Here is a 115,343-nt window from a genome sequence, read left to right as displayed (position 1 = left end):
GCCGGGGCGGTCGGTCGGGGCGTTCCCGGAGGCCGTGCCCGGCGGCACGAGGAGAAGCGCGGGCTCCAGTCCGAGACCGGGGGCGGCCAGCTCCTCCCAGATCACTCCCGACAGGTCGGTCCGGCTTCCGGACTCGCTGCGCACCACCAGGTCGTCGCTGGACTCGCTCGGCCCCAGGTCGCGGGCCGAGACGTCCAGCGCGCTCGCCAGCCGGCTCACCACGGCAAAGGTGAGGGCGGAGTCACCGCGCTCGATCGCCGCGAGGTGCGAGCGCGAGAGGCCGACCCGGTCCGCGAGCTCCTGCTGGGTGAGGGACCGGTGCCGGCGCAGTTCCCGGATCCTCGTACCGAGCCCGCCGGTCGAGGGCGGCGACAGGTCCGCGAGCGCGGTGGGAGCGACCCCATGGCGGTCTCGGAGCTGCGCCACCTGCCGCGCACGGTCGATGTCGCTCTGGGTGTAGTACCGCTGACCACCGGGACTCCGCGTCGGGGTGACCAGGCCGTTCTGCTCCCACACGCGCAGCGTCTGGGGGCTGACGCCCACCGCGGACGCGACGTCACTGATGCGGAACCGGCGGGGCGGTCGGCCTTCGGGAGGCATGCGGCACTCCTGCGGGTGGTCGGGCGACGGGGGCGTAGGGGCGCGGACATCCTCGCAGGTGATTCAGCCCAGCCGGTGGGCGGCACCCGTCACGCGGATGCCCGCGTCCCCTGCCGGGACGGCGACGCGGATCAGGCTCGGCGCCCCCATTTCGACTCCCTGGACGATGGTGACGTCCGCGGGCGGCCGCACCAGCCCGTAGTGCCGGAGGTAGGCCCCCAACGCGGCGGCGGCCGCTCCCGTGGCGGGGTCCTCCACCACGCCCCCGACGGGGAAGGGATTCCTCGACCGGAACTCTGTCGGAGCCGTGCGGTGCACCAACTGCAGGGTTGTCAGGCCGTGTTCGAGCATCAGCGACCGGACCCCGGCGAAGTCGTAGGCGAGGCTCTCCAGAGTGGACAGGCTCACCGTCCCCAGGACCAGGTGCCAGGCCCCCGCGTAGCTCAGGGCCGGCGCCAGGACCGGGTCGAGGTCCTCGGGCGACCAGCCCAGGAGGGGAAGCAGGGCATCCAGGAGCGAGACCGGTGCCGGGGTGACCTTCGGCGTGACCGAGGTCAGCGTGGCGGTGGCACTCCCGCCTTCCACGGCGGCCTCGACGTGCACGGAACCGGCCTTGGTCCGGAACTCGAAGGAGGCGGGGCCCCGGGCCTCGGCGAGCGCGACAGCGGTGGCGATCGTGGCGTGCCCGCAGAAGTCGACCTCGGCGTCCGGGCTGTAGTACCTGACCTCCGCGACGGTCGCCCCCGGGGCGATGGCCACGAAGGCGGTCTCGGAGTAGCCCACCTCGGCCGCCACCCGCTGCATGGTCGCGGGGTCCGGCAGGGACTCCCCGATGACGACACCCGCGGGGTTGCCTCCCGTGCCGTCGTGGCTGAAGGCGCTGATGCGCTGAACGTCCATGACGGGAGTCTGCCGGACCCAACAAGCTACCGTCAAGGTGGAGACATACTTACCGTCGCTCTATAGAATATGGCTTCACCACTGCCGTGGACACGGCTCGGTGTGCCCGGCACACCGCCTGTTTGCCGCCACCGATCCCTGGAGGTTCGTGAGCATGTCCGGCGACCGTCTGATAGCGACCGAAGAAGACGTGGATCTGGCCTACCGTCGGGCCTGGTTCCCGGTGACCCGTAGTCAGGACCTCGCGGGCGGCCCGCAGCAGGTGAAGCTGCTCGGCCAGGAACTCGTCGCGTACCGGGCGGAGGACCGCTCCGTCCGCGTGACCCGCAACCGCTGCGCCCACCGCGGGGCCTACCTGCACACGGGCAAGGTGGTCGGCGGGGACATCCAGTGCCCGTACCACGGCTGGCGTTTCAACGGCCTGGACGGCAAGTGCACCCTGGTGCCGTCGTCGGGCCCCGACAAGCCGGTTCCGCCCGGGGCGGTGATCGACGCCTTCCCCGCCATCGAGCGGTTCGGGCTCGTGTGGACCTGTCTCGACCCCGGCTATCAGGAGTTCCCCGACTTCGACTTCCTCGCCGACTGGGAGAACTGGGCCAACGGCAACGGCGACCCGATCCCCGTGGGATGCGGCATCCGGCACACGGTGGAGAACTTCCGCGACGTGGCGCACTTCGCCTTCGTCCACGTGCGGACGATGGGCGAGATGGACCCCCTCGTCGAGCCGCTCACCGTGAGCCGTGAGGGCTACACGATGGTCATGGAGCGGGGCTACAACGTGGCCGGCGGCTTCGAGGAGATCTGGCACGACAGCATGGTCTTCACCTACTACGTCCGCCCGCCCGCGTTGATCTGTCTCAAGATGGAGGGCGACGAGGGCATCCGCTACACCGTGCACGCGGCCCAGCCGGTGGACGACACCCGGTCGATCATCTACTTCGCCACCGCGGCCACCCCGTCGTGGACCGGCGTCCCGATCGCCGAGGCGGTCCGGCACGAGCACATCATCTACTCCGAGGACACCCCGATCATCTCCCAGCTGGAACCGCGCGAGGCACCGCTGTTCGGCACCGCCGGTCTCGTGCACAGCCCCGCGGACAAGTTCACGCTCGGATACCGGCGCGCCTTCGCGGAGTGGGCGCGGGACCTGGCGGCGGCCGGGAAACCCGAACCGTCCGAACTCACCTCCGCGACGACCGGCTGACCGCGATGCGCTTCCTCTACCTCGTCGTCGACGACCTGGGCGCCGACGAGACCGAGATGACCCGGCTCGCCGAGCGTGGGCGGGCCCTCGTCGGCCCGGACGACGTCTTCGACGTCACCAAAATCCGGATCGGGCCGGGCTACTTCTACGAGTCCGTCGTAGGCGGCGCTCTGGTCGTGCCCGGTGTCCTGCACGCGGTGAGCCGACACGGCGCGGACTACGACGCGATCATCCTGGGCTGCGCCACCGACCCGGGTCTCGACGCCGCCCGGAGCGTCACCGACTGCGCCGTCATCGGCGGCGGCGAGGCCTCGGTCGTCCTGTCCGCCCTCGTCGGGCGCACGTTCGGCGTGGTCACCATCGCCGAGTCGGCCATCCCTGAGCTCCGGGCGCAGATCCGCCGGGTGGGGGCCGAATCCCGGTGCGTGGGCGTCGAGAGCATCGAGACGCCCTTCGCGGACGTCGACCGCAAGTACGAGCAGGCACTGGAAGCCGTTACACAGCAGGCGGTCGCGCTTCGCTACCGAGGTGCCGAATCGATCGTCCTGTCCTGCATGAGCTTCGGCTTCACGGCGATGGCCAAGGACGTGTCCGCCCTGATCGGGATCCCTGTGATCGATCCGGTCCGCGCGGCCGTGGCCGCCGGTCGCGCGCAGGCGACCATCGGGGCACGGGTCAGTCGGCAGGCCGTCCCACGACTGGAGAACCCCGGCTTCCTCCACGACTACCTCGACCGCCTCGCACAGCTGTCTCTCGACAGCGGGCTCACCGGATACGCGCCGGACCTCCCCGAGACCGAGACCGAGACCATGCCCGCGCAGAGCAGGAAGGACCGTCATGCCTGACACCCTCCGCATCGACCGGATGCCGATGACCCGCTACGCCGAACTCATCGCGTCCACCCCCGTCATCCTCCCCATCGGGGCGACCGAGCAGCACGGCCCCCACCTCCCCCTGGGCACCGACGCCCTCTGTGTCACCGCGATCGCCGACCTCGTCGGGGCGGCGAGCGGCGCGCTCGTGGCGCCGACGCTCAACTACGGCTCGCGCAGCGTGCCCCGCTCGGGCGGCGGCGAGGAGTTCCCCGGCACCACCGGACTGTCGCTCAACGCGACGGTCACCACTCTCATGGAGCTGCTGGACCAGTTCGCCGACGACGGCGCCCGCCACGTCTGCGTCCTGTCCGGGCACTACGAGAACACGGCCGCGATCCACGAGGCCTCCTTCCAGGTGACCGCGCGGCGCGCGGACCTCAAGGTCGTGACGGTCCTGTGGCCCGACCTGCTCACCCCGGAGACACTGCGCAAGGTCTACCCGGAGGACCTCGAATACCCCGGCCTGGACCTGGAGCACGCGGCGTTCCTGGAGACGTCGGTGATGATGCACCTGTACCCGGACCTCGTCGATCTCGACCTGGCCCCGTCGGCGGAGCTGGCCGCGTTCCCGCCCTACGACGTCTACCCGACCCCCTCCGGCCTCGTCCCCTCCTCGGGCTGCCTCGCACCCAGCACCGGAGCCAGCGCGGACGCGGGCAAAGCGATCATCACCGAGTGCGTCACCGGCATCGCGTCGGTCGTCACGACCGAACTCGGCCAGTAACCGAACCCCCATCGACCCCTGGAAACGAGTACGCCATGAACCTCGTCGAGGACGCCACCGCCCCGGACAAGACCTTCCTCAACGCCCCGTACATCGCAGACCCGGCCGAACTGAGCACGCCGTACGCCTTCTTCGGCATCCCGTTCGGTGTGCCGTACCACGCCGTCGACCTCACCGCGTGCGCCGGTGGCGCCGACGTCGTGCGGGCGCAGTCCTTCGTGCGGCCCTACGCGCTGAACTGGGACCACTACGACTTCGACTTCGACGACGTCCTCTTCCCCGACAACAAACCGACCGTCACCGACCTCGGGGCGGTACCGACCGACATCCGAAACCCCGACTCGGTCTGGGACACCGGGATCGGCTTCGTGAAGTCGGTCGTAGCGCGCGGGGCCGTGCCGCTCGTCGTCGGCGGGTTCGACTCGATACCGCCGATCGTCGGCGGCGGCTTCGAGCACGAGACGATCAACGTGCTGCACGTCGACTCGCATCTGGACTTCCGCGAGGAGCGCTACGGCGTCACGCGGGGCTACTCCAGCCCGATCCGCCGGCTGCGGGAGTTCCCGTGGGTACAGGACGTCGTCCAGGTGGGCATGCGCGGCATCGGCAGCGCCCGTCGCGGCGAGGTCGAGGACGCGCGCGCCGCGGGCAACCGCATCGTGACGGCCTGGGAACTCCACGAGCGGGGCGCCCAGTGGCTGCTCGACTCGCTGACGAGTCCCGGACGGTGGCTCATCACCGTCGACTGCGACGGCATGGACACCTCCATCGCGCCCGGCGTCGGCGCGCGCGAGCCGGGCGGGCTCACGTTCCAGGAGATGCGGACCCTGGTGGCCGGGCTGGCCCGGCGCGGCAAGGTCGCCGGTGTCGTGTTCACGGAGTACCAGCCCGGCCTCGACATCCAGGACATCACCGCCCAGACGATCCTGCGGCTGATGATGAACGTCATCGGCAACCAGCGCAGCCCCAAGGCGGAGCTCCCCTACGTCGGCGAGTGATCGAACAGACGGCGCCGGGGCCGCGACAGCACGTGTCGGGCGGCCCCGGCGCCGTTCACGTGCCGATCGGTACGGCGCGATAGGCTGACCGGCGACCGAACACAAGCCACCCCGGGTGCCAGGAGGGACCGTCGTCGCCATGTGCGCTGCGATGCCGATGCAAGCCGCCGGCGACGCCGGTCTTCCCGCCGAACTCGACGACATCGACCGCGGGTTGATCAACGCGCTCCTCGAGGACGGGCGGATGACCTTCCGCTCGATGGGCGCACGGGTCGGTCTCGCCGGAGACGCGGTGCGCGAGCGGTACAACCGGCTCGTGGAGGCCGGGATCGTCCGTGTCGTCGGGGTCCCCGACCCGCGGGTCCTCGGCTACCACGCCGCCGCCGCGATCGGTGTGTCCGTGTCGGGCCAGGTCAGGGCCGCCGCACAGGAACTCGCGAAGATCCCGGAGGTCTCGCTCGTGGCCTCCACCATGGGCACCTTCGACGTGATCTTCGAGATCCTCGCCCGCGACGAGCAGCACCTCGCCGACCTGCTCGACGAACACGTGCGCACGCTCGAAGCGGTCCACGCGGGCCTCACCACGATGCTGTACCTCGACGTCCTCAAGTGGTCCTTCGCCCACTCGCCCCAGGCGACCCTGTCCCTGGCGACGACCCCGAGTCCGACGGTCGACGAGGTGGACCGCCGTCTGATGACGGCGCTTCAGACCGACGGCCGGCTGCCGTACACCGATCTCGCCGATCAGCTCGGCATGAGCTACGCGAACGCGCGTCGCCGGACGATGCATCTGATCTCCTCGGGCGCCGTCAAGATCACCACCTCGGTCAACCGGCTCTCGATGGGGGTCGCCACCATGGCCGCGGTCTGCATCCGGGTGGAGGGCAGGAAGTGCGTCGACGTCGCCGAGGACATCGCCGCCCTCCCCGAGGTGGAGGTCATCATCCAGACGCTGGGGCGCTTCGACCTGCTGGTCGAGATCGCCTGTCGTGACCGCTCGCACCTGCGCGGTGTCATCAGTGACGGCATCCGCGGCATCGACGGTGTCACCAGCACCGAGACGTTCGTCTACACGAGCCTCCAGCGGCTGCCCGTCCAGTGGGGCGTCGACACCCTCAGTCAGGTACTCCGGCCGGCCTGACCGGTGCGGCGACGGCTACCCCGTCGGGCGTGTCATCACCGAGATCTGCAGCGCGGCCCACAGGTTCAGCCGGGCTGTCGGGTCGTCGAGATCCACTCCGAGCGCCTGCTCGATCTCCCGGACCCGGGAACGAACGGTGTTGCGGTGCATGTCCATCTCACGGGCGACGGAATGGATTCGCCCGTGGTTCCTGAGGAACGACGTAGCCAGCCGGGTCAGGTCCGCCCGCCCGGTCGCCGTGCCGTCCAGGCGGCCGAGCAGCTCCTGGGAGAAGGTCTCCCGCGCCTCGACGCTCACCAGTGACGTCAGCCCCGAGGCGCTCAGGTCCTCCCAGACGACGACGGGTCTCGCGGCAGACGCCTGTTCGACCGCGAACCCCGCCGTCGAGAAGGCCCTCCGCGCGTCGTCGGGACGCACCGCGCAGCCGACTCCCACGTGCAGGCCCGGTCGGGCGAGCCCCGAGGCCAGTTCACCCGCCTCCGGGCTCGCGGTGATCACGCGCAGTTCCCCGCCCTCGGCGGACATCGCCGCGAGATGCCAGAGCTCGTCGCTCCCGGACTCGATGGCCGCGTGCGCCCGGCGCAGTTCCTCCCCCTCACCGCGCACCCGGAGGACGGTGATGCGGCGCGGCAGCCGGAGGTCGTCCCCGGTCGGGGTGGCCGCCGACAGCACGAGCTCCGACGCCCGGACCTCCCCCTCCAGCAGGAGATCGAACACATGGCGGCTGACCTTGCGAGCGGCCTCCCGCCGCTCGAAGCGCCGCTCAAGCTCCAGGCTCAGAAGAGCCGTCGCCGTCTGTACGGCCGCGCGCTGGTACTCCGACATCGCCGCGCTCGTGGCCACCGCGAAGTACGCCTCCGGGGGTTCGTGCAGGCCCACGGCCTGGAGCGTCACGTGCGTCGGAGGTGACACCCAGCCGGCCGTGGCCGCGAGACCCCGGGAGCGAAGGGCGCTCACCTGGTCACGGACCTCCGGCAGTACGGCATTGTGCGCGTTCGCGGTGCCCGCCCTCGCGAGGATGCTCCCGTCGGGGCCGAGCACCCAGACCCTTCCGCGCACATGGGAGGCGAGTTCGTCCGCGATCGAGCGCGCGGCGTCACGCCGACGCGCCGCCCGGGCGAGTCGTCGCTGGAGTGCGACGGCCTCACGCGCCTCGTGCCGCTCACGGTCCTGGATCAGACCGGCGACCGCCTGACTGACGGAGACGAAGCTCGTCACCATGGGGACCTCCAGCAGGTTCAGCCCCACCTCCTGGCAGGCGGTCACGAGCCCACGGGGGACGGAACCGTGCGTCAGCGCCGGCCCGGTCGCGAAACCCAGCGCCGAGATCCGTGACCCGACGAGGTCCCGGACATACGCCCGCCAACGATCGGTGTCCCAGCCCGCGGTCGGCAGGCCGGTGCACAGGAGCAGCTCTCCCCCCTCCAGGAAGGGCGCCGGCTCCGACAGCTCGTTCGTCGCCACCCAGCGCACCTGCGCCTCGGGGTGGGGACACGAGACGACCAGCAGTTCCACCGGCGTTCTCAGCACATCGGCCACACTCACCATGGTGGCGATTATGCACCCTGGGCCCTGCATTCCCTGTGCGGTTTGACCACCCCTCGAAGGCGATCCGGGTCCTACTGTCAGCGCAACGGAACCGGCACGGCCGGACGACCCGAGAAGCCAACGTGCGAGGGGCTCCGAACCGATGATCAAGCTCGCCCGGCGTGTACCTCACCCGGCACCCTCTCCTGTCGACAGACGGCTCGATGCCGCCTCCCGCCCGGGGACCCGCCCGTGAGGCGCCCGGCCCCGGTGCGCTCCCTGCTCGCTGTCCCGGCCTCCAGCCCGAAGCTCCTGGACTCCGCCCTGCGGCGACCGGCCTCCGCGCTGATGGTCGACCTGGAGGACGGTGTGGCCCCGGAGGACAAGGACGCCGCCCGCGCCAACGCCTCGGCGTTTCTCGCGCAGGCCCCCTCCGTCACGGTCACCGTGCGCGTCAACGACCCCGAGTCGGTCACCGGCCGGTCGGACCTGCGCATGCTCGACGCGCACGCCGGAGCGGTCGCGGCCGTGGTCCTGCCGAAGGCCACCGCGGATCGCGCCACGTCCCTGCTGGACCGGGGCTCCTTCTCCGTGATCGCTCTCATCGAGACCCCGGAGGGCGTCGAGGACGCCTTGCGGATCGCGCGCCAGGCGGGCGTGGTCGGCCTCATGTTCGGCAGCGTCGACTACACCGCCGAGCTCACCGCGGTGGGCGGCTGGCACGCGAGCGACCTCGGCTGGGCCAAGGGCCGCATCGTCAACGCCGCCGCGGCGGGCGGTGTGTGGGCGCTGGCGGGGCCGAGCACCGTCCTGGAGGACGGTCCCGAGCTGAGCGCGGACATCGAGACGGACCGTTCTCTCGGTTTCGCGGGCAAGCTGTGCATCCACCCGGCCCAGCTCGCCCGCGTCAACGACGGCTTCGCGCCGTCGGACGAGCAGATCGGCTGGGCCCGGCGCGTCCTGGAGGCCGCCGAGGGCTCCGTCGGCGGCGCGATCCGGGTCGACGGCCGGATGGTCGACAAACCCGTCGTCGACCGCGCACGCCTCATCGTCGACAGCGTCAGCAAGGAAGTCCAGCCATGAACGACCCCGTTGCCGCGCCCTACGCGGACGACTTCGTCCTCGGCACTCCCCTGCCGTTGGCCCCGTCGATCACCCTCGACGCCGGCCTCGCCGCCGTCTACCAGGGCATCACCGGGGACCCGCTCCGGCTCGCCCTGAGCGACGTCGACTCGGCGAACACGGCGGGCGCCGGGGGACGCGTCGTGAACCCCGGCCTCGTGCTCCAGGTGGCCATCGGCCAGTCCACGGTCGCGACGAAGAGGGTCATCGCCAACCTCTTCTACCGTTCGGTGGCCCTGCACCGTCAGGTGCGCATCGGTGACACCCTCACCACCGAGGTGACACCGGTCGCCCTCGAACTCACCAAGCCGAACCCGCGGGGACGCCGGGCCAAGGTCCTGCTGCGCATGCGGACGACCGACCAACTGGGCCGTGTGGTCGCCGAGTTCGAGCGGCTCGCGCTGCTGCCGTGCCGGGACCCGGACTCCGTCACGGTCGCCGGCACGATCGGCACGGCGACCGACGACACGCCCCTTGACGACTACCTGCGGTTCGTCCCGGACTGGCGGCTCGACAGCTTCCCGACCGCCTTCGACCGGCTCACCGTCGACAGCGACCCGCTGTCGGACACCGTCTCGAACGCGCTTGAACTCGTCCGGCTCACCCAGAACCAGGCGGCGGCACACCGGGACCCGGCCAGGGGCATCGACGGCAAGCGGCTCGTCTACGGCGGTCACGCCATCGGACTCGCTCAGGCCTCGCTGGGGCGGGTCGTCCCGGGCCTGGTCACCCTGCTGGGCTGGCGCAGCTGCGACCACCTGGCACCGGTCTTCGAGGGCGACGTCCTCGACTTCCGCCACGAGGAACTGGATCGCCTCGCCGTCGCCCCCGGAGCCGAGGTGATCGGTTTCAGAGTGCTCGTCACCGTCCGGTCGGGCGAACCCGGCGGTGGCGGGCGTGACTCCGAGGTTCTCGACTGGCGGCCGGTCGTGCTCGCCAGGACCCACACCAACGCATCGTCGGGAGGGACGCCGTGAGCGGGCTCAAGCTCCTTGAGGGCATCCGCGTGGTTTCGCTGGAGCAGTTCATCGCCGGGCCGCACTGCACGGAGATCCTGTGCGACGCGGGCGCGGAGGTGATCAAGGTCGAGCGGCCTGGGTCGGGGGACCCCCGCCGTACCTACGAGCCGCGCCTCGGCCCGGCCGACGACTATGTGAGCGGCGGCTTCGCCTCGTACAACCGGGGGAAGCGCTCGGTCGAGATCGACCTGACGACCGAGCAGGGACGCGACGCCGTGTTCGACCTGCTCGCGCAGGCGGACGTCTTCGTGTGCAACAACCGGCCCGGCTCGCTCGACCGGCTGGGACTCGGCGCCGATGTCCTGCGCCAGAGGTTCCCGCGGCTGGTCGTGTGCGAGATCTCGGGCTTCGGTGTCTCCGGCGGCCCGTACGCGGAGTGGCCGGCCTTCGACTCGGTCATCCAGGCGATGAGCGGCCTGAGCAGCCTGATCGGCCCCACCGCCGACGGTCCGCCGGACCTCGCCCCGATGGGGACCATGGACCTGCTGTCCGGCATCTACGCGGCGCTCGGCGTCCTGGCCGCACTGGTACGGCGGGAACGCACCGGCGAGGGCTCGCACATCGACGCCGCCATGTACGACATCGGCGCCGCGTTCCTGGAGCGCCCGCTCACCCTGCACGAGTACACCGGTGAGGTACCTACCCGGGGGATCGACCGGTTCAGTCCGGTCGGCGCGTTCCGGGCGGGCGACGGCGGCTGGATCTCGATCGTCATCCCCACCGACGAGATGTGGGCGCGTTGCTGCGCGGCGATGGACCGCCCCGACCTGGAGAAGCACCCGGATCTCGACACCACGCTCAAGCGGGCCGACCGGATGACCACGCTCGTCGTGCCGGCCCTTGAGGCCTGGGCGGCGGACATGAACCGCGAGGACGCCGTCGCCAAGCTGCGTGCCGCCGGGCAGCCGGCCGGCATCGTGCAGTCCGTCGACGAGGTCCGCCGCTGTCCCCAGCTCGAACACCGCGCCCTGTTCCGGCCCATGGTCGACGAGCGCCTCAAGCGCGAGGACGGCACCTACCCGGCCCTCCCCCGCCTGCCGCTGCTGTTCGACGGACAGGCCGCCGAACCCGGCATCGTGCCCCGGCTCGGAGCCGACAACCATCTTCTCGACGCCGTGGAAGGCGAGTGACCCGATGACCCTTGCAACCGACCTGTTCATCGACGGCCGTTGGGTGCCCAGCTCATCCGGCAGGCGCTTCGACGTCGAGGACCCGGCGACCCGGAAGGTTGTAGCCACCGTCGCGGACGCGGAGGTCGAGGACGGCCGTGCCGCCGCCGAGGCCGCCCACCGGGCGGCGGACGGATGGCGCGGTACGGCCCCTCGCGACCGGGCCGAACTGCTGCGGGCCATGTACGACGAGATGGTGGCCGCGGCCGACGAGATCGCCGGTCTCATCGTCACCGAGAACGGCAAGCCGCTCGCCGACGCACGGGCCGAGGTCGCCTACGCCGCCGAGTTCTACCGCTGGTACAGCGAGGAGGCAGTACGGCTGCCCGGCTACCTGACGACGTCCCCGAGCGGCGCGCGCCGCATCATGGAGATCTCCCAGCCGGTCGGCGTCTCGCTGCTCCTGACACCGTGGAACCTTCCCGCGGCGATGATCACGCGGAAGATCGCACCCGCACTCGCGGCAGGCTGCACGGTCGTCGTCAAGCCTTCCTTCCAGACCCCGTTGACCGCCCTGTACCTCGCGCGGATCGCCGAGAAGGTCGGGGTGCCCCCGGGTGTCATCAACATCGTTCCCACCACGCGCAACGTCGACGTGGTCGGTGATCTCATCGCCGAGGGACCGGTGCGGGCCCTGTCGTTCACCGGTTCGACGCAGGTGGGCAGCAAGCTCCTGGCGCAGGCCTCCGGGCGTGTCCTGAAGTGCTCGATGGAGCTCGGCGGCAACGCCCCGTTCATCGTGTTCGACGACGCTGATCTCGACGCCGCCGTCGCGGGCGCCGTCGTCGCCAAGATGCGCCACAACGCGGAAGCCTGCACCGCCGCGAACAGGTTCCTCGTGCAGGCGTCGGTCCACGACGAGTTCGTCACACGGCTGTCCGCCGAGCTGGGCGCCATGCGGCTCGGGCCCGGCGACCAGGACGGTGTCCAGGTCGGCCCACTGGCGAGCCGGTCGGCGGTCGACTCGGTCCGGGAGGCCGTCGCCGCCGCGGTCAAGGCCGGGGCCCGCGCGGTCACCTGCGGAACCGAGCCGGACGACGAGGGCTACTACCTCGCTCCGACACTCCTGCTCGACGTGCCGCGCGACGCCGAGGTCCTCCAGTACGAAATGTTCGCTCCGGTCGCCCCCGTCGTCGCCTTCGACACCGAGGAAGAGGCGATCAAGCTGGCGAACGCCACGGACATGGGGCTGGCGTCCTACGTCTACAGCGGGGACCTCGCCCGTGCCCTGCGCGTCGCCGAACGGGTCGACGCCGGCATGGTCGGCGTCAACACCGGCATCCTCTCCGACCCGGCCGCTCCCTTCGGCGGCACCAAGCACAGCGGCATCGGCCGCGAGGGCGGCCGCCACGGCATCACCGAGTTCCTGGAGACCAAGTACATCGCCGTCGACTGGTGACGTCGGAGTGGACATGGGCGGCGTACATCTGCCTCTGCCGCTCGTGATCGGAGACGTGGCCTCCAGAGCCCAAAGAGGCGCGCAATATGACCACGGGCATAGGATCAGAGGGCATCAAAAAGCCACGCGACTCTTGAATGCATGTATTATCGCCACTACCGTAGGACTGGCCTCACTCTCTAGCCCGCCGGAGAATCGACATGACGGCACTCGACCAACCGGTTGCTCTCACCTCACTGACCGGCGCCCAGGCCCGTGTCGTCCGTCGGCGCCGGCTGAGCGACACGGTCATCGAACTGGACTTCGAGCTGGTTGACGGCATCACGCCCGCGTGGGCCCCCGGCGCGCACATCGATCTGTGTCTGGCGGACGGGACGATCCGTCAGTACTCCTTGTGCGGTGACCCGGAGGAGCAGACCCTGCGTGTCGCCGTACTGCGCGAGCAGAACGGCCGCGGGGGCTCGGAACAGATCCACTCGACGCTGCATGAGGGCAGCGCGATCACCATCAACGGCCCCCGCAACCACTTCGCGTTGGCCGACGCCGACTCATACGTCTTCGTCGCCGGGGGCATCGGGATCACCCCGATCCTGGCCATGATCCGCGAGGCGACCCGAAGGAACCGGCCCTGGAGGCTCTTCTACGGCGGCCGGACGCGATCGTCGATGGCCTACCTCCCCGAGATGGAACAGCTCGTCGTGGACGCCGGGGAGGCCGGCCGGGTGGACGTCGTCCCGGAGGACGAGTCGGGCCTGCTCGACCTCGCCGCCGTGGCCGACGCCGCCGCCGGCGGGATACCCGTGTACGCCTGCGGCCCCGAGCCCATGCTGGCGGCGCTGGAAGCGCGCGTCGGGAGGGACCTGGGCCAGGGGCAGCTGCGGCTGGAGCGGTTCGGTGCGGCGTCCGGTGTCAAGGCGGTCGCCGACGACGGTGGTCTTGAGGAGTTCGAGGTGGTCATCGCCTCCACGGACCAGGTCCTGCCGGTCGGGCCGGACGACCGGCTCATCGACATCGTGCGGTCGGTGGCGCCCCAGGTCCCCTTCTCCTGCGAGGAGGGATACTGCGGCTCCTGCGAGACCGGAGTGCTGGAGGGCCTGCCCTGCCACCGCGACCAGGTCCTGACGGACGACGAACGCGCCGCGAACGACACGATGATGATCTGCGTGGGCCGCTCTCGGACCACTCGTCTCGTGCTCGATCTCTGACACGCACCGGCGACGTCGACGTGTCCTCTCCACGACCTCGACGTACACGGTGGACCGAGGCCCGTGAACGGGGACATCGTCGGCGCACGGGCCTCGCTCCCGGCTGTTCTCGTACCCGCCGCAATGCCTGAACCCTTCACCGATACGGAGAAGCCGATGAACGCCCCTGTCACAGCGTCCGACCCCGGTGCCGTGTCCATGCTCGCGCCCGAGACGCGGGAGTGGCTGGCCAAGCCGCCACTCGGGCAGGTACGCGAGGGCTCCGAGGCCGCCGGGCGGGGGCCCGTCGTCGGGGACGAGGACCCGGGCTCGGGCCGGTTAGTCGCGGAGTTCGCGGCGGCGGACGCCCAGGACGTCGACCTCGCGGTCCGCTCCGCACGCTCCGCGCACGAGGACGGGCGCTGGGCCGGCGCGGACGCCGACCATCGCGAGCGGACGATGCACGCCATGGCCGATCTCGTGGAGCGCGACCGCCGGCTGTTCGCCGAGCTGGAGACGCTCGACACGGGAAAGCCCCTCGCAGAGGCGGAGATGAGTGTCTCCGAGACGGTCGACGTACTGCGCTACTTCGCGGGCTGGGCGAACAAGACGGAAGGCACGGTGATCCCGGCACCGGGACCGTTCTTCGCCTTCACCACCCGCGAGCCGTTGGGCGTCTGCGGCGCGATCACGCCCTGGAACTACCCTCTTCCGATCCTGGCGTACAAGCTGGCGCCGGCACTGGCCATGGGCAACTCGGTCGTCGCCAAACCCTCGGAGCTCTCTCCGCTCACCGCCCTGGCACTGGCCCGGACGGCCCTGGAAGCCGGACTGCCCGACGGGGTCTTCAACGTCGTCACCGGCGGCGGCAACACCGGGGCGGCGCTCGCGGCCCATCCCGATCTCGACAAGATCGCCTTCACCGGGTCCACGGTGACCGGCCGCAAGGTCGCACAGGCCGCGGCACAGGCACTCACCCGGGTCTCGCTCGAACTGGGCGGGAAGAGCGCCCACATCGTGTTCGCCGACGCGGACCTGGACGCCGCCGTCGACGCCGTGATGATGGGAGCGTGGACCAACGCGGGCCAGGTGTGCATCGCCGGCAGCCGGTTGCTGGTCGAGCGCTCCGTGCACGACCGGTTCGTCGAGCGCCTGGTGGAACGGACCCGGACACTGGTCGTCGGCCACGGTCTCGAACCGGGAACGCAGATGGGGCCCATCATCTCCGCTCGGCAGAAGGACCGGGTCATGTCCCTGATCGAGACCGGGCGGTCCGAAGGCGCCGTGGTCGCCCTGGGCAGCAACGAGGTCAAGCGCCCCGGGCACTTCGTCGAACCCACCGTGTTCGTCGATGTCCGGCCGGGGACCGCCATCGAGCAGGAGGAGATCTTCGGCCCCGTGCTGGCCGTGACGCCCTTCGAGGGCGAGGAGGAAGCGGTGGCTCTGGCGAACGGCACGAAGTTCGGTCTCGCGGCAGGCCTGTGGACCTCCAACGTCGGTCGTGCGCACCGCGTCGGCCAGCGGCTGCGCGCGGGCTCCGTGTGGATCAACACCTACGCGGTCTTCCATCACACGCTGCCCTTCGGCGGTGTGAAGGGCAGCGGATTCGGTCGTGAGCTCGGAGCGGAGGCGGTCATGCACTACTCCGAGACGAAGACCACGACGCTTGACCGCAGCGTATGAGGCAGGGAGGAACCGACCACCGGATGGGGCCCCTGAACCGCGATCCGATGCCGAGCGGTCCGTGCGATCCGGCCGGACACCGATGCGATAGTTTGAGGCCCTGACACTTGGAGGGGTCCTGCCTGTGTTCGCCGAGGCGCACGGTGAATCGCACACTGACTCGGGCATCGTCGGTCTCGACCGGCAACTGGTCGAGGTCCTCAAGAAGGACGGTCGCATCAGCTATTCCGACCTGAGTCGGATCGTGGGGTTGTCGGGCGACGCCGTCAGAGTGCGACTGAACCACCTCATCTCACAGGGAAAGATCAAGGTCGTCGGCAGTGTCTCGGCGGCCGTCCTGGGATGCGGTTCGTTCGCGCTCGCCGCGCTCAAGGTGCACGGCCCATCACGCGCGGTGGCACGCAGGATCGCCGAGATCCCCACCGTCGACTTCGTGGCCTGCGTGGCGGGGCAGTACGACGTCCTCGTACAGCTTGCCTGCCGGGATGACGAGGAACTCCTCACCAACATCGACGACCGCATCCGGACCATCGAGGGTGTGGTCGTGCAGGACGTCTTCACCTACCTCACCATCGAGAAGGACCTGACGGGGACCGACCCCGAACAACCCAGCGAGTCGGCTCCACTGCCGAGCCTGGACAAGGCCGACCGTGCGCTGATCAAGGCCCTGCAATCCGACGGACGTGCCAGCTTCCGCGAACTGCAGGAGGTGTCGGGCCTCACCTACAGCAGTACCCGCCGACATGTCCGGGCCCTGATGGACTCCGGGCTCCTGCGTATCGTGACGATCGAGAACCCGCTGAGTATGCGCTCGCGCGTGCAGGCGACCATCGGTGTCACCGTGCACGGCCCGATCGGACCAGCGCTCACCACCCTCAAGCAGATCCCCGAGATCGAGGTGCTGATCACGGCCGCCGGTTCGTTCGACCTCCTGATGGAGGTCTCCTGCACGGACAAGGAAGCGCTGGCGAGGCTGACCGGAGACCGGCTGCGCACCATCGCCGGCGTCGTCGGCTCGCACACGCTCCAGTACCTCGAAGTGGTCAAGTTGCCCTACGCCTGGGCCGGCCTCGTACATGACTCCCTCGGCCTGCCGATCGGGCCGACCGACTGAGGCACTGCCCGCCGCAAGAACAGGACCATCACTTCCCTCCCTCGGCTTCGCGCGTCGGAGTGTCTCCGGCAGCTTCAGCCGGTCCAGGTCCCGGCCCCCTGATGACGCTCACCGGTGCCGGGCCCGTATTCGATACAGAAAGCTCGCCCATCCCGGCACCGATTGGCGATGTCTCCAGCCTATGTGAATGACTTTGGCGACAACCCTTGTACGGAACGCCGTGCGTGAATATTCTCAGTGCTATGCCGACAGCAGCGTCGTTCTCTCTCTCAGATCAAGAGTTTTGGCGCAGCGGCGATATCCACGCCGCCTTCGCGGAACTGCGCCGATCCGATCCCGTGTCATGGCAGCCGGAGAAGCATCCGGACATGCGGCCCACAAGTCGCGGCTCCTGGGCGGTCGTCAGACACGAGGACATCAGTTACGTCAGCAGGAACGCCGACCTCTTCGGAAATCGCCACGGCGTCCTGGTGGACTACACGTCCGGCCCCCTCGGCGGCATCCTGGTCATGGACGATCCGGCCCACAGGTCGTACCGGGGCCTCGTCAATCCCCAGTTCTCGCGGCGTTCCGTCGCACGGCACAGCGAGCTGGTCAGGCGCACAGCCGAGGGGATCATGGACAGGTGCGCGCAGAAAGGCACCTTCGATTTCGTCACCGACGTGTCGCATGTTTTCCCGACCACGGTGATCCTCGACCTGATGGGCATCCCTGACGACCAGATGCAGCAGATGGTGACCCTCACTCAGGCCGTCTTCAGCTCCGATCCCGAGGAGAGCTCCGCCAGTGAGGACCAGATCGCCGAGATCGGCCGCGAGCTCATCGCGTCCCTTCCCGAGGGTGCCGAGTCACTGACCGCGCACCTCGCCAACGGGCGGGTCAACGGCGAGCCGCTTTCCGCGGTCGACGCCGGCTACTACTTCTCGCTCCTGGTCACAGCGGGAATCGAGACGACCGGGACCGTGCTGTCGCACGCGATCAAGGCGCTCCATGACTTTCCGGATCAGCAGGCGTCCTGGCGCCGGAACTTCGAGGAACTCAAGCCGACGGCACTCGATGAAATCATCCGTTGGGCAACCCCCATCAGGCATTTCGCCAGAACAGCTCTTGTCGACACCGAGATCGCCGGCCGGCCGGTCAAGGCGGGGGACAAGGTCGCTCTGTGGTTCGTCTCGGCGAACCGCGACGAGACCGTGTTCGACGAACCCTTCGCGTTGCGACTCGACCGCCCGATGAACCAGCACTTCGCCTTTGGCGGACCGGGGCCGCACCACTGCCTGGGTCTCAACCTCGCCAAGCTCGAACTCGGCATATTCTTCGAGGTGTTCTTCGAGCGAGTACAGGCGTACGAGATCGGCGACGCCAAGTATCTCGCGAGCGAGATCGTGAACGGTGTCGAATCGATGCCGGTGACGCTGTCGGCGTAAGCCGGACGTGGCACTTGGTCTTCGCACTTGGTCTTCGCACTTGGTCTTCGCGCCGGATCTTCACGCCCGACGACGCCGGCGAACTCGCCTACGCGCGCACTGTCCGCTGGGGCATCTGGACGCTCCAGCGCCACCCCGCGGGCGGCGCCCGACGGTGCGCCGCCCGCTGCCCGACGTGCTCCTGACTCACCGCAGTCCTGCCCGCTGCCCCGGGCCAGGGCGAGCGGGCAGCGGGCGGCGCAGGTGTGAGGGATGAAGGCGTGGCCGGCTTGAGCAGGAGATCTTCGCACTGCTGACGGCCCACCAGGCGCTGATCGGCATGGCCGCCTATACGAACCGGTCAGGATCGGAGCCGGCCTCGCCCACCCGGGGGACGTCATGGGCCCGACTGCTCGGGGCGTGCTGCACCGATTCGATCCGCACCAGGCAAGTTTGGGCCGACGACGCCTGCCCGAGGCGGGATGTCGGAAGGTCGGCGGTCAGGACGTTCGGGTTCCCCTGCAGATCCAGTGAGCCCGGCTTTCCCGGCTCTTCGGGGTCGTACCAGCCGCCGGTCGCCATGACCACCACGCGAGGCAGAATGCCGCTCGTGGTCAGGACGGACGCCAGGCAGGCTCCGCGGCTGTTGAAGACGCGGACCACATCACCGTCCGCGACACCGAGCCGTACGGCGTCCTCCGTGTGCATGGTCACGGTCTCACGGCCGTCGACCTTGGTCGCGAGACTGGCCGCCGCGAAGTCGAGCTGACTGTGGAGTCGCTGCCGAGGCTGGTGCGACAGGAGATGAAAGTATCCGTCGGTCTCTGCGTCCGGACGACCGAGCCATTCATCCGGCTCGCACCAGAACGCATGACCGGGACTCTCCTCGTAGCCGAAGCCGGACACCGTTTCCGAGAAGATCTCGATGCGGCCACTCGGAGTGTCGAGCGAATGCCGCTCAGGGTCCGAGCGGAGCGCTTCGAAGACCCCTGGACCATCGGGTTCCATCGGAATGTCGACGCCATCCGAATGAAGGAATTTCTCGAAGTCCGGCAGCACTGCGCCGCGTACGGCCAGGCGGTTCACCGTTTCGCTGTAGAGACGTCGGACCCATCCCGCGCCGTCCAGACCCTCGTCGAAGGCCGCACCGAAGCCGCGACGGGCGGCAATGGAGCGGAACGCCTCGAAATCGGTCGGTACTCCAAGGGGCGGGTCGACGATACGTCGCATGGGTAGCAGATGAGTGTCCCGGCTGCCTGCGGCGAAGTCGTCCCGCTCCAATGCCGTGGCCACCGGGATGACGATATCCGCACGTCGCGCGACCGGCGTCCACCAGGAATCATGGATGACGACCGTTTCCGGTGTGTTCCAGGCCCGCACCAGCTTGTTCAGATCCTGCTGATGATGAAAAGGGTTCCCCCCGGCCCAATACACCAGCCGAATGTCGGGATAAGTGATCGACTGGCCATTGAACGGCAGAGTGGCGCCCGGGTTGAGCAGAAGATCGGATATCCGCGCGACAGGGATGAAGGAATCCACGGGATTGGACGGCTGCGGGAGACTGGCGACGCCCATCGATCCTCGGCCCATGCCGATCCCGTGATTGGCACTCAGACCGGCCGCGAACCCACCGCCCGGACGTCCCATCGAACCCGACATGGCGGCCAGGGTCACTCCCGCCCAGTACGGCTGCTCGCCGTGCTGGGCCCGTTGGATCGACCAGCTGAGAGAGATCACCGTCCGGCAGCGCGCGGTCGCTTCGGCCAGCTCACGCGTGATCGTCGCCGGAACACCGGTGATCCGCTCGGACCACTCCGGGGTCTTGGGCTGACCGTCCGTCTCCCCCATGACATAGGAACGGAATCGGTCAAAGCCCACACAGCACCTGTCGAGGAAATCCGCGTCCTCGAGTCCGAGGCGGAGAATGTGGTGGGCCATCGCCAGCATCAGTGCCGTATCCGTCCCAGGGCGTATCGGTACCCATTCCGCCAGCAGGCCGGGCGCCAGATCGTCACGGATCGGGCTCACCAGAACGAACTTCGTGCCCGCGTCGCGGCAGGCCTGCTGCGCCTCCGCGGCGCGGTGCCGGCGGAGGCCTCCTTGGTTCACCCGTGCGTTTCGTAGCGGAGCGCCTCCGAACGCGATGACCAGTTCACCGTGCTTCGCGATCTCGGACCACTGCGGATTCCAGTCGAACATCGCCATTCCCCCACCACCCAGAACGTGCGGAAGAACGACTTGTTGGGCGCCGACGCTGTAGGTATGGCGGGATGTCGTGTAGCCGCCGTCGAGTGCGAGGAACCGATGGATCTGGCTCTGCGCATGGTGGAAGCGTCCGGCGCTCGACCACCCGTACGAGCCGCCGAACACCGACTCGTTCCCGAACTCCTCCCGGACCCGGGTCAGTTCAGCCGCGACCAGATCGTAGGCCTCGTCCCAGCCGACGGGGATCATCGGCTCGCCGCCGCGTCTGTTGCCGGCTCGTTGTGGACCTCGCTCCAGCCAACCGGCCCGCACGTGCGGTTGGGTGATGCGCAGCGGGTGACGGATCGTCGCGTCCAACCCGGCCGACATCGACGCCGCTTCCGGGTCGTCCGGCGGTGCCGTGGTCGACCGCACGGCTCCGTCCTCGACATCGAAGTCGAACGTCCCCCAGTGCATGGTGGTACGGCGGGTTTCTCGAGCCATGTCGGTTTCCTCTGCGCGCGGCGTGGTCAGTTACCCGTGATGGAGAACGATCTTTCCGAACTGTGCTCCGGACTCCAGACGCGCGTGTGCTTCTGCGACCTGAGCCAGTGGGAATTCGACGTCGCTGACGGGTCGCCATCGTGGGTGGTCCTCGATGAAGTTCAGGAGGCCGACGAAGTCCTCGGTGCTGCCCAGTGTGGTTCCGATGACCGACCGCTGGCTGAAGAAGAACTCACGAAGGTTGAAACGGGCTTCGACTCCGGGGCCACCGCCGAAGCAGACGACGCGTCCCCCCGGCTGAGCACATCGCAGCGACGCACCCATGTCACGGCCGACGAAATCGATGACCAGATCCGCGCCGCCTCCTGTCATGTCGAGGGCCTGCGCAACCCAGTCGGAATCCGTGTAGAGAATTCCGTCGCTCGCGCCGATCTCCTTCGCCCAGAGGATTTTGTTCACCGACGAAGAGGTGACGAAGACCTCGGCACCGGCCGCTGCCGCGAGAGACACCAGGAACGTGGCCACTCCGCCACCCGCTCCGAGAACGAGCACTTTCTCGCCCGCGGCCAGGTGACCGCGGGTGAACAACGCGCGAAACGCCGTGAGGCCGCCCACGGGAAGGGCGGCGGTCTCGGCGCTGGAAAACCCTCGTGGCGCGAGAAAGACGTTGTCAGCGGGAACGGCTACCAGTTCCGCGTAGGTTCCGTCGCGGACATCGCCCAGTATCTCCCAGTCTTTCCCCGGATGCTTCGGGGACGCACCCCACAAGAGAGACGGCGAGATGACAACCCTTTCCCCCGTGTCGAGTCGCGTTCCGCATCCGTCCATTCCGATGATCCGCGGCAGGACGGTCCGGATGTCTCCGCGCCGAACGAGCACGTCATGGAAGTTGAGAGAGGAATGCGTAAGCCGCACCAGTACGTCACCCGCGCCAGCGCGGGGGTCGGCGACCGACTCGATCTGAAGCTTTTCGGGACCGCCATTCGCCCGAAGGATCACTGCCTGCAAGGGATTCCCTGCTTTCCGGGCTGTCGCCAGAGCCCTGTCTCGTGATGGTGCTTCACTCTGCCCCGCCCCAGGGAAGCGATGGGAGAATACTCCGGCCGATCCGGGTCATACCGCCGTCAATCACCAGGGTTTCCCCCGTGATCCACTCCGCCGCGTCCGACGCGAAGAAGACCGCAGCCGCCGCGATGTCCTTCGGGGCACCGATCCTGCCGAGCGGGATGGATGCCGCGATCGTCTCGCGCGATGTCGTCTCGAACACCGGAGCGGTGGCTCCCGTGTCGATGAAGCCGGGTAGCAGCGCGTTCGCGCGAATTCCGTGGGGCGCACCCTCGGCCGCGACCTGACGGGTCAGACCCAGAATCGCCGCCTTGGCGGCACTGTGCGACACCGATGATCCTGGCTCGACGCCTTCGACGGGAAGCCCGCGAAGCGCCGCTACCGAGGACACGTTGATGATGCTTCCCCCGCGCACGCACAACGCGGGCCACGCTTCCCGAATGGCGGCGAAGACCAGGTCGACCTCTCCTCGCAGGCCCGCTGACCACCGGTCCCACGCGTCGGCGTCGTCGATCGCGAACATCGACTCGGCCGCCGCGTTGTTGTAGAGGACGTCCAGCCGACCGTAGGCATCGAGGCCCGTGGAGATCCAGTCACGACAACCGTCGGGCGAACTCAGATCGACCGGGCCGACCGTGATCATCTCGCCGCCGGCGGCACGCACGGCATCGACCGTCTCCTGGGCGGCCTCCTGGTCCAGATCGCAGCCCACCACTCGCGCCCCGGCAGCGGCGAACTGCCGAGCCGCTTCCCGGCCCTGGCCACCGCCCGTACCGGATATGAACGCTACTTTGCCTTCCAGCGATGCAACGGACATTATTTACTAAACTCCATATTCGCTGACGAACCACTTGCGAACCGCGTGGGTCAGATTCTCGGCAAAGGCTTTCGAGGCGCGGTGGCTCTCAAGGTCGACCGCTGCACACGCGGCGGCCAGTTCCTCCACCATCGCGGACTCGTCGATCGTCGTGAGTTCCGAGTCCGCCATCAGCCACTCGCCCGCGACCATCACATCGGTGATGTGCTGCGGCCTTGCGCGCTGCACGACGAGTTCGACCTCGGGAATTCCCTCCAGCTGGAACGGGCTCCTGAGCTCGTTCTCGTCCAGGAGAAGGAGATCGGCCGGGGCTCCCGGGGTGATCGTCCCGTGTCCGTCCCCGTATCCGCTGCTGCGCGCGCCGCCCGACGTGGCCATACGGAAGACCTGTTCGGCGGAGACCTGACGGTTGGTGAGGCCCGGCTCCCGGTTGACCGCGAAGATCAGCCGCATTTCCTGAAGCATGTCGTGGTCGTCGTTGATGCCCGCCTCATCGATTCCGATGGCCACATTGACGTCGGCGGCCAGGAGATCGATCAGCGGGAGCCGGCCACTCGCGAGCCGGAAATTGGAGCTGCAGTTGTTGCACACACTCGCGTCGGCCTCGGCCAGGGCCTCGATGTCGGCCGGCTGCATCCACGTACCGTGACCAAGTGTCAGGCGCTTCGTCAGCAGTCCTGACTTGGTCAGGTGTCTGACCCGGTCGGCGCCCGCCCGCCGATCCATGTACTTGGACTGGTAGACGCTCTCCAGAAGATGCATGTGTACGGCGGCACCCGTCGCGTCCGACACGACCCCGAAATCCTCAAGTGCCTCGTCGCTCACCCAATGCAGGTTCGCGGGCGCGAGTTGAAGCGACAGTCGAGGGTGGTCAGCGTAGGCGGCCCGGAGGTCGGTGAAGGCCTGCAACTGGTCGCTGACCGGGACGCGGAGAGTCGCCAACAGGTCACGAAATCGGCTGTGGTCGGAACTCGGGATATCGCGGATGAGGTCGCTGTCCTGCCCGTGCACGAGATAGTTCTGATCGCGCACCAGCTTCCCGAAGGAAGCACGCATGCCGATCCGACCGTAGGTGTCCAGAACGGTGCGGGCCGACTCCGACGGATCCGCAGCGTCTGTCGGCTGCGGCTCCTGCAGGTGCTGGACGCTCGTCACTCCGCTGCGGATCATCTGACTCGCCGAGTACGTCGTGTCGAGCGCGAGGTCCACCGGAACGGGAACCGAGCGGAGACTGACCCAGGTTTCCAGAGGGGAGTCCCGAGTCCCGAGCTGGACAGGAGTGACCCCGATGTGGTGATGCCCGTTCACAAAGCCGGGCATGAGCAACGAGTTGCCACGTCGCTTGACCGTCGCGGACGGGTGCCTTCGTTCGAGGGACGGCGCGTCGTCGACGTCGACGATCACACCGCCGTCGACGAGGACGGCAGCGCCTCGGCGGCAGGTCACCTCGACACCACGGGCGTCGGCGGTGAGGATCGCGCCGGGTTCGATGATCTCTTCCACTGCGGTGTCCTTACCAGTGGTGTCGGGCGTCGTCGGCCGCCTGAGCGGGCGGGTACCTACGGAGTGTCATCGGCGTCGCCGATCCAGCGAATCGCCCGGTAGGGACACACCCGGATCGACCGCTCGACATCGGAGACCTCCTCCGGTGCGACGTCTTTCCCGACGGACTGGGCCAGTCCCCAGTCGTCCATCGCATAGTGATCCGGGGCGACCTCATGGCAGACCGCGTATCCGCGGCAGGCAGCGGGATCCACTCGCACTCGCATCAGATCAACTCCGCACCGGGTAGGTCCGTACCGGGTATCTCCGTACCAGGAACGGGAACCATGGGGACACTGTCCGAGCGCCGCTTGCCGAGGACCGCCGGCCTGGCGGGATCCAGCACCTGGGATCGGCGGGACAGCGAAACCGTGGTCACATGCCGCTCAAGCTCGTCCGGGAAGTGCCGGATCAGCGAGCGCAGCATCAGCGCGACGCCGTCCGGCAAGGCACAGGCGCCACGGCCCACGAGTTGGCGGCTCCAGCGGGACAGCTCCTCGACCGGGTTCCCGCCGAGGACACGCAAGTGCCCCGTCGGCGGCGCCGTGTCCGTGAGGTGGTGGGCGATGTCGCGTATGGAGTCGATACACGACCTGCACTGGCGGGCGTTGTTCGCCGCGTAGTACGAGGCGATGTGCCCGGCCGCATCCATCACCGAGTCTCGGTCCGGCACCACGTACAGGGAGGCGCAACCCAGACCTCCGCCCGCTTCCCGGAAGGAGGACCACTCGAAGCGCAGGGTGTCCTCAAGGGGAAGGATCCCGCCGAAGAAGCCGCCGGCGACCACCGCCGCGTCCCCTCCGTCCCCCGCAAGGAAACCCAGCGTCCGGAGCAGCTCGACAACCGGCAGGCCCTCGGGCACCTCGACAAGGACCGCCGGTCGTCGCGGGCCGGACACGGTCGCGAGGAAGGACGCGTCACCCGCACCCGCTCGCTGCTGGACCGACCGCGCGACCCTCGCGAGCGTCTCCACGTTGGACACGAGTGTCGGCGCACCACCGATGCCCTCGTTGTACACATAGGGCGGCCCGTCGACGGGTCGCGCGATACCGGTTTGGACGGCTCTCACCAGAGCGCTTTCCTCCCCCGCCACATAGGTGTCCTGGGCCGCGAAGACCTCGATCGAACAGCTGATGACGTCCTGCGCCTCGGACAGGGCCGCGGCCAGTGCGGTACGCGCGACGGGGTCGGAGACATAGAGAAGCACCCTTGCGGCGCCGACCGCCGCGGCGGTCAGGGCGAGCCCGTCGAGCACGAGATGCGGACGGTGCCGCATGAGGTAGCGGTCCTTGACGCTGAGCGGTTCGCCCTCGGCTCCGTTCGCGACGACGACGGGGGCCAGGCCCCGCCGCACGGTCGCACCACGGGCGTTCTCGACCTTTCGCCAGAACGGGAACGCGGCACCGCCACGCCCTCGCAGCAGCGTCACGCCGGGATGCGCGGAAAGGTGCGCGTGGACCTCGTCGGCAGGCAAGGCCGACAACGCCTGATAGCCGCCGACCGCCATGTAGTCGGCCAGTGTCTCAACGGCCTCGCAGTCCTCACGCAGAATGCCCCCGACGACACCGGGCCAGCGCATCACCTGCGTGCGGCCCCGTCCGATTTCCAGCGCGCTGCGGCGCCCTGTGTCGGCCTCGACGTCGATCATCCGACTAGGCCTTCCCGTTCTTGAGCATCCCGGCGAGGTACCGCTGCATGTGAAGCAGCGGGAACTCCTGGTCGTGGAGAACACCTCCGTGCACGGCTCCGGAGGTCATGTTCTTCTGGACCCGGGTGGTCATCGCCGCGTCCTCTTCCTGGATGGGGGCGAAGAATTCGTACGCCGCCGCCACCAAAGCGTCATCCACCCGATCGAGGTTGCTCTCGTGCACGAGAGCGTGGACCTTGAGCTCGTGGTCGCCCGCGGACGTCGGGGTGAGCTGGTACCAGTAGCTGAAGTCGCAGAAGGCCGCCACCATGAATGTGGGGAACCGGGAGAAGATGAGGCTGCCGCCGCAGTCCCAGGTGTCGAAGTGCTCGGGAGGCGGCAACAGCGCCGCCGGCTGGAGCGCTCCCTCCACCTCCCGGTCGGCCCCGGCCGGACTGGTCGCGACCCTGGCGACATACGTCGACGGATCGGCTCCGTCTCCTACTTCCGCCGAGAGCCCCGGCAGCGCCGTCTCGACCGTGTAGAGGTGCGCGCCCATGTGGTGGTAGAACTCCATGAAGTTCTCCATGACCATCTTCCAGTTCGCGCCGACGCGCCCCCAGTCGCGGCTTCCGACGAGACGCCACTCCGAGAAGTCGTAATGCCCTATGCACGTGGAGAGCGGTTCCATCCCGAGCGGTGCGGTGCTGTCATTGTCCAGCTTGACGAAGACGAAGCCCTGCCACACGGCGCTGTCGAACTCGACCAGGTTGAAGCGGTCCGCAGCGAACTCGGCGCGGCGCTGCATATCGACCGCGTTGATCAGTTCGCCGTTCAGGCGATACGACCACATGTGGTAAGGGCACTCGAAATGCTCCAGCTTCCCGCATTCGGGTACGTTGCCCTCGCGATCGGCTGTCACGTCGGCGAACCTGTGCCGGCAGACCCGGGAGAAGACCCGCACCTCGTGGTCGGCCCCTCGTACCGCGACCAGTGGCTCACCGAAGAGATCCAGAGTGAGGAAGTCACCCGGTGCCGCGATCTGTTCGACGCGGGCGATCGCATGCCAGTCCCGTCGATGAACGCGCTCCACCTCGAGATCGTAGAATCCCGGGTCCAGGTACACCTGAGCCGTGAATGGTTTGGCGTCTTCGATCGGGAGTGCCGCCGTTTCCACGACCTGTTCCACCAGCTCGTCGAGGGGAACCCACTCCGGCGCTTCGGGCCCAGCACCACCGGCTGTGACCGCGGGAACGGCGACTAGATCCCTGTTCACTATTCATCAACCCTTTCCGGATCGCGAACTCCGCCGGATCACGGCCGACAGCGGCCAACCGGCCCGTTTCAGCCCGTAATTGTTCCGTCGTGCACACGCGGGTCGAGTGTGCGTCGGAGGAGACACCCGTGCATCACCGTGTCCTTCAGGACACCCTCCTCGACGACGACACGGCCGCCCATCACGGTCAGCACCGGCCATCCCCTGACCACACGGCCCTCCCAGGGGGAGTAATCACCCTCATGGAGATCGGCCGCACGTACGGGCTTTTCGAGGTTCGGATCGATGACGGTCCAGTCCGCATCGCTGCCGACCACGATCGCGCCCTTTCGAGGATAGAGACCGAAGATCTTCGCGGCGTTCTCGCTGGTCAACTCGGCCAGCCGTTTCAGTCCCAGCCCGCGCTCATCGGTGAACGCCGTGTAGAGCAACGGGAACTTGGGCTCGACACCGGTGACGCCTCCGAACGTCTGGTCAATCGTGCGCGAGCGGTCCTTTTCCTCCCAGAGGCAGCACACACCGTCGGTTCCGAAGGTGTGGATGCTTCCGGTGCGGATGCCTTCCCAGATCGCGTCGACATCCGACTCGTACTTGAGCGAGGGATAGATGTGGTACCTGTGGCCATCCGGTTCGGCATACACCCGTTGGTCCGCCAAGGTCAGGACTGCCAGCGTCTCCCCGTACACGGGGATTCCCTTGGCACGGAATTCCTCAATGGCCTGGACGCCGAAAGCGGACGTCACGTGGTGCATGTAGATCGCCGACCCGGGCGTGTGCGAAGCCAGGCGCATGACGTGGTGGAACGACAGGTCCTCGGAGATGACGGAGTGCACTTCCGGCATATGGACGATGTCCGTCTTCCCGCTCTCGAAGTACTCACGATATTTGTGCATCACCAGTTCGTCGTCCTCGGCGTGGATGTCGACGATGGCTCCATGACGTGCCGAGAGTTCCAGCACGTCGGCGAGCAGTCCGGTGCGCATACGGAAATGGTCGGCGTGGGGGGTGATGTTGGTGGTGAAGACCTTGAGGCTGGGGAAGCCCGCTCCGATGATCGCCGGCAGTTCACCGAGGTGGTCCCTTGACAACGCGTCCGACAGGACGACGTGGAAGCCGTAGTCCGTGTACGAGGTTCCGTCCCAATCCGCAACCGTGCGCTCCAGTACGGCGGTCGGTGACTCCGCCCCTGGCCATACGAAGTCGATGATCGACGTCGTACCGCCGTGAAGAGCTGCCTTCGTGATGACGTCCCGGCCGAGGACACCTGAGATGCCCGGCGGCGCATTGGTGTGTATGTGCGGGTCCACTCCCCCCGGAAGGACGACTTTCCCCGTGGCGTCGATGGTGCGCGCGGCCGGAGGCAGCGCTCCCGGCGCCGCCACCACAGCCGTCAGTCCCTCGTGTGCGCCGAGATCGACCAGGGCGGGACCATGGGGCGTCACGACGGTTCCGCCAACGATCGCTAGATCCAGCACGCCAGAGGGTCCTTTCGGTTTTCGTCAGCTCCGCGCCTTCGGCTGTTCTCGTCGGCCGCGTTCTCCTCAGCGGGCCGGCACCACCGGCGGCCCTCATCGAGGCTGTCCAGGGCCACACGAGAGCGCGGGCACGTCTCCGGTCAGTACGACCTCAGGAGCGAGGTCACTCCGCCCCTTCGACTCGCAGGGTAAGTCCTTACGATGGCATCGGTTTAACGTTTTAGCAAGAGGTCCGAAGCCACCCGTTCGTCATACTCAGGTGCCGACGTCCGGTCGGCGTCATCGGACCTCAACGCCACATGGGTGGAGGCGACTTCGTCGGTGCGGACGACGGCGTGAGGGGCCTGGACACCGGCTTGCTAAGGGCCGTGACCTGGCGTACGTTCGGCCCGCAGGGTGTCTGGGCTGTTCCGGCACACAGACGGCGTGCCGACTTCTCGTCCCTGCCGTTCCGCCTGAGTGGCGAGGTTCGTCCTTCCAGTGACGCCGCAAGGGGATGACAGATGGCTCGTGTGGGGATTCGCGAAGTAGCCGCCCGTGCGCAGGTTTCGCTCACGGCCGTTTCCTTCGCGATGAACGGCACCGGAAAGCTCAGTGCCGAGACACGTGCCCGGATCCTGCAAGCGGCCGAGGACCTCGACTACCGCCCCAATCACGCGGCACGAAGTCTCAAGTCCGGCCAGTCCAGAACTGTGGCGATCCAGATCTCCGGCCAGGACGGAGCCAGTGTCGTCCGGAGTGACGCGATCTCGGCCTTCCAGGTCGAGCTCCTCAACGCGGCTTCGACGGCGGCCCTGGCCATGGGCAACCTGCTGGTCGTGGTGCCGGAGTCCGCTCCCAACGCGTTGGACATCAGTGGTCTGCCCATCGACGCGCTCATCCTGATCGACCCCGTGGGACCGCAGCGCCTGGCCTCCATCGTGCGCAAGGAGGGGAAGCCGGTCGTATCGGTGGGGCGCCCATTGGAGCAGACACGGATCTCCGACGTGGTGGTGGACAATGATCACGCGGCAGTTGTCGACACGGCGATCGAGCATCTGCTGGACGCGGGCTACAAGCAGCCCTCGTTCACGGTCGGTGGAACTGGTGGAACTCAAGCCTCGTACAGTCGAGATCTGCTGGAGGCCTATCGCGCTTCTTGTCGGCGGCGGCATCAGCCGGCCATCGTGCTCAACCTTCCGGACGAGTCGTATGATTCGGCCAAGGCGACCGTGACGCGGTCGTTCTCCCGTCGCGGACGCAATGTTCCGGACTCCGTCATCACCATCACCGAGGAGACGGGTTTGGCGGCGCTGGCAGCCGCACGTGAGGTCGGTCGGAGCGTTCCCGATGATTTCGGCGTGCTCAGCCTCACCACCGGAACCGCGACGCTCGCTTCGCATCTCGCGTGGCCACGGCTGACGACGATCGACGTGCACGCGAAGGAACAAGGCCGTAGAGCCGTGGAAGCGGCGATCGGCCTGGTGAACGGCACCGTGCGTCCGGGCGAGCACGTTTCCGTCGCGCACACGCTGCTGCCTGCCGGCAGCAGCGCCAGAGGTCACCGAGCCTGAACCGACCGGTCGAACCGGGGTCCGGGCAGGCCGCCTTCACCATCGGGAGCGAGCAGGTCGACGGTGGCCCGGATGGCGGACTCCACCGGCGCCAGGACGACGAAGTCGAGGCCCGCGTCCCGGTATTGCTGGATACGGCTTCGACACTGCTCCGGGGTGCCCGCGACGGCCAGTTGGTCGACCGCGGCATCCGGCACCAGGCGGGCCGCGGCCTCGATCCCCTCAGTGGCCAGTGCCTTGCCCACCGCCGCGGTCACCTCGTCCGGCAACCCGATCTGGGTGCCGAGATGCGGAAGAGAACCCAGGTAGAGGGAGATGACGAACCGGGCCGCGGCCCGACCCACCTGTTCGTCCTCGTTCGGAGAACAGAGCAGCACCGCGCCCACGTCGAGGTCGGCACGGGTCCGCCCCGCTTCTTCGGCCCCCTCACTCAGAATGCGCAGCTTCTCCTGCACAGCCGACGTCGGCAGGCAGATGTCCATGAGCACGCCGTCGCCCACGCCTCCCGCGTAGCGCATCGCTTTCGGACCGTCGACCGCCAGATACAGGGGCAGTTCGGCACGGAGCGGCCGGTCGCCCACCGACAGGACGTCCTCGATCCGCGCGTCGCGCAAGGTGACGGTCGAACCGTCGAAGTCCACCGTCTCGCCGCGCATCAGTCGCGGGATCACCTCCGCGTACTCGCGGAGTCGCGTCAGCGGCTTGTGGTAGTCGATGCCCTGTGGCCCCAGCACCATCGACGAACCGGCGCCGAGGCCGATGATGACGCGCCCTGGCGCCAGTTCGTCCATGCCGAGAAAGGTGCTGGCCATCAGCACCGGGTTCCGCGTGAAGACATTGACGATGCCCGTGCCGATCCTGATCGTCTCGGTGGCCTGGGCGATGGCCGTCGCCGGCACGAACGCGTCGCGGGTGATACGCGTTTCGGCGACCCATATGGTCTCGAAGCCGCTGCGCTCGGCCTGTTGGGCCAGTCCGATCATGTCCGGCACCGAAGGCGTGCCCGTGAACATCAGACCGGTGCGAGGCTTGCCACGTGGTTGGGACATGCTGACAACTCCTGGGGGTGGAAGGGAGGGCCGGTGTGTCAGTCGGTCCAGGGAATCGGCGGCGTGACGCGCAGTGCGACCTCGTCGGGAACGAAGCCCGGGCGGAGGGCCGGGATGCGCCCCTTCGGGTAGAGCGGCATGTCCACCACCCGGGGCTTCCAAGAACCGTCCGATATGCACTTGTTGACGTGGAGGGCGATCTCCTCCATCGTCGCCATCCACACATCGCCCTTGGCCTGGATGTGCTCGATGATGCGGCCCACCTGAGTCAGTCGAGCCAGTCGGCCGCTGATCTGGGCGTGGAAGGACGCGATCCACGCACTGCCCGACGCGTAGGCCGCTTCGAACTCGGCGAGGTAGACAGCGCCGGCCTCTTGCGGTGATCGAGGCTGCATCATGAACTGCAGGTCCCAGACGTGGGCGTACTGCACCCAGTCGTCGTTCGCCATCAGGTCGCTCTGCAGCTCCAGGATGTTCCCGGCCGAAGTGGCGAGCACGTAAGGGAAGTTGTCGTGCATCAGGGTCGAGTCGTACAGGAAGCCCTCCTGCACGAGGTAGTCGTACGTCTTCTCCGACATGAGACCGCCGGGCGAACGGTTGCCGACCGGACGGCGTCCGGAGAACTTCTCGATGATGTCGGCGCAGCGGCGCATCCAGAACAGCTCGCCCTCGGCGCTCTGGTGCGACGCGCCCTCGTGCAGGTATCCGTGCATCCCGATCTCGTGGCCGTTCGCGACCACGGTCTCGAACACCTTCGGGTACTCCTCGATGCACCAGGCCGGCACGAAGAAGGTCTGCTTGATGCCGTAGTACTCGTACATGTCGACGATGCGCGGGATGGCCACGCGGTCGTGCTGCATCCAGGACGTGGTGAAGGCATGGCCGTTCACATCGTCCGGCCACGACAGCTGTGCCGTGGCGTCACCGTCGCAGTCCCACGAGATGCACGCGGCGGCTCGGGCGCCGTCGGGCCAGGGAACTCCCGCGTCCTTCAACCATTCCATGCCAGGCCTCCGGTTTCTCGAACGTGAGCTGATGGCGGTCAGTCGGCGGACGACGTCGACACCCGCAACGGCATGCGGTCGATCGACAGGGCGTCCGGTTGGCCATGGGTCTCCAGAGGCCCGGCGAGTTCCCAGCCGTCCCAGCGGGACAGGAGCGACTTCAGCGCCTCCTCCATCTCCAGCAGCGCGAGCGGACGGCCGATGCAGAAGTGCTCGCCGCGGCTCCAGTTGAACGGCGGGGAGGCCGACTGCCGGGTCACGTCGAAGCGATCCGGGTCCTCGAAGACCTCCGGGTCGCGGTTGGCACTGGCGACGTTCGCGAACAGGATGGTGCCGGCCTCGTACTCAAGGTCGGCGAGCCGTCCCGCGGAGGCGGCGAACCGTGGGACGGTCCATACGCCCGGACGCCAGCGGGCGGATTCCAGGATGGTGCTGCGCGCCAGCGACTCCGGGTCGGCCCGCAGCCGTTCGAGCTGATCGGGGTTGCGTCCGAGCGCGTCGACCATCAGGCACAGCTGACTCTGGGTGGTGTCGGTGCTGCCCACCAGCAGGATGAAGATCAGGCCGAAGATCTCGTCGTCGGTGAGGTCGCCGCGCGCCTCGGCGCGCAGCAGACCCGACAGCATGTCGTCGCCGGGGTTCTGACGTTTGTCCGCCATGAACTTGTCCAGCAGTTCGCGGGTCTCCGCGAAGGACGTCACGATCTCCTCGCGCAGGGACTCGTCCATGTAGAAGATCTTCACGTTCGCGTCGGACAGCCGCGCGATGGTGGGCCAGTGTTCCTCGTCCACGTCGAGCAGCCGGGTGAAGAAGTGGGAGCCGATCTGGCCGGCGACCGAGCCGACGAACTCGATCTCCCCGCCACGGCTGCCCTCGTCGATGAGACGGTCGACGAGCTCCCGGACGTAGCGGCGGTGCGACTCCAGATAGGAGTCGGAGAAGTACGGCGCCACCGCCTGCCTGAGCCGGGCGTGCGCACGGCCGGACACGGTCTGCATGTTCTCGGCGTAGAGCCGGACGATGTCCTGGTCGTCGATCCCGCAGGCCTCCACCATCAGGTCGAGCCCCGGAGACAGCGCGGTGTCCTTCACCAGCGCCTCGCAGGCGGCGTACGACAGCACCTCCACGCCGCGCTCGGTACGGGCCAGGTCGTGTCCCTCGGACGTGAGCCGACGCAGCCGCGGTTGCGGGTCGGCGGTGTACTCGGCGGAGACGACGGAGAGAAACGGAAGGTCATCGATCGTTCTGGAGCGTCCGGGTCGTCGGCCGCGGGGAATGTCCGTCATCACAGGGGTCCTCACTCTCGATGTCGCCGGCAGGCCGGGCGTGGACCGCCCGCCCGGCTGCCGAGCTGCGAAACATCCCTCGTGCGGGGTCAGCGCGCCTGGTGGGTGAGTTCCAGGCGGGCGGCGCGGCTGGTGAAGGGTTCGCCGGCGGTCTCCAGCGGGGCGGCGAACTCGACCTTGTCCCAGCGCTCGGTGAGGACGCGCACCGCCTCCTCGATCTCGACCTGGGCGATCGGCTTGCCCAGGCAGAAGTGCAGGCCCATGCCCCAGTTGAGGGTGGGTGCCGGGCGGCGGCGGTCCATCCGGAACTCCTCCGGCTGCGGATACACCTCCGGGTCCCGGTGTGCCGCGACGGCGAGGCCGAAGAACTCCGTCCCGGCCGGGACGGCGGTGTCCAGGACGTCCAGGTCCTCGCGGATGACCCGCAGGATCGACCACGCGCTCGTGCGCCGGCGGATGGCCTCCATGACCACGGCGGGGATGACCGCGGGTTCCGCCGCGCACCGGTTCCAGATGTCGGGACGTTCCACGAGTTCGGCGATGACGAGGCCCATCTGTCCGGACGTCGTGTCGGTGCTCGCCCGCAGGAGGGCGGTGGTGTTGACGATCACGTCGTGCCGTGAGACGGAACCTTCTCGTTCGGCGGCCAGCAGGTGACTGACGACGTCGTTCCCCGGTGACGCCTGCTTCCTGACGATCAGCTCACCCACGTACGCGGCCAGTTCCGCGTACGCGGCCTCGACGGCGTCGTGGTTGGCCTGGTCCATGGCGAAGACGCTGAGGAGCGTGTCGGAGGTCTTCTCCAGGAACTCCGCGTCACCCCGCGGGGCGCCGATCAGTTCCGCGAAGAGCCGGGACGGGATCTTCCCCAGGAACCGGGTGGAGAGGTCGACGGGTTCGCCCGGCCTGAAGTCGGCGACCAGGTCCCGCACGATCCCGTTGACCAGAGGCCTGATGGACTGCACCCACTCCCGGGTGAAGTACTGTCCGAGAACGCTTCGAAGGCCCTTGTGGTGTTCGCCTTCGAGGTTGTTGATGCTCGTGACGGCGGCCTGGAAGACCGGGCTGGTCTCGTCGAAGCCCGTCGCCCTGTACATCTCGTCGAACCCGATCTTGAGCCGGCGGTCGCTGAAGACGGTGTGGCATGCCTGGTAGGTGATGCCCTCGATGCCACGACTGCTGCGCGCGAGTCCGTTCGGGCTGTCGGGCAGCGCCCTGCGGGCCACTTCCCACGGCCTGTCGCGGAACTCCTCGGAGTACACGTCGATCTCGGGAAGGTCGGCGATGCTGAATCGCGGCGCCGCCTGATCGGTGGTCACTTCGCGACCCCTTCGGTGTTCTCCCCCACCGGCGCCAACGCCGGGTATAGGGGGTGCTGGAGGACCCCTGCGTGGAAGCCGCCCTCGCCGCCGCCGTCGACGGCTATGTCGGTGCCGTTGATCCAGGACGCCCGCTCGCTGAGCACGAACGCGATCACGTTCGCGATCTCCTCGGGCCGGCCGTCACGACCGACCTTCCCGGTGATGTAGTCGAGGAAGTCCGAGCCCATGGTGTCGTGGAAGCTGGGCAACAAGGGTGTCTCCACCGCTCCCGGGCTCACGGACAGGACGCGGACGCCGTCACCGGGGAACCGGTCCAGCGCCATCGACTTGCTCAGAACGATCACCGCCTCCTTCGTGAAGTCATAGGCCTCGGGACCTGTCATCCCCAGCTTCGCGAACCATCGGAGGCTGTCACCGTCGTCCTCGATGCCGATCATCTCCAGCAGTTCGCTGTTGCGGAGCCGCCACAGCGAACCGGCGCCCGAAGCCACGTTGACGATCACGCCGTTGCGCTCCAAGCGGGCCAGGACGGCCTGGGAGAGCCGGCGGAGTCCGAGGTAGTTGACCTTGAACACGGTCTCCGGGGACGCCGCACCCGACACTCCGGCCGCGTTCACCAGGCCGGAAACGGTCTCGGGCAACAGGGCGACGGCCGCTTCGACGGACGCGGGGTCGGCGAGATCCACCGCGACGTACTTCCCGCTGTCCGGCCGATTGCGGTCCAGGACGATGACGTCGGCGCCTTCCCGTGACAGGGCACTGACCACGGCTGCGCCGATTCCGGACGCACCGCCGGTCACGACGACGGTTTTTCCGCTGAGTTCGAGCTCCAAGGGAACCCACCTCCATGCATGGCTCGGGTGTGTGGGGATGTCAGCGACAGCGGGCGGGGTCCTTCACAGCGGCGGGGCGACGAGTTTCTCCTCGGCCTCGGGCTCCGTGGCACCGAGCGCCGCGCCGAAGCCGGGCAGCGTCAGCCGCACGACCAGGCCGAGCAGAGCGATGATGGCGAGACCGAGGGGCACGGCCCAGGCGACGTACCACGGCTGATCGGAAGCCCGGGGCCAGCACAGGTTGACGACCTCGAAGCTCGCCCAGACACCGGCCGCGAGGACGATCGCCGGCGTCACCCGCCCGAAGGTGAACAGCCCGTACTGGAAGCGCCCGGTGAGGACCCTGCGGATCAGGGCGCAGATGACGAGGGCCATCGTCACGAAGAAGCCGGCGGTCGACGCGGAGATCAACGTCGTGTAGATCTTCTCCGAGAAGGCGGACACCGTGACGGCCGCCGTCATGATCCCGATGGCGACGAGGGACCGCACCGGGTAGTGGTGCTTGCCGGAGAGCTTGACCAGGAACTTCGCCGCCGGAACGGTGCCGTCGCGCCCGAAGGACCACAGCACCCTGCCGACCGTGGTCTGCGCGGCGACCAGTCCGGCCATGAAGCCGATCAGGATCAGGACCAGGAACGGCTTCGCGACTCCGGAGCCGAGCGTCGCGACGATCGTGTCGGTCGCGGGGTCGTGGACCTGTCCGGCCATGACCGCCGGCAGATCAGGAACGGCCAGGATCAGCGCCAGCGACGAGTAGAGCACCAGGACACCGATGGCGAGGATGGCGCCCATCATGGCTTTGGGGAGGTGACGCTCCGGATCCTTGATCTCTTCGGCCATCGAGCAGACGCTCTCCCAGCCGGCGAAGGAGTAGCCCGCGACACCGATGGCGAAGAAGAAGCCCATCCAGACGTAGTGGTGGGGGGTCGCCCCGGCCGTCTCGGTGATCACCGACAGCGGCTGTTTGCGATGCCAGATGAGCAGGACGGTGGCCAGACCGACCGATCCCAGCACCTCGGCGACCAGGCTCGCCCTGGTGAAGATCTTCAGCGTCTTCGGGCCCAGCACGTTCAGTGCGGTGACACAGGCGATCACACACAGCGCCGCGAGCGTCTGCTGGCCGACGGTGAAGGGTGCGTGGTCCACCAGCGAGGGCAGCAGCCCCGCGATGAAGTACGCGGCTGATGCCATGGCGGTGACCAGGGTCCACAGGTACATCCAGCCGGTGGCCCAGCCGTAGTTGGCACCTGCCAGCCGTCGGGCCCACTGGTAGCTGCCGCCCTGCACCGGCCACCGGGACACCATCAGCCCGAGCGTGCCGGCGACGGCCAGCTGCAACACCATCACGATGAGGAAGGCCCACCAGCCGACCGGACCGGCGGTCGTCAGGACAAGGCCGAAGACGCCGTAGAGCGCCACGATGGGCGAGACGAAGACGAAAGCGATGATGAACGCGTCGCGCGCCCTGAACTCGCGCTTCAGATTCCCGTGCAGGTTTGCTTCCACAGGAGAGGTTCCCTTCGATCACCGCGGTTCCGGAAGGTCCGGTGCTGCGTAATCAAACGCCGAGCGAAAGCTGTCGACGGCCGCGAATGTAAGCCACGCCACAGAAGGGCGACAAGCATAATCACCAAGATTAATTAGTTCGTATCGCCGATTTTTCATTCCCCTCAGCAACGGCACGCCTAGTAGCCATTCCGTCGGGATCACACGGAACGCCGCCAACCCGCCGTTCCGCACACAGATACAGCGGGGCGAAGGGCAAGACGGCACTCCCGGACCGGGCCCCGCTCCCTAGGCTTTCGGTACTACCGGCCATGACACGGCTGCGGCCTCGGCATGGTCAGGCTGCCTCGGGGATTGGCGGTACGTTCGGGTGAACCCACCTTCGACCTGGTCCCGCGGAGCCGGGACCGGTGCGCTCCTGGCCGTGGTCGCGATGATCTTCGCGCAGTTCGGCATGGCCATCTCGGTAGGCGTGATCAAAGAAGTCGGCCCCGAAGGCGCGACCTGGCTACGGCTCTTCTGGGCGGCGATCCTGTTCGTCCTGCTCGGCCGCCCCCACCCCGGCAGGTTCACCCGGGCCACGCTGAGGGCGGGCGCACTTCTGGGGGTCGCCACCGCCGGTCTCACCCTGTCCTTCATGGCCGCCGCGGCGCGGCTTCCCCTCGGCACCGCGACCGCTCTGGAGTTCCTCGGACCCCTCACGCTCGCGGTCGTCCACGGTCGCGGCCGCAGCCCTGTCTGGCCCGGCCTCGCCGCCGTGGGAGTCGTCTGCATCACCGAGCCCTGGCAGGCGTCGAGTGACCTGCTGGGTATCCTCTACACCCTCGCCGCCGCCGTGTGCTGGGCCGTCTACATCGTGCTGACGCAGAGGATGAGCGATGCGGTCGCCGGATTCGGCGGTCTCGCCATCTCGATGCCGGTGGCCGCCCTCGTGGCGACGGGCGCCGCCTACCACTCCATCGTCTCGATGGACGTACGTCTGCTCGCCACGGGCATCGGTATCGCGCTGCTGCTGCCGGTCATCCCGGTCTCGCTGGAGATCCAGTCCCTCAGGAGTCTCAACCTTGCCGCGTTCGGAACGCTGGTCGCGCTCGAACCCGCGGTAGCGCTGCTCGTGGGGCTGATCGTCCTCGACCAGACCCCGGGGACGCTCTCGATCGTGGGGATCGGCCTGGTCGTCCTGGCCGGAGTCGGCGCCGCACGAACGGGAGCCCGCGGCGCGGATCCTGTCGTGGTGGCGGAAGATCCGCCCTGACCCACGTGTCGTCCCGAAGGACGAGACCGGCTGTTCGCCATCACGACCGTGTCGGCCGCCGACGGGTGCGCGTCAGGGTCCAGGCCGCGCGCGATGCTCGACGGGGCTCTGCGCGTGGCCGCGGAGCACTACGCGTGGCGGGAGGGCAGTGGGCGAGGCCGAGTCCGAGGAAGCCGCGAGCGCGGGACTGTGGGAGGCGCTCCGCATCGCGGTGCTGACAGCGGCTGACGGGCTCCCCGACAAGCGGCCCGCGAGGTCCCCCACTGATCCACCGGTGTTCTCATCGCTGTCACGCGAGCGGGGCGGACGGGGGAGGTTCCGTCTGCCCCGCTCGCGGTCTGGGACAAGGTCAGCTCTTGCCGGGCCTGGTCACCCACTGGCCGTCGACCCAGCCGCTGACCGTCTCGTAACCGGACCGGAAGGAACCCAGCCACTTGAGCGGGCCGAGCTTCGTGCCGGGCGAGGCAGTGTAGCTGGTGGCCTGGTCGGTCGGGCCGCCGGTGGTGTCGACGGCGATTGCCGGATACGGGTAGACGGGGCGGGTGGCCGTGGTCTTCCCGTCGGAGTCGGTCATGGAGGTCAGCAGGCTCGCCGGAGCCGTGCCCTTGGTCACCCAGTCGGTGACGGCGCCGAGAGCGTCGAACTCCGACGGGCCCTGGCCTCCTCCGCAGTGCGACACGCCGGGCAGCATGAACAGCCGCGCGAACCGCTGGGTGGCCGCGCTGCCTCCCATCGCCTTCTCGACCGCCGTGTAGTAGCCGACCGTGCCGACCGGAGAGATCGCCGCGTCGGCCCAGCCCGCCCAGAGGATCAGCTTGCCGCCGGCCGCGCGGAAGGCCGTCAGGTCGGGGTCGATGGCGTCGTACATGCCGTCGTTGGCGGCGGTCACCCGCTGGAACTCGGCCCTGGTGAACTTCACGTCCCGCCAGGTCGCGGCGCCGTCGACGGTCTTGTTGACCATGTAACGCAGGGTCGATGTGGCGATCATGGGGTCGATCGTCGGGGCGCCCGGGGCCGCGGGGACCAGCCAGGCCACCCAGTTGAGTTCGGAGCCCGGCACCTGCCAGCCCGGGTAGAGGAGTTCGCCCTGGGCGTCGCGGGGTCCCTGGTAGAGCTTGCGGGCCGCGGAGACCTGTGCGGGGGTCAGGCAGAAGGCGTCCGCGGTGGAGGTGCGCCCGTGGCACGCGATGCCGCCCGGGTCGAAGTGGCAGCTGAGCGGGTCGGAGACGAGGCCGTCCTTGGTTCCGTCGGCCGCGTCGCACTTGTCCAGGACGGCTTGGTGCAGCGGCTTCAGGTCCGCCGCGGTGAGGATGGCCTGACCGTCCGACCTGGTGTTCGCCCGGGCGTTCCACGCCTGGTAGAAGAGGTTGAGCTCGGTCATGACGGAGGCGGGCGAACCGGCCACGATGCCGTTGAAGTCGTGCGGGTAGCGCTGGGCCTCGGTGAGAGCCTCGTGGCCGCCCTGGGAGCAGCCGTCGAAGTAGGAATGCTTCGCCGGGGTGCCGTAGTACTTGGCGATGACGGCCTTTGCGGCGAGGGCGAGTTGGTGCTCGGACTGGTAGCCGAAGCTCGCGCGCAGGGTGGGGTCGGCGCCGAACGCGGCGTCGAAACCGGCCGTGCCGTAGTGCCCCTCGTTGTCGGTGGCTATGGCGAAGGCTCCGTCGGTGAGCGGGGCACAGCCCTCGGCCGCGGCGGTCTGGATGCCGACGCTGCCGCAGTAGGCGCCGCAGCCGTCCTGGAGGTAGTCGCCCTGCCAGGTGCGGGTGGGCAGCAGGATCTCGAACTGGAGTTGCGGGGCGATGATCCCGTGGACGTCGCACGCCTCCCAGTCGCCCTGCTTGTTGTCCTTGGCCGCGACGGTGGTGGCCGAACCGATCTGCGTGGAGGCGCCTTTCAGGGCTCCGAGGTCGAGTTGGGCCAGTTGGGCGCAGGACAGCTTGGGAGTGGCGCCCGCCTTCACGGCGGACGCGGTGGTGGCCGCGCTGACCGCGCTGGTGGACGCGCTGACCGGTGCGGTGGACGCCCCGACGGTTCCGAGGCCGAGCACGGCGATCAGGGCCGCTAGCAGTGAGGGGATGGTCGTGCGGCGGCAGAGCCCCCGCGGGAGAAACGTCATGGAATCACCTTCCGGATCTGCGGAGGCTCGCCCTGGAACCGGGCGGCTGTCGGGGAGTTGTGGTGCCGTCGGGCGGGTTCGAGGTTCAGGCGGTCGCCTCCTCCGTGCTCTCGTTGCCGGACCCCCTCATCACGGCCACGGTCAGCAGGCAGGAGAAGAGGGCTGCCGCACCGCAGATGACGTATCCGACGGCATAGCCGTGGCCCAGTGCCTGCACCGCGATGGACGCGGCGTGCCCGGCCGGCGTGGTCGGTGGCTGTGCGTTCACGGCCAGCGGACCGCCCTCCGCGGCGACCTGGGCGGCAGCCGTCTTGACGGTCTCGGGCAGGGTGGACGAGGCGAGGTCGGTGGTGAAGCTGTCGGCGGCGCGGCTCAACGCCACCGCGCCGACCACGGCCGGGCCGAGGGTGAAGCCGAGGTCCCGCAGGAGACTGGTGGTCGCGCTGGCCATGCCGGCGAGGTGCACCGGCACGGTGTTGACCGCGGTCGCGGTGATGGACGAGACGGCGAGCGCGAACCCGACGCCGACCAGCCCGAGCGGGAGCACGAGGGAGACCAGGGAGGTCTGCCCGATGGGGAGTTCGGCGGCCAGGAAGTCACCGACGGCCATGAGCAGGAAACCGGACGAGAGGACCCACCTGGGCGGCCATCGGCGCAGCAGCCACGCGGTCACCGGGATGAGGAGCAGGGTGAGTCCGTTGAGCAGCAGGAAGGCCACCGAGGTGCGCAGCGGGCTCTGGTGCTGGACCGGGCCGAGTCGGATGCTGGTCGTGTAGCAGGTGCCCAGGAATCCCAGCATGCCGACCAAGGCGGCCACGGAGGCTACGGCGAAGCCGCGGTTGGCGAACAGGTCCAGGCGCAGCAGCGGTGAGGTCGCCCGGCGCTCCGCGAGCACGAACAGGGCCAGGCAGACCGCGGCGAGCACGAACCCGCCGACGACGGTCGGGGCGGCCCAGCCGTCGGACGGCCCCTGGATCACCGCGTACAGCAATGCCACCAGGCCCAGGCCGATGGTGATCTGTCCGGCCACGTCGAGGGAACGGCCCTCGGGGGCACTGGAGTTCTCCGCGAGCAGCTGACTGAGCACGGCGCCGACCGCGGCGGCCACGGCGACCACGACGAAGGACCAGCGCCAGGAGCCGTAGTTGCCGGTCAGACCGCCCAGCAGCGGCGCGAGGAAGCCGCCGGTCGACAGGAAGGCCGCCCACACGGCGATGACCTTGGACCGTGCCTTGTGCGTGTGGGTGCCGGCCGCCAGCATGGCCAGCGAGGTGGGAAAGAGCGCCGCGGCGCCGAGGCCGGAGAGGATCTGTCCGGCCCAGAGCATGTGCACTCCGGTCGCCGAGGCGCTCACCGTCTCGCCGACGGCCATGAGGCCGGCGCCGCCGACGAGGAGGTGCTTGCGTCCGTACAGGTCTCCCAGGACGCCGAAGGTGAGCTCCAGTACGGCCACCGGGAGCAGGAAGGTGTCGGAGATCCAGGTGAGTTGGGATCCGACGGGGTGCAGGTCCTCCTGGAACAGGCCGTTGAGGGTGGCCGGTATGGCGATGCCGATCTGCGCGATGCAGACGGTGAGGCAGGCCGCGACCAGGGTGCCGACGTTCAACGACCTTCGGTCGGCCGGGGCGGTGAGGCGGGGTGTGGAGAGGCTCATGGCATTCCCGATGCGTCGTCGCAACATGGGGTGCGTTCGCCTGGCGAAAAATGTTTCGCAGATCGACCGCGCAGCGACTGTAGGCCCGCCTCACAGGGGCCAACAAGGGGCTGCCGGTCAAGGAATCAGCAAAGGGAATCCCACTTGAAGGCCCTCGGACTTCAGACCTCAGGTGAACGCCTGGTCGCTGTCCCGGTGGGCGCCCCAGCCGTGCCAGCGCTCGACCTCCACCCAGGCGCTGACCCGGGTGCGGACGCGGTCGGGGTAGACCTTGCCGGTGTAGTGGGTCGCGATGCGGTCGATGTCGCCGAGGCCCTCGTCCTCGTACGCCTCGATCACCCGGCCGATCAGGGTGACGTGGGTGTACCAGTCGTCACCGTCGAGGACGGTCAGCGTCACGCGCGGGTCGCGGCGCAGGTGCTTCAGGCGCACCCGGCCCTCGTCCAGACTGAGCAGGATCCGACCGTTCTCCCACATGTACCAGGTGGGCGTCGACACCGGGGTGCCGTCGGAACGGAGGGTGGCCATCACGGCCGGGTTGGGGCGGCTCAGCAGTTCCTGGGCCTCGGGCGGCAGCGGCGGCTTGGACATGAGTGGTCCTCTCAGGCGTTCTCGTCGAAGCTGGCGAAGGAGGCGGCGGCCATGTCCTCGTCGCCGTGCCCCTGCGCGGCGGCGCGTTCCAGGCGCTCGGCGCTCGCGGCGGCCACGTCCAGGCGCACCCCGCTCCTCGCGCCGGCCTCGACGATCAGCCGGGCGTCCTTGGCCGCGGTGCGCAGAACGCTCACGGTGAGCTTGTCGGTCATGACGTCGACTTCCTCGATGCTGCTGCTTGACCAGAAGAACGAATCCGGGTGGGCCCCGGAGAACGGGACCCACCCGGTGGTACGGCTACTTGGAGGCGGCGCCGACGAGGCCGTCGAGCCAGGCCTGGTGGCCGTTGAGCATCGGGTTCGGGCGTTCGTTCGCGAGAGCCGCTGCGGGCTGACCGATCTGGGTCTCCTGGGTCAGGATGCGCACCCGGCCGCCGTCCAGGTCCTCGACCAGCCAGGCGTGCAGGACGTCGAGCTGCTCCTCGGGGGTGCCGTCCTGCCTGGCCGTCCAGGACAGGCGGCCGGGGACGCCCTCGGCGGGGGCCTGGAACTCGGTGACGTGGGCGGCCAGGGGCGGGAAGCCGAAGGTGCCGAAGCCGAAGACCAGGTCGTCCTTCAGCTCGGGGCCGCCGCCCTGCGGGAAGGAGATGTCGGCGACGTTGTCGTAGTACGACTCCCAGGTAGAGGTGTCGGTCAGGTAGTGCCAGACGTCGGCGGCCTTGACGCCCTTGACGATCACCTCGTTGGAGACGAAGTTGTCGCCGGTGCCGGGGAGGTACTTCGCGGGCCAGGTGATCGCGTTCTGCGTGGTCATGGGGGGCCTTACGGTGTAGTGCGGGTTAGGGAAAGTCAGGAAAGCTTCTTGAGCAGTTCGGCCGCGAGGGGGCCGGAGGAAGCCGGGTTCTGGCCGGTGACGACGTTGCGGTCGACCTCGACGTGCGGCGCCCACGGCTCACCGACCTCGACCTTCAGGCCCGCCTCGGTCAGACGGTCCTGGACCAGCCACAGGGCGTTGTCGGCGCTGCCCGCGAGCTGCTCCTCGGCGTTGGTGAAGGCGGTGACCCGGTAGCCGGCGAAGGCGTTGGTGCCGTCGTCCTTCACGGCCGCCAGCAGGGCGGCCGGACCGTGGCACACCACGCCGACCGGAAGTCCGGACTCCACCGCCCGGGTGAGGATCCGGCCGGAGTCGGCGTCGACCGCCAGGTCCTCCATCGGGCCGTGCCCGCCGGGGACGTACACAGCGTCGAAGTCCTCGGGTCGCACGTCGGCCAACGCCACCGGCCTGCGGAACTCCGCGGCGCCCTCGACGACGGCCCGGACGGCGGCGGCGTTCTCCTCGCCGCCGTTGGCTCCGGCGCTGAGGCTCGCCGGGTCGGCCGGCGGGACGACACCGCCCGGCGTGGCCACGGTGATCTCGTGGCCCGCGGCCTTGAACGCCTCGTAGGGGACCACGGCCTCGTCGGCCCAGAACCCGGTCGGGTGCTGCGTTCCGTCGGCCAGCGTCCACCGGTCCGCGCCGGTCATCACGAAAAGGATCTTCGCCATGTGCTTCTCCCCTGCTTCTGGCTGCATCGTCGCCACTCGGGTGGGCCGCCGCCACTGGGCGACATCCATGACGGTAGGCCTAGTACCCATCCATTCACCAATAGAGACATCGATTCCTGCTATCGGTTCTCCGATGGAATCAGGCGATAAGCTGGAGCCCATGAAGAACCAGACGCCGAGCGCGGTCGCGGCCCCGCCGGTCAGCGGCAAGCAGCTCCCTCCCCACGCGGATCTGAATCTGCTGCGCACGTTCCTGGCCGTGTACCGCTCCGGGTCCTTCACCGCGGCCGCTCCCCGCCTCGCCCTGTCCCAGCCGACCGTGACCGCGCAGATCCGCACCCTGGAGCAGCAGACGGGACGCGAACTGTTCACCCGATTGCCGCGCGGGGTGGACCCCACTCCGTACGCGCACGAACTCGCGGGGCAGATCGCCGGACCGCTCGACGCGCTGGCCGGCATGGAGGACGCCGGTTCGGTCGCGGCCCCTGTACATCTGGCGGGCCCCTCCGAACTTCTGTGCGTACGAGTGCTGCCCTCGCTGGTGCCTCTCATCGCCGACGGGGTCGAGCTGCGGGTCGCCCAGGGCCTGCCCGAGCCGCTGCTGGAGGAGATGCGCACCGGACGGCACGACCTGGTGATCACGACCCGGCGGCCACGCGGCCGGGCACTCGAATCGGTCCCGCTCACCGACGAGGAGTATCTGCTGGTGGCGAGCCCCGCCTGGGCCGAGCGCATCGCACGGCACACCAACCCGGACGACCTGTGCCCCGCTCTGCGCGAGGTCCCCATGGTGACGTACGCCGAGGACCTGCCGATCGTCCGCCGCTACTGGCGAACCGTCTTCGGCAGGCCGCTCACCGCCCGCGCCGCGGTCACCGTGCCCAACCTCTACGCCGTACTGTCCGCGGTCAACTCGGGTGCCGGCATCAGCGTGCTGCCGCGCTCGCTGTGCCAGGACTACCTCGACGACGGCCGCCTCACCCTCCTCCACGAGGCGGAGGAACCGCCGCTCAACACCCTGTTCCTCGTGCAGCGGCCGGGCGCCGAGGCCAACCCCGACGTCATCAGGGTGCGTGACCTCCTGCGGGTCGCCGCGCGCGAATGGTAGGCGGGGCCGCGGGGCCCGGCGGCCTGAATCCTTAGGTTGCGGATCGCGGCGCAGCCACGTGTCCCACCCGTCACTAGCCTCTGGGCGAACCGATTCCAGTTCTCGCCATGCCGTTCCGCCTCACGGAACGACAGCATCCCAGGGAGCAAGCCGTGAACCGCAGAATCGCGCGACGCAACTTCATGGGCCTGACCGGTGCCGCCTCCTTAACCCTGATCGGGTCCGGCGGTCTGTCGATGGCCTCCGCCACCCCGGCCCAAGCCGCCGACACCGCCGACGACAACCTGGTGATCAGCGGGCTGACCATGACCCAGGACACGCACTACGCGACGGCCGGTGGCGCTGATCTGAGATTCGACTTCTACCAGGGCACGGTGAAGCCGGCCGACGCCGGCATGGAGGTACCGGCCACCCCGCCCACGACACCCACCCCGATCGTCGTCTGGGTCCCGCCGCACGGCATCCAGGAGTACGCCCCCGGCGGCAACCACACCAACGTCGACAGCAAGTTCCCCACGCCGATCGCCGGTTACCTGGGCCACGGCTACGCGGTCGTCAGCATGAGCTACGCCTCGCACGCCTCGCGGAACAAGGACCTCAAGCTGCTGATCGCCTACCTGAAGCAGCACGCCGACGAGCTCGTGATCGACACCGACAACATCGGCGTCCTGACCGCCACGACCGGCGGCCACACGGCGAGCGTCGCCACCGCCGACGTACCGGATCTGACCGTTCAGGCGCCCCGCGACACCGATTACCAGGCGCTGATCACCGCCGACAACACGAAGCGGATCGTCGAGTACTTCGCCTCGCACATCGGTGGCGCCTACGACACCGACTACGACCCGCTGAGCATGGCCACCCCGGACGTGGCCTGGGTCGACCCCTGTGTCCACACCAGCGAGCTCGGCGAGTACCACGTCTTCCCGTCACCGTCCCGGGGCCGGGGAACCTATGCCAGTTACGCCCTCTATCTGCCCGACGCGTACCAGAGGACGCCCCGCAAGCGGTTCCCGGTGATCTACTTCCTGCACGGCGGCAACGGCAACCAGCGCGAGGCCGGAAACTGGCTGATGGTGCAGGTGGACAGGCTGATCAAGGCGGGCACGCTGCCGCCGACCATCGTGGTCTGCGCGCAGGGCCTGCCGATCGGTTGGTACGTCAACGCCCGCGAGGAAGCCGACGGCGTGCTCAGCGGCCCGGTCGAGGACGTGCTCGTCAAGGACCTGGTCCCGCACATCGACGCGACCTACCGCACCGTCGCCTCCCGGGAGGGCCGCGGCATCGAGGGCTGGTCGGCGGGCGGCTTCGGCGCGCTGAGGTCCGCTTTCAAGTTCCCCGAGACGTTCGGCTACGTCTCCAGCCTCGCCGGCGCGGTCATCGACTTCGAGGACGAGCCGATGAAGCAGTACGTCACCAACACCTTCGGTCCCCTCGACGACCCGGCCTCGGCCGCCTACTTCAACCGGGTGCGGCCCCACTACTTCGTCGAGCACAACACGCGCGCCATCAAGGCGAAGGGCGTCAAGGTCCGCCTCCTGGTCGGCGACGGCGACTGGCTGTACGACAAGGACGGCAAGAAGATCACGGAGAACTTCAGCGATCTCCTGACGCGGTACGGCATCAAGCACACGTACACCGTCCTCCCCGGCGTCGACCACATGATCACCGAGGCGATCGCCGCCGGTACCCTCGCCTACCCGTCGGACTTCTGGGCCGAGGCGCTGGCGAAGTTCAAGTAGCGGGTGCCGTCCCCTGACGAAGCCCTGGGGCCTCGTCAGGGGACGTGCGCTACCGCAGCCTCACCGGGCCCGCGTCGACCGGCACCCGGACGAGGAGATAGGGCTTGCGGCGCAGGTCCACGCCCTCGTGGTACGGGGCCTGGCGGCTCAGCTGGTTGGCGATGGCGTAGACGTGACCGTCCGAGGCGACGGAGAGGGTGTCGATCCAGACCAGCTCCGGGCCCTGGGCGAGGGTGTCGTACGTGCCGTCCGGGTTGCGGCGCCACAGGGCGTCGTGCTCCAGGTCGCCGCCGTACAGCCGCCCCTTGTCGTCGCTCTCCAGTCCGTCGGCCATCGGCTTGTACCCGAGATCCACCACGGTCGCGGCCACCTCCGCCTCGGTCGCGTCGGGATCGGCGAGCGCGTCGACCGACACGCTGTGCAGCCGGCGGCTGGACAGCGGGCAGTAGTAGAGGAGTTCGCCGTCGTGGCTGATGCCTATGCCGTCCGAGCCGACCTCGTAGTGCGTCGGTTCGGCTCCGGCCGGACGGTTCATGAACGGCTCGCCGTCCATGACGGGCAGGAAGTCCGGGTCGGGAAGGGCCGAGGAACGGCCCGCGAGCCGCCGCCAGGACCGGCCCGTGGCCAGATCGACGACGATGATGCCGTTCGCCCCACCGGAGTCGGTGATGAAGGCCATCCCCTCGGCCCCGCGCCGCAGGTCGAAGCGCACGTCGTTGGGGTAGCTGTCGGACGGCACGACGTCACCGGGGAAGAGGATCTTCTTCACGATCCGGTCGGTCCGCAGGTCGACCGCCACCAGCTTCGGCCCGCCGTACGAGGAACCGGCGAACAGCGGGCTGCCCGTGTCCAGGATCCACAGCCGGTCGGCGGGGTCCACGACGACGCTCTGCACCGACTGGAAGTGACCGGCCAGGTCGGAGGCGTTCTCACGGTTCACCTCGGCGTCCGGGAAGGGCACGGCCCTGCCCCCGCGGATCTCGGCGACGGTGAAGTCGACGTCGTCGCCCCAGCGCGGGAAGTTGACGAAGATCCGGCCGCGCCGGGAGACGGTGACGCCCGTGGGCATCGCTCCCCGGAAACGGTGGACGACCTCGTACGCGGGCCTGCCGCCGGAGGACGCGTACGCCGGACCGGCGAGTCCCGTGGCCGCCAGGGACACGGCGGTGGCGCTGATGAACGTACGTCGTTTCATGCGGGTGCCTTTCCTCGGGAGAGCTCGTCCTCGGCGTCGATCAGGTGGCGGAGCACGTCGGCGCGGTGCGGGATCGGCCGTACGGCGCCGTGTCCGGTGGTGGTGAGCGCGGCGGCGACCGCCGCGTACCGGGCGGCCTCCACCGGTGACTCGCCCTCGACCAGACGGGCGGCGAACGCCCCGTCGAAGGTGTCGCCCGCGCCCGAGGCGTCGACGGCGGTGACGCGGTGGGCCGGGACGTGCGTCAGGTCGTCGCCGTCCGCGACCAGCGCCCCCTCCTCCCCCAGCTTGAGCACGACCACCCTCGGGCCGCGGGCGCGCAGGGCCCGCACCACCGCCTCGGGGCTCTCCTCGCCCGTGAGCATCCGGCCCTCGTCGATGTTGGGCAGGGCGATGTCGCACAGTTCGAGGCTGCGCAGGATGATGGCGCGGGCCCGGTCCTCGGACCACAGCGCGGGGCGGTGGTTGGGGTCGTAGCTGATCAGTGTGGAGTGGGCCCGCGCCACGGACATGGCGTGGAACGCGGCGTCGCAGGCGGAGGTGCTGATCGCCTGGGTGATGCCCGTGACATGCAGCAGCCGGGCTTGGGCGACCGCGGACTCGGGGACGTCGGCGGGGGTCAGCCGGCTGGCGGGTGAGTCGGCCCGGTAGTAGGTGAAGCCGTGGCCGGCGGGGCCGCGGGCGATGAAGTAGATGCCGGTACGGCCGCCCGGTTCCCGTGTGACGTGCGCGGTGCCGACGCCTTCGCGCTGCCACAGCCGTGTGAGTACGGTGCCGAAGGCGTCGTCCCCGACTCGGCTGACATAGGCCGTACGACCGCGCGAACGGGCCGCGGCGATCGCGAAGTTGGAGGTGTCGCCGCCATAGCCGACCGCGAAGGACTCGGCGTTCTCCAGGGCTCCGTCGGCGTCGGCGTTGAACTCCAGCATCGGCTCGCCGAGGGTGACGATGTCGGCGGGGGTGGCGTGTTCGTGGGTCATGGGCTCAGATCCGGTTGAACTTGGCCAGGCCCTCTTGCAGGGAACCCGCCGCGAGGATCAGCTTGGTCTGCTCCTTCTCCCGCTCCTCTATCTCGGTGGCGAGGAGCAGGACTTCGGCCACATGGCTGGCGGGCACCCGGACGACGCCGTCGCCGTCCGCGACGATCAGGTCACCGGGCTCGACGGTCAGACCGCCGAGCACCACGGGCTCGTTGAGGGAGAGGGTCCTGATGCGGCCGAGGGTGGTGGCGGGCACGGTGCTGCGGGCCTGGACCGGGAAGGCGAAGTCCCGGTTGATCTCCTCGACGTCGCGCACACCGCCGTCCAGGATGGCTCCGGCGTGCTGGTTGGCGACCGCGCCCGCGGTCATCAGCCCGCCCCAGACGGCGATGTCGGCGCCGTCGGCCGCGATGCAGATGACGCTGCCCGGCGCGGACTCGTCGATGGCCTTGAGCGCGTGGACGGGCGCCCCGGCGCCTTCGGCCGGCACCTCGCGGACGGTGACCGCAGGGCCGACGATCTTGCCCGGGCTGACCGGCTTGATCGCGCCGTCCAGGTAACCGCGCACTCCGACCTGCTCGACCGCGTCGGCGACGGAGGCGGTGGTGATGGGGCGGAAGCCCTCGATGACGTCCTGCGGATAGGTGGCGGGCATGACTGCTCCTTCGTACTTTCCTTGGGCGAGCGGTGGGTTGAGCGGTGGGGGGGTGCGGTCAGCGGGGCGTGCTGGTGCCGGTGACGACCGCGTGGTCGGGTCTGCCGGTCCTCGCCCAGGTGACGACGTTGAGTGCGGCCCGGCGCCGCACCTCGTCCTCGGCCTGCTGGGAGTACCAGGCCGCGTGCGGGGTGGCGATCACCCGGGGATGCCCCACGAGCGGGTGGTCCGCCGGAACCGGTTCGTCGGTCCAGGTGTCGACCGCGGCGAGGGCGAGTCGCCCGCGCTCCAGGGCCGCGTGCAGGGCCGACTCGTCGACGAGGCCGCCGCGCGCGGTGTTGACGAGGATCGAGCCCTCGGGCATCAGCGCGAGGCGGCGGGCGTCGACGATGTGCCGGGTGTCGTCCGTGAGCGGGAGGTGGAGGGAGACGGCGTCGGAGCGCCGGAACAACTCGTCCAGGTCCACCCGTTCGACGCCGGACGGCCAGTCCTCGTCGGGCAGCGCGGGGTCGTAGCCGACGATCGTGCCGAACCAGGGCGCCGCCCCGGCGGCCAGGGTGCGGCCGATGCGGCCGAGTCCGAGGACGCCGATGGTCAGCGAGGAGAGCCGGCGGACGGGCCCGGTGGCCATGTAGTCCCAGACGCCCTGGGCGCTGAGCGCGTCGTACTGCTTGAGGTGCCGGGCACCGGCCATGATCCCGGCGAAGGCGTGGGCGGCGACGTCCTGGGTGCCGTAGTCGGGGACGTTGGCGATCCAGATGCCGCGCCGGAACGCGCCCGCCACGTCGAAGTTGTCGACGCCCACGCCGTAGCGGGACACCAGTTTCACGGTGGGCGCCGCCTCGTACACCTCGTCCGTGACCTTGGCCCACTGGACGATGAGCGCGTCGGCGCCCCGGGCGGCCTCGGCGACCTCCTCCGGTGTGCGGACCTGGGCACGGACGACCCGCAGTCCGGCCTCCTCCAGTACCGCCCGCTCGATGTCGAAGTCGGCGTACTCGGAGTCGGTGATGACGACTTTCACGTGGGGGCTCCCGTGGGCGTGGCGTTTCGGATGCGGGCCAGCAGTGCTACGGCGGTATCCCGGGCCCGGTCGAGGGAGGCGGGGTCCGCCGCCGTGGGCGCGAGCAGGCCTCCCGCGCCGACCGCGGTGGCGCCGGCCCGGATCCAGTCGGCCGCGTTGTCCGGGCCGATGCCTCCGGTGGGGACGACCGGTACGTCGGGGAAGGGTCCGCGCAGGGCTTTGAGGTAGCCGGGGCCGACCGTGAAGGCGGGGAACAGCTTGACGGCGGCGGCGCCGGAGGACGCTGCGGTCATCACCTCGCTCGGGGTCAACGCACCGGCGAGGAAGGGGACTTCACTGTCGGCGAGGGCTCGGCCGAGTTCAAGGTTCGTGCCCGGACTGACCAGGAAGCGCACGCCCGCGGCGACCGCGTCCGCGACCTGTGCGGGCCGGGTCACGGTGCCGAGGCCGACCAGGACGTCGTCGGGGAGTTCGGTGCGCAGCCGGTCCACGGCCGTCAGGGCGTCGGGCACGGTGAACGTCAGCTCGATGCCCCGGATGCCTGCCTCGGCCAGGGCGTGGGCGGTGGTCACGGCGTCCTGGGCGGACAGGCTGCGCAGCACCGCCACGCAGCCGGCGTCCCGCAGGACGTCGAGAAAGTTCACCTGGCGCTCCCGAGCGGCTGGATACGGCCGAGGACCAGGCCGTAGACGAGGGCGCCCGCGATCGAGACGGCACCCGCGACGGTCAGCGGCACACCGTAGGAGCCGTCGCCCGCGTCGAGGAGGGCGCCCACGACGATCGGGCTGAGGAAGCCCGCGAAGTTGGAGCCGAAGCCCTGGATCCCGGCGAGGGAGGCGACGTTGCCCGGGGTCGGGGCGATGTCGGAGGGCATGGCCCACAGGCTGGAGGCGGCGAAGGTCAGGGCGGAGTAGGAGACGGTGAGTAGGACCAGGGCGGTGGCCGCGTTGGGGGCGGAACCGGCGAACACGATCACCGAGGCCAGCAGCAGTCCGCTGACCAGGGGCACCTTGCGGGCGAAGTTGACGCTGCGGCCGCGGGCGATGAGCCGTCCCTGGAGCAGTCCGCCGAGCCATTCGGCGGGCATGGCGACCAGGGCCGGGATCATGCCGTAGAAGCCGAGTTTGAGGAGGTCGAAGCCGCGCTCGTCGACCAGGTAGGACGGGAACCAGGTGATGAAGAAGTACAGGACGAAGGAGAGGCAGAAGAAGCCGAGCATCATGCCCCAGGTGGCGCGGTGCCGGAACAGGGCGATCCAGGACTCCGGTTCGCGTGCGTCCCGTGAGCCGGCCGGCTCGTCGGTCTTCTCCTCGGCATGGCTGTCGGTCTTCTCCGCGGCCTTGTTGTCGGCCTGGATGTAGGCGAGTTCCTCGGCGGACAGCTTCGGATGGTCCTCGGGGTCCCGGTAGAACCGCAGCCAGAAGACACCGAAGACGAGACCGACCACACCGGCGGCGACGAACGCGCCGCGCCAGCCGAGCCAGGCGATCACGCCGGTGATCAGCGGCAGGGAGACGGCGCTGCCCATCCGGGCGCCGCTGTCGAAGATGGAGGCGGCGATGCCGCGTTCCCGGACCGGGAACCACCTGGAGACGATCTTGGCGCTGGAGGGGTAGGCGGGCGACTCCGCGACGCCGAGCAGCATGCGGAGCAGCACCAGGACGAGCAGGCCGGTGGCGGCGCCGACGAGCATGGTGGCTATGGACCAGGCGATCAGGGCGTAGCCGTAGAGCCTGCGCGGGCCCAGTTTGTCGACCAGCCAGCCGGCGGGGAACTGCATGAGCGCGTAGGTCAGGGAGAACGCGCCGAGCAGGAGGCCGGACGCGGTGCCCGACAGGTGCAGGTCGTCCTTCATGTAGGGCAGGGCGATGCTGAGGTTGGCGCGGTCGAGGTAGTTGACGGCGGTACCGGCGAAAACCACCGAGATGATTCCCCAGCGGGTGCCCCTGAAGGCTCTCCCGCCGGGCGGGGACGGGGTCTCTCTCGGAGCATCCTTCTGGTTACTCTCGGTGACAGGAGGCATGCGGGCTCCAGTGCGGTGCGAGCGGGTGGGGACGACGGGGGGAGCGTGCGGCCGACCGGGGGGCTGCGGCCGACCCGGGGGGGGCTGCGGTCGGCGGGGCCGTCGGTGAGAAGAGGCTATGAGGGCGTGTCGCGCGCGTTAAGCACGCGTTTCGAATGCCTGTATTCGCTTTGCGGATAAGGCAGTCGGAGCGGTTTCAGACTTGGACGGCGTCCTCCGCGGGCGCGGGTTCCGTTCCCTCCGGGATGGGAGTGGTACCGAGGTGACGGAAGAGCGTGCGCGCTGCGGGGGTCAGGGCACGGGAGGCGTCCCAGAACGCGGCGACCCGGCGGCCGCAGTTGCCCTCCAGGCGGCGCACCACGACCCCGGTGGTGTCCGAGACGCGTGCCGCCAGGGCGTTCATGACGCCGATGCCGAGGTCCTCGCGCACGAGTCCGATGACCGTCTGCGGCTGGTTGGTGGTGTGCACGGGGTGGAGGTCCTGACCGCGGTCGCGGAAGAGCTTGTACCACTCGAAGGCCATGTCCTCGGCCCGGCCGATGGTGATCACCGGGTGCTCGGCGACGGCGGCGATCGGCAGCGGCTCCGGGAGGGCGGCGAGCGGATGCTCCGGCGGGTGGACGACGACCAAGGGCTCACGCCACAGGACCCGGTGGCGCAGGGACTTGGAGGTGGGCGGCGGAGTCAGGGGTCGCAGGCACACATCGATGCGTGCGGCCGCGAAGGCCTCGTCCAGGACCGGGATGGAGTGGTCGGAGAGGATCACCTCGATGTCCGGGTTGCTGCGCGCGAGCCCGCTCAGGACCCGGGGCACGAACGCCGCGCTCGGGCTCGGGTAGCTGCCGAGCGTGACCACGCCTCGCGCGATACCGCGCCGTGCGGCCATGGCCTCCTCGGCGGAGTGGAGTTCGCCCAGGATGCGGCGGGCGTGCTCGGCGAGCGCCGCGCCCGCGTCGGTGAGCGCGACGGGGCGCTTGCGGCGGTCGAACAGCGCGACTCCCGCCTCCCGCTCCAGCGCGGCCACATGCGTGCTCACCCGCGGCTGCGAGCGGTGCGTGACCTCGGCCGCCGCGCCGAAGCTCCCGGTGTCCACGACGGCCAGGAACGACACGAACCATTCCAGCCGGACATCGGTCCTGAGCACTGCGACCACCTCACCCTTGTGCCGTCACCCCATGCGGAGCCCTCAGGGATCCGCCGCGCGCCGCATCGGCACGGACTCTCCGTTCTCGGCCTGCGCGGCCTGCGCGGCGTCTGCACGGTACCCCTCGCGCACCCGCCGGTCGCTGACGCGGAGGGCGAGGAGGCAGGCGCACACGCTCACCCCGGCCATCGTCAGGAGCCCGGCGCGGTAGTCGCCCGCCGTACCGGAGCCCGCTCCCGTCCCGGCCAGGGTGCCGGCCAGGGCTACTCCGAAGGCGGCGGCGATCTGTCGCTGCATGTTGAGGACGGTCGTGGCGTCGGCCGTACGGGAGGCCGACACGGTGACGAAGGCGGCGTTCTGACCACTGGCGAAGAGCAGGCCCACGGAGCATCCGAGCAGGTACATGGACAGATACAGGGTCGCCTCCGGCGCACCACCGGCCGCGGTCGCCAGATAGAGCACGATCAGGGCGGCTCCGGCACCGCCTCCCACCATGAGCCGGCGCGGGCCGACCCGGTCGTGCAGTCGTGCCACGAGCTGAGAGGCCGTCAGCATGCCCAGCGCCTCCGGGAAGGTGGCGAGTCCGGAGCGGAGGGCGTCGTAGCCGAGGCCGGTCTGGAGGAACTGCGGGTACAGGTACAGGACGCCCATGAAGGCGGCGCCCATGGGGAGCAGGGACAGCTGGGTCGTGCGGAAGAGGTGGTCCTCGACGATCCGCAGGTCGATCATGGGGTGCCTGGTGCGCAGTTCCCACACCACCGTCAGCGCCAGCATCACGCCACCGCCCACCACAGGGACGAGGATCTGCCCGCTCCCCCACCCTCGGTCCGGTGCCCTGGTGAGGGCGTACAGGACCGCCGCCAGGCCGCCGCCCGCAAGGACGAAGCCTAGGACGTCGAAGCGGGGGGCGCCCGCGCCGGGGAAGTCGGGCAGGGTCCGCAGGCCGAAGAGCAGGGCGAGTACGCCGACCGGCAGGTTGACGAGGAAGACCCAGTGCCAGGAGGCGGTGTCCACGAGCCAGCCGCCCAGGACCGGTCCCAGGGCGGGGGCGACGGCGGTCGGCACCATGACGTACTTCTGCGCGCGCAGCCGCTCGGCCACCGGGAAGGCCCGCAGCATCATCGTCATGCCGACGGGGGCGAGCAGGCCGCCCCCGACGCCTTGCAGGACCCGGTATCCGGTGAGCGCGGTCAGCGAGCCGGCGGTGGCGCACAGCCCCGAGGCCACGGTGAACAGCAGCAGAGCCGTCAGCGCGGTGCGCCGGGTCCCGAAGCGGCTCGTCAGCCAGCCGGAGACCGGGATGAAGACCGCCATGGCGACCAGGTAGCCGACGTTGACGGAGCTGAGCTCGGCGCTGTCCATCCCGAAGTCACGGCCGAGAGCCGGGAGTGCCACGTTGACGATGGTGGTGTCCATGATCGCCACGAAGTTCGCGGCGACGAACACCACACAGACCGCGACCTTGGCGGGGACCCGGCGACCGAGGACGTTCCCGGCCCGACCCGCTCCAGGGCTCATCGGCCGTGCCGGAGCCAACGGACCTGATCACCGGTCAGGGCAAGGCTGCGGGCATGGAAGGACAGGTCGATCTGGTCGGTCGTCCTCGGGCCGATGGACGGCCACACCTGGGGCTGTTGCAGGGTCCAGGCCAGGGCCACCGTCTCGGGCCGGGAGCCGAGTTCCGCGGCGAGTTCACGGCAGCGGTCGCGTCGGGCGCGGTTGTCCTCGGTGTCGTACGGGTCCGGCCGGCCGTTGAGCTGCCGGGCCTCGGTGCGGGCGAAGTAGCCGCGCGCCTGGGAGGACCAGGCGAGCAGGGGCAGCCGGTGTTCGCGGATCACGTCGAGCACCGCGCGGTCGGCGTGGAGGCTGCCGCCCATCAGCGCGGGGTCCGGTTCGGCGAGGCTGAACTGGTAGCTGGCGACGGGGGTTCGGCCGCGCCCGGCCAGTTCGGCGGCGAGTGCGGACAGGCGCTGCGGCTCCCAGTTCGAGGCACCGACGCGACGGACGTATCCGGCGTCGAGGAGACCCACGAGGGTGTCGGCGAGTTCGGCGAGGGGCCGGTCGGGGTCGTCGCAGTGGTAGAGGAGGACGTCGATGGTCTCCACGCCCAGGTTGTCCAGTGCGGCCCGTACGTGGTCGTGGACGGTGTCACGGTCGAGCGGGATGTCCGCGCCGGTGGTGTCGTGGCCGACCTTGGTGAGCACCCCTAGGGTGCCGGGGTTCTTGCGCAGCCACTGGCCGATGGCCGGCTCGGCCTGGCCCTTGGCGTAGCTGTGCGAGGTCTCGACCAGCAGGCCGCCCGCGTCGGCGAAGTGGGCGAGGCGTTCGGCGGAGGTCTCGACCGGCTCTCCCCCGAAGGGGCCGCCGAGGACGAAGCGGTGTGCCGCGCTCTCCATCTCCTCCTGTTCGAAGAGGCCGTCGAGCAGTCGCAGCGGGGAGTGCGGCATCAGCCCTCACTCCCGGCGACCCGCCCGAAGCCGTCGATCTCGGGGAAGGGGCGGGGCAGATACTCCCTGAGGGGGATCTGGAAGATGTTGAGCATCATCGCGGACATGCTGAAACTGCCGATGCAGCCGATCAGGTCGAGCACGCCCTGCTCGCCGAAGAGGGCCATGGCCTCGGCGTAGGTCTCGTCGGTGACGAAGTGGTCGTAGAGCATCTCGTGGGCGAAGGCGTGGAAGACCCGCTCGTCCTCGGCCTTGAACTCCGGGGCCTCACCACGCGCCAGCCGGTCCAGGCACTCGGCCGGGACGCCCTCGGCGATCGCCTGCTCGTAGTGGGCGTTCCAGGCGGACTGGCTGTCGAAGTGGCGGCCGGCGATCAGCACGCTCAGCTCGCGCAGCCGCTGGGGGAAGCGTGACTCGTTGCGGCAGTACCGGCCGAGGTGCTCGACCCAGTGGGCGAGTTCCATGTTGCGCGCCCAGGCGAGGAAGGGCGGCGGCGGTTCCTCGACCCGGGGGCCGACGATGGCGGTGAGCAGTTCCTTCTGCTCGGGGGTGAGGCTGGTCAGCGGGGTCAGACGCATGGTCGTACTGCCTTTCGGCGCAGTGTGGCATCACCGGGACGCGGGACCGGGCCCGCGGAATCCGGTGGTGGGGGTTCGTGAGAGGGGCCCGTGCCCCGGGCGGGCGGGGAGGCACGCCCGGGGCACGGGCGGCCGACGGTGACGGACCGTCGGCCGGTGGGCGCTGTGCGGTGTGTGGTGTGCGACTCGGTCACGGGGGAGCGTCCCGAGGGCTCATGGGGAGCGGCGCAGGGGCCGCTCAACCCGCCGTCAGCGCACCCGGCGGCACGTCAGCAGGGGCTGCTCAGTCCGCCCTGAGCGCACCCCGCGGCACGTCGGCAGGAGCTGCTCGACCCGCCGTAGGCGCACCCTGCGCCACGTCAGGCGGTGCGCCACCAGGCGTAGTACTTGTCGCCGTAGCCGTCCATGATGTCCGCGTACTCGTGGTCCGCGTCCGGGAACTCGAAGAAGTCGTGGTCCACGTCGAGTGCGGTGAAGCGGGCGTCGAGGTCGCGGATGGTGGGCGCCAGACGGGTGTCGAGGCGTCCGGACAGCAGCCGGACCTGGCTGGTGCGGCGCAGTTCGGGGGCGTTGGCGAGGACCAGGCTCCAGGGGTGGCAGAGGTCGTAGTACTCCTGGTCGCCGAAGTAGGTGTTGTTGACCCGGTCCTCGGGCTCGTCCTTGAGGTCGCGCAGGATCGCGGGGGCGACCGCGGAGACCTTGCCGAAGATCTTCGGGTACTTCAGGCCGAGGTGCAGGGCACCGAAGCCGCCCATGGAGAAGCCCTCGATCGTGCGGGCCTGGGCCTCGGGGATGGTGCGGTAGGTGTCGTCCATGTGCTGGACCAGGTCGAAGGCGGTGATCTGGGCGAGCGGACGGGCGCCGTCCTTGGAGTCGACGTACCAGCCGATCGGCAGGATCTGCGGGACGACGACGATCGTCGGCGGAATCACCTCGCCCCGGACCGCCTTGTCGATCCGCGCAACCATTTCGGAACCCTGACGGGCATTGCCGAACCCGCCGTGCAGCCAGTAGATGACAGGGAACCGTCGTTCCGGCTCGGTCTTGTACTGGGGCGGGAGGTAGAGCTGGTAGCTGCCCTGGGCTTCCGCGCTGCCGCGCGAGGGCTGGGGGTAGAGACCGAAGGTGGTGAGTTCCTGGTCCTCACGGACCTCGTCGATCCACTGCTGTTCGATCTCCGCCATCTGTTCGAGCGTCGTGCGTACCTTGTGAACCTTCTCGGCCACGGGGGTTGTCCTCTCGGGGATGCGTTGTCGTGGTACATGTCCGGGGTCCTCCGAGGTGGGCTACGGCAGCCCTCCGGCCCACCAACCCTCGGAATCTGTTCCATTACGTGGAATGCTGTATTCTCTAGCGGAACGCTCACAGTGAAAACCTCGCGACGGGAGCCTGTCAATGGCCGGGATCGAAACTTCAGAGGACTCACAGGCGGTGAGCCGTTCAGGACGCAGCTCGCTCGCGGGCAACGCCACCGACAAGGTCCTCAACCTGCTCGACGCCGCCGCGTCGCCCGGCTATCCGCACCGGCTGGGCGAGATCGCCGCGGCCGCGGGCGTGCCCAAGGCCAGCGCGCACCGCATCCTGCAGAACCTGGTGAGCACGTCGTACCTGGCCACCGACGGCTCCGGGAGCTACAGCCCAGGGCCCCGGCTGCGCGCCCTCGCGGCCCGCGTCTCACAGGGCTGCGCCGAGGACCAGGTGATGCGCGCCGAGCTGGAGGTGCTCAGCCGGCGCACCGGTCACACCGCGCACATGGGCGTGCGCACCGGCGACAGCATCACCCTGCTGGTCAAGGTGGCCGGATCGAACCCGGTGCAGGAGTCCTCCCGGGTGGGCCAGCAGCTGCCCCCGCACACCACCGCCATCGGCAAGTGCGTCCTCGCCGCCCTGGCCGCCGACGAACTCACGGCCTTCGTGGCGCGAACCGGGCTCGAGGCCCGCACACCGCACTCGATCACCGACCTCGCCGCTCTGCGCACGGAACTCGCCAAGGTCCGGGAGCAGGGTTTCGCACTCGACGAGGAGGAGAACGAGATCGGCGTACGCTGTCTCGCCGCACCCGTCCGCGACGCCCGGGGCATCGTGGTCGGCGGTGTCGCGCTCGCCACGATCACCTTCCTTGAGTCGCGTGAGTCCCTGCTGGGGCTCAGAGACCCGCTGCACACCACCGCGGACGCGCTGCACGGACTGCTGGGCTGAATCGCTCTTCCCTGTCCCCGCACGCTCTACACCGCGTCGGACCCCTGTGCCAGCGTATGATCCGCACTCTCAGCTTGCGCGTCCGTCGTGCAATTCGTCTTGTTCCGCCGGTAGACACCGGCGCACCGTTTCAGCAGGGTTACAGCACTCGTCCGATCGTGTCTCGTGCGGCCAGCCCCCGACCGAGACACGGGCGCGGAACACCAGAGCACCGAGCACCATCCCTCGCGAGCAGCGGGAGCACCTCCGGTTCGTCGCCGCTCAACTCATGGAACCGCCGATCCCGTACGGCCCCTGCCCGGCCGTCACCCCGGCGGTCCCCCGCGACACGGAACCGTCCCTTCGCCCCGCAGGCCCGTCGGCCGGCTCGCCCGCATCCGCAGCACGCTTTCGCGGCACACCCGCCGCGCACCGCCGATGCCGCAAGCCCCTCACCGACGTGCCACCCACAGCACCCGCGCGCCCGCCCCTTCCATGGCAGCGCCCCAGCCGAGCTCCAGAGCATCTGAGCAAGGAGAGCCATGTCTTCCCACCTCGCACCGCGTCGACCCGCGTCGAGAGCAAGCCGTTCCGCCCGCTACAGCCTTCCCGCCCTGTGCGCCGCGCTGTCTCTCGCGCTGACCGCCTGTGGCGGGGGGACCGACACCGGTGCCGGTGCCCAGAGCACCGGCAAGCCCGTGGCCGGTGACACCCTCACCGTCGCCGAGCAGCAGGCCCCGCCCAGCCTCAACCCGGGCACGGCCGACCTCGGTTTCGTCGACTTCACGATGCTGTCGTACGAGTCGCTCTTCTACCTCTCCCCCGAGGGCAAGGTGGAACCGGCGCTCGCGAAGTCCTGGAAGTACGTGGGCACGGGCAACACCGAGCTGTCGGTGACCCTGCGCGACGGAGTGAAGTTCGCCGACGGCACGGCGGTGACCGCGGACGCCGTGAAGGCCTCGCTGGAGTACGCCAAGACGGCACAGGGCAACCAGGCCCACTACCTCACCGACGCCACCATCACGGCCACCGGTCCGCTGGCGCTGACCATCAAGCTGGCCAAGCCGAACCCGATCCTGCCGACGCTGCTGACACAGTCGTACGGCATCGGCCAGATCATCAGCCCCAAGGGCCTGGCGGCGACGTCGAGCCTCACGCCGACGAAGACGAGCCAGGGCGCGGGGCCGTACATCTACGAGCCCTCCGACAGCGTGGCGGGCGACCACTACGCCTACACGGCCAACCCCACCTACTACGACAAGTCCAAGCAGCACTACAAGAAGATCGTGATCCGGATCGTCCAGAACGGCCAGACCGCGGTCAACGCCATGAAGACCGGCCAGATCGACGTCTACAAGGGCGACTACACCTCCGCCGCCTCCGCCAAGTCGGCCGGCATGTCCACCGTCGGTCTCCCGGTGATCCTCCAGGGGCTGAGCCTCATCGACCGCAAGGGCGAGGTGTCCAAGCCGCTCGGTGACGTCCGGGTCCGCCAGGCCATCAACTACGCCATCGACCGCGAGGCCGTCACCAAGGCGCTGCTCGGCTCGGCCGGCACCCCGACCACCCAGACCGTGATCAAGGGCGGTGACGGCTACTCCGAGGAGATGGCCGACTACTACCCCTACGACCCGGCGAAGGCCAAGGCGCTGCTGAAGGAGGCCGGTTACGCGGACGGGTTCGAACTGCCCGTCCTGGCGGCCACGTTCGTCGGATTCGACACCATGGCCCAGGCGATCGCCGGGCAGTTGGAGAAGGTCGGCATCAAGGTGAAGGTCACGGCCGTCACCAGCATCACCTCGTTCGTGGAGAACCAGACCAACAAGAAGTACCCGGCGGTCTCGGGCGGGTTCACCGAGGAGCCGATGTACCTGGAGGGCCTGGACCTGTTCATGCCCGGCTCGAAGGTCTTCAACGGCTTCGGCTCCACCGCCCCCGAGCTGACCGAGCTCTTCGACAAGGCCGCCGCCGCCGAGCCCGCCGAGCGCGCGAAGCTCGACCAGCAGATGCAGGAGTACCTGGTCAAGAACGCCTGGTACGCACCGGTCGCCTTCACCCCCGTCAACTACTACGTCCGCCCCGGCATCGGCGGCGTGAAGGTCAGCGCGGGCGCGCCCTTCGTGAGCCCGCTCGCCATCTACGCCACCAAGTAGCGCTCCGGGCGGCCCCCTACCTGACCGGGGGCCGCCCGGCCCAAGAAAGGAGAGAGGTGAGATGCACCGGATCCTCTTCCGCTGGCTGCTCGGCGCGATCCCGGTCGTGTTCGGCGTGTCGGTCCTGACGTTCGTCCTCACCAGCCTGGTGCCGGGCGATCCGGGCCGTACCATCCTCGGCGCCAACGCGAGTCCCGCCCAGGTCAAGGCCCTCGACGCCCAGCTCGGCCTCGACCACCCCCTGCCGGTCCGCTACTGGGACTGGCTGACCTCCGCCCTGCACGGCGACCTCGGCACCTCCATCACCTCCGGGGTGCCGGTGAGCGACCAGCTCAGCTCCCGTCTGGGCGTCACGCTCTCCCTGATCGGCGGCGCGATCCTGGTCGCCGCCGTCGCCGGGGTGGCCCTCGGGGTGCTCAGCGCGCTGAAGGGCGGCTGGCTGGGACGGACCGTGGACGGCATCTCGCTCGTCGGACTCGCCGTACCCAACTTCTGGTTCGGCCTCGTCCTGATGACGGCGTTCGCCGTGCAGCTGCCGCTCTTCCCGGCCACCGGGTACGTGCCGTTCACCGAGTCGCCCCTCCAGTGGTTCGAGTCGCTGGTCCTTCCGGTGCTCACCCTCGGGGTGCCCGCCACCGCGCCGGTCGCCAAGCAGACCCGCGACGGCGTGCTCACCCAGTTGAACCGCGACTACGTCCGGGTGCTGCGGGCCCGCGGCATCCCCGAGCGGTCGGTGCTCTTCCGGCATGTGCTGCGCAACGCCGCCGCGCCGATCGTCACCGTGCTCGGGATCGTCGTGGTGACCCTGTTCGGCGGCACCGTGCTCGCCGAGACCCTGTTCGTGATGCCGGGCCTCGGCGGCCTGGCCGTGACGGCCGCGCAGACGCAGGACATCCCGATGGTCCAGGGAGTCGCCCTCGTCTTCACGATCGCCGTGATGCTGATCAACCTGCTGATCGAAGTGGTGTACGCGATGCTCAACCCGAAGGTGCGGACATGAAGGGCCTCGTGAAGGGCTTCGTGCGCAAACGGGCGGCCCTCGTCTCCGCCTGCTATCTCCTCCTCGTCGTCCTGGTCACCCTGACCGCCGGCCAGTTCGCCCCCTACGACCCAGACGCCCAGGACCTGACCGCCGCGCTCCAGGGTCCCAGCGGCCAACACTGGCTGGGCACGGGCGAGTTGGGCCGGGACGTCCTGAGCCGGCTGATGCACGGCGGGCAGATCACGCTCCTCGGCGTGGTCATCACCCTGGCCGTGTACCTCACGCTCGGCGTCCCCGCGGGCATGGTGGCCGGCTACCGGGGCGGCTGGTTCGACCGGCTGGTCCTCAAGAGCGCGGAACTCGTCTCCGCCGTACCCGTGATCATCGTGCTCCTGGTGGTGCTCGCCGTCTTCACCAACAACGAGAGCGCCGCCATGGCCGCCAACGGCCTGCTCGGCGCCCCCCTGCTGGCCCGGGTCGTGCGCTCGGCCACGCTGGGCGTCAAGGAGGAGCTCTACGTCCGCGCCGCGGTCGCCAGCGGCATCCGCGACCGGGTGATCATCCGCCGGCACGTGCTGCCGCGCGTCACCGGAGTCGTCCTCGTCCAGGCCTCCGTGTACGGCGCCTACGCCGTCCTGCTGGAGACCGGGCTCGGCTTCCTGGGGCTCGGCACCACCGACGCCAGCTGGGGCAGCATGATCGCCGAGGCGTCGAAGAACGTCGGCACCGATCCCTGGCTGCTGGTGCCCTCCGGCTTCATGATCATCAGCTTCATCCTGGCGCTCGGTCTGCTGAGCGACGGGCTGCGCGACACGCTGGCCGACCGGTACGCGCCCCCGGCCGACAAGCCGCCGTCCCGGCGCCGCCGCGCGGCCGCCGCGCTGGCCGCCTCGGCACCGCGCCCCTCGCTCCAGTCCGCGGGAGAGCCGTCCGCCGACGCGCTGCTGTCCGTCCGGGGCCTGATCGTCGCGCTGCCGGTCGACGGCAAGGCGACCGAGGTGATCCGGGACGTCTCCTTCGACCTGGCGGCCGGTGAGGTCCTGGGCATCGTCGGCGAGACCGGCTGCGGCAAGACCATCACCGCGACCTCGCTGCTGGGCATGCTGCCCGCGGGCGGCGAGATCACCAACGGCACCATCCGCTTCGAGGGCGCCGACCTCGCCCGCGCCGACGCCGACACGCTGCGCCGGGTCCGGGGCCGCCGTATCGGCTGGATCTCCCAGGACCCGATCTCCAGCCTGGACCCGTCGTTCACGGCGGGCGCCCAGGTGGCGGAGGCCGTGCGGGTGCACACCGGCTGCACCCGCAAGGAGGCCAAGGAGCGCACGCTGGAGCTGTTCGCGAAGGTACGGCTGCCCGACCCGGCCCGGGTCGCCGCGAGCTACCCGCACCAGCTGTCCGGAGGCATGGCCCAACGCGTGGGCATCGCCGCCTCGTTGGCGGGAAATCCGGCCCTGGTCATCGCCGACGAACCGACCACCGCGCTGGACGTGACCGTGCAGGCGGAGATCCTCGACCTGCTGCGCGAACTCCAGCAGACGGGCACCGCCGTCATCCTCATCACCCACGACTGGGGCGTCCTGGCCGACCTGTGCGACCGGGCCGTGGTGATGTACGCCGGCGAGGTCGTCGAGGAGGCCGAGGTGACCGCCCTGGTCACCGCACCGGCCCACCCCTACACGGCCGGTCTGCTGCGCTCCGACCCGCACCACGCGGTGCCGGGCGAGCCGCTGCCCGCCGTGGAGGGCGCCGTACCGCCCCCGCCCCAGTGGCCGGTCGGCTGCCACTTCCAGAACCGCTGCCCGCGGGTGACCGACGCGTGCCGTGAAAAACCCGTCGTCATCTCCCAGTTGGCGGCCCTGGAGCGCTCGACCCGGTGTCTGAGGCCCCTCGAACTGACCGGAGGTGCAGCCCGTGACTGACCTGGTGAAGGTGCGCGACCTGAGCGTCACCTACCCCCGGCCGCGCCGCAGCGGCGGCCCGCTCCACGCCGTACGCGGTGTCGACCTGACCATGCGGCGCGGTGAGACCGTCGGGCTGGTCGGCGAGTCCGGCTCGGGCAAGTCGACCATCGGCTCGGCCCTGCTCGGACTGGTGCCCGCGGCCGACGGCACGATCACCTTCGACGGCGCGGACATCACCCGCGCCTCCCGGGCGGACCGCCGGCTGCTGGCCCGCCGGATGCAGGTGGTCTTCCAGGACCCCTACGGCTCCATGAACCCGGCGCACACCGTCGCCGACACCCTCGCCGAATCACTGCGCTACAACCTGGCCCTGCCCGCGGAGGAGATCCAGAAGCGGGTGCTGCGCGCCCTGGACGACGTGGGTCTGCCGCCGGGGGCGGCCCGCCGCTATCCGGCGGCCTTCTCCGGCGGCCAGCGTCAACGCATCGCCATCGCACGGGCGTTGGTGATGGAGCCCGACTTCATCGTGTGCGACGAGGCGGTCAGCGCGCTGGACCTGTCCGTGCAGGCGCAGGTCCTCAACCTGCTGGCCCGCCTCAAGGAGACCCGCGGGCTGAGCTATCTGTTCATCTCCCACGACCTCGCGGTCGTGCGCTACCTCAGCGACAGCATCGTCGTCCTGTACGCCGGTCGGGTCGTCGAGCGGGGCCCGGCGGCGCGGGTCGCCGAATCCCCCGCCCATCCGTACACCCGCGCCCTGCTGGCGGCGGCCCCGGTCCCCGACCCGGTGGTGCAACTCGGGCGCCGCACCGAACGGTTGCGCGCCGTCGCCGCGGTCGCCGCGACACCGGCGCGGCCCGGCACCGGCTGCGACTTCGCCGCCCGCTGTCCCTTCGCACAGGAGATCTGCCGGACGACCCGTCCCGAACTGGTCGACCGGGAGGACGGCGTCGCCGTCGCCTGCCACCGCTACGACCAGATCACCGCTCAAGCCGCCTGAACAGGGCCTCTTGCCCGAGGAGTCTCACCATGACCACCACCGCACCTGCCCCGCTCGACGTCGCCGGGCTGCTGCCCGACGGCACCCATCTCATCGCCGGCGAGTGGGTTCCCGCCCGCTCCAAGACCACCCTCGACGTCGTCAACCCCGCCACCGGCGCGCTGATCGCCCGCGTCCCGCGCGGCACCGCCGAGGACATCGACGACGCCGTACGCGCCGCCGAGCAGGCACTGCCCGCCTGGCGCGACGCCAGCCCCGCCACGCGCGGTGAAATCCTCTACCGCTGGGCCGAGTTGGTGCGTGAGCACGACGACGAGATCAACCGCCTGGAGGCCATCGAGGTCGGCCACCCCGTCGGCCCCTCCCCCATCGCCGCCCGGCTGACCTACCTCGCGGGCAAGGCCGACAAGGTCTTCGGCGACACCCTGCCCACCCGCTCCCCGGACGTCCTGGGCCTGACCCTGCGCGAGCCCTACGGCGTGGTCGGCGCGATCATCCCCTGGAACGCGCCGGGTCCGATGACCGTGTTCAACACCGCGGCCCCGATCGCCGCCGGCAACACGGTGGTGCTCAAGCCCGCCGAGGACGCCCCCCTCACCGCCCTCTACCTGTGCAAGCTCGCCCACGAGGCGGGCCTGCCGCCCGGCGTCCTGAACGTCGTCACCGGCTACGGCAACGAGGCCGGCGCCGCCCTTCCCGCGCACCCCGGCATCCGCAAGATGAGCTTCACCGGCTCCCCAGCCACCGGCACCGCCGTGATGGAGGCCTGCGCCCGCAACCTCATACCGCTGCAACTGGAGTTGGGCGGCAAGTCGCCGCAGATCGTGCTCCCGGACGCGGATCTGGGCAAGGCCGTACCGGCGATCGTCCGCAGCATCGTCATGAACAGCGGCCAGGTGTGCGCGGCCGGTTCCCGGGTCCTGGTGCACTCCTCGTTGCACGACCGGCTGGTCTCCGAGGTCGCGGACGCCTTCCGTGCCGTACGGGTCGGCCTGTGGGACCAGGCCGTCGACATGGGGCCCCTGATCAACGCCCGGCAGGAGAAGCGGGTGTTGGACTACCTCGCCATCGGCCGCGAGGAAGGCGCCGAAGTGGTCGTGGGCGGCGGCAAGTTGACCGGTGCGCCCTACGACGACGGCTACTTCGTCGAACCGACCCTCTTCGACCGGGTCACCCCCGGCATGCGCATCGCCCAGGAGGAGATCTTCGGCCCCGTGCTCTCCGTCGTCACCTACGAGGACGAGGAAGAGGCCGTCGCCATCGCCAACGGCACCCGCTACGGCCTCACCGCCACCGTCTGGACCCAGGACGTCGGCCGCGCGGTACGGCTGGCCCGCCGGGTGCAGGCCGGGCAGGTCGCCGTCAACACCCTCGGCGACGGCGGACCCGCCGGCGCGATCGGCGCCCCCTTCGGCGGCTACAAGCACAGCGGGTTCGGGCGCTCCATGGGCCCCGACTACCTGGAGGACTGGACCCAGGTGAAGTGCGTCGTCATCAACTCCGCCTGAGCGAAGACGAGTCGTACGGAATCCGAGAGGAATGCCACGCATCATGAACTCGCTGAATCCGCAACAGACCTTACGGATCAAGGGCGTCGAAGCCCGTACGCGGCCGGGCAAACGCGCCAGACTGGCGGCGGCGCTGGTTCTGGCGGCCGCCCTGTTCGTGGGCGAGTCCGCGGTGACGGGCGGGCAGAGCTTCGCGGCCACGCAGACGACCGCCACCGCGAACGCGGCGTCGTGTCCGTCGGTCACCGGCACCGTCTCGTCCACCCCGACCGCCGGCTGGCTCTCACAGCAGGCGTCGCAGTCCTTCGCCACCGAGCAGCTCGCCGCGTCACCGCGCGCGTCCCGCTGGGTACGGCTGCGGTTCCACGGACAGACGATGAGGGCCTGGGTGGACTATCCCGCCGGCCACAAGGACGCGCCGGTGGTACTGGTCCTGCACGAGGTGTTCGGACTGACCGACTCCACGCGCAACACCGCCGACCAGATCGCCGCGATGGGCTACATAGCCATCACGCCGGACATGATCTCGGGCCTCGGCCCCGACGGCGACGGCGACTCCCGCACCCTCACGGGCAGCGGCGGGCAGGCGTCGGACCTGGTCACGGCCGTCCCTGACGAGGAGGTCAGCGCTCGTATCGGTGCCTGGGTGAACTACGGCCGGCAGCTGCCCCGTTCCACCGGGCAGACCGACATCGTCGGGCTCTCCTGGGGCGGCGGCGCGGCGTTCCGGTACGCCGCGACCGGCACCCGGTCCGTCGACTCGGTGTTCGTGTTCTACGACGTCGGCCCGCCCGCCGTGACCCAGGGCTGCCACCGCACCGAAGGGCTGACGGACTACCCGGTCGACCGGATCGCCGTTCCCGTCCACGGCTTCTACGGCGAGACCGACACCCGGGTGATGACCAGTCTGCCGGCCACCACGGCGGCGATGTCGGCCGCGGGCAAGTACTACGAGCCGGTCGTCTACGCCGGTGCGGACCACGCCTTCATGCGGCTGGGAGCGAATCCGGCCGGCACGAACCCCGCCAACGCCACGGCGGAACAGGCCTCGCTGAAGCGCCTGAAGCAGCAGATACGGCAGTCCTTCGCCCACTGACGCGGAGACGCGCGGGGAGTTGAGGCGACCGCCACCACACGGCCTGGGGGTCAAGTACGTGGGCACAAGCCCCGACTTGACCCCCCAGGCCGCATTCATGCGGGCGCCTGACACGAGAGAGTGTCAGGCGCCCGAGGAGCGGATCGTCTCAGCCGGCGGTACCGGTACCGAGGTGTGCCTGGGCGAACGTCCAGAACCCGGTGCCGTTGTATCCGGTGTCGAACGGCTCCCCGAAGCCGTAGTCGTCACCGCTGCCGAAATAGGTGTTCTCCAGCCAGCTGAACCTGTCCCCCGTCTGGCCGCCGTAGGCCTGGGCCAGACGGTAGAGCGCGCCCTCGTACTCGCTGTTCGTGGCGTCCCCGTTGTCGAGTTCGGCCTGCGCGTCCGCGATCGCCCCGGCGAAGATGTCGTGGTAGGCCTGAGTGACCCACATCTCGCCGGCGGCCACGTCGGACCCGTCACCGGTGCCGGAGACCACGACCGTGTCGAGCGCGTCGCGCGCCTTCGTGACAGCGGCCGCCAGCCCGGACTTGGCGGCCGCGCCACGCGAGAAGCCGACGGTGACGCCGGGAGTGGCGAACCACTGGGTGGCGGACACGTTGTTCTCGCCCATCCACTGCATCGCCCGGAACGGCTGAGTGGGCCTGTTCCAGGGCTCCGAGTACTGCAACGTCAGGCGAGAGTCCGTGAACGCCGCCCCGTCGACCGACTCGGTCAGCTCGCCCGCCGCATCGACGCTGACGCCGAGGACCACGTTCTTGCTGGCCGCGCGCTCCAGGTGCCAGCCTTCGGCGTCCTTCCAGTACAGCACCATGTTCTGGCTCTGCGAGCGACCCAGGACATTCGCGTTCGGGAAGCTGAGCCCCGAAGGGTTCGGCTTGTCCGTGCTGCCGTCCCCCTTGCCCACGACGGTGAAGGTCGTGAGACTCGGCCCCTTGCTGATCTTGTTCGCGAAGGCCACGTCCTTGACGGTCGCGTCGATCGCGCTCACCTTCCCGCCCGTGAGGGTGAGTTGATAGCTGATCCCGCGCATCAGTGTCACGGCGTTGACGAAGTCGACGACCGCGGCCGAGTAGCTTTCGTTCGAACCCTGTAACAGCGCCTGGACGTTGTACGACCAGGTGCCGTCCGTGTTCTTCCACAGCCCGCTTCCGCCGTTGATGTCAAGGCGGTCCGCGCTGTAGTCGCCGTCGCTGTTCACGGTGGGCACCGGCACGTCGTTGACCTTCACCGCGCCCGCCGCGATCAGGGCCGCCACTCCCTGCGCGGCGTCACCGCCGGTGAACAGGCTGTTGTAGGACGCGGCGGTGATGCCGGTGATGCCGTCCGCGTCGATCGTCTCCGTCGTGGCCCGAGAAGCTCGGGAGGCCGCGAAGGCGGCCGACGGCAGTGAGGCGAAGGACACGGCGAGCGTCGAGATCAACGCGACGCCGACAAAGCCACGGTGCGATTTCTTCAGGTACATGAGGCTCCCAGTCCGGTGGCGCCGGGACCTTCCCGGCGCGAGTGGCACATGGTGGGTTTCCGCCCGGTGCTAGCCCCGGTGGCCGGTGGCCAGCGGGTCGCCGGCCTTGGCGACCACCTTCGCGATCCAGGCCATGGCCTCTGGCACGTCGTAGTTGCCGGAGTGCGGCTGGTTCCAGGCGAGCTGGTAGTCGACGTCCTTGACGTCCTTGTCCGCGGCCAGCGCCCGGTCGAGGTTGATCGAGACGATGAACGAGGTGTCACGGTCGCGGGTGCCGTTGCGCACGTACCAGTTCGGCGCGGTGTCGGCCTTCGTGCCGACGAACTCCATCGGGTTGATCAGGCGGAGCTGGTCGTTGACGGTCGTGGTCGACTTCTTGACGTACTGGGCCCAGGTGAGGCCGGTGTCGTCGAGGCCGCTGCCGTCGCCGGCCACGTCGTTGTGGTCCCAGCTGTACTCGGTGTAGTTCATGTACTTCTGGGTGTACGGGCCGAACAGGTTGGTCTCGGTCCCGCTGGTGGTGTTCCCGAAGACGCCCACGGCGTCGAACGCGGGCGTGGTCTTGAGCTTGGCCTGGGTCGCGACGAAGTCGAGGTACTTGTCCATGTCGATCGACAGCACCTTGTCGGTGGCGTTGTCGACGTCGATCCAGTCGTTGACGTACGAGGCCGTCGTCGTGGTGCCGCCGGGGCCCATGGGGCCGGACGTGACGACGAAGTTCTCGCCGAGCGCCGGGATGGTGTTGGCGGTGGACGCCTTCATGTAGGCCTCGGCGGAGCGCACGACCTCCTGCTTGATGGTCTTCAGCATGGTCGCGGCGGTGAGCCTGGTGCCGTCGGCGTTGCGCAGCCCGAGACTCTTCTCGTACGCCGGGAACTTGGCCGCGATCTCGGCGGCGGCGTCGGGCGAGGCGTTCGAGCCCGTCTCGTCGCGGGTGCCGAGGATGTTGTACAGCCACTCGTAGGCGATGTCCGCGTTGCCGAGGTCGGTGATCGGGCAGTACGCGTTGACGGCGAAGACGTCGTCGCGCAGGGTGCTGCGGCCCTTGGCGTCGATGCCCGCGGCGCCGATCTGCGCGAGGTAGGAGTCGTACGCGGAGCTGTTGCCGGAGGCGCCGAGGATCGAGGAGAGCGCGCCGCCGCCGCTGGTGCCGTTGACGACGATCCGCTCGGCGCTGCCGGGCATCGTACGGTCGTTGAGGCGCAGGTAGCGGACCGCGGCCTTGGCGTCCACGACCGCGGCCGGGGCCTTGCCGGGGGACGAACCGTCGGCGCCGACCAGGCCGCGGCTGCGGTTTGCTATGTCCGCGAAGACATAGCCGGCCTTCAGGGCCGCACCCACGTTGCTGGTCGAACTGTCGTAGGAGGCGCCGCTGGTCACACTCGCCTTGACGTAACTGGCGAACCAACCGCCGTTGTTCACCGCGAAGTAGAGGGGCGCCCGCTGGTTGTCGAAGGCGCTCTCGGGCACGAACACGTTCATGCTCTGGTAGCCGCACGCCGTGTTGGAGATCGTGGTGGTGCCACCGCCGAGGCTTGGCTGCTGCGCGGCCGCGGCCACGGGGTTCGCCACGTAGCAGATCTCCTTGTACCAGCGCACGTTCATCGGCTCGCCGTCGACGGTGACCGTGATCGTCGTGTAGGCGGACGGGTCGAAGGCCAGCGCCGCGTCCTGGGCGTCGGCGGTGTGGGCGGCGGGGGCCGCGAGCGCCGAGGCGGGCGCGGCGGCCAGCATGAGCGCGAGGGAGCCCGCGACGGCGACGCTTCTGGGGGATGCCGGGAACCACTGCATGGAAGACTCCTTTGTCGTAGCCACGGCCGGCTGGCACATCGGGCACGCGGCGTGGCGCACGCTAGCAGATTGTTGACAATATAATCAGCAATCATGTGCGCAACGATTGATGCCGAGCCACGGTCGCCTGTGAACCTCCTGGCGCATCACACAGGGGGCACGGCGCGTTGCTTTCCCGAAGGAGCCGTCGCGGCCGTCGTCACACCGACGCGCGGTCGACGATCCGGCCGCGCTCCGGTGCCAGGCCCTCCGTGTCGATGCCGAGCGCCTCCCGGGCGGCGATCCGTCCGAGGATCTCGGCGTCGATGTGCACGGTGGTGAGCGCCGGGGTGGACAGGGAGCCGTACTCGGTGTCGTCGAAACCGATCACCGCCACGTCCTCGGGCACCCGACGCCCGAGGTCACGTAGGGCCGTGAGGCAGCGGAGCGCGATGTCGTCGTCGAAGGCCGCCAGTGCGGTCACCTCCGGGTGCGCCGCCAGGAACGCCTCGACGGCGGCCGCACCGGCCTCCCGCGGCCGTGGCACGACGAAGGACTCCGGGCGCGCGATCCCCAGGCGCCGGGCGGCTTCACGGGCGAAGCCGAGCCGGGCGCCGGTCAGCGGGAACTCGTGGTCGGGCAGGGCCATCGCGATCCGTGTGTGCCCGCGTTCGGCGAGGAAGCCGATCTGGAGCGCGGCGTTGGCGGCGAAGCCGCTCTCCCAGTCCTGCTCGTCGGGCTCGGCCGGCTCGTGCCCGCGCATGTAGACCTCGCCGAGTGTGAGCATCGCCCGCGGCACGACGGCGTCGAGAATCCTCTGCGTGGCCCCGGGCTCCGCCTGCCCGTGCCGGACGAGGAGGACATGGTCGTGCGCGGCCAGTTCCTCGTCGAGGCCTCGGACGTAACTCCGGGAGAAGTTGCCCTCGATGCCCCGGTCGACAGTGAGCACGACGATGCGCGAGGAACCCTCCCGCAGAGCGCGGGCGATGCCGTGGGGGACGTACCCCAGTTCGTGGGCGGTCTCCGTGACCCGTTCCCGGGTGGCGGCGGAGATTGTCTGCCGTGGGTCGTCGTTCAGCACGAAGCTCACCGTCGCCCGTGACACACCGGACGCCTTCGCCACGTCGCTCAGTGTCACCCGGCCGGAACGGCCCATGGCGCCCCACTCCCTCTCCGCCGGCCCCGCGCTCCGCCGGCCGCCGCACCGGCCACCAGCCTACGGGACGAGATCGTCGCGGCCCCGGGCCCGAGGGGGATCACTCCCCTCCCGACGGGCCCGGGGCCGCTCGCCGTCAGGCGAAGACGATGGTGTGGTTGCCGTCGCGGATCACGCGGTCCTCGGCATGCCACAGGACGGCGCGCGAGAGCACCGCACGCTCCACGTCGGCGCCGCGGCGGGTGAGGTCGCTCGCGGTGTGGGCGTGGGTGACGCGGACGACGTCCTGTTCGATGATCGGCCCCTCGTCGAGCTTCTCGGTGACGTAGTGGGCGGTCGCGCCGACCAGTTTCACCCCGCGCTCCTTGGCCTTGGCGTACGGCCCGGCCCCGATGAAGGCGGGCAGGAAGGAGTGGTGGATGTTGATGATCGGGACACCCACCCGGTCGATGAAGTCCGCCGACAGGATCTGCATGTAGCGGGCCAGGACGACGAAGTCGACGTTGCCCTGGAGCAGTCGGAGGTGTTCCGCCTCCGCGGCGGACTTGTCGGTGCCCTGGCAGGGGACATGGAAGAAGGGAACGCCGAAAGCGCGGACGTCGTCGGCCACATCGGGATGGTTGGAGACCACCATGGCGACGGTGACGGGGAGTTGGCCCTGCCGGTGCCGCCAGAGCAGGTCGAGGAGGCAGTGGTCGGACCTGGACGCGAAGATCGCGAGCCGTTTGGGCGTGGAGAGGTCGCGGAGCGTGTAACGGAGACCGAATCCCTCGACCAGGTTCCGGTCCAGGTCGGACCGCAGGTCGGGCAGCGCGGCCCGGAGGTCGTCCATGCCGAACACGGTCCGCTGGAAGAACGCGCCGCCCTGCGGATTGTCCGAGTACTGGTCGAGGGACACGATGTTCGCGCCGTGGCCGCTGAGGACCGAGGCCACGGCGGCGACGATGCCGGTGGCGTCGGCGCCCTGCACGATGAGCGACGCCTGCGGTCCGGACGACCCGTCGCGGACGGCCCGTGCGGGGATGTCCTGGGCAAGGGTCATGCCAGGCTCTCCTTCCGGAAGCGGGCGGCCCAGTCGGAGGTGGCCTTGAGCCCGCCGAACGTGTAGAAGTGGATTTTCAACTCGCCGTGCCGGTCCGGGTCATGGGCCGCCGCGAGGGCGCGCAGGAAGCGGTCCGGCCCCGCCGTGCCCATGAGGTTGGTCAGGGAGAAGCCGTACTTCCTGACGACGGAGGCGCTGGTGCCGACGCCGAAGCGGGCCGCGTACGCCATCAGCCGGCGCACTCCGGCGGGGCCGGGCACACCGATCCGGATCGGCAGATCGACACCCCGGCGGCGGACCTCCTCCACCCACGCGAGCACCGGGTCGGCGTCGAAGCCGAACTGGGTGATGACACCGGCCTCCAGCGGCTGGGCGGCGAGCGCCGCGTACTTGTCCCGGAGCGCCGACCACAGGGTGGTGCCGTCGATCGCGGGGTGGCCCTCCGGGTAGCCGGCGATGCCGACATGGCGCACGCCGTAGTCCCTCAGCAGCCCCGTGTCGATCAGGGACAGCGCGTCCGCGTACGGGCCCTCGGGGTGTGCCGGGTCGCCTCCGACGAGGAACACGTTGTCGGCGGTCCCGTCGGCGTGCAGTCCGGCCAGGAACCGTGCGAAGTCGTCGCGGGATCCGAGCCGCCGGGCGGATATGTGCGGTACCGGCACGAAACCGAGCCGCTTGACCGCCCGGGCGGCGTCCAGGCGCAGCCGGAGGTCCTCGTTGCCGAGGAAGGTGACATGGATGCGGGTACCCCGCGGGATGGTGTCGCCGGCCTCCTCAAGCTGGGGAACGTCCTTCGCGGTCATCTCCAGGGAGTAGTCGTCCAGCAGTGAACTGCCGGTCGCTGTACGTACCGTGCTCGCGGGTCGCATCGTGGTGGCGTCTCTCGTTTCGTCTCTCGGCCGACCCGCGTCAGCGGTTGTGGCGGTACAGGGTGCGGGCGTGTTCGTTGAACGGGGACGGCTGGACCGTGGCGCGGATGCGGGGGAAGCCGAGGTCGGCCTCGGGGTCCGTGCCGTGGCCGGGGTGCTCGCCCCAGACGACGGTGACCTCGGTGCCCGGCGCGGTGTGGTCGGGGTCGATGAGGGTCTGTGCCAGGACCGTGCCGACGGGGTCGATCGACGCGCTCTGCATCGTCATGCCGACCAGGCCGCGCGCGCCCTCGACCCGGTGGCGGGCGTAGGTGAGGACGAAGCCCGGGTCCTCGCCTCCTCCGATGACGGACCGCACGTCGTCGGGGTTCAGGACGAGGGTGACCTTGCTGCGCAGCGGCGCGTCCTTCGCCTTCAGCAGGGCGTCGCGGCCCACGAAGTCGTGGCCGAAGTGGATCATCTTCCCGTAGCCGAGCTCGTACGGGTACAGGTAGTAGTCCTCGATGTCCTCCGAGAAGTAGCTGCCGTTCAGCGGGCGCTTGCCCTCGATACCGAACAGGGGCAGGTACCGGCGGTATTCCAGCAGTTCCGGGTCCGTGTAGACGGCGGGCACCGGCGAGGGGATCCAGCCGCTCTCGACGCTCGGGGTGGTGTAGGCGAGTGCGCCGACCTGGCGGAGGCCGAGCGGCTCGCCCGCCTTCAGGAACACGTCGTGCACGTACGAGGCGTGCTCCCAGGGTCCGAGGAACTCGAAGCCGGCCTGCGCGGCCATGCCGTGGCGCAGGGCACGGAAGGCCCGCCCGTCGAGGGTGACCGGCGTGGAGTGGAAGAACCTGGTCTGCGGCAGCGGACCGCCGAAGGCCCGTGCCACCAGCTCCGCGGCGAGCGGGCCCTGGATCTGGTAGCGGAAGAGCTTCGGGTCGCCGCCGCCCGGACGGAAGGCGGAGGAGGGATCGGTGACGAAGCCGACGTCGTAGCCGCCCTTCTCCGCGTGGTACTGCACCCAGTGCTGGGCGGCGGGTATGCCACTGAGCAGGTAGGTGTTCTCGGCCTGCCGCAACAGGATGCCGTCGGTGACGATGTGGCCGTGCCGGGTGACCGGGACGTACTGCTTGGCCTGTCCGACCGCGAACTTCTCGAAGTTGTTGACGCCGTGGTCGGCCAGCACCCGGGTGGCGTCCGGGCCCTCGATCCACAGGTCGTACATGTGGTGCGAGAGGTTGAGCAGCGCCACGCCCTCGTGCCACGCCGCCTGCTCCTGGCGCCAGCCGGTGTACTCGGGTTCGACGACCTCGGGGGTCCAGGGCTCGGCGTTCGGCCGCCAGAGCAGCCTGATCGGTGATCCGGCCTTGTCGATGGCGTTCTGGAGGGAGGGAGGGGTCATGTACGGCTCCTTCGCCGAGCGTTCGTCCCGTCGCACTTAATCGATTTAGCGCACGCTAGCAAAGCAGATCCGCTCCCACGAAGCACGCGGAACGGAATCTATGCGTGCGGACCGCGTACGCGGGCCGCCGTCCGTCGGCGTCCGTCGGCGTTCGAGACCGGACCGCAGAACGCCGACGGCCGGGCTACGCAGCTCGGCCGTCGGCGTCGGGCAAGGACGTTCGTGTGGATCAGAGCAGGCTGAGATGCCGCAGATCCGCCACGTACTTGGCGATCAGGTCGGCCGACAGACGAGGAATTCCCTCGGGGTCGACCCCGGCGTGGTGGACGGCTTCCTCGAAGCGGTCCGCGGGGACGAACGCCCCGGCGACGGGCTCTGCCGGCTGCCGGTAGGCATGCAGCAACGGCAGCACCGAGTGCCGGCGTCGTCGCTCGGGCAGCGCTTTCAGGGCCGTCTCGAAGCGGCTGAACCAGGTGTCGTAGTCGTCGATGCGGTGGATCTCGTGACCGGCCTCGATCAGCCAGTCCACGAAGGTGTCGAGCGAGACGCCGTCGTCGTGGGGATTGACGACGTTGTACGTCCGATGGCCGTCCGTGGTGTCCGCCCCCAGGGCGTTGACCGCCTGGGCGACGAAGTCGACGGGCAGGCCGTCGTAGTGGGCGGCCCGGCGCTCTGTCTCGTCGCCGCGGTAGAAGGAGCCCGGCGCGATGCCGGTGGTGACGAGGCTGAAGAGCAGGCGGGTGAACATGTCGGGCACGTTCAGCTGGCCGGTGTGGCGGCGGTGGGCGAGGATCATGTCCGCGCGCAGTGCCGTGACCGGCAGGCCGTACGTTTCGTGCGCCTCGCGGAGCAGGACCTCGCCCGCCCATTTGCTGGTCGCGTAGCCGTCGGCGTATCCGTCCGACAGGCTCCGTTCGGGGCTCACCGCGCGGATGTCGGTCTCCTCGCCGAGCCGTGACGGATCGAGCCCGCCCGCCACGCCGGCGGTGGAGAGATAGGTGAACGGCTTGATCCTCTCGGTCAGCGCCAGCCGGATCAGCTCGGCGGTTCCGGCGACGTTGGGCGCGAAGAGCTGGTCGTAGGGCAGGACGTGGTTGACCAGCGCGGCCGGATGGAAGACGAGGTCGACGTCCTCGGTGAGGTTCTTCCAGGTGTCGGGCGGCAGTCCGAGCCGCTCCTGGCCGATGTCGCCGGCGAGGACGTCGAGATGACGGGCGGCCAGAGCCTGGTAGCGGCGCAGCAGTTCGGCGTCACCGCTGTCGAATGCGGCGTCGAGCCGCTGCTGGGCGTCGGCGTCGTCACGGCCGCGCACGAGGCAGATCAGTCTGCCGCCGGTGACGGCGACGCGTTCCAGCCAGTCGAGGCACATGAACCGGCCGAGGTAGCCGTTCGCACCGGTCAGCAGCACGGTGAGCGGCCCCGCCGGGGGCTGGGAGCGGGTCAGTCGGCGAGCCCTGTCGAGGGTCTCGGGGTCGATGAACTTCTCCAGCGTCAGATCCGCGGCGCGTGCCACGGTGGCACCTGACCCGTGTACGGAGGCGCACGACGGGGACCGTGCGCCGAGATCACGTGCCGCCTCGATGTGCTCGGCGATCGCCTTGAGGTTGTTCCCCGGGCTCAGCAGGACGCCGACCGGGACCTCGACCTCGAAGACGTCCTGGAGCAGGTGGGAGAACGACAGCGCCGACAGGGAGTCGACGCCGAGGTCCGTGAAGCGCGCGCCGGCGCGCAGGTCGTCGGCCGAGCAGCCCAGCAGGGCACTGGCGCCACGTCGGATCGCCTCGAACACGGGCTGGCCGGGGCCCGCGTCGCGCAACGCCTGAAGCGCCTCCTGCCGGCCGTCTGCCGCCTGCTCGTAGAGGGCTTCCAGCCGGTCGCCGTAACGGGCCTTGAGCTCCGGGCGCAGGTTCTTGCGCAGGCCCGACAGCAGACCGTTGTCCACCGTGAACGGATCTGTCTCGACGAGGAAGTCACGGGGAACCTCGTAGGGCTCGAGCTCCGCCTGCCGGGCGGACCGCTGGAGTGCCTCGCCGAGTACCCGCTTCAGCTCGCCCGGGTCCCCGGCCTGCCGCACCGCCTCCTCGGAGGGCACGACCACGGCGAGGAGGTGGGCTCGCTCGCTGTTGCCGTAGACGTAGATCTGACGGATGTGCGCACTGGTGACGTAGACGCTCTCCAGGCGCGAGATCGCGACGAACTCGCCCTGGGCCAGCTTGAGTACGTTGTTGCGGCGGTCGACGTAGACGAGCTGGTCGGGCCCGGTCTCGGCCATGATGTCGCCGGTCCGGTAGAAGCCGTCCGCGTCGAATACGGCGGCGGTCGTCTCGGGTCGCTTGTAGTACCCGGGGGTGATGTCCTGTGTCTTGAGCAGCAGTTCGCCTCGCGGGTACGGCCGGTCGGTGCCGAAGTAGCCGAGTTCGGGCACGTCGACCAGCTTGTAGTCGAGCACCGGCGGACGCTGGACGCGCGAGTCGAGCGTGATCGCGCCGGTCTCGGTCGCTCCGTATCCGTCGTGCGCGGTCACCTGGAGGCAGGAGTCGACGAACTGCCTCAGCTCCGGCGCGAGGGGCGCGCTGCCGCACATCACCTCCCGCACCCGGCCGCCGAAGACCCGCTCGCGCAGATCCGCCTTCACCGCGGACTCGGCGGCCCCGGCGTTCTCGAACTCGCCGACCCGCCTGGCCGACTCGCTCCGGAACTCCTGGTAGAGCATGTCGCAGATACGCGGTACCAGCATCAGCTGGGTGGGCCGGGAGAGCGCCATGTCCTCGAACAGGGTCGAGACATCGCTCTCGGCGGTGAAGTACGCGGTGCCGCCCCGGCCCAGGGTGGAGTAGACGGAGTGGCGGCCCGCCATGTGGCTCATGGGCAGGTAGTTGAGGGTGACGGGCGAGGACGTCTCGTCCGTGAACGGCCAGCCCGACCAGTGCCGCTTCAGCATCCGCTGGGTGTAGACGGCGCCCTTCGGCGCCCCTGTGCTGCCGGAGGTGTAGATCAGCAGGGCCGCGGAGTCGTCCTCCACGTCCGCGGGCCGGTGCAGCGCAGGGGACACGACGGTGCCGCCGCGCTCGATGACCGCGGCGAGGGTGTCGACGGCGGTGTGGCCCGCGTCCGCGAGCCGTGCGCGGGCGGCTTCGAGACGCTCCCGCTCGTCGTCGGACCCGGGGTGGTGGTCGAACACGACGAGCCGTGGCGCGACTTCACTGGAACGCACCAACTCCACGGCCTTGTCCAGGACTTCGGCACTGGCCGCGATGACGCGTGGCTCCGTCTCCGCGACGATGGGCCGCAGCCGGGCGACCGCGGCGCTCGACTGCAACGGCACCGCGACCGCGCCCAGCCGGAGACAGGCGAGGTCGAGCACCACGTAGTCGATGCTGCTGAACCCATAGGTGACGACGAAGTCCCCTGCCCTGACCGGGCCCTGGGCGTCGGCCGCCCATTCGGCCGCGACCGCGCCCGCCCGGTCCCACAGTTCGGCGTAGGTGACGGTGCTGAACCGGGGCAACAGCCGCACCGACGTGCGGCCGGTCTCCGTGTCGGTGACCGTCGCCCTGATCCGCTCTCCGAGAGCGGGCCGCTCGGCGTAGCCCGCCATGGCGGCCGCCACGCTGTACGCCAGACCGTCGACGGAGTCCCGCAGGCCCGAACGGACCCACTCCAACGACGCTTCTCCGTGGGCCTGTCCGTACTTCTCAGGTGTCGAGGACACCAGTCTCACCGGCTTTCCGTTACTTGTTCCGTCACAGGGGTGGGGGATGCGGGGCCCGGCCGAAACAGCGGTGGCGGCCCGGGGCATCCCTGTCTGCGGTGAGCGTGCGCACGCAGGTGGCGCGGAGCGATGGCTCACCGCTGGGAACACAAGTCGGCGGCGACTCACACGAGTTGCCGCCCTACCTGTGCGCTTGGGTCATCGCCGGGAGGGGCCGGTGCGCGAGCACGGGAACGCGCCGCGTGGGGCTCTCTCCGCGAGCTGCGCGCGGGCGTGGGCATCACGCCGGAAACCCTGAGCCGCGTGGGCGGTAGGGGGCGCGGCGTGATTCCGCTTCCTCATGACTGTGCCCGTGGGGGGTGTTGACACAGTGCCTCCTGGATCGGATCTCTCCGTGTGCAGATCCACGATTCCATGTTCCGTTACGAGACTGTCAAGTAAAGCAATGCCAAGTTATCCTGCTGCGATGCGAGAGGTGTCCGAAAACGACGGAGCACAGGACGCGGCGACCAAGGGGCCCGGCAGACCACGGGACCCCTCCGTGGAGACGGCGATCCTGCGTGCGACCATCGAGCGGTTCGTGTCCGACGGATACTCCCGTATGACGATCGGCGACATCGCCTCCGATGCCGGTGTCACCAGGCCGACCGTCTACCGGCGTTGGGCGAACAAGCACGATCTGGTGGTGGACGCGCTCGACTTCAACTTCCAGGAGGAGCGCGCGCGACGACCACTCCCACCGCTCGGGGAACTGCCTCCCGCCGAAGCCCTGCGGCAGGCTTTGCGCCATGCCGCGCCGCTCGGCTCCAACGGCCGGGACATGAGCGTGGTCGGCAACGTTCTGGCCGAAGCGGCACACACACCGGGCCTGATGGACCTCGTGCGGCGGCACGGTGTGGCGCCTCGCGTCCAGCCGCTCATCGACACGCTGAGGCGACTGTCGGGAGAAGGCGTCCTGCACCGGGACAGCGACGTGCATGTGGTCGCCGACATGATGGTCGGCACCTTCTACGCCGCCTACCTGCGCGCCGGTGACCAGGACACGGGGCTGCCGGACAAGGTGGTCGACACCATCTGGCCCCTCATCGCCGCTCGACCGACGAGTGCGCGACCCGGTCTCCGGCGGACCCTGGACGCGGCGAGCCCGGACGACGACACCGCCTCGTGACCCATGAGCCCTTGTGGCAGGGGCTGCCGGACGGGGCGACCACTCGGCCGCCGGGCCGTTCGTTCGTGAGCTGTCGCGGCCCGGGACGGGCGGTGTTCGCGGATCAGGTGCCCTCAGGAGGAGCCCTGAGGCGCACGGGTCGTACCCCGCAGGACCAGGCGAGGGGCGACGACGGCTTCACGTCCGTCCTCCGCCGCCTCGCCTTCCAGTCGCGCGACGGCACGGCGCACGGCGAGCCGGGCCAGCTCGACGACCTGCTGTCCGACCGTGGTGAGATCGACGTGGGCGAGCCGGGCGAGGTGGCTGTCGTCGAAGCCCACCACCGAGATCTCCTCGGGCACCGGGATCCGGGCGCGGAGCAGGGTGTCGAGGACGCCGATCGCGCAGTGGTCGTTGAAGGCGAGCACCGCTGTGGGGTGCGGGGCCCGGTCCAGCAACGCGCGGGCGGCAGCGGCACCCTGATCCTCCGTCAGCCCGCCGGGCACCACCCGCGCGAAGTCCGCGAGACCGTGATGCCTCATGGCCGCCCTGTAGCCGCGGCGGCGGTCCGCCGCGCCCGGCGCCCTGCCCCCGTCGATGTGGACGATGTCCTGGTGGCCCAGCGCCACGAGGTGGTCGACCGCCTGGTGGGCTCCCTCGTCGTCGGCCGCGCGGACCACGTCGACGCCGTCGACGAGCGGGCGCAGTCGACGGGCCATGGAGACCACGGGCAGCTGGGCGGCGAGTTCCGTCAGTCGTTTCACCGAAGCGTGGGGGCTGAGCAGGATCAGCGCCTCGCAGCGGTCGGCGAGCAGTGACTCCACGGCGTGCTGCTCGCCGCGGCTCGGGGCCACGGCGCTGAGGGCGAGCTGATACCCCGCGGACTCGGCCGCCGTGTAGAGGGCTTCGACCAGGTCGGCGTGGAAAGGCTGCTGGAGGTCGAACTGCACCCCCAGCAGATGCGAGCGGTTGCTCCGCAGCAGCCGCGCCCTGCTGTCGGGCCGGTAGCCGATCTCCCGTGCGGCATCGAGCACCCGCTCACGGGTGGCCGCTCCGGCCCCCTTGGCACCCCGCATCACGATGGAGGCGAGTGCGACGGACACTCCCGCGCGCGCCGCGAGATCGTTGAGCGTCGGCCGCTTTCCGCCGGGGACCGCAGGGGTCGATGGCACCGTCGGCCTTCCTGATCGAGGGACTGCTTCAGGGCGATCGTAGACGCAGTCGAGCCGACGACGCACTGGTCAGCACGACTGCAACGTTCTAGCTCAAATGTCCGCACAAACCCTTGACAGCTCACTCGACGACTGGCGTACTGCTCTCGTTCGCTTAGAACGTTCTAGTCCTGGAGCTGCGATGTACACGTTGGCGGTCTGTGCCGAGATGGTCTTCCGCGACCTGCCGATCGACGAGCGGGCCCGTCGCATCCACGAGGCCGGCTTCCAGGTGGAGATCTGGGACTGGACCCGGCACGACCTGGACGCCCTGGCGCGGACGCCCGCCGAGTTCTCCTCCATGACGGGCTACATCCGCGGCACCCTCACCGACCCGGACGGCGCGGCCGAACTGCTGCGCACCGCCGAGGAGTCGGTCAAGGCCGCCGAGCACCTGGGCTGCCCCCGACTCAACCTGCACGGCACCGGTCTGGACGGCGAGGGACTGCCCGTGGTCCCGGTGCCCGGCGCGGCCACCGGCGAGATGTGGATCGCCGCCCACCGCACGCTCGACCGGCTGGCCGAGCTGGGCGAGAGCACGGGCGTCACCTTCACCCTGGAGAACCTCAACACCGCCGTCGACCACCCCGGCGTCCCCTTCGCCACGGCCGCCGACACCCTCGCCCTGGTCGCCGCGGTCGACCGGCCGGGGCTCCGTATGAACCTGGACCTGTACCACGCCCAGATCGGCGAGGGGAACCTCATCGAGCTGGTCCGCCGGGCGCACGGTGCGGGCCTGATCGGCGAGATCCAGGTGGCCGACGTGCCCGGCCGCTGCGAGCCCGGCACCGGAGAGATCAACTACCCGGCCGTCGCCCGCGCCCTCGCGGACCTCGGTTACGAGGGCACGGTCGCCATGGAGGCGTGGGCCTCCGGCGACAGTCACGCCGCCCTCGAGCGGTTCCGCACCGCTTTCACCCCCTGACTCCCCCACCCCCACCCGAGGAGTCACCCCGCTCCCCCACTCACGGCCCGATGCGGTCCTTCGGCCGTGCGCGTCACCCCTTTTCCGCAAGTCAGCACAGTGAGGTGCCGAAATGAACCGCTCCCTCTCCCCCCGTTCCCGCAGACTCACCATGGCGGTGGCCGTCGCCACCAGCGCGGCCCTGGCCCTCGCCGGCTGCTCCAGCGCCTCGGGAGGCAAGAAGTCCGAGGAGAGCGTCGGCGGCGTCTCGGCGGGCAAGGCCACCACTCCCCGGATGACGATCGCGATGATCACTCACGCGGTCCCCGGTGACACCTTCTGGGACACCATCCGCAAGGGCGCCCAGGCGGCGGCCGCCAAGGACAACGTCAAGCTGATCTACTCGTCCGACCCCGCCGGCGGCAACCAGGCGAACCTGGTGCAGAACGCGATCGACCAGAAGGTCGACGGCATCGCGGTCACCCTGGCCAAGCCCGACGCCATGAAGAGCGTCATGGCCAAGGCGAAGCAGGCCGGCATCCCTGTCGTCGGCTTCAACTCGGGAGTCAACGACTGGGAGAAGCAGGGACTCCTGGAGTACTTCGGCCAGGACGAGACCGTGGCCGGTGAGGCGGTCGGCAAGAAGCTCAACGAACTGGGCGCCAAGAACGTCGTCTGCGGCATCCAGGAACAGGGCCAGGTCGCACTGGAGGCACGCTGCGCCGGCGTGAAGAAGACCTTCACCGGCAAGTTCCAGACCCTGTTCGTGAACGGCGCCGACATGCCGTCCCTGAAGTCCACGATCACCGCCAAGCTCTCCCAGGACAAGACCATCGACGAAGTGGTCATGCTCGGCGCCCCGTTCGCGCTGACGGCGGCGCAGGCGGTCACCGACGCGGGCAGCAAGGCGAAGGTCGCCACCTTCGACCTCAACAAGGACCTCGTCAAGGCCGTCCAGAACGGCAGCATCCAGTTCGCCGTCGACCAGCAGCCCTATCTGCAGGGGTACCTGGCGGTCGACTCGCTCTGGCTCTACAAGAACAACGGGAACTACAGCGGCGGCGGTGTGGCGCCGGTGCTGACCGGCCCGGCCTTCGTCGACAAGAGCAACGTCGACACCGTGGCCACCTTCGCGGCGAAGGGCACCCGCTGACCACCGATCGGACTCCCTGCCGGATCTGGAGGGGTCCGGCAGGGCCCGGTGGTGTCGCCCATCCACAGAGAGCCCGCGACACGTAGAAACCCCCGCGCAGAGATCCCCACACGCAGAAGCCCCACACGTAGAAGCCCCACACGTACAGACCCCCCACTTCCCTCACGAGCAAGGATCCCCATGGCTCACCACGACTCTCTCGGAGTCGCCGTCATCGGCGCCGGACGCATGGGCGCCGACCACATACGCCGGATCACCGAGGTGACCAGCGGCGCCCATGTGGCCGCCGTGGTCGACGTCGACACCGACCGCGCCAAGGCGCTCGCCGCCGGTGTCGGGGGGTGCGACGCGTTCGACGACGTGGCCGAGGCGCTGGCCTCGCCCGAGGTGGACGCGGTCCTGCTCGCCTCCCCGGGCATCGCCCACGAGGCGGCCCTGCTCACCGCGTTCGACCACGACCTGCCCGTCCTGTGCGAGAAGCCGCTCACCCCGGACGCCGCCTCCGCGCTGCGCGTGCTGGAGGCCGAACAGCGGCTCGGCCACCGCCGGGTACAGGTGGGCTTCATGCGCCGCTACGACCGCGAGTACGTCAGGCTGAAGGCCCTGCTGGACAGCGGAGAACTGGGCCGGACGCTGATGCTGCACAACCGGCACCGCAACCCCTCCTGCCCGCCGGAGTTCACCAGCGCCATGCTGATCAACGACTCCGTGACCCACGAGATGGACATCACCCGCTGGCTGCTGGGCCAGGAGATCACCGCGGTCACGGTGATGCGGCCGAAGCCGTCCGGCACCGCTCCCGAGGGACTGGCCGACCCGCAGTTCGTCGTCTTCGAGACCGACGGCGGCGCCCTGGTCGACGTGGAGATCTACGTCAACGCCCGCTACGGCTACCAGGTCCAGGCCGAGGCGGTCTGCGAGTACGGCAGCGCCCGGATCGGCGACCGGCACGAGATGCTCGTCAACCGCGAGGGCCGCTGGGGCGGCTCGGTCACCCCCGGCTTCGTCGAGCGGTTCGACGAGGCGTACGACCGCGAGGTGCAGGCCTGGGTCGACGCCACCCGGCGCGGTGAGGTCACCGGCCCCGGCGTCTGGGACGGCTACGCCGTGGCCGCGGTCTGCGAGGCGGGCGTGCGCTCCCTCACCGAGGGACGCCGGGTCGAGGTGGAGCTCGTCGACCGCCCCGCCCTCTACAGCTGACCTCTGCCGTTACAGCTGGCCTCTGCCGTCGCGCACCACCGGAGACAGGAAACCTCATGAAGATCGGTCTCAACACCGACAGCGTCGGGCAGCTCACGCTCGACGAGACCCTCGACCTGGCCGCCGAACTCGGCCTGGACCACGTGGAGTTCGCCACCGGCGCCTGGTCCGCCTCGCCGCATGTCGACATCGACCGGCTCCTCGACAGCGAGGGCGCGCGCCGCGAGCTGCTCGCCAAGGTCACCGACCGGGGTCTGACGATCAGCGCCCTCACCTGCTCGGGCAATCCCCTGCATCCCGGGCCCAGCGGCCGTGACCACGACCAGGTGGCGCGCCGGACGATCGCTCTCGCGCCGCTCCTCGGTGTGGAGCGCGTGGTCATGATGTCCGGCCTCCCGGGCGGCCCCGGCGACGCCAACCCGAACTGGATCACCGTCTCCTGGCCGCCGGAGACCACGCAGATCCTCGACTGGCAGTGGAGCGAGGTCATCCTGCCGTACTGGCACGACCTCGTCGCGCACGCCGCTGACCGGGGCGTGGCCAAGCTGGCTCTGGAGATGCACGCCCAGCAGGCGGTCTACAACGTCCCCACGCTGCTGCGGCTACGCGACGAGGTCGGCCCGGTGGTCGGTGCCAACTTCGATCCCAGTCACCTGATGTGGATGGGCGCCGACCCGATCGCCGCCATCGAGGCCCTCGGCGAGGCGATCTACCACGTGCACGCCAAGGACACGCGGCTGGAGTCCGCCCGCCAGGCACTGACGAGCAGGCTGGAGACGCTGCCGGTCATGGCCGCCAAGGAACGCTCCTGGAACTACGTCACCCTCGGCTACGGCCACGACGAGGCGTTCTGGCGAGCCTTCTGCCTGGCCCTGCGCCGCGTCGGCTACGACGACGTGCTGAGCATCGAGCACGAGGACGTGCTCATGGCCCCGGTCGAGGGGGTGGCCAAGTCCGTCGACCTCCTGCGGCGCGTCGCCCCGCGCGACCCCAGCTCGTACAAGCCCCCGGCGATCTGAGAGCAGCCGTACGGGTTCACCGACGGGACCACCCCGCCGCCGACCGGACGCGGACGGCCGGAGGCGGAACCAGGCGACCAGGACGAGGGGGTACACGAGGTAGCCGAAGCGGGTGGCCGGCATGAGGCACATGGCCAGCGTCAGTCCCAGCGCCAGCCTGTCCGCGCCGGCCACCACGGTGCGCGGGGGCCGGACGAAGAGCGACACGCCCATGGCGGCACAGCCCAGTGCCAGCACGATTACGGCGATGATCCGGCCGCCCGGCACATAGGCGGCCAGCAGGTAGCCGGGCAGCGGGCTGGTCGCGGGGGAACCGGTGTGGCCCGCGCCCAGCGGGAAGAGCACCACGTGCTCGACGAACGCGTGCGGGTCGACCAGCAGGGACGGCAGCACCAGCACGCCTGCCAGCAGGAGGGCGGCGGCACCGGCCCGTATCACCGCGCGTCGGCCGGCGGTCACGGCCAGGAGCGCCAGGGCCACCGGCAGCAGCGGCCAGGCCGTCCACTTCAGCGCCGCCGCGGCGCCCATGGCCAGGCCGGCCGCGGTACCGGAGCCGCCCTTCCCCGCGAGAGCCAGTGCCAGACACATCAGTCCAATCACCGGAAGGTCCACCCCGCCCACCGCGAGCGGCAGGGCCACCGCGGGAAACGCGGCCAGCGGGGCGGCGACGGCCTTCGGCGACACGACGCCCGCCCCGCCCCGCACGGTGACCGCCTCGACGGGGCGACGGCCGCCCGCCCTACGGCGTCCGCCGGCCACGCACCGCGCGGCGCAGCCCAGGGACACCAGGAAGGTGGCCGCGAACCAGAGTCGGGCGTCGGCGAAGGGAACCTGGCCGAACACCGCGCGCGGCAGACCGAAGACCGCCATGCCGGGCAGGTACGGGTTGTAGTCCTCGACCCCGCCCGGATGCGGCAGATAGGGACTGCCCGTACCGAGCAGCAGACCGCCGGAGCGTTCGACCACGCCGACCTCGGACTGGGCCACTCCCAGGGCCATCAGCACCACGAGCGGCACCACCACCGCTCCCGCCACCCCCGCGACCACGCTCGGCCGCCCCCCCCAGGGAGACGACGTCCTGCGGGCCGAAACCGCCGCGACCGTGTATCCGACGGCCGCGCAGACGCCCCAGACGCGATGCGCGGGGAGTGTGGTGACCGTGGCCAGCACCAGAGCGAAGCCCGCGCACCCCCACCAGTACAGGTGCGTCCACCGGGCCGCGACCCGTGACACGACCGCAAAGTCCAGGAAGCGCCGGTACGGCGAGGCGGCGGCGACAAGGCGCCGCACGGATGGGACAGCGGTGGAGCTGAGCGACATGACCGTACTCCCGAGGCGAGATTGAGGACCGGTCCTCAATCTCGCGTCGGCGAAGGTCTCGGCGGATCGGCCGAACGGCCCAAGTCCACGGCGCGGCTTGGCGCGGCCTCGGCTGAATGGCCGATCAGCCTGAGCGGAACGTCTGCCTGTCTTCGGTTCTCGTCTGCTGGGCACGCTCCGAAGGGGCCCGTGCCGTCATCTCGGTCCCGGTCCGCCGCGGCCTCGCGGTCCCGGGCGCAGACGACCGACAGCGGACGCACCCGGCTCCTCGCCGTGCTGATCGTCCGGAAGCGCCCATCTCGACTCGTCCGTCACGGAGTTGAAGGCGCTGGCCCTCCGTGCCGTTCCAGGCCTGCCAGACCTCACCAGGGCCCGCCGCGGAGCATGCGCTCAGGTCGACTCACGCACCACGAGCCGGCACGGAACGGTATGCACCCCGGGCTCCGGCTCGGCACCGATGGCGTCCAGGAGTCGCAGCGCGGCCTGGCGTCCGATCTCGCCGAGGTCGGTGTCGATCGTCGTCAAGGGCGGACGGCTGGCCAGGGCCATGATGTCCCAGTTGTCGTACCCGACGATCGCCACGCGGCCCGGAACGTCCAGCCCCTTCTCCCGCAGGGTGTCGGCGACCCCCCTGGCGATCTGGTCGTTGCCGCAGAAGAAGGCGTCCGTGTCCGGTGCCGTACGCAGCACGGCCTCGGCGGCTCGGCGCCCCCATGCCTCGCTCCACTCCCCGAAGTGGACGCGCCCGGTGGCGAGTTCGAGCGAGGCGTGCGCGATGAGATCCTCCGTGTGGCGCGCGCGGTCGTGGGCGGCCGCGTGGTGCGCCGGGCCGGTGATGTGGGCGATCCTGGTGCGGCCGGTCGCCGTCAAGTGCTCGACGGCCAGCTGCGCCCCGCTGCGGTCGTCGGAGACGACGGAGATGTCGTCCGGGTCGGCGGACGGCGAGATGGCGTACACCGTCGGGATCGGCTCGACCCCCTTCAGGGGCGGCCGCGGGTCGGTGCGGCGACCGGTCACGATGATGCCGTCGACCCGGCGGTCCATGAGGTTGCTCAGACGGTGCTGCTCACGCATGACGTCGCCGCGGGTGCCGCACAGCAGCACCGGGATCTTCCCCGCGCCGAGCGCGTCCTCGGCCCCGAGCAGTACCGGTGAAGCCGGCGCCGATGATGACGCATCGGCCGCAACAGGGGTGGCCGCCAGGAGCCAAACGACAGGCGGGCCAGTGACGATCGCCCCCAGGTCAGCCCATCTCCCCCGTTGCGGTCCGATTCCGCGTGGCCGACTACACGGCGTCAGGCAGCTCGACCCTCAACTTCGCGGCGGCATCGGTGAGTTCGCGCCACAACTTGGATGCGACGGGGATGCCCTTCTCGCCACGCTCCGCAGCGACGGCCTCACTGCGCTCACCGGGGTAGAAGACGCCCTCGGCGCCCTGTGCCACCGGCAACGTCTTGAGTACGCCCAGGGTGGTGTCGACAGCTGCCTCGAAGGTGCCGGTGTCACCGAACGCGCCGGGATCGATGGCGATGAGCAGGGCATTCTGGCGGTGTCTGCGGCCCGCTGGGTCAGCCGAGTGGAAGGACGCGAAGATCGGCGCCCCGACCAGCACGCTGGTGAGCAGTTCGAAGGCAAGAGACATGCCGGACCCCTTGGCACCGCCCAGTGGCAGTGGCATCACCGCCTGCGCGGGGTCGGTGGTCGGGGTGCCGTCCTCGGTTGCGGCCGCTCCCTCGGGCAGTGGAGCGCCGCTCGCCTTGGCCTGGCGGATCTTCCCCAGGGCGATGGTGGCGGTGGCCATGTCGAGCAGCAGCGGCGCGAACGTGCGACCGGGGGCAGCGATGGCGAGCGGGCTCGTCGCCACGGCCGTGCCCTTGACCCCCGTGTATCCCATGTTGGGCATACCTGAGACGAAGCCGACTCCGATCAGCCCCGCCTCGGCGATCTTCGACACGTAGTAGCCGATGGCGCCGGTGTGGACGGTGTGTCGTACGCCGACGGAGGCGATGCCGGCTGTCCGGGCGCGTCGGACCGCCTCGTCGGCGGCTGCGCTCAGCGCGACGGGGCCGGGCGCGCGGTCGGCGTCCAGGACCGCGGTGGCCGGGGTTGTGGACTCGGTCTTCATCTCCGGCTGGGCGTTGGCGACGCCCTTGGCGAGCAGTTCCAGGTATGCGGGGACGCGGGCGATGCCGTGGGAGTCGACTCCACGCAGCGCGGCCCAGACGAACACGCCGGCTGTGGTGGCGGCGTGCTCAGGGCTCAGCCCGCCCTTGTGAAGGAGGGCCGCAGAGAAGGTGCGCAGGTCGTCGGCCTGGACCAGGACCTTCGGGGGTGGGGTGGACATGGTGGCGGATGCCTCCTGGCTCAACGGGTGACGAGGACGTCGACGACGGCCGTGGTGCCCTCGGTCACGGATTTGAGGGCGCGCTCCAGCGCGGGGGCGAGCGCGTCCGGTGCGTCGACGGTCTCGGTGTGCATGCCGAACGGCTCGGCGAAGGCGGACAGTCGGGGCAGCCGGCGCAGATCGGTGCCGAGCCATTCGCCGGTCTCGGCGGCCGCGCCATGGGGATAGAAACGGCGGTGGTTGAGGTTCATGGACTTGTAGACACGGTTGTTGAACACCACGATCAGCAGCGGAAGTTCGTAGGCCTTGGAGGCGTCGTACGACGGGATGACCGGGTTGTAGGCGAAGGCGCCGTCACCGATCGTGAGCACTACGGGGCGTTCCCGCGCGGCCAGTTTGACACCGAGGGCGACCGCGATGCCCTGGCCGAGGCCTCCCTGCACGTAGAAGTACGAGTCGGGGGCGGACGTCCGGACGTGCCGTTTGACAACCCGGCTGTGCGTGATGGTCTCGTCGACGACGATGCCGTTCCGTCCGTCGAGCAGTCCGCGCAGGGTGGCGGCGACCAATACCGGGTCGATGCCGTCCGCCTGGGCGGAGGCTTTCGCTTCGGCGTCGGCGACCGCGGCCTGTTCGGCCGCGTGCCGTTCCCCCTGCGCCGAACGGCAGGCGGTCACGGCTGCCTCGTCGAGGTCCTTGGCCCGCTTGGTCAGCTGCCGGAGGGTGTTGACGACGTTGCCCTCCAGGTACCGGTCCGCGAACAGGACTTGGTAGACCACGTGCGGGCGCTGCGGCACCTCGTCGAGGATCACGACCTTCGCCTTGGAGGGGCGGCGCGACGGCGGGTAGAAAGGGGCGCGGCAGTTCACGAGTAGGATCAGGTCCGCCTCGTCCATCCACGGCCCGATGTCACTGCCGACGTGCAGCGGGTGGGTGCGCGGGAAGTTGGCGCAGACCGCCGAGTCGGGCTCGACGACCGGGATGTTCCAGGCCTCCGCGAAGTCGGTCAGCGCCTCGAAGCCGCCCGCCTCACGGCCGGCCGTCTCGGTCACGATCACCGGGTTCACGGCCTCCCGGATCAGCTGCGCGACCGGGTCGACCTCCTCCGGAGAGCTGTGCGTGGAGCCGGGCGCGACGACCGGCTTGGCCTCGCGGCCGTCCCACTCCTCCAGCAGAATCTCCAGCGGGATGTTGAGGTACGCCGGTCCCGCGGGCGCCCGCCAGGCAAGTTCCGCCGCCCGCGCGACCATCGTGGGAAGGGTGTGGACGCTGGCCGCCTCGGTGGACCACTTGGTGAAGGGCTGGGCCACCCCCTGCGGGCCGCCCACGATGGACAGGTTGCGGTACCACTGCCCGCCCGGGTCCTGGCCGGGCCCGTCGCCGTACGTGGTGGACTCCGACGAGGAGACCACCATCGGGACACCCGCCAGCAGCGCCCCGTGCACCGCCATCGAGCCCTGGAGCAGACCGGGGGCGGCGTGCAGCAGCACCCCCTGCGGACGGCGCTTGACCAGCCCGTACCCGGTGGCCATGCCGACCGCGACGGTCTCGTGGGTCAGGTCCAGGTACTCCAGGCTAGGCAGCCCGTCCCGGTGGCGGCGAGCTAGGGACTCCCACACCGGGGCCCACTCGGAGCCCGAGGAGCAGAACAGGTAGTCGGCGCCGACGGCGTTGAAGGCGGTGACGAGAGCGTCGCCGCCGTCGGCGCCCGAGGAGTTGGTCGTGTCGGTCATCTCTCGTGCTTCCTCAGCCCTCGATCGGCCAGTTCAGGACCTCGGAGATACCGCGGCCCATCATCCATTCAAGCTCCTCGGGCGTGAAGTCCCAGTGCTTGGTGAACTGCTCGATCGTGTCGGTGTAGGTGATGCCGTGGCCCAGCAAGCGGGTGATGTCGGTGCCGTAGAAGCAGCGCTGCGGGCCCATCCTGTCGACCATCTCGCGCACGTACTTCTGGATGTTGTTGTTCGGGAAGGGCTGCGTGGAGTAGCCCGGCAGCGCGGAGACCTTGACGTAGATGTTCGGGTGGGCGGCCAGGTCGGCGGTCTCCTGGACCCAGTATCCGATCGCGTCGTCCACGCAGCGGGCCATGATGCCCATGTGATCGATGATGATCTTCAGCTCGGGGTGCTTGGCGGCAATCTCGCCCAACTCCCGCTTCCAGATGGGCGCGTGGACCATCGTCGGGATGCGCAGCTCCTCGGCGATCGGCCAGTACCAGTCGTTGGTGCCGTCGATCATCCAGTTGCGGTCGATGGGCCGGTGGAAGGTCAGGCGCGTGCCCTTGACGTGCGGGTTCTGCGCGAAGTCCCTGAGCATCGCCTTGCCCTCTTCGGGCTTGTTCTGCGGGATGCGGGCCATGATGCCGAAGCGGTCGGGGTGCGCCTCGCAGGCCTCCAGGGCGTAGTCGATGCGGTCGCCCTCCCAGGACGGCGGCAGGATCAGCGAGCGGTTGACGCCGGCCTCGTCCATCAGCTCCAGGGCCTCCTCGTAGGAGAAGGGGTCCTCGCGGTGGCCGTTGAGGCGGATGCGCTCCCGCGCGCCCGGAACCCAGGGGCGGTCCGGGGTCTCTTCCTTCCAGATGTGGATCTGGGTGTCGACGACGAACATGTCTTCAACTCTTTCCGTAGGGGGGTGGTGGGGGTGGAGCGGACCGAACACTAGGCGGGCGAAGGTGCGTTGCGGAGTCCCCTGGAGCGCAACCAGAAAGTGCGCCGTACGCAGGGAGAACTCAGGTGGTGAACACGGCATCGACGATGTGTTCGGCGATCGACATCGACGCCGTCGCGGCGGGCGAGGGCGCGTTGCGGACAGCGGTGACGCGGCCGACCTGATGGATACGGAAGTCGTCCACGAGGGTGCCGTCGCGGTCCAGTGCCTGGGCGCGTACGCCGGCTCCGCCCCGGACGACGTCCTTCACCGTGACTCCGGGCACGTAGAGCCGGGCGTCCCTCATGAAGGCGGTGGCGGAGAAGGAGCCGCGGTATTCCCTGATTCCGGTACGCCAGTGCTGGGCGGCCATCTTCCAGGCGCCGGGGTAGCCGGCGAGGCCGATCAGGTCCCTCGGGGAGAGACTGGTCCGGTTGTAGCCCTCCCTCGCGAGGGCCAGGACGGCGTTGGGCCCGACCTCGACCGAGCCGTCCACGCGCGGGGTGAAGTGCACGCCGAGGAAGGGATAACGGGGGTCGGGCACCGGGTAGATCAGGCCCCGGACCAGGTCCGCCCGCTCCGGCCTGAGCAGCATGTACTCGCCCCGGAAGGGGACGATCCGGGGTTCCCGCTTGTCCTGGGCAAGGCCCGCGACCGTGTCGGACTGGAGGCCCGCGCACAGGATCAGCCGGTCCACCCGGGCCCGTTCCTGTCCGGAGGCCACCTCGATGCCACCGGGCACGCTGGTGACCGAGGTGACCGGGAAGCCGAGCCTCACCTCGCCGCCCGAGTCGACGACGTCCTTGGCGAAGGCGCGGGCGATCGCCGGGTAGTCGGTGATCGCGGTGCGCGGGGAGTGCAGGGCGGCGATCCCGCCAGCGTGCGGCTCGATCTCCCGGATCTCCTCGCGGGAGGCCTTCCTGAGGTCGGGCACGTGATTGTTCCTGGCCCGCTCGTAGAGGTCGTTCATGCGGCCGAGCTCGTCCTCGCGTACGGCCGTCACCAGCTTGCCAATCTCTCGGTACGGCAGCGCGCGGTCCTGGCAGTACTCGCGGAGCAGGGAGACACCCCGGACCGTGAGGTCGGCCTTCAGGCTGCCGGGCTTGTAGTAGATCCCGGCGTGCACGACTCCCGAGTTGTGGCCGGTCTGGTGGAGCGCGACCTCCTGCTCCTTCTCCAGGACGACGACCCGGGTGCCGGGGCGGCTCAGGGCGATCTCGCGGGCGGTGGCCAGGCCCACGATGCCGGCGCCGACGATGCCAACGGTCTCGTCAGCCACGGGCGGGCTCCCCCAGGTGGACGGCGACCGTCTTGACGCGGGTGGAGAAGCGGAGCACCTCGTCGCCCTGCTCCTTGTAGGCCGTACCGGAGTCACGGAATCCGCCGAACGGCAGGTGGACGTCCCAGCCGGTGGTGGTCGAGTTGACGGCGACCTGTCCACACTCGACGTCGTCGGCGAACCGATAGGCGTTCGCGAGGTCGCGGGTGAATACAGCCGCTGCCAGGCCGAAGTCGGAGTCGTTGACGGCCTCGACCGCGGAGGTGAAGTCCTCGACGGCGCGGACCACGAGGATCGGCCCGAAGACCTCCTCGCGCCAGACCGCCGTCTCGGGGGTGACGTCGGCGAGGACGGTCGGCCGGACGTAGCAGCCGTGGGCGCGGTCGCCGTCGGTGTCGGCCTCGCCGCCCGTGAGGACGGTGGCGCCCTGCTCGACGGCCCTCGCGAGGTCGGCGAGTACGGCGTCCCGCTGCTTCGGGCTCGACAGCGGGCACAGGGTCGTCGACGCGTCGCTGCCCGGACCGACCTTCAGTGTCTCGACCTCGGCGACCAGGAGCTGGGTGAACTCCTCGTACACCGGCTGTTCGACGATCACCCGACTGGTAGATGTGCAGCGCTGTCCGGCCTGGCCGAAGGAGGCGGCGACGACGGCCTTGGCGGCGGCCGGCAGGTCGGCGTCCCTGAGCACGACCGAGGCGTTCTTGCCGCCGAGTTCGCCCTGGAACCGGACGTTGCGGTCGGCGAGCCGGCGGCGGATGCGGTTGCCGACGGCGTTGGAGCCGGTGAAGGTGATGCCGACGATCCGGGGGTCGTCGAGGAGCGCCTCCTCGATCACCGCCGTACGGCCCGTGACGACGTTCAGCACGCCGGCCGGCAGGCCCGCGTCGTGCAGGGCACGGGCGAAGTGGAGGCCGGACAGGGGGGTCTCGGTGGCCGGCTTGAAGACGGCCGCGTTGCCTGCCGCGAGCAGCGGGGCGAGCTTGCGGGCCGGTGTGATCAGCGGGTCGTTCCACGGGCTGATCACGAGGATCACGCCGATCGGCTCGCGCTGTGTGTGGGTGCGGTGGTTCGGGCGTACGTCGTGCAGGAGAGTGCCGTAGCTCTGGCGGGCGAGGCCCGCGTAGTACTCCAGGAAGTCGGCGGCCTTCAGGGTCTCGCCGGTCGCCTCGGCGAGGGTCTTGCCGTTCTCGGCGGTGACGTCCGCGGCGATCTCCTCGGCCCGCTCGCGGATCAGCCGGGCCGCGTCGACGAAGATCCGCGCGCGCTCGAAGGGGCTGGTGCGCTTCCAGACGGCGAAGGCGCGCTCGGCGTGGTCGTAGGCGCGGGTGACGTCCTTGGCCGCGAGGGCGGGGATCCGGGCGATCGGGGCACGGACGTCGGCCGGGTCGTGGACGTCGATCCAGTCGCCGTTCGACACCCACTCGCCGCCGGACAGGGTTTCGAGAGTACGCATACCGTTCACGACACCTCACCGCGCGGGGAGGGGACCAGTCCCGGGGCGGCAGACATAGGTTGCGCTGTGCGCGAGCCGCTCATCAGGGGGTTCGTGCTGGAATCGGCTCGTTGCACCGCGCACTCCTTTGGAGGAAGAACATGGCTTTCACCGTCGTCGCCCACTACCGCTGCGAGCCCGCCGACGCTGACGCGGTGCGTTCCGCGTTGCTCCGGGCCCGGGAGGGGACGCGCACCGAACCGGCCAACCTGGTGTACGACGTGCACACGGTGGTTGACCGGCCGGGTGAGTTCCTGCTGTACGAGCGGTACGAGGACCAGGACGGATTCGAGGCCCACAAGGCCGCCGATCACTTCAAGGAGATCATCGTGGAGACGGTCTGGCCGCTGCTGACGGAGCGGTCGGTGACCTTCGCCGAACTCCTGTGAGGGGCGTCAGAACTCGTTGCCCCACACGTACCGGGCCAGCGTCTCCACCAGCACGAGCTTCCGGCGCTGGCCCTCGGCGCTCAGCAGCGGCCGGCTCGCCACGTCGGCGAAGCCCCGGGACGGCGACAGCGCCGCGTCCTCCAGATCCTTGACCTCGCCCGCCGCGTCGATCCTGGCCAGCACGGTGTCGAGGTCCTCCGGTTCGGACACGGTCGGGTCGACCACGCCCAGACACACGTCACGGTCCTCGGGCAGTGCCCTGACCAGGTCGAGCTCGGCCTCGGTGCCCTGGTCGAAGGGGAGGACCCAGCGGTCGGCCGGGATTGCCTCGTACATCTTCTCGATGCGGGAGCGGTCGACCTCGGCGGACGCCCGCCAGCCGGGGCAGACGGCAATCCGGACGCCCTCGAAGCGTTCGTCCAGGCGTGCCGCGTGGGCGTCGGCGGCCAGCAGGCCGTCGTCGGTCGCCCCGTCCAGCAGGAGCGGGTTGTTGAGCTGGATCAGGCGTACGCCCCTGGCCACCAGCAGAGCGATCTCGGCCCGGATGATCTCCGCCAGCGCCTCGCCCAGTTCCTGGACCGACGAGGGGCCGAGGCCGGGGCAGTAGGTCGTTGCGGCGAGGTACGCCGGCGAGGGCAACGCCACCTTGGGCGCGATCACCGTGAGCGTGGCCACCCTCTCCGCCCAGTCCGCGACCAGGGGCCCCTCCGCCTTGGGGAGGGACTCCGCAACCCAGCGGACCAGGCCGTCGGGGCCCGTCTCGTCGCTACGACGAAAACCTGACACTCCGTCAAGGACGGCACTGCGGAAGTCCTCCCGGGGGTAGTCGCCGTCGGTGACGACGGTGGAGCGCAGCTTGCGCTGGAAGGCCACCGCGTCCCCGACTGCCTGCTGCACGCCGGTGGCGGCTAGGTCGGGCGGCCGGACCAGGCTGCCATGGTGGTCGATGCGGTAGTTGAAGGTGTCCGCCATGACTCACGCGTCCTTTCCGGAAAGCTTTCCGGCCACACCCCAGGCGGCGAACTCCAGCTCGTAGCCGAGGGAGGCGAGGACCTCCTCGGCGATCTGCTGGTCCTCGCCCGCGGTGCCGCCGGCGATGCCGAGGCCGCCGATGATCTCGCCGTCCTTCTTGATGGTGACGCTGCCCTCGGTGGCCATGATCGGCAGGGCGGCGCCGGGGAGCTGGGAGAGCTGGGAGAAGAAGACGGGCTGGCTCTCCTGCCACTTCTTCAGCATCACGCCGGGGCGCTGCATGATCGCCGCGGTGTAGGCCTTGGCGCGGGCGATGTCCGGGGTGAGCGGCCGGGCGCCGTCGGGCCGGCGGATCGCGATCGGGAAACCGCCCGCGTCCACCACGGCCACGCTCACCGCCTTCCCGAGGGCCTGGGCACGCTGGTGGGCGGCGTCGATGATCGCCTCGGCGGCGTCCAGGGTGAGGGTGGTCATGCGGTGTCCTTCGGTGCGGTGAGGGTGCGGCGGAGACGGGCGATCGCCGCGTTGTAGGGGCCCGGTGTCTCCCAGTACATGGAGTGCGGGGCGCCCTCGACGATCTCCAGGTGGGATCCGGGCAGCAGTTCGTGGGCGCGGGTGACGGTCTTCACCCCGAGGACCGCGTCCTTCTCGCCGGCGAGGAAGGCGACCCGGACGCCGGACGCCTGGATCTCCTCCAGGGTGGGTCCGTCGGTGTCGAGGTTGCGCAGGTCCTGCATCGTGGCCACGTTGAACGTGCCCATCTGCCGGAACAGGAAGGTGAGGTCGGCGCGTTCGGACTGGAACGCCTTCGTCAGGAGCCGGTCGATCACCGGCAGCTTGACGGCCTCGGCGCGGTCGGCGGCGGCCAGTTCCCTCAGTTCGGGGTGGCTGATGCCGCCCAGGGAGTGGCCGAGGACGACGGAGGAGACCCGTTCGGGGCGCAGCAGTCCGGCGCGCAGGGCGGCGACCGAGCCGATGGACTGGCCGACCAGCATCGCGTCGGTGATGTCCTCGGCGTCGAGGACCGCGACCACGTCGCCGGGGAAGTCCTGGCCGTCGAACTCCGGCATGGAGGAGTCGGACTTGCCGAAGCCCCGCAGGTCCACGGTCAGGACGGTGAAGTCGTCGCACAGTGCGGCAACCTGCTGCCACCAGGCGGCGTGGTGGCCGCCGCTGCCGTGCACGAACAGGATCGCCGGGCCGCTGCCGTGGCGCTCGTAGTAGATGGCGGTGCCGTCGGAGTCGGCGAAGGGCATGAGAATGAACTCCCGTACGTGAGCGGTCAGTTGGGGCGCTTGCCGTGCCAGACCAGCTCGATCATGGTGTGGTCGGGGTCGTGGATGTAGCAGAACTTCGACTGGTTCTCGGGGCGCTGGATGGGCCGGGTGTGCCGGATGCCCAGTTCCTTCAGGTGCTCCAGGAAGTCGTCCCAGTCGTCGACCTCGACGGCGAAGTGATAGGGCGCCATGCGCTCCATCTCCTCGACGGGGGTGAAGTGCAGATCGAAGTTGCCCCGGGTCATCAGCACCACCTTGGTGTTGGACTTGGGCATGATCCGCTTCATCCCGAAGACCTTCGTGTACCACTCGGCCGTACGGTCGGGGTCGGTCGTGGGGAAGTTGACGTGGTGGATGTAACGGGGTTCCTTGCTCATGCTCGATTCCCTTCGAGGTGTACGGGGTTGGACAGCACACCGATACCGCTGATCTCGACGTCCACGGTGTCCCCCGGCTCCAGCTGACAGGTCGACTCGGCGCCCATCCACAGCACGTCACCGGGGTGCAGGGTGAGGTGACGGGTCATCTCGACGAGGTAGTCGAAGGGGTCGTGGACCATGTCGCCGGTGGGGAACCGGGCGCGCTCGGAGCCGTTGACCCTGAGCGTGGTCGTCTGCGCGAGGGCGTCGACGTCCGTCTCGATCCAGGGGCCCATCGGCTTGAAGGTGTCGCTGTTCTTGCTGCGCCAGAACGTGCGGTCCTGGTGCTGCCAGGCGCGGGCGCTGACGTCGTTGCCGATGGTCCAGCCGAAGACGGCCTTTCGCGCCTCCTCGTGGGTGGCGTGCCGGATCGTACGGCCGATGACAGCGACCAGTTCGGGCTCGGCCTCGAAGCGGCCCTGGACCTCGACGGGCTTGACGATCGGTGAACCGTGGCCGGTGAGCGCGTTGTTGGCACGGTAGCCGACCTCGGGGCGCTCGGGGGTCGCGGCCTTGGCGTGCGCGATGTGCCGGGGGTAGTTGTAGCCGACGGCGTAGAAGACGGGCGGCACGACGGGCGGCAGCCACAGGGCGGTTGCCCGCTCCACCGCCCCGGTGACCTGGGGGTCGCCCTCGATCGGGGAGCCGGACAGCAGCTCGATCTCCGACTCCCCCACCCGGCCCCACACCGCCCGGCCGCCGACCGAGACTCGCGCGTACCTCATGGCGCCAGCAGATGGGAGACGCGCTTGGTGACCAGGTAGGCGTCCAGAGCCTCGGGGCCGCCCTCACGGCCGTAGCCGCTGTCCTTCACCCCACCGGAGGGGGCCTCGTGGACCGAGCCGCCGCAGTGGTTGAGGGAAAGGATGCCGGCCTCCAGCTCGTCGGAGAGCCGTTCGGCGGTGGCGGCGGAGCGGGTGAATCCATAGGCGGCGAGGCCGTACGGCAGCGCGTTCGCGTTCGCGAGCGCCTCATCGAGGGCGGTGAAGGGAACGACGGGCGCGAGCGGCCCGAACGGCTCCTCGTGCAGCATTTTTGCGTCCTCGGGTACGTCGATGAGGACGGTCGGTGAGAAGAAGTACCCTGCGCGGTCGAGCCGTTCGCCGCCGGTGAGGACCTTGGCGCCGCGGTCGACGGCGTCGGCGACGAGCCGCTCCATCGCCCCCAGTCGGCGTTCGTTGGCGAGCGGGCCCATCTTGGTGCCGTCGGCCAGTCCGTCGCCGATGACGACCGCCTCGGCGGCCTTCACGAACTCGGCGGTGAAGTCTTCGACGAGGCTCTCGTGGACCAGGAAGCGGCTCGGGGAGGTGCAGACCTGCCCGGCGTTGGCGAACTTCGCCTGCGCGGCCCGGCGGGCGGCCTGCACGGGGTCGGCGTCGGCGCACACGATCACCGGGGCGTGGCCGCCGAGTTCCATGAGGGAGGGCTTCATGACCTTCCCCGCCTCGGCCGCCAGGAGCTTGCCGACGGGGACCGAGCCGGTGAAGGCGACCAGCCGGGTGACCGGGGAGGCGATGAGATGGGCGGAGACCTCGGCGGGCTCACCGAAGACCAGGTTCAGGACTCCGGGCGGCAGGCCCGCGTCGGCGTAGCAGGCGACCAGTGCGGCGGCGGTGGCCGGGGTCTCCTCCGAGGCCTTGATGACCAGGGAGCAGCCGGCGGACAGGGCTGACGAGATCTTCCGGTTGGGGCCGCCTACCGGGAAGTTCCACGGCACGAACGCGGCGACCGGTCCGATCGGTTCGCGGCGCACGGTGAGGACGGTGCCGGGGTCGGACGGGATGATCCGGCCGTAGGCGCGACGGGCGTCGTCGGCGTGCCAGCGCAGGGTCTCGGCGGTGCGGCGAGCCTCGCCGGTGGACTCGGCGAGCGGCTTGCCCTGCTCCAGGGTGCTGATCCGGCCGATCTCGACGGCGCGTTCGGCGATCAGGTCGGCGGCGGTGTGCAGGATCTCGGTGCGCCGGGCGACGGGGGTGCCGCGCCAGACGCGGAAGCCCTTCTCGGCGGCGGCGAGCGCGCGGTCCAGGTCGGCAGTGGTGGCCAGCGGTACCTCTCCGATCACCTCCTCGGTGGCCGGGTTCACGATCGGGTCGGTGGTGCCGGATCCGCCCTGGCACCACTCACCCGCGATGTGCATGCGGACGGCGGGGTAGCCGTGGTCGGTGGTCATGGATGCGTGCCTCTCAGGCGGGGGCGTCCTGGTCGCGGTTGGTGCGCAGGGCCCAGATGTGGTGCGGCGGGGTGGTCTGGTGGAGGCGGGTCTCGTAGGAGTCGTCGACCCGGTCCATGTCGGCGGCGTACTCCACGCGGCCGCCGCAGGGGGCGTGCAGGAAGCGGAAGACGTTGGAGCCGACGGTGTGGCGGCCGAGCCTGCGGGCCTCGCGCCAGCCGCGCTCGATCATGAAGTTGCCGCCCTCGATGACGTCGTCGAAGCCGGGCACCTCGTAGGCGATGTGGTTGACGCCGGCGCGGTCGGGGCGGTGGCAGAGCAGCATGGTGTGTTGGTCCTGGTCTTGCGGGGCCTGCAGGAAGACGCCCATCGGCTCGACGACGTCGGTGGGCCGGAAGCCGAGGCGCTCGGTGTAGAAGCCGACCGCCTCCTCCTTGCCCTGCTTGGGGATGTTGAGGGCCACATGGCACATGCGCAGCGGATACGCGCGGCCGAGCGGCTCCAGGGCGGTGTTCCAGCGGTTGACGGCGCCCAGCGCGTTGGCGGGACGCGGGGTCACCGGTGCGTCCTTGGGCCGGGCCAGGGTCAGTCCGACGCCGAAGCCGGTCTCGTCGACGGTGTGGTGGACGCCGTCGGCACTCTCCCGCACCTCGCGGTCCTTGCCGGCCGCGGCCACCAGTCGCTCCAGTTCCTCCCGGGTGTCGACGCCCCACACCACCTCGCGCAGGGTGGGGCCCTCCTCCACGGGTGCCTGCAGCAGCGGTCCGGGCTCGGCTTCCAGGTGCAGGGTCTGTCCGGTGAGCGTCTCGAACACGGCGTGCTCGTCGGTCCGCTCCACCAGGAACAGTCCGAAGTCCTCGAAGAAACGGACACACTCGCCGAGGTCGTCGATGCCGTAGGTGACCGATTCGATTCTCTGGATTCCCATGGTTCCTCGTTTCCGGGTCGCCTCGTGAGCGTAGGTTTCGGCACGCGAGAGCCTCAATGACCCGAGCCGCACGAGGTGCGCAATCGTTTGTTGCAGCTACGGCCGGATCGCCGGGATGGGGTTCTGCGAGAACCACTCGCTGAGGAAGTCCAGGAAGACGCTCACCTTGCGCGGGGTGTCGTGTCCGGGGCCGTAGATCGCGTACAGCGGGCGGTCGGGGACCGCGAGATCGGGGAGCAGGACCTGGAGGGCGCCGGAGACGAGGTCGTCGTAGGCCGGACGCTGCGGGAGCAGGGCGAGGCCCCGGCCGTGGACGGCCGCCTTCTGGAGCGCGATGTAGGAGTTGGACGAGAACGCGATGTTGCGGATCTTGTGCAGGGTGCTCGCGTGTCCGTGGCCGATGCGCCAGACCGGGTCGTTCACATGGACGAGGCAGTCGTGGTGGGCGAGGTCGTTCGGGTGGGTGAGCGTGCCGTGCCGGTCGATGTATGCCTTCGAGGCGCACAGGACGAACGGCAGCGAGGAGACCTTCTTTAGGCGGACGCTGGAGTCGCGCAGATCCCGGGTGTGGAAGGCGATGTCGAATCCGCTGTCGAGAAAGTCGTAGGTCCGGTCGGACATTCCGCCGAGTTCGAAGCGGATCTGGATTTTAGGGTGCGCCGCGGAGAAGGCGGCGATGGCGTCCCCGAGGTCCAGGCTGCCTATCCATTTCGGACAGATGATGCTGAGGGTGCCCTCGGCGCGGTCGTGCGACTGGGCTATGCCGGCGTCCTCGGCCTCGATCTCGTCGAGGATGCGGGCGGCAAACTCGGCGTATCGCTGGCCCGGCTCGGTGAGGCTCACCGAGCGGGCCGTACGGTTGACCAGACGGACTCCCACCTGCCGTTCCAGCTCGGCCACATGCCGTGAGACCAGGGAGCCGGAGGAGCCCAGCTTTTTGGCGGCTCCGCTGAAGCTGCCGACCTGTGCCACGGTGACGAAGCTGTGCATCAGTAGCAGGCGGTCCATGGGTGGCTCCTTACTTGGGGCAGTACTGCGGCGCTTCGTCCACGTTGTCCTTGGTGACCAAGACAAGAGGAATGTTGGCAATCTTGTCAACGGTCGCGTCCTTGTCGAGCAGGCCGATCGTGTTCTTGACCGCGGTCTGGCCGATGCTCATGGCCGAGTTCGCGACGGTCGCCGAGAACTTCCCGCTCTTCACCGCGGCGACCCCGTCCTCCGTGCCGTTGACAGTGACGATCTTGACGTCCTTGGCTCCGGCCGCGTCGAAGGCCTTGCGGACCGCGAAGGCCATCTCCTCGTTGGCGACGAAGGCGTAGTCGAGGTCGGGCTGGGCCTGGATCATGTTCTCGGCGACGTCCTGGGCCTTGGCCGGGTTGAACATGCCGGGCTGGTTCGCCACGACCTTCGCGCTGGCCGGCAGCGCGCCCTTGAAGCCGCCCACCAGCAGGTCGGAGGCGGCCCCGGGAGCCCCGGCGACGATGCCGACCTTCACGTTCTTGCCGGCGGCGTCCTTCTCGATCCACCCGGCGTCCAGTGCGCCGACCTGCTTGAGGTCGACCTTGGCAACTCCGAGTACGTTGGAGGTGTCCGAAGTGGCCACGGAGGTGAGGTAGATCGGGATGCCCGCGCTCTTCGCCTTCGCTATGTCGCCCTCCAGAGCGTCCACGTTGACGGTCTGCACGATCAGCGCGTCCACGTTCCGGGCGATCATGTCCTCGATGTTGGACAGCTCGGTCCCGGCGTCCTGCTTGGAGTTGGCCGAGTAGACGGTGGCCTTCTCGGCCTTCGCGGTCTGCTCGACCGCCTTCAGCAGGCACTGGTGGAAGTGCGTGTTGGCACCGTTGACGAACCCGAGGGAGACCGAGCCGTCGACGGCGCCCCCGGCGTCGGACTCGGAACCGCAGCCGGAAAGCACCAGAGCGGCGACGCCGGCGAGCGAGATCGCGGCCGTACGGCGGGAACGGGCGGTGGGCTTCATGAGGTTGGGCCTTTCCTTCGTCATTGAAGAGAGGTGGGGGGCGGACGGCGCTAATGGCCGGGCACGGACTTCCGTTGGAACTCGTTGACGACCGCCGCGACGAGCAACACCCCGCCGGTCACCACGTACTGGTAGTAGCTGTTGACCTGGAGCAGGTTCAGCGCGTTGGCCACCACCCCCAGCAGCACCACACCGAGGACGGTCCCCATCACGGACCCGTGCCCCCCGGCCAACGAGGTACCGCCGATCACCACCGCGGCGACAGCCGTCAACTGCAGTTGCAGCCCACCGGTGTTGGGCGCGGCTGCGCCGAGCCGGGACAGCAGCATCAGCCCCGCGAGCCCGGCGAGGCCGCCCGCCAGGGCGTACAGCGCGAGTTTGCGTCCGGAGACGTTGATGCCGCTCAGGCGCGCCACGTGCTCGTTGCCGCCCATCGCGAAGGCGTCCCGGCCGAAGGTGGTGAACCGCATGGCCAGGCCGATCACGGCCAGCACCAGGACAGCCACTACGCACAGGTAGGGGATGCCGAGCACCTTCTCGTTGCCGAGGGCCCACATGCGCTGCCCGATGGTGATCGACTCCCCGTCCAGGACGAGCAGGGCTACCCCGTCGAGCAGCATCGCCGAGGCGAGGGTGGCGACGAACGGCGCGACCCGGGTGAAGGTCACGACGAGGCCGTTGACCAGGCCGATCAGGGTGGCCAGCAGCAGGGTGAGGACCACGGTCACGAAGGTCGGACGGCCGTCGTGCAGCAGGGTCGCCCCCACCGACACGGTCACCGCCGCGTTGCTGCCCATGGAGAAGTCCATGCCGCCGGCGGTCATCAGCAGGGTCAGGCCTGCCGCGATGACGGCGGTGACGCTGATCTGCCGGAGCACGTTCAGGAGGTTCTGCGAGGTGGTGAAGGAGTCGGCTTGAACGGCGGTGAACACAGCCACCAGGACGAGCACGACGACGAGGCCACCGTGCGGGATGTGCAGCAACTCCCTTGGTGACCATCGGGATTCGGGGCGCTCGACCGCGGTGTCCGGGGCGGCCGAGGGGGTTGTGAGGCTCACTTCGGCTGACCTCCGAGTGCGGTGGCGACGAGTTCGTCGCGGGTGATGGCGGTGATGTCGTGCTCGGCGACCGTGCGGCCCGCGCTGACCACGACGACCCGGTCGGCGAGGCGCATGACCTCCTCGGCGGAGGAGGAGGCGAGCAGGACGGCGACGCCACGCGAGGCGAGGTCGTCGACGAGGGTGTGGATGTCCGCCATGGCGGCGACGTCGACACCGTTGGTGGGGTCCTCCAGGAAGCAGGCGACCGGATCGGTCTCCAGCCACTTGCCGAGCAGCACCTTCTGCTGGTTGCCGCCGGACAGCGTGCCGACGGGCGGGTTTCCGGTGAGGGCGACCACCCCGTAGTTCCCCCGCAACGGGGCGGCGCGCCGGGCGAGTTCACTACGGCGGTGCAGTCGGCGGCGGGCGAAGCGGTCACCGGCCAGCATCAGGTTCTCGTCCAGGGACAGCCCCTGGACCAGGCCCAGGGTGCGGCGGTCGCCGGTGACACAGCGCAGGCCGCTGGCGAGGGATGCGGCGACCCGGCCGAAGGGCACGCCGCGGCCGTCGACCTGGAGGGTCCCGGCATCCGGGCGTCGGCGTCCGGACAGCAGGTCGAACAACCGCGACTGAGCGTCCCCCGCCGGTCCGAGGACGGCGACGATCTCACCCCTTCGCACCTCGACGGAGAAGTCCCGGACGGCCCGGCCTTGCGTCAACCCTCTTATGGCAAGGCCGTGTTCGTCCTTCGGTGCGGGCCGCTCGGGCCGCCGCGAGACGACGTCCCGGCCGACCATGCTGTGGACCAGGTTCGACGGATCCATCTGGGCGGCCGGCGAACTGGTCACCACCTCCCCGTCGCGCAGCACGGTGAGGCGGTCGGCGACGGCCATGACCTCGTCGATGTAGTGCGAGATGTACACGACGGCGACCCCTTCGTCCCGCAGGGTGCGCACCAGCGAACGGATCCGGTCCGCGTCCTTGGCGCTGAGACAAGCCGTCGGCTCGTCGAGGATCAGGATCCGGCCGCCGCGGCGCACCTCGCGGGCCACCTCGACCATGGTCTGCTCGGCCACGGTGAGGGTGCCGGCCACCCGCTCCACGTCGATGTCGATACCGAGCCCGGACAGGGCGGCACGGGCCTGCTCCCGTACGGCCTTCCAGTGCACGGTACGGCCGCGAGTGGGCAGGTCGCCCAGCATCACGTTCTCGGCGACGGTGAGCCCCATCGCCAGCTCGCGGCGCTGCGGGACGCAGGCGATGCCCAGCCTGCGGGCCTTGCGCACGGTGAGCCCGGAGTACTCCTTGCCGTCGACCTCGACGGTGCCGCCGTCGGCCTGGTGCACGCCCGACAGGATCTGCACCAGCGTGGACTTGCCGGCGCCGTTCATGCCCATCAGCGCGTGCGTCTCTCCGAGGTACAGATCGAGGTCGACGCCCTTGAGAGCGGCGGCCCCGCCGAAGGACTTGGTGACACCGCGGACACGCAGGACCGGGGTCATGGCTGATCGCCCTCTGGCACCACCCGGCCGTAGCCGCGGATGTCCGGGAAGGGGGGCTCCTTGTCGGCCTGGAGGTCCACCTGGAAGGTGTTCAGGCACATGCCGAGCATGGTGAAGTTGCCGAGCGCGCCGATGGTGTCGACGAGCCCCTTGCTGCCGAAGTGCTCCAGGGCGGCGGCGAAGGTCTCGTCCGTGACGAAGTGCTCGTCGAGGATCTCCTTGCAGAACCGGTAGAAGGCCTGGTCGGCGTCGTTGTCGAAGACGGCCTCGCGCTTCTCGGCGATCGCCTTGACCGCGGCCTCGGGGACGCCGGTCTCGATCGCCTGGTGCACGTGGGCGTTCCAGGAATACTGCGCGTCCCAGTTGCGGGCGGCCATCAGGAGCGTGAGCTCACGCAGGTGCTTGGGGAGCGAGCAGTCGAAGCGGGCGAACGCGCCGAGCGACTCAGCCCGCTCGCACATCTCCGGGCTGTGCAGCCAGACCCGGAACGGCCCGCGGACGGCACCGCGACGCCCGGCGATACGGGCGGCCAGCTCCTGCTGCCGCGGAGTCATTTCCTCATCGCTGAGAACGGGGAGCCTCATCTGGCCGATACCTGCCTTTTCTTCCGGCACATCTCCCGCAAGGAACCGGAAACCGAGCGGTGCCAGGTGAAGGTACAGCCGACTTCGAGGAGCTCACCCCTCCCGAAATGCAAGGTAAAACTGCACGCTGCAGGCCTCCCTTCGGGCAGGCGGAGGCCTACCGTCTGCCCCCATGACCACCATCATCAAGGCCTCCGAGACTCCCCTCCTCGACCGCGGCGGCGCCGTAGTGACAACCCCGCTCATCACCACTTCGTCCGCGCGGGGCGAGAACAGGATCACCAGCGGGATGAGCGTGTACCCAGTCGGTTCCGGGGCCCCGTTGCACTCGCACAACTGCGACGAGCACGTGACGATCCTGGAGGGCGAGGCAGAGGTGTGGGTGGACGGAGAGACGAGGAGGCTGGAGCGGTACGACACGACCTATGTCCCCTCCCCGATACCCCATCTCTTCCGGAACGTCGGCGACACCCCGCTGCGGATCCTGTGGGTCTACTCCTCGGGCCATGTCACCCGGACCTTCACCGAGACCGGCAAGACGGTGGAGCATCTCTCGGCCGAGGACCAGATGGGCTGAAACCGAAAGGGTGCGGCTCTCGTGGAGTGAGCTTGCCGGTCAGGCCAGGAGTTCGTAGTTGTGCTGGTCGGGCTTGGGGTAGGGGCGTTCGCGTTCTCTGTGTGTGTGGAAGATCCAGTACGGCGGGAAGTCGCCGTTGCTGATGAGGGCCCGCAGGGTCAGGACGGCTTCGGCTTCGGGCACCGTCACCGGCTGCCGGTGATATCGAGTCGGTCGGCCACCAGATGACGTGCGGCACCTTCGACGACGACGCTGGCGATCGGCCATCCGGCCGCGAGTGCCTGGTCGTAGTGGAGATAGGCAGCGTTGTTCTCCAGGTAGCGGCAGGCCCGGTCCGCTGCGGCCCGTTGATCTGGGGACAGGTCCAGCCGGTCGGCTTGTGCGCGGATGCCGGTGACGGCGCCGAAAGCGTCGCCCGCCAGGATCCGGGCGGCCTGGGTACCGACCCAGGTCTCGGCGTCCGGATCGGTGGCGGTGTGGAAGCACCGCAAGGCCAACCACTGCTTCTCGATCACCTGGACGACGTCAAGGACGACATGGATGGTGACGCCCCGTCGGGCGGCCTTCGCATGGATCAACTCCAACTGGTGCTCGGCGCCGTCGACCAGGACCACCCAGCACCGGCGGTGCTGCGGGTCACGGGCTTCTGCCTCGTCGAACGCGGCGGCAATGATGTGGTCCGCGTCGTGCTCCACCGAGGCGGTGAGCCATTTCGCGCAAGCCATGGGCCCCTTGCGCGGAGCGCGGCGGGTGGTGCGGCCGCCGGGCGTGGCGATGATGACGTGTGGCCGGCGCACGGCCGGATCCGCGTCGTGGACGACGGCGAGGGTGGCCATCCGTTTGCGCAGCTCTTCTCTCCGGTGGACAGACGGGTGTGGAACGTGCGCGTCGCCCGCTCTGCGGCCTTCCGTGTGGCCTCCCGCAGGTGATCCGGGCGCATCACGATTCCCTTGCCGTCGATGCTGAGCACCAGCAGCGTCGTGCTCGCTGCCGGGGCAGGGGTGCGGGCGGCAAAGAAGGCCGCCATGTCCACCGCGGCCGCCCGCACGAGCTGTTCGACCTGGCGTTTGCCCACGGCCCACGTCCCACAGCGGCGTTCGATCGCCTCCAGGGCGTGGTCGCAGGAACCGCGGACCGCTTCCAGCACGACCAGACGCCGTAGCGGGCAGCGTCGACGCCTGGCGGGCAGACCTCGTCGAGCACCACGTCGCCGACGAAGTTGCTGGGGTCGACGAGCCACCCCTCCCCCATCACGACGGATGGCTTCAGACGGACCCGATACGTATAGAACTGGCTGCTGCCCTGGTCCGCCTGATCACGGCTCCGACGCAGCATGTTGTGGACAGCGGCCTCGTACGTGCCGACGTGCACGGCCTTCGCCCGCTGCCGCCCGACCCGCGCGGCGCCCCGCTCACCGCCGCCCATCAACCTGCGGGTCTCGGACGTCAGGACGGCCGCCGGATCGTAGTCCCGCCTCGGCCAGTCCGGCTGCGTGCTCGTGTGGTACCAGAAGAGCCGCGCTACCCGGTCGTCGTGGAGCGCCGAGTCTTCGGGGTCGACCGTCACCCGGGGCGAGTCCTCGTGCTCGCAGGTCATGCCACAGCCGGGGCAGGTCTCCTCTGCCTGCTCCCACCGATCGATCCAGTCCAGATCGACGCGCCACCGATGATCGCAGCGTCCACAGAGCATCTGCCGCTCTCGCCAGAAGTCAATCCGCCGTTCCACGGCACCATTCTCCGGAAGCCTCCGACGGAGAACCAGCCTCAGCCAAGGTCTCGAACCCGCCGGAACTGCGCTTCCGCGGTATCTGCTTCGTCGCAGAGCAGATCGACGATCTGCTCCGCGGACCTGCTGGCGTCCTCGGAACACAGCTCAGCCGCGCGGCGGGCAGCGTACCGCTCCCGCGAAGGCCATCTGCGCGTTGAGCAGGCACTCGGACATGACAGCGAGAGAAGTGCTCAGGCTTCGACCCTACGGGCGGATGCGTCTGATGCGACGAGACCCCGGCAGATTCGTCGGGGCTGCCTCGTCGCACTCCGAGGATCAGTTCCCTACAAGACGTTCGCCGTCTTGACGCTCGTATTGCTGACCGGCACGTCGATCCGGTCCCGAGCGACGATGACCCCGTCCTTGACGACGTAGCACTCGACGACGTGCTCGCCCTTGAAGTCCGAGTGCTCGATGCGGACTCCCCGCTTGGTCGAGTCGACGATCTGGCCGCGGATCATGTCCCGCCGCTCGGCTTCCGGACCACGATTGAGCACCTTCCACTTCAGTGTGTAGGGCTCCCCGACCGAGCAGCTGGTAACCATGAACCTCAAGCTCTTGTCGGCCTTGAGCAGTATCCCGCCGCGACGCATCGAGCGGAGCCAGGTCGGACGCCATCCGGCCTGCGTGACCTCGCAGTCGATGGACACGCTCTCGGACACGTCGACCGGGAACTCGTCCTCGATGAACTCCTCGGTGTCCCTGAACGACCGGGACGACTCGCTCACGCTCTTCGCCAGAGGCACCGACGTGCCGAAGACCTCGCGCCACTTCTTGTTGGCGGACGTCTTGCTCGACGGCAAGGAGACCAACGCCGCCCGCCCGCGGTGGTGGAACGTCCTGGCCGGCGCAGACCCCGCGGCTCTCGCTAACCTCGCAGGCACGGGCCTGCTCAGCGACTGCAACGGCCCGAACACCATCCTCCACAGCGCCCGAGAAGACCTCTGGCACGCGTGGAACGACACCGTCGACCCGGTCGTGGCAACCGCCCTGCGAATCACCCTGGACACCCCGCTCCTCCAAGGCGACGCCGCGCTTCTGGACCGGCTCGCCCGGACAGTCGATCTCTCCACGCCCGACGGCCTTGCACAACTGCTGCGCATCGCAGTGAGCAGGGCCGACGAACGGCAGGCCAACCGCGACTCCTCCAGCGACGAGACCATGCCAGCCGACACACAGCTGGTCGCGAAACTCAATGCCGTCGCCGAACGAACCGGCGCCCCGCAGCTCACACCCCTGCCCGAACCTCCGACCACCGGCGAGTCCCCCAACCGCCGTACCGCACCCGTCCCCGCGCAGCCGACCACGGCTCCGACCTCACCTGCCGACGCAGCACCTGCGCCCTCCGAACCGGTCGGCCTGATCCGGGTACTGCGCGCATGGCATCTGAGCCCCTACGAGGCCGGCACACCACAGCACACTCTCGAACAGATGACAGACCTCGTCGGCGACGGCCTCCTCGACCTCGCCACCCGAGGACAGACCGACGATGCCGCACAAGTCCTGCGCGCCATCGCAGGCCCCTTCGACTTCCGCGACGGCCCACTCCTGCTGCGCCGACTCGCCGACAAGCTCCGCCAGAACGGCCATGACGCCCTCGCCGCCGAAGCCTTCGCACTGACCTGGGTACGCACCCGCGGACAAGGCGGATGGCTGAACTTCGGAGGCGAGACAGCCCTCGACGCCCTCCGTACGGCCGCGCAACTCGATCGCACCCTCACCCACCGCGTCATCACCGAAGAGGCCGAAGCAGCGGTGAGCACCGGCCGGTATGGGACCCACGGCATCACGCAGGCACTGATCTTCGCCTTCGCCCATCAAGCCCTCGGCCTGCCCCCAGCCGATTCCCTCGACCTTGCCTTCGCCCTCTGGGACGAAGCCGCAACAGTCATCGAGAGCAGAGCACCCCGAGTCCACGACAGCGACGACCCCCAGCACCCCTACCGCGCCCCCGACAACGACAACGGCACTCCCGCACCCGGCGATCTCGACCGCGCCTTCGCGACCGCGGCACTGGCCGCAGTCGCAATCGCGGACCGGGAGGGCAAACGCCGAGCGATGGTTGCGACGCGATCCCTGATCACACTTCGCCCCGAAGCCACGGCACCAGCCATGGCCCTCGCGCTCGAGCAACTCACAGATCCGGCGACCCTGATGTGGCTGCTGTGCCTCCTCCAGGAACAGGGGCCAGCGGTCCAAGCCGTCGTGGACCACTGCCAGGACGCACTTGAGGCACTGGCTCAAGGACCGCTGCTCACCGTCCGCGCCCTCGCCCGCCGCCTGCTGGCCGATGCGACCGACGTGCCCATGGGAGCGTCGGACCCAGCCAGGCTGAACCCGCCGAGCCGCCTGTGGATCTCCGCCGCCCAGCAAGGCAGCCCGAGAGACCAAGTCGTGACGGGGATGGTGGCAGAGGTGGCCCGCACGCGGCTGAACAAAGCCGAGCAACTGCAGCCCGGGTTGATCCGAGCGGTCCTCGCCAAGGTCCGCCGCGAAGTGGACACCGAGCGCATCATCGAGAGGAATAAGGCCCAACTCCGCGCCAACCGAAGCGTCGACGAGGGCGAGTTGCCGGACGCCTACCTCGCCATCGAAGAGACCATCGAAGAGGCGATCCAAACGGTGGCAGCAGGTAGCCGCGCACACAGGCTCTCGCAGGGCCTTGGCGTGAGTGATCCAGCGGCTTGGGAGGACCAACTGGCCACCGTGCTGACGGACGACCCCCGCATTGCGCTGGCCTTCGAAGAGGTGCGCTGGCCGCGCCCCGACCTTCCTGTGCCACCCGGCCCGGACGACCCGGCCAGCCAGGACACTCCGCTGACCGGAACAACCGTCGTGACCATCTCCACGCGGCCGCTGACGCAAGCCGCCGCCCTCACCGGGCAGGCCCTCTCGGGCTGGCGCATCCTCGCTTCCGTGGAGGAACGCAAGTTCCTGTCACCGCACACCCGGAAGACCGGCCTGACCGTCGTGCGCTTCTCAGGCCCGGAAGTGACGGCTTACGGAAACCAGGACAGCGACGCTATCCCCTTCTCGGACGGAGACATCGACGAGTGGTCCCGGCCGCCGGCGCCGCACGCCGCCGCTGACGTCACGCTGGGGATCCCGCTCCTCGGCCTCGACCGCGCCATGACCGCCGCCGCAGACTCTGCCCAAGGCCTGGGACTACCCGGCTTCACACTGGCCCCCACCCCGTGGCTCCGCACCGCACTCCGCGTGAAGCCCGGAGCCCCACTGACGCTGGAGGACGACCACGGTCCGGGCCTGCGGCTCGTGTGCTGGCGAACCGAATACAAGCGAAGTGCCTACCACCTGCCCTGGCCACAGACGACCGGCTGCGCCGTCGTGGTCCGCCCCGACCTGCTGGACATCCTGTCCGCGCGGGCATCCGCACCGATCGCCATCCGTGATGTCGTCATGCGGCTGGAAGCAGACTGAAAGAAGAGCAGATGGAACACCGAAGGCTCGGACAACATCCCGCGAGTCCGGAACCGTAGGGCATCCCAAAGAGTCACAAGAGCCCGTAGGCGGGGTAAAGGGACTGGCGCCGAGACCTGGCTACTGATCCACCACTACCTCGACGCTCCTGGTACTCCGCACGATCGCTTACCGAGTTCCTACCGGGAGCTCCCCAAAACCAACAGCTGGGTCGGCGCGACCGAGCGCGCCCCATGAACCTGAGATTCCCCGCACGACTGCAGGGTTGACGGCGCCCCTGCCCGGGGGCCGACAGCCGTTCCTGTGCTACGGAACTGGCAAGCCCGTCCATCTGCGCTTCGAGGCAGGACGATGTCGACTGCTCGCACTTCAGCCGCAGCACTACCCGAGCCGGGTCCGCCAGACCAAGATCCGGACCATTTCCGGACCAGCTCCCGGCCAAAGGCCGCGTCTACTACCGTTTTACCAGGTCAGCGTACGTGTAACTGCTGTACCACCAGCAGACGAAGAACCTTCTGGTGTCGTACTCGCCGAAGAAGCTGGGCTTCTTCTAGGCGCCGAAAGAAGGGCGCCTGACCAGGGCAGATGCCCATCATGCGCCCTTCGCGGTGCGCAACTTGTGGGTGCGCCGCTGGCGCTGATCGCCGCGGGCGTTCTCGCCTATGGCGCGGTCTTCGGGACGTTCGGCGACAACGCCGAGCCGCACGCGGCAGCGGCGCCGGCCCCCGGTTCCCGGCAACGCGGCGGCGGCCGTGGCCGCGATGCAGCCGGGCTGGAACCTGGGCAACAGCCTGGACGCCAGCCCCGAGGAGACAAGTTGGGGTCAGCCGCGCACCACCAAGCACCTGCTGGACTCGGTCCGCGCCCAGGGCTTCAAGAGCATCCGCATCCCCGTGACCTGGAGCGACCACCAGGGAGCGGCACCGAACTACACCATCGACCCGGGGTACATGAGCCGGGTCAGGCAGGTCGTCGACTGGGCGATCGCCGACGGCCTCTACGTGATCATCGACGTGCATCACGACTCCTGGCAGTGGACCAGCAAGATGTCCACCGACCACGACCAGGTCCTGGCCCGCTTCGACACGACCTGGGACCAGATCGCCACCGCGTTCCGGAACGAGCCCGCCCAGCTGGTCTTCGAGAGCGTCAACGAGCCCCAGTTCGACAACGCCGACAACACCCGCAAGGCCCAGCTGCTCAACGAGCTGAACACGTCCTTCCACAAGGTCGTGCGTGCGTCGGGCGGCAACAACAAAACGTTCAGCGTGAACGTCGCCGGCTCCACCCGCTTCGACGCGCAGGCCCGGGGCGACCTGGACAAGACGTTCAAGCGGATGCGCGACACTTTCGTCGCCCAGGGCATCCCCGTCGTCCTCGGCGAGTACGGCGTCCTCGGCTACGACCACGGTCCCGGCGCGGTGGAACGCGGTGAGATGCTGAAGTACTTCGAGGCGCTCGGCCACGCCGCCCGCACCAACAAGGTCACCACCGTGCTGTGGGACAACGGCTCCTTCTACGACCGCGGCAGGTTGCGCTGGAAGGACGCGGGGCTGCTCCGCCAGATCAAGTCGAGTTGGACGACACGCTCGGCGACAGCCTCCTCCGACCGCGTTTTCGTGCCGAAGTCCGGCCCCGTCAAGGACCGTTCGCTCACCCTGAACCTGAACGGCGCCACCTTCACGGCGCTCAAGCAGGGCACCACCAAGCTGGTCAGCGGCCGGGACTACACCCTCTCCGGCAAGCGTCTCACCCTGAAGGCGGCCACACTCACCCGGCTCGTCGGCGACCGCTCCCCCGGGGTCAACGCGACGCTCCAGGCCGGGTTCTCCCGAGGAGTCCCGTGGCGCATCCAAGTGATCACCTACGACACCCCGGTGCAGTCGGACACGACCGGTACGACGGCGTCGTTCCGCATCCCCACACAGTTCCGGGGTGACGTGCTGGCGACGATGCAGGCCACGTACGCCGACGGCGGCAACGCAGGCCCGACCAGTTGGACCGCGTACCAGGAGTTCAACACCGCCTTCGCACCGAACTACGCCAACAAGACCATCCGCCTGACCCCCGCCTTCCTGAACGCGCTCACGGACAACACGCGCGTCAAGCTCACCTTCCATTTCTGGAGCGGCGCCACCGTGACGTACCACGTGACCAAGTCTGGAAGCACGGTGACCGGCACGGCCTCCTGACCACGGCTCGCCCGACCTGGGGCCCAGCCGCAGGCGGAGGGTGCCAGGTCGGGCGCCGATGAACCGTCGGTCACTTCGGCGCAGTCCCTGTCATGGCGCAGGCCGTGCCGTTGAGGGTGTAGAGCGTGCTGGTGACCCGACAGGTCGCCGTCCCCGAGGGCGGGTTGGAGGTCTGGAACTGCGTGAAGAACTTCCAGACCTCCTGCGGCACCCAGGTCCTGGATCCGCTGTCACCGGCGGCCCCGTCCTGCGGAGCGGCGATGTGCCCTTCGTCGAACGCGGCCCAGACGACCGGATGCCCGGCCGAGCAACCCGAATAGGCGGTGACCCGGTGCGTCAGGCTGCCCTGCGCCGGCTCCGGCGGGTTCTGGGCGGTGCAGCCGTTGTTCCTGACGAACCTGTCCCGCAACGCCCGTCCGCCGGAGATGCCGAGGACGTTGTCCCTGAGGCCGTGCACCCCGAGGTAGGCGATGGGCTGCGTGCCACCGCTGCATCCGCTCAGCTGCCCGCCGCTCTGGACCGCGACCGCGCGGAAGACCGTCGCGCGGGAACAGGCCAGGGCGTACGACATGGCGGCTCCGTAGCTGAATCCCAGGGCGAAGCGCTGTGTCGTGTCGACGCACAGACCCGTCTCGATGCGCCTGAGCATGTCGTCGACGAAGGTGACGTCCTCCCCACCGGCATTGGCCCAGCCGTTGTTGAGGCCCTGGGGTGCGACGAAGATGGTGCCGTTGTTCGCCAGTCGCTGGAGCCCGTAATAGGCCCAGGTGCCTGTTTCCACGGTGCGGCCGGTGGCGACGTCGGTGGAGGTGCCGCCCAGCCAGTGGAACCCGAAGACCAGCCGGTAGGCGCGGTTGCGGTCGTAGCCGTCGGGGATGCGCAGGATGAAGTTCCGGTTCTTGCCGCCGCTCTGGATCGTGTGTGTTCCGCTCGTCAGGGCGGGAGCCTTGCCGCACCCTGCGGTCGGGACAGCGGCGCCGGCGGATGCGTCCGCCGTGGCGGAAACCGT

Annotated in this window: 96 protein-coding genes and 3 pseudogenes (2 of these 99 running past the window's edge); 33 read left to right on the top strand and 66 right to left on the bottom strand. The window is 69.6% G+C overall.

The features are described from left to right. A protein-coding gene (locus ACFY1L_RS22045; protein WP_388826655.1) for a helix-turn-helix domain-containing protein crosses the window boundary here: on the bottom strand, positions 1 to 600 show its 5' portion. The gene continues 186 nt to the left of window position 1, outside the view; 600 of the gene's 786 nt are visible here — the first part of the coding sequence; its start codon is at positions 598 to 600; its stop codon lies off the left edge, out of view. A gap of 63 nt (positions 601 to 663) precedes the next feature. Then, positions 664 to 1,500, bottom strand: coding sequence for a PhzF family phenazine biosynthesis protein (locus ACFY1L_RS22040; RefSeq protein WP_388826653.1), 837 nt, complete (start codon positions 1,498 to 1,500; stop codon positions 664 to 666). Positions 1,501 to 1,654: 154 nt separating this feature from the next. Here ACFY1L_RS22040 and ACFY1L_RS22035 point away from each other — a divergent pair, with 154 nt between their 5' ends. The 5 genes from ACFY1L_RS22035 to ACFY1L_RS22015 all read left to right on the top strand — a co-directional run bounded on the left by ACFY1L_RS22035 (position 1,655) and on the right by ACFY1L_RS22015 (position 6,442). Then, complete coding sequence (locus tag ACFY1L_RS22035; RefSeq protein ID WP_388826650.1) at positions 1,655 to 2,704, top strand: Rieske 2Fe-2S domain-containing protein; 1,050 nt, start codon at positions 1,655 to 1,657, stop codon at positions 2,702 to 2,704. A 5-nt stretch (positions 2,705 to 2,709) separates the two neighbouring features. Beyond that, entirely contained in the window at positions 2,710 to 3,549 is an 840-nt protein-coding gene (locus tag ACFY1L_RS22030; protein ID WP_388826647.1) for an aspartate/glutamate racemase family protein, read from the top strand. Then, the gene (locus ACFY1L_RS22025; protein ID WP_388826644.1) at positions 3,542 to 4,303 is read left to right on the top strand and encodes a creatininase; all 762 of its coding nucleotides are present in this window, start codon (positions 3,542 to 3,544) and stop codon (positions 4,301 to 4,303) included. Before ACFY1L_RS22030 ends, ACFY1L_RS22025 begins: the two co-directional genes overlap by 8 nt. Before the next feature lie 35 nt (positions 4,304 to 4,338). After that, the gene (locus ACFY1L_RS22020; RefSeq protein ID WP_388826641.1) at positions 4,339 to 5,301 is read left to right on the top strand and encodes an arginase family protein; all 963 of its coding nucleotides are present in this window, start codon (positions 4,339 to 4,341) and stop codon (positions 5,299 to 5,301) included. Between the two features lie 151 nt (positions 5,302 to 5,452). Further along, complete coding sequence (locus ACFY1L_RS22015) at positions 5,453 to 6,442, top strand: Lrp/AsnC family transcriptional regulator (protein WP_388826638.1); 990 nt, start codon at positions 5,453 to 5,455, stop codon at positions 6,440 to 6,442. Between the two features lie 15 nt (positions 6,443 to 6,457). Here the strand turns inward: ACFY1L_RS22015 and ACFY1L_RS22010 are convergent, their stop codons facing one another. Continuing rightward, a complete protein-coding gene (locus ACFY1L_RS22010; RefSeq protein ID WP_388826635.1) occupies positions 6,458 to 7,990 on the bottom strand; it encodes a PucR family transcriptional regulator in 1,533 nt (510 codons plus the stop codon). Positions 7,991 to 8,221: 231 nt separating this feature from the next. Here ACFY1L_RS22010 and ACFY1L_RS22005 point away from each other — a divergent pair, with 231 nt between their 5' ends. The 8 genes from ACFY1L_RS22005 to ACFY1L_RS21970 all read left to right on the top strand — a co-directional run bounded on the left by ACFY1L_RS22005 (position 8,222) and on the right by ACFY1L_RS21970 (position 18,086). Further along, entirely contained in the window at positions 8,222 to 9,052 is an 831-nt protein-coding gene (locus ACFY1L_RS22005) for an HpcH/HpaI aldolase/citrate lyase family protein (RefSeq protein WP_388826632.1), read from the top strand. Beyond that, entirely contained in the window at positions 9,049 to 10,068 is a 1,020-nt protein-coding gene (locus ACFY1L_RS22000; protein WP_388826629.1) for a hypothetical protein, read from the top strand. Before ACFY1L_RS22005 ends, ACFY1L_RS22000 begins: the two co-directional genes overlap by 4 nt. Further along, positions 10,065 to 11,240: a CaiB/BaiF CoA transferase family protein gene (locus tag ACFY1L_RS21995; protein ID WP_388826626.1), complete on the top strand. Its 1,176-nt coding sequence runs from the start codon at positions 10,065 to 10,067 to the stop codon at positions 11,238 to 11,240. Before ACFY1L_RS22000 ends, ACFY1L_RS21995 begins: the two co-directional genes overlap by 4 nt. A gap of 4 nt (positions 11,241 to 11,244) precedes the next feature. Next, on the top strand, positions 11,245 to 12,678 hold the full coding sequence (locus ACFY1L_RS21990) for an NAD-dependent succinate-semialdehyde dehydrogenase (protein WP_388826624.1): 1,434 nt from the start codon (positions 11,245 to 11,247) through the stop codon (positions 12,676 to 12,678). A 200-nt stretch (positions 12,679 to 12,878) separates the two neighbouring features. Continuing rightward, positions 12,879 to 13,883: a PDR/VanB family oxidoreductase gene (locus tag ACFY1L_RS21985; RefSeq protein WP_388826621.1), complete on the top strand. Its 1,005-nt coding sequence runs from the start codon at positions 12,879 to 12,881 to the stop codon at positions 13,881 to 13,883. A gap of 156 nt (positions 13,884 to 14,039) precedes the next feature. Further along, entirely contained in the window at positions 14,040 to 15,545 is a 1,506-nt protein-coding gene (locus ACFY1L_RS21980; RefSeq protein WP_388826618.1) for an aldehyde dehydrogenase family protein, read from the top strand. Positions 15,546 to 15,669: 124 nt separating this feature from the next. Then, a complete protein-coding gene (locus ACFY1L_RS21975) occupies positions 15,670 to 16,659 on the top strand; it encodes an Lrp/AsnC family transcriptional regulator (protein WP_388826615.1) in 990 nt (329 codons plus the stop codon). Between the two features lie 242 nt (positions 16,660 to 16,901). Beyond that, positions 16,902 to 18,086: a cytochrome P450 gene (locus tag ACFY1L_RS21970; RefSeq protein WP_388826612.1), complete on the top strand. Its 1,185-nt coding sequence runs from the start codon at positions 16,902 to 16,904 to the stop codon at positions 18,084 to 18,086. A 327-nt stretch (positions 18,087 to 18,413) separates the two neighbouring features. Here ACFY1L_RS21970 and ACFY1L_RS21965 read toward each other — a convergent pair whose 3' ends face one another. The 8 genes from ACFY1L_RS21965 to ACFY1L_RS21930 all read right to left on the bottom strand — a co-directional run bounded on the left by ACFY1L_RS21965 (position 18,414) and on the right by ACFY1L_RS21930 (position 28,522). Continuing rightward, complete coding sequence (locus ACFY1L_RS21965; RefSeq protein ID WP_388826609.1) at positions 18,414 to 20,753, bottom strand: molybdopterin-dependent oxidoreductase; 2,340 nt, start codon at positions 20,751 to 20,753, stop codon at positions 18,414 to 18,416. A 30-nt stretch (positions 20,754 to 20,783) separates the two neighbouring features. Further along, positions 20,784 to 21,752, bottom strand: coding sequence for a zinc-binding alcohol dehydrogenase family protein (locus ACFY1L_RS21960; RefSeq protein ID WP_388826921.1), 969 nt, complete (start codon positions 21,750 to 21,752; stop codon positions 20,784 to 20,786). A 61-nt stretch (positions 21,753 to 21,813) separates the two neighbouring features. Beyond that, positions 21,814 to 22,635, bottom strand: a complete 822-nt coding sequence (locus ACFY1L_RS21955; protein ID WP_388826606.1) for an SDR family NAD(P)-dependent oxidoreductase — start codon at positions 22,633 to 22,635, stop codon at positions 21,814 to 21,816. Positions 22,636 to 22,641: 6 nt separating this feature from the next. Further along, positions 22,642 to 24,138 carry an amidohydrolase family protein gene (locus ACFY1L_RS21950; protein WP_388826603.1) on the bottom strand — a complete coding sequence of 499 codons (1,497 nt, stop codon included), beginning with the start codon at positions 24,136 to 24,138 and terminating at the stop codon, positions 22,642 to 22,644. A gap of 56 nt (positions 24,139 to 24,194) precedes the next feature. After that, on the bottom strand, positions 24,195 to 24,404 hold the full coding sequence (locus ACFY1L_RS21945) for a ferredoxin (protein WP_388826600.1): 210 nt from the start codon (positions 24,402 to 24,404) through the stop codon (positions 24,195 to 24,197). Further along, positions 24,404 to 25,825, bottom strand: a complete 1,422-nt coding sequence (locus tag ACFY1L_RS21940) for an NADH-ubiquinone oxidoreductase-F iron-sulfur binding region domain-containing protein (RefSeq protein ID WP_388826597.1) — start codon at positions 25,823 to 25,825, stop codon at positions 24,404 to 24,406. The genes ACFY1L_RS21945 and ACFY1L_RS21940 overlap by 1 nt, the downstream gene beginning before the upstream one ends. 4 nt (positions 25,826 to 25,829) lie before the next feature. Next, positions 25,830 to 26,897: an aromatic ring-hydroxylating dioxygenase subunit alpha gene (locus ACFY1L_RS21935; RefSeq protein WP_388826595.1), complete on the bottom strand. Its 1,068-nt coding sequence runs from the start codon at positions 26,895 to 26,897 to the stop codon at positions 25,830 to 25,832. Positions 26,898 to 27,148: 251 nt separating this feature from the next. Next, positions 27,149 to 28,522: a dihydroorotase family protein gene (locus ACFY1L_RS21930; RefSeq protein WP_388826593.1), complete on the bottom strand. Its 1,374-nt coding sequence runs from the start codon at positions 28,520 to 28,522 to the stop codon at positions 27,149 to 27,151. A gap of 536 nt (positions 28,523 to 29,058) precedes the next feature. On the opposite strand from ACFY1L_RS21930, the gene ACFY1L_RS21925 reads away from it, so the two are divergent. Continuing rightward, positions 29,059 to 30,108, top strand: coding sequence for a LacI family DNA-binding transcriptional regulator (locus ACFY1L_RS21925; RefSeq protein ID WP_388826591.1), 1,050 nt, complete (start codon positions 29,059 to 29,061; stop codon positions 30,106 to 30,108). Here the strand turns inward: ACFY1L_RS21925 and ACFY1L_RS21920 are convergent. From ACFY1L_RS21920 to ACFY1L_RS21895, 6 genes are all read right to left on the bottom strand, one after another. Continuing rightward, positions 30,096 to 31,121, bottom strand: a complete 1,026-nt coding sequence (locus tag ACFY1L_RS21920; protein ID WP_388826588.1) for an LLM class flavin-dependent oxidoreductase — start codon at positions 31,119 to 31,121, stop codon at positions 30,096 to 30,098. The genes ACFY1L_RS21925 and ACFY1L_RS21920 overlap by 13 nt on opposite strands. Before the next feature lie 74 nt (positions 31,122 to 31,195). Then, positions 31,196 to 32,161 carry a polysaccharide deacetylase family protein gene (locus ACFY1L_RS21915; protein WP_388826585.1) on the bottom strand — a complete coding sequence of 322 codons (966 nt, stop codon included), beginning with the start codon at positions 32,159 to 32,161 and terminating at the stop codon, positions 31,196 to 31,198. A gap of 38 nt (positions 32,162 to 32,199) precedes the next feature. After that, positions 32,200 to 33,447 carry a cytochrome P450 gene (locus ACFY1L_RS21910; RefSeq protein WP_388826582.1) on the bottom strand — a complete coding sequence of 416 codons (1,248 nt, stop codon included), beginning with the start codon at positions 33,445 to 33,447 and terminating at the stop codon, positions 32,200 to 32,202. An 89-nt stretch (positions 33,448 to 33,536) separates the two neighbouring features. Further along, a complete protein-coding gene (locus ACFY1L_RS21905) occupies positions 33,537 to 34,766 on the bottom strand; it encodes a cytochrome P450 (protein WP_388826579.1) in 1,230 nt (409 codons plus the stop codon). Continuing rightward, the gene (locus ACFY1L_RS21900; protein WP_388826576.1) at positions 34,763 to 35,602 is read right to left on the bottom strand and encodes a coniferyl-alcohol dehydrogenase; all 840 of its coding nucleotides are present in this window, start codon (positions 35,600 to 35,602) and stop codon (positions 34,763 to 34,765) included. The genes ACFY1L_RS21905 and ACFY1L_RS21900 overlap by 4 nt, the downstream gene beginning before the upstream one ends. Positions 35,603 to 35,665: 63 nt before the next feature. Next, positions 35,666 to 37,108, bottom strand: coding sequence for an APC family permease (locus tag ACFY1L_RS21895; protein ID WP_388826573.1), 1,443 nt, complete (start codon positions 37,106 to 37,108; stop codon positions 35,666 to 35,668). A gap of 370 nt (positions 37,109 to 37,478) precedes the next feature. Between ACFY1L_RS21895 and ACFY1L_RS21890 the strand changes: the two genes are divergently transcribed. Continuing rightward, positions 37,479 to 38,363, top strand: a complete 885-nt coding sequence (locus ACFY1L_RS21890; protein WP_388826570.1) for a DMT family transporter — start codon at positions 37,479 to 37,481, stop codon at positions 38,361 to 38,363. Between the two features lie 349 nt (positions 38,364 to 38,712). Here ACFY1L_RS21890 and ACFY1L_RS21885 read toward each other — a convergent pair whose 3' ends face one another. From ACFY1L_RS21885 to ACFY1L_RS21860, 6 genes and pseudogenes are all read right to left on the bottom strand, one after another. Next, positions 38,713 to 40,479, bottom strand: a complete 1,767-nt coding sequence (locus ACFY1L_RS21885) for a tannase/feruloyl esterase family alpha/beta hydrolase (protein WP_388826568.1) — start codon at positions 40,477 to 40,479, stop codon at positions 38,713 to 38,715. Positions 40,480 to 40,564: 85 nt separating this feature from the next. Next, entirely contained in the window at positions 40,565 to 42,133 is a 1,569-nt protein-coding gene (locus tag ACFY1L_RS21880; RefSeq protein ID WP_388826565.1) for an MFS transporter, read from the bottom strand. Between the two features lie 168 nt (positions 42,134 to 42,301). Beyond that, positions 42,302 to 42,724: a PPOX class F420-dependent oxidoreductase gene (locus ACFY1L_RS21875; RefSeq protein WP_388826562.1), complete on the bottom strand. Its 423-nt coding sequence runs from the start codon at positions 42,722 to 42,724 to the stop codon at positions 42,302 to 42,304. Between the two features lie 11 nt (positions 42,725 to 42,735). Next, positions 42,736 to 42,903 (bottom strand): annotated as a pseudogene (locus ACFY1L_RS21870) (NAD(P)-dependent oxidoreductase); the annotation flags it as partial. A 118-nt stretch (positions 42,904 to 43,021) separates the two neighbouring features. Then, positions 43,022 to 43,537, bottom strand: a complete 516-nt coding sequence (locus tag ACFY1L_RS21865) for an SRPBCC domain-containing protein (protein WP_388826559.1) — start codon at positions 43,535 to 43,537, stop codon at positions 43,022 to 43,024. Positions 43,538 to 43,572: 35 nt separating this feature from the next. Further along, positions 43,573 to 44,268 carry a type 1 glutamine amidotransferase domain-containing protein gene (locus ACFY1L_RS21860; RefSeq protein ID WP_388826556.1) on the bottom strand — a complete coding sequence of 232 codons (696 nt, stop codon included), beginning with the start codon at positions 44,266 to 44,268 and terminating at the stop codon, positions 43,573 to 43,575. A gap of 160 nt (positions 44,269 to 44,428) precedes the next feature. Here ACFY1L_RS21860 and ACFY1L_RS21855 point away from each other — a divergent pair, with 160 nt between their 5' ends. Then, entirely contained in the window at positions 44,429 to 45,376 is a 948-nt protein-coding gene (locus ACFY1L_RS21855) for a LysR family transcriptional regulator (RefSeq protein WP_388826554.1), read from the top strand. A 152-nt stretch (positions 45,377 to 45,528) separates the two neighbouring features. Beyond that, complete coding sequence (locus ACFY1L_RS21850) at positions 45,529 to 47,118, top strand: alpha/beta hydrolase-fold protein (protein WP_388826551.1); 1,590 nt, start codon at positions 45,529 to 45,531, stop codon at positions 47,116 to 47,118. A 49-nt stretch (positions 47,119 to 47,167) separates the two neighbouring features. Here ACFY1L_RS21850 and ACFY1L_RS21845 read toward each other — a convergent pair whose 3' ends face one another. From ACFY1L_RS21845 to ACFY1L_RS21795, 11 genes are all read right to left on the bottom strand, one after another. Further along, on the bottom strand, positions 47,168 to 48,313 hold the full coding sequence (locus tag ACFY1L_RS21845; protein ID WP_388826548.1) for an L-dopachrome tautomerase-related protein: 1,146 nt from the start codon (positions 48,311 to 48,313) through the stop codon (positions 47,168 to 47,170). After that, positions 48,310 to 49,293, bottom strand: coding sequence for a sugar kinase (locus ACFY1L_RS21840; RefSeq protein ID WP_388826545.1), 984 nt, complete (start codon positions 49,291 to 49,293; stop codon positions 48,310 to 48,312). The genes ACFY1L_RS21845 and ACFY1L_RS21840 overlap by 4 nt, the downstream gene beginning before the upstream one ends. A 4-nt stretch (positions 49,294 to 49,297) precedes the next feature. Further along, on the bottom strand, positions 49,298 to 49,948 hold the full coding sequence (locus tag ACFY1L_RS21835; RefSeq protein ID WP_388826542.1) for an RraA family protein: 651 nt from the start codon (positions 49,946 to 49,948) through the stop codon (positions 49,298 to 49,300). 58 nt (positions 49,949 to 50,006) lie between these two features. Continuing rightward, complete coding sequence (locus ACFY1L_RS21830) at positions 50,007 to 50,972, bottom strand: C-terminal binding protein (protein ID WP_388826539.1); 966 nt, start codon at positions 50,970 to 50,972, stop codon at positions 50,007 to 50,009. Then, complete coding sequence (locus tag ACFY1L_RS21825) at positions 50,969 to 51,616, bottom strand: bifunctional 4-hydroxy-2-oxoglutarate aldolase/2-dehydro-3-deoxy-phosphogluconate aldolase (RefSeq protein ID WP_388826536.1); 648 nt, start codon at positions 51,614 to 51,616, stop codon at positions 50,969 to 50,971. Before ACFY1L_RS21825 ends, ACFY1L_RS21830 begins: the two co-directional genes overlap by 4 nt. Beyond that, the gene (locus ACFY1L_RS21820) at positions 51,613 to 52,893 is read right to left on the bottom strand and encodes an MFS transporter (protein ID WP_388826533.1); all 1,281 of its coding nucleotides are present in this window, start codon (positions 52,891 to 52,893) and stop codon (positions 51,613 to 51,615) included. The genes ACFY1L_RS21825 and ACFY1L_RS21820 overlap by 4 nt, the downstream gene beginning before the upstream one ends. 298 nt (positions 52,894 to 53,191) lie before the next feature. Continuing rightward, positions 53,192 to 54,139: a LysR family transcriptional regulator gene (locus ACFY1L_RS21815; RefSeq protein ID WP_388826529.1), complete on the bottom strand. Its 948-nt coding sequence runs from the start codon at positions 54,137 to 54,139 to the stop codon at positions 53,192 to 53,194. A 42-nt stretch (positions 54,140 to 54,181) separates the two neighbouring features. Beyond that, on the bottom strand, positions 54,182 to 55,657 hold the full coding sequence (locus ACFY1L_RS21810; protein WP_388826526.1) for a DHA2 family efflux MFS transporter permease subunit: 1,476 nt from the start codon (positions 55,655 to 55,657) through the stop codon (positions 54,182 to 54,184). Continuing rightward, the gene (locus ACFY1L_RS21805; RefSeq protein ID WP_388826523.1) at positions 55,654 to 56,586 is read right to left on the bottom strand and encodes an aldo/keto reductase; all 933 of its coding nucleotides are present in this window, start codon (positions 56,584 to 56,586) and stop codon (positions 55,654 to 55,656) included. The genes ACFY1L_RS21810 and ACFY1L_RS21805 overlap by 4 nt, the downstream gene beginning before the upstream one ends. Continuing rightward, positions 56,586 to 57,164 carry a carboxymuconolactone decarboxylase family protein gene (locus ACFY1L_RS21800; RefSeq protein WP_388826520.1) on the bottom strand — a complete coding sequence of 193 codons (579 nt, stop codon included), beginning with the start codon at positions 57,162 to 57,164 and terminating at the stop codon, positions 56,586 to 56,588. The genes ACFY1L_RS21805 and ACFY1L_RS21800 overlap by 1 nt, the downstream gene beginning before the upstream one ends. A 359-nt stretch (positions 57,165 to 57,523) precedes the next feature. Further along, positions 57,524 to 58,390 carry an alpha/beta hydrolase gene (locus ACFY1L_RS21795; RefSeq protein ID WP_388826518.1) on the bottom strand — a complete coding sequence of 289 codons (867 nt, stop codon included), beginning with the start codon at positions 58,388 to 58,390 and terminating at the stop codon, positions 57,524 to 57,526. Between the two features lie 205 nt (positions 58,391 to 58,595). Between ACFY1L_RS21795 and ACFY1L_RS21790 the strand changes: the two genes are divergently transcribed. From ACFY1L_RS21790 to ACFY1L_RS21760, 7 genes are all read left to right on the top strand, one after another. Then, complete coding sequence (locus ACFY1L_RS21790; protein ID WP_388826515.1) at positions 58,596 to 59,363, top strand: IclR family transcriptional regulator; 768 nt, start codon at positions 58,596 to 58,598, stop codon at positions 59,361 to 59,363. Between the two features lie 521 nt (positions 59,364 to 59,884). Next, on the top strand, positions 59,885 to 61,495 hold the full coding sequence (locus ACFY1L_RS21785) for an ABC transporter substrate-binding protein (RefSeq protein ID WP_388826512.1): 1,611 nt from the start codon (positions 59,885 to 59,887) through the stop codon (positions 61,493 to 61,495). Between the two features lie 61 nt (positions 61,496 to 61,556). Next, a complete protein-coding gene (locus ACFY1L_RS21780) occupies positions 61,557 to 62,495 on the top strand; it encodes an ABC transporter permease (RefSeq protein ID WP_388826509.1) in 939 nt (312 codons plus the stop codon). Continuing rightward, entirely contained in the window at positions 62,492 to 64,399 is a 1,908-nt protein-coding gene (locus ACFY1L_RS21775; protein WP_388826507.1) for a dipeptide/oligopeptide/nickel ABC transporter permease/ATP-binding protein, read from the top strand. The genes ACFY1L_RS21780 and ACFY1L_RS21775 overlap by 4 nt, the downstream gene beginning before the upstream one ends. Next, a complete protein-coding gene (locus ACFY1L_RS21770; protein WP_388826504.1) occupies positions 64,392 to 65,381 on the top strand; it encodes an oligopeptide/dipeptide ABC transporter ATP-binding protein in 990 nt (329 codons plus the stop codon). The genes ACFY1L_RS21775 and ACFY1L_RS21770 overlap by 8 nt, the downstream gene beginning before the upstream one ends. 29 nt (positions 65,382 to 65,410) lie before the next feature. After that, a complete protein-coding gene (locus tag ACFY1L_RS21765; protein WP_388826501.1) occupies positions 65,411 to 66,889 on the top strand; it encodes an aldehyde dehydrogenase family protein in 1,479 nt (492 codons plus the stop codon). A gap of 43 nt (positions 66,890 to 66,932) precedes the next feature. Continuing rightward, positions 66,933 to 67,985 carry a dienelactone hydrolase family protein gene (locus tag ACFY1L_RS21760; RefSeq protein WP_388826498.1) on the top strand — a complete coding sequence of 351 codons (1,053 nt, stop codon included), beginning with the start codon at positions 66,933 to 66,935 and terminating at the stop codon, positions 67,983 to 67,985. Positions 67,986 to 68,133: 148 nt separating this feature from the next. Here the strand turns inward: ACFY1L_RS21760 and ACFY1L_RS21755 are convergent, their stop codons facing one another. From ACFY1L_RS21755 to car, 7 genes are all read right to left on the bottom strand, one after another. Continuing rightward, the gene (locus ACFY1L_RS21755) at positions 68,134 to 69,450 is read right to left on the bottom strand and encodes a hypothetical protein (RefSeq protein WP_388826496.1); all 1,317 of its coding nucleotides are present in this window, start codon (positions 69,448 to 69,450) and stop codon (positions 68,134 to 68,136) included. Positions 69,451 to 69,519: 69 nt separating this feature from the next. Next, complete coding sequence (locus ACFY1L_RS21750; protein ID WP_388826493.1) at positions 69,520 to 71,241, bottom strand: subtype B tannase; 1,722 nt, start codon at positions 71,239 to 71,241, stop codon at positions 69,520 to 69,522. Between the two features lie 199 nt (positions 71,242 to 71,440). Next, entirely contained in the window at positions 71,441 to 72,376 is a 936-nt protein-coding gene (locus ACFY1L_RS21745) for a LacI family DNA-binding transcriptional regulator (RefSeq protein WP_388826490.1), read from the bottom strand. A gap of 136 nt (positions 72,377 to 72,512) precedes the next feature. Beyond that, positions 72,513 to 73,418: a formyltetrahydrofolate deformylase gene (gene purU, locus ACFY1L_RS21740; RefSeq protein ID WP_388826487.1), complete on the bottom strand. Its 906-nt coding sequence runs from the start codon at positions 73,416 to 73,418 to the stop codon at positions 72,513 to 72,515. Further along, positions 73,415 to 74,287: a methylenetetrahydrofolate reductase gene (locus ACFY1L_RS21735; RefSeq protein WP_388826484.1), complete on the bottom strand. Its 873-nt coding sequence runs from the start codon at positions 74,285 to 74,287 to the stop codon at positions 73,415 to 73,417. The genes purU and ACFY1L_RS21735 overlap by 4 nt, the downstream gene beginning before the upstream one ends. Positions 74,288 to 74,327: 40 nt before the next feature. Next, positions 74,328 to 75,671 carry an aminomethyl transferase family protein gene (locus ACFY1L_RS21730; RefSeq protein ID WP_388826481.1) on the bottom strand — a complete coding sequence of 448 codons (1,344 nt, stop codon included), beginning with the start codon at positions 75,669 to 75,671 and terminating at the stop codon, positions 74,328 to 74,330. 229 nt (positions 75,672 to 75,900) lie between these two features. Further along, positions 75,901 to 79,383, bottom strand: coding sequence for a carboxylic acid reductase (car, locus tag ACFY1L_RS21725; RefSeq protein ID WP_388826478.1), 3,483 nt, complete (start codon positions 79,381 to 79,383; stop codon positions 75,901 to 75,903). 466 nt (positions 79,384 to 79,849) lie between these two features. Between car and ACFY1L_RS21720 the strand changes: the two genes are divergently transcribed. Beyond that, positions 79,850 to 80,551: a TetR/AcrR family transcriptional regulator gene (locus tag ACFY1L_RS21720; protein ID WP_388826475.1), complete on the top strand. Its 702-nt coding sequence runs from the start codon at positions 79,850 to 79,852 to the stop codon at positions 80,549 to 80,551. Between the two features lie 113 nt (positions 80,552 to 80,664). Here the strand turns inward: ACFY1L_RS21720 and ACFY1L_RS21715 are convergent, their stop codons facing one another. Next, positions 80,665 to 81,702, bottom strand: a complete 1,038-nt coding sequence (locus tag ACFY1L_RS21715) for a LacI family DNA-binding transcriptional regulator (RefSeq protein WP_388826472.1) — start codon at positions 81,700 to 81,702, stop codon at positions 80,665 to 80,667. Positions 81,703 to 81,883: 181 nt separating this feature from the next. On the opposite strand from ACFY1L_RS21715, the gene ACFY1L_RS21710 reads away from it, so the two are divergent. From ACFY1L_RS21710 to ACFY1L_RS21695, 4 genes are all read left to right on the top strand, one after another. Then, positions 81,884 to 82,666 (top strand): TIM barrel protein, encoded by a 783-nt coding sequence (locus ACFY1L_RS21710; protein WP_388826469.1) that lies wholly within the window; start codon positions 81,884 to 81,886, stop codon positions 82,664 to 82,666. A 112-nt stretch (positions 82,667 to 82,778) separates the two neighbouring features. Next, positions 82,779 to 83,798, top strand: coding sequence for a sugar ABC transporter substrate-binding protein (locus ACFY1L_RS21705; RefSeq protein WP_388826466.1), 1,020 nt, complete (start codon positions 82,779 to 82,781; stop codon positions 83,796 to 83,798). A 180-nt stretch (positions 83,799 to 83,978) separates the two neighbouring features. Further along, on the top strand, positions 83,979 to 84,998 hold the full coding sequence (locus tag ACFY1L_RS21700; protein WP_388826463.1) for a Gfo/Idh/MocA family protein: 1,020 nt from the start codon (positions 83,979 to 83,981) through the stop codon (positions 84,996 to 84,998). A 56-nt stretch (positions 84,999 to 85,054) separates the two neighbouring features. Next, positions 85,055 to 86,017: a sugar phosphate isomerase/epimerase family protein gene (locus tag ACFY1L_RS21695; RefSeq protein WP_388826460.1), complete on the top strand. Its 963-nt coding sequence runs from the start codon at positions 85,055 to 85,057 to the stop codon at positions 86,015 to 86,017. Positions 86,018 to 86,200: 183 nt separating this feature from the next. On the opposite strand, the pseudogene ACFY1L_RS21690 reads toward ACFY1L_RS21695, so the two are convergent. From ACFY1L_RS21690 to ACFY1L_RS21660, 7 genes and pseudogenes are all read right to left on the bottom strand, one after another. After that, positions 86,201 to 86,887, bottom strand: a pseudogene (locus ACFY1L_RS21690) (glycosyltransferase 87 family protein); the annotation flags it as partial. 840 nt (positions 86,888 to 87,727) lie between these two features. Then, on the bottom strand, positions 87,728 to 88,441 hold the full coding sequence (locus ACFY1L_RS21685; protein ID WP_388826457.1) for a substrate-binding domain-containing protein: 714 nt from the start codon (positions 88,439 to 88,441) through the stop codon (positions 87,728 to 87,730). Between the two features lie 181 nt (positions 88,442 to 88,622). Beyond that, positions 88,623 to 89,681 carry an Ldh family oxidoreductase gene (locus tag ACFY1L_RS21680; protein WP_388826454.1) on the bottom strand — a complete coding sequence of 353 codons (1,059 nt, stop codon included), beginning with the start codon at positions 89,679 to 89,681 and terminating at the stop codon, positions 88,623 to 88,625. Between the two features lie 20 nt (positions 89,682 to 89,701). Further along, a complete protein-coding gene (locus ACFY1L_RS21675; protein WP_388826451.1) occupies positions 89,702 to 91,414 on the bottom strand; it encodes a thiamine pyrophosphate-dependent enzyme in 1,713 nt (570 codons plus the stop codon). A gap of 13 nt (positions 91,415 to 91,427) precedes the next feature. Next, positions 91,428 to 92,288, bottom strand: a complete 861-nt coding sequence (locus ACFY1L_RS21670) for an amidohydrolase family protein (RefSeq protein ID WP_388826448.1) — start codon at positions 92,286 to 92,288, stop codon at positions 91,428 to 91,430. A 121-nt stretch (positions 92,289 to 92,409) separates the two neighbouring features. Next, complete coding sequence (gene lhgO, locus ACFY1L_RS21665; RefSeq protein ID WP_388826445.1) at positions 92,410 to 93,606, bottom strand: L-2-hydroxyglutarate oxidase; 1,197 nt, start codon at positions 93,604 to 93,606, stop codon at positions 92,410 to 92,412. Then, entirely contained in the window at positions 93,599 to 95,059 is a 1,461-nt protein-coding gene (locus ACFY1L_RS21660; protein WP_388826442.1) for an aldehyde dehydrogenase family protein, read from the bottom strand. Before ACFY1L_RS21660 ends, lhgO begins: the two co-directional genes overlap by 8 nt. Positions 95,060 to 95,199: 140 nt before the next feature. On the opposite strand from ACFY1L_RS21660, the gene ACFY1L_RS21655 reads away from it, so the two are divergent. Next, the gene (locus tag ACFY1L_RS21655) at positions 95,200 to 95,487 is read left to right on the top strand and encodes a putative quinol monooxygenase (RefSeq protein ID WP_388826439.1); all 288 of its coding nucleotides are present in this window, start codon (positions 95,200 to 95,202) and stop codon (positions 95,485 to 95,487) included. Between the two features lie 6 nt (positions 95,488 to 95,493). On the opposite strand, the gene ACFY1L_RS21650 is transcribed toward ACFY1L_RS21655, so the two are convergent. The 12 genes from ACFY1L_RS21650 to ACFY1L_RS21595 form a co-directional block, all read right to left on the bottom strand. Then, a complete protein-coding gene (locus ACFY1L_RS21650) occupies positions 95,494 to 96,459 on the bottom strand; it encodes a methionine synthase II (cobalamin-independent)-like protein (protein WP_388826436.1) in 966 nt (321 codons plus the stop codon). Positions 96,460 to 96,462: 3 nt separating this feature from the next. Then, entirely contained in the window at positions 96,463 to 96,933 is a 471-nt protein-coding gene (locus ACFY1L_RS21645) for a heme-binding protein (RefSeq protein WP_388826433.1), read from the bottom strand. Beyond that, positions 96,930 to 97,715, bottom strand: coding sequence for an alpha/beta fold hydrolase (locus ACFY1L_RS21640; protein ID WP_388826430.1), 786 nt, complete (start codon positions 97,713 to 97,715; stop codon positions 96,930 to 96,932). Before ACFY1L_RS21640 ends, ACFY1L_RS21645 begins: the two co-directional genes overlap by 4 nt. 26 nt (positions 97,716 to 97,741) lie before the next feature. Beyond that, on the bottom strand, positions 97,742 to 98,113 hold the full coding sequence (locus ACFY1L_RS21635; RefSeq protein ID WP_388826426.1) for a VOC family protein: 372 nt from the start codon (positions 98,111 to 98,113) through the stop codon (positions 97,742 to 97,744). Beyond that, the gene (locus ACFY1L_RS21630; RefSeq protein WP_388826423.1) at positions 98,110 to 98,880 is read right to left on the bottom strand and encodes a fumarylacetoacetate hydrolase family protein; all 771 of its coding nucleotides are present in this window, start codon (positions 98,878 to 98,880) and stop codon (positions 98,110 to 98,112) included. Before ACFY1L_RS21630 ends, ACFY1L_RS21635 begins: the two co-directional genes overlap by 4 nt. Then, positions 98,877 to 100,325 (bottom strand): NAD-dependent succinate-semialdehyde dehydrogenase, encoded by a 1,449-nt coding sequence (locus ACFY1L_RS21625; RefSeq protein ID WP_388826421.1) that lies wholly within the window; start codon positions 100,323 to 100,325, stop codon positions 98,877 to 98,879. Before ACFY1L_RS21625 ends, ACFY1L_RS21630 begins: the two co-directional genes overlap by 4 nt. Positions 100,326 to 100,338: 13 nt before the next feature. After that, on the bottom strand, positions 100,339 to 101,253 hold the full coding sequence (locus tag ACFY1L_RS21620; RefSeq protein ID WP_388826418.1) for a VOC family protein: 915 nt from the start codon (positions 101,251 to 101,253) through the stop codon (positions 100,339 to 100,341). Positions 101,254 to 101,349: 96 nt separating this feature from the next. After that, positions 101,350 to 102,261 carry a LysR family transcriptional regulator gene (locus ACFY1L_RS21615; protein ID WP_388826415.1) on the bottom strand — a complete coding sequence of 304 codons (912 nt, stop codon included), beginning with the start codon at positions 102,259 to 102,261 and terminating at the stop codon, positions 101,350 to 101,352. Between the two features lie 10 nt (positions 102,262 to 102,271). Continuing rightward, positions 102,272 to 103,234 carry a sugar ABC transporter substrate-binding protein gene (locus ACFY1L_RS21610; RefSeq protein WP_388826412.1) on the bottom strand — a complete coding sequence of 321 codons (963 nt, stop codon included), beginning with the start codon at positions 103,232 to 103,234 and terminating at the stop codon, positions 102,272 to 102,274. Between the two features lie 50 nt (positions 103,235 to 103,284). Further along, a complete protein-coding gene (locus tag ACFY1L_RS21605; RefSeq protein WP_388826409.1) occupies positions 103,285 to 104,292 on the bottom strand; it encodes an ABC transporter permease in 1,008 nt (335 codons plus the stop codon). Beyond that, positions 104,289 to 105,776, bottom strand: coding sequence for a sugar ABC transporter ATP-binding protein (locus ACFY1L_RS21600; protein WP_388826406.1), 1,488 nt, complete (start codon positions 105,774 to 105,776; stop codon positions 104,289 to 104,291). Before ACFY1L_RS21600 ends, ACFY1L_RS21605 begins: the two co-directional genes overlap by 4 nt. Next, positions 105,773 to 106,330, bottom strand: coding sequence for a carboxymuconolactone decarboxylase family protein (locus tag ACFY1L_RS21595; protein ID WP_388826403.1), 558 nt, complete (start codon positions 106,328 to 106,330; stop codon positions 105,773 to 105,775). The genes ACFY1L_RS21600 and ACFY1L_RS21595 overlap by 4 nt, the downstream gene beginning before the upstream one ends. Before the next feature lie 202 nt (positions 106,331 to 106,532). Here ACFY1L_RS21595 and ACFY1L_RS21590 point away from each other — a divergent pair, with 202 nt between their 5' ends. After that, entirely contained in the window at positions 106,533 to 106,937 is a 405-nt protein-coding gene (locus tag ACFY1L_RS21590; RefSeq protein ID WP_388826400.1) for a cupin domain-containing protein, read from the top strand. A gap of 39 nt (positions 106,938 to 106,976) precedes the next feature. Here ACFY1L_RS21590 and ACFY1L_RS21585 read toward each other — a convergent pair whose 3' ends face one another. The 4 genes from ACFY1L_RS21585 to ACFY1L_RS21570 all read right to left on the bottom strand — a co-directional run bounded on the left by ACFY1L_RS21585 (position 106,977) and on the right by ACFY1L_RS21570 (position 109,432). Beyond that, positions 106,977 to 107,126 carry a hypothetical protein gene (locus ACFY1L_RS21585; protein ID WP_388826398.1) on the bottom strand — a complete coding sequence of 50 codons (150 nt, stop codon included), beginning with the start codon at positions 107,124 to 107,126 and terminating at the stop codon, positions 106,977 to 106,979. Further along, positions 107,123 to 107,773 carry a hypothetical protein gene (locus tag ACFY1L_RS21580; protein ID WP_388826395.1) on the bottom strand — a complete coding sequence of 217 codons (651 nt, stop codon included), beginning with the start codon at positions 107,771 to 107,773 and terminating at the stop codon, positions 107,123 to 107,125. Before ACFY1L_RS21580 ends, ACFY1L_RS21585 begins: the two co-directional genes overlap by 4 nt. Positions 107,774 to 107,876: 103 nt before the next feature. Then, positions 107,877 to 108,662, bottom strand: coding sequence for a hypothetical protein (locus ACFY1L_RS21575; RefSeq protein WP_388826392.1), 786 nt, complete (start codon positions 108,660 to 108,662; stop codon positions 107,877 to 107,879). 326 nt (positions 108,663 to 108,988) lie between these two features. Beyond that, positions 108,989 to 109,432 carry a hypothetical protein gene (locus ACFY1L_RS21570; RefSeq protein ID WP_388826389.1) on the bottom strand — a complete coding sequence of 148 codons (444 nt, stop codon included), beginning with the start codon at positions 109,430 to 109,432 and terminating at the stop codon, positions 108,989 to 108,991. Between ACFY1L_RS21570 and ACFY1L_RS21565 the strand changes: the two genes are divergently transcribed. Together ACFY1L_RS21565 and ACFY1L_RS21560 are read left to right on the top strand one after the other, a co-directional pair. Then, positions 109,401 to 112,142, top strand: a complete 2,742-nt coding sequence (locus ACFY1L_RS21565) for a hypothetical protein (protein WP_388826386.1) — start codon at positions 109,401 to 109,403, stop codon at positions 112,140 to 112,142. The two genes, ACFY1L_RS21570 and ACFY1L_RS21565, sit on opposite strands and share 32 nt — an antisense overlap. Positions 112,143 to 112,903: 761 nt before the next feature. After that, on the top strand, positions 112,904 to 114,334 hold the full coding sequence (locus ACFY1L_RS21560) for a cellulase family glycosylhydrolase (protein WP_388826918.1): 1,431 nt from the start codon (positions 112,904 to 112,906) through the stop codon (positions 114,332 to 114,334). A gap of 133 nt (positions 114,335 to 114,467) precedes the next feature. Here ACFY1L_RS21560 and ACFY1L_RS21555 read toward each other — a convergent pair. Then, positions 114,468 to 115,343, bottom strand: a pseudogene (locus ACFY1L_RS21555) (alpha/beta hydrolase family esterase) (its annotated part continues 108 nt past the right edge of the window); the annotation flags it as partial.

Source organism: Streptomyces sp. NPDC001663, from assembly GCF_042893105.1.
Taxonomy (GTDB): Bacteria; Actinomycetota; Actinomycetes; order Streptomycetales; family Streptomycetaceae; genus Streptomyces.
This window is presented reverse-complemented; position numbering and strand designations above follow the sequence as displayed.

Bases quoted from the DNA above. Each gene is read 5' to 3' on its own strand.
- ACFY1L_RS22040 (WP_388826653.1), bottom strand. From the start codon at position 1,500: ATGGACGTTCAGCGCATCAGCGCCTTCAGCCACGACGGCACGGGAGGC.
- ACFY1L_RS22035 (WP_388826650.1), top strand. From the start codon at position 1,655: ATGTCCGGCGACCGTCTGATAGCGACCGAAGAAGACGTGGATCTGGCC.
- ACFY1L_RS22030 (WP_388826647.1), top strand. From the start codon at position 2,710: ATGCGCTTCCTCTACCTCGTCGTCGACGACCTGGGCGCCGACGAGACC.
- ACFY1L_RS22025 (WP_388826644.1), top strand. From the start codon at position 3,542: ATGCCTGACACCCTCCGCATCGACCGGATGCCGATGACCCGCTACGCC.
- ACFY1L_RS22020 (WP_388826641.1), top strand. From the start codon at position 4,339: ATGAACCTCGTCGAGGACGCCACCGCCCCGGACAAGACCTTCCTCAAC.
- ACFY1L_RS22015 (WP_388826638.1), top strand. From the start codon at position 5,453: ATGCCGATGCAAGCCGCCGGCGACGCCGGTCTTCCCGCCGAACTCGAC.
- ACFY1L_RS22010 (WP_388826635.1), bottom strand. From the start codon at position 7,990: ATGGTGAGTGTGGCCGATGTGCTGAGAACGCCGGTGGAACTGCTGGTC.
- ACFY1L_RS22000 (WP_388826629.1), top strand. From the start codon at position 9,049: ATGAACGACCCCGTTGCCGCGCCCTACGCGGACGACTTCGTCCTCGGC.
- ACFY1L_RS21990 (WP_388826624.1), top strand. From the start codon at position 11,245: ATGACCCTTGCAACCGACCTGTTCATCGACGGCCGTTGGGTGCCCAGC.
- ACFY1L_RS21985 (WP_388826621.1), top strand. From the start codon at position 12,879: ATGACGGCACTCGACCAACCGGTTGCTCTCACCTCACTGACCGGCGCC.
- ACFY1L_RS21980 (WP_388826618.1), top strand. From the start codon at position 14,040: ATGAACGCCCCTGTCACAGCGTCCGACCCCGGTGCCGTGTCCATGCTC.
- ACFY1L_RS21970 (WP_388826612.1), top strand. From the start codon at position 16,902: ATGCCGACAGCAGCGTCGTTCTCTCTCTCAGATCAAGAGTTTTGGCGC.
- ACFY1L_RS21965 (WP_388826609.1), bottom strand. From the start codon at position 20,753: ATGGCTCGAGAAACCCGCCGTACCACCATGCACTGGGGGACGTTCGAC.
- ACFY1L_RS21955 (WP_388826606.1), bottom strand. From the start codon at position 22,635: ATGTCCGTTGCATCGCTGGAAGGCAAAGTAGCGTTCATATCCGGTACG.
- ACFY1L_RS21945 (WP_388826600.1), bottom strand. From the start codon at position 24,404: ATGCGAGTGCGAGTGGATCCCGCTGCCTGCCGCGGATACGCGGTCTGC.
- ACFY1L_RS21940 (WP_388826597.1), bottom strand. From the start codon at position 25,825: ATGATCGACGTCGAGGCCGACACAGGGCGCCGCAGCGCGCTGGAAATC.
- ACFY1L_RS21925 (WP_388826591.1), top strand. From the start codon at position 29,059: ATGGCTCGTGTGGGGATTCGCGAAGTAGCCGCCCGTGCGCAGGTTTCG.
- ACFY1L_RS21920 (WP_388826588.1), bottom strand. From the start codon at position 31,121: ATGTTCACGGGCACGCCTTCGGTGCCGGACATGATCGGACTGGCCCAA.
- ACFY1L_RS21915 (WP_388826585.1), bottom strand. From the start codon at position 32,161: ATGGAATGGTTGAAGGACGCGGGAGTTCCCTGGCCCGACGGCGCCCGA.
- ACFY1L_RS21910 (WP_388826582.1), bottom strand. From the start codon at position 33,447: ATGACGGACATTCCCCGCGGCCGACGACCCGGACGCTCCAGAACGATC.
- ACFY1L_RS21885 (WP_388826568.1), bottom strand. From the start codon at position 40,479: ATGACGTTTCTCCCGCGGGGGCTCTGCCGCCGCACGACCATCCCCTCA.
- ACFY1L_RS21880 (WP_388826565.1), bottom strand. From the start codon at position 42,133: ATGAGCCTCTCCACACCCCGCCTCACCGCCCCGGCCGACCGAAGGTCG.
- ACFY1L_RS21875 (WP_388826562.1), bottom strand. From the start codon at position 42,724: ATGTCCAAGCCGCCGCTGCCGCCCGAGGCCCAGGAACTGCTGAGCCGC.
- ACFY1L_RS21865 (WP_388826559.1), bottom strand. From the start codon at position 43,537: ATGACCACGCAGAACGCGATCACCTGGCCCGCGAAGTACCTCCCCGGC.
- ACFY1L_RS21860 (WP_388826556.1), bottom strand. From the start codon at position 44,268: ATGGCGAAGATCCTTTTCGTGATGACCGGCGCGGACCGGTGGACGCTG.
- ACFY1L_RS21855 (WP_388826554.1), top strand. From the start codon at position 44,429: ATGAAGAACCAGACGCCGAGCGCGGTCGCGGCCCCGCCGGTCAGCGGC.
- ACFY1L_RS21845 (WP_388826548.1), bottom strand. From the start codon at position 48,313: ATGAAACGACGTACGTTCATCAGCGCCACCGCCGTGTCCCTGGCGGCC.
- ACFY1L_RS21840 (WP_388826545.1), bottom strand. From the start codon at position 49,293: ATGACCCACGAACACGCCACCCCCGCCGACATCGTCACCCTCGGCGAG.
- ACFY1L_RS21835 (WP_388826542.1), bottom strand. From the start codon at position 49,948: ATGCCCGCCACCTATCCGCAGGACGTCATCGAGGGCTTCCGCCCCATC.
- ACFY1L_RS21810 (WP_388826526.1), bottom strand. From the start codon at position 55,657: ATGAGCCCTGGAGCGGGTCGGGCCGGGAACGTCCTCGGTCGCCGGGTC.
- ACFY1L_RS21805 (WP_388826523.1), bottom strand. From the start codon at position 56,586: ATGCCGCACTCCCCGCTGCGACTGCTCGACGGCCTCTTCGAACAGGAG.
- ACFY1L_RS21800 (WP_388826520.1), bottom strand. From the start codon at position 57,164: ATGCGTCTGACCCCGCTGACCAGCCTCACCCCCGAGCAGAAGGAACTG.
- ACFY1L_RS21785 (WP_388826512.1), top strand. From the start codon at position 59,885: ATGTCTTCCCACCTCGCACCGCGTCGACCCGCGTCGAGAGCAAGCCGT.
- ACFY1L_RS21780 (WP_388826509.1), top strand. From the start codon at position 61,557: ATGCACCGGATCCTCTTCCGCTGGCTGCTCGGCGCGATCCCGGTCGTG.
- ACFY1L_RS21775 (WP_388826507.1), top strand. From the start codon at position 62,492: ATGAAGGGCCTCGTGAAGGGCTTCGTGCGCAAACGGGCGGCCCTCGTC.
- ACFY1L_RS21765 (WP_388826501.1), top strand. From the start codon at position 65,411: ATGACCACCACCGCACCTGCCCCGCTCGACGTCGCCGGGCTGCTGCCC.
- ACFY1L_RS21760 (WP_388826498.1), top strand. From the start codon at position 66,933: ATGAACTCGCTGAATCCGCAACAGACCTTACGGATCAAGGGCGTCGAA.
- ACFY1L_RS21755 (WP_388826496.1), bottom strand. From the start codon at position 69,450: ATGTACCTGAAGAAATCGCACCGTGGCTTTGTCGGCGTCGCGTTGATC.
- ACFY1L_RS21750 (WP_388826493.1), bottom strand. From the start codon at position 71,241: ATGCAGTGGTTCCCGGCATCCCCCAGAAGCGTCGCCGTCGCGGGCTCC.
- ACFY1L_RS21745 (WP_388826490.1), bottom strand. From the start codon at position 72,376: ATGGGCCGTTCCGGCCGGGTGACACTGAGCGACGTGGCGAAGGCGTCC.
- purU (WP_388826487.1), bottom strand. From the start codon at position 73,418: ATGACCCTTGCCCAGGACATCCCCGCACGGGCCGTCCGCGACGGGTCG.
- ACFY1L_RS21735 (WP_388826484.1), bottom strand. From the start codon at position 74,287: ATGCGACCCGCGAGCACGGTACGTACAGCGACCGGCAGTTCACTGCTG.
- ACFY1L_RS21730 (WP_388826481.1), bottom strand. From the start codon at position 75,671: ATGACCCCTCCCTCCCTCCAGAACGCCATCGACAAGGCCGGATCACCG.
- ACFY1L_RS21720 (WP_388826475.1), top strand. From the start codon at position 79,850: ATGCGAGAGGTGTCCGAAAACGACGGAGCACAGGACGCGGCGACCAAG.
- ACFY1L_RS21710 (WP_388826469.1), top strand. From the start codon at position 81,884: ATGTACACGTTGGCGGTCTGTGCCGAGATGGTCTTCCGCGACCTGCCG.
- ACFY1L_RS21705 (WP_388826466.1), top strand. From the start codon at position 82,779: ATGAACCGCTCCCTCTCCCCCCGTTCCCGCAGACTCACCATGGCGGTG.
- ACFY1L_RS21700 (WP_388826463.1), top strand. From the start codon at position 83,979: ATGGCTCACCACGACTCTCTCGGAGTCGCCGTCATCGGCGCCGGACGC.
- ACFY1L_RS21695 (WP_388826460.1), top strand. From the start codon at position 85,055: ATGAAGATCGGTCTCAACACCGACAGCGTCGGGCAGCTCACGCTCGAC.
- ACFY1L_RS21680 (WP_388826454.1), bottom strand. From the start codon at position 89,681: ATGTCCACCCCACCCCCGAAGGTCCTGGTCCAGGCCGACGACCTGCGC.
- ACFY1L_RS21675 (WP_388826451.1), bottom strand. From the start codon at position 91,414: ATGACCGACACGACCAACTCCTCGGGCGCCGACGGCGGCGACGCTCTC.
- ACFY1L_RS21670 (WP_388826448.1), bottom strand. From the start codon at position 92,288: ATGTTCGTCGTCGACACCCAGATCCACATCTGGAAGGAAGAGACCCCG.
- ACFY1L_RS21660 (WP_388826442.1), bottom strand. From the start codon at position 95,059: ATGCGTACTCTCGAAACCCTGTCCGGCGGCGAGTGGGTGTCGAACGGC.
- ACFY1L_RS21655 (WP_388826439.1), top strand. From the start codon at position 95,200: ATGGCTTTCACCGTCGTCGCCCACTACCGCTGCGAGCCCGCCGACGCT.
- ACFY1L_RS21650 (WP_388826436.1), bottom strand. From the start codon at position 96,459: ATGGCGGACACCTTCAACTACCGCATCGACCACCATGGCAGCCTGGTC.
- ACFY1L_RS21645 (WP_388826433.1), bottom strand. From the start codon at position 96,933: ATGACCACCCTCACCCTGGACGCCGCCGAGGCGATCATCGACGCCGCC.
- ACFY1L_RS21640 (WP_388826430.1), bottom strand. From the start codon at position 97,715: ATGCCCTTCGCCGACTCCGACGGCACCGCCATCTACTACGAGCGCCAC.
- ACFY1L_RS21635 (WP_388826426.1), bottom strand. From the start codon at position 98,113: ATGAGCAAGGAACCCCGTTACATCCACCACGTCAACTTCCCCACGACC.
- ACFY1L_RS21630 (WP_388826423.1), bottom strand. From the start codon at position 98,880: ATGAGGTACGCGCGAGTCTCGGTCGGCGGCCGGGCGGTGTGGGGCCGG.
- ACFY1L_RS21625 (WP_388826421.1), bottom strand. From the start codon at position 100,325: ATGACCACCGACCACGGCTACCCCGCCGTCCGCATGCACATCGCGGGT.
- ACFY1L_RS21620 (WP_388826418.1), bottom strand. From the start codon at position 101,253: ATGGGAATCCAGAGAATCGAATCGGTCACCTACGGCATCGACGACCTC.
- ACFY1L_RS21615 (WP_388826415.1), bottom strand. From the start codon at position 102,261: ATGGACCGCCTGCTACTGATGCACAGCTTCGTCACCGTGGCACAGGTC.
- ACFY1L_RS21610 (WP_388826412.1), bottom strand. From the start codon at position 103,234: ATGAAGCCCACCGCCCGTTCCCGCCGTACGGCCGCGATCTCGCTCGCC.
- ACFY1L_RS21600 (WP_388826406.1), bottom strand. From the start codon at position 105,776: ATGACCCCGGTCCTGCGTGTCCGCGGTGTCACCAAGTCCTTCGGCGGG.
- ACFY1L_RS21595 (WP_388826403.1), bottom strand. From the start codon at position 106,330: ATGACTCCGCGGCAGCAGGAGCTGGCCGCCCGTATCGCCGGGCGTCGC.
- ACFY1L_RS21590 (WP_388826400.1), top strand. From the start codon at position 106,533: ATGACCACCATCATCAAGGCCTCCGAGACTCCCCTCCTCGACCGCGGC.
- ACFY1L_RS21580 (WP_388826395.1), bottom strand. From the start codon at position 107,773: ATGGCCACCCTCGCCGTCGTCCACGACGCGGATCCGGCCGTGCGCCGG.
- ACFY1L_RS21560 (WP_388826918.1), top strand. From the start codon at position 112,904: ATGCAGCCGGGCTGGAACCTGGGCAACAGCCTGGACGCCAGCCCCGAG.